Annotated in this window: 112 protein-coding genes, 2 tRNA genes and 1 riboswitch (1 of these 115 cut by a window edge); of the genes, 68 read left to right on the plus strand and 46 right to left on the minus strand. The window is 59.8% G+C overall.

Going from position 1 to position 112,726, the window contains the following annotated elements:
- Nucleotides 1-111: 111 nt before the first annotated feature.
- The 5 genes from E8M77_RS01060 to E8M77_RS01080 all read right to left on the minus strand — a co-directional run bounded on the left by E8M77_RS01060 (nucleotide 112) and on the right by E8M77_RS01080 (nucleotide 8,262).
- Complete coding sequence (locus E8M77_RS01060) at nucleotides 112-543, minus strand: transposase (RefSeq protein WP_137128765.1); 432 nt, start codon at nucleotides 541-543, stop codon at nucleotides 112-114.
- Nucleotides 544-641: 98 nt separating this feature from the next.
- Nucleotides 642-2,096: an RES family NAD+ phosphorylase gene (locus E8M77_RS01065; RefSeq protein WP_137128766.1), complete on the minus strand. Its 1,455-nt coding sequence runs from the start codon at nucleotides 2,094-2,096 to the stop codon at nucleotides 642-644.
- A 109-nt stretch (nucleotides 2,097-2,205) separates the two neighbouring features.
- On the minus strand, nucleotides 2,206-3,981 hold the full coding sequence (locus E8M77_RS01070) for an AIPR family protein (RefSeq protein WP_137128767.1): 1,776 nt from the start codon (nucleotides 3,979-3,981) through the stop codon (nucleotides 2,206-2,208).
- Nucleotides 3,978-6,776: a Z1 domain-containing protein gene (locus tag E8M77_RS01075; RefSeq protein WP_137128768.1), complete on the minus strand. Its 2,799-nt coding sequence runs from the start codon at nucleotides 6,774-6,776 to the stop codon at nucleotides 3,978-3,980. The genes E8M77_RS01070 and E8M77_RS01075 overlap by 4 nt, the downstream gene beginning before the upstream one ends.
- A gap of 4 nt (nucleotides 6,777-6,780) precedes the next feature.
- Nucleotides 6,781-8,262 (minus strand): ATP-binding protein, encoded by a 1,482-nt coding sequence (locus tag E8M77_RS01080; RefSeq protein WP_170975702.1) that lies wholly within the window; start codon nucleotides 8,260-8,262, stop codon nucleotides 6,781-6,783.
- 128 nt (nucleotides 8,263-8,390) lie between these two features.
- Here E8M77_RS01080 and E8M77_RS01085 point away from each other — a divergent pair, with 128 nt between their 5' ends.
- Together E8M77_RS01085 and E8M77_RS01090 are read left to right on the plus strand one after the other, a co-directional pair.
- A complete protein-coding gene (locus E8M77_RS01085) occupies nucleotides 8,391-9,467 on the plus strand; it encodes a DNA cytosine methyltransferase (RefSeq protein WP_137128770.1) in 1,077 nt (358 codons plus the stop codon).
- On the plus strand, nucleotides 9,439-10,194 hold the full coding sequence (locus E8M77_RS01090) for a hypothetical protein (protein WP_137128771.1): 756 nt from the start codon (nucleotides 9,439-9,441) through the stop codon (nucleotides 10,192-10,194). The genes E8M77_RS01085 and E8M77_RS01090 overlap by 29 nt, the downstream gene beginning before the upstream one ends.
- 359 nt (nucleotides 10,195-10,553) lie before the next feature.
- Here E8M77_RS01090 and E8M77_RS01095 read toward each other — a convergent pair whose 3' ends face one another.
- Nucleotides 10,554-11,183, minus strand: a complete 630-nt coding sequence (locus E8M77_RS01095) for a MarC family protein (RefSeq protein ID WP_137128772.1) — start codon at nucleotides 11,181-11,183, stop codon at nucleotides 10,554-10,556.
- Between the two features lie 215 nt (nucleotides 11,184-11,398).
- On the opposite strand from E8M77_RS01095, the gene gyrA reads away from it, so the two are divergent.
- The gene (gene gyrA / locus E8M77_RS01100; RefSeq protein WP_137128773.1) at nucleotides 11,399-14,248 is read left to right on the plus strand and encodes a DNA gyrase subunit A; all 2,850 of its coding nucleotides are present in this window, start codon (nucleotides 11,399-11,401) and stop codon (nucleotides 14,246-14,248) included.
- Nucleotides 14,249-14,357: 109 nt separating this feature from the next.
- Here gyrA and E8M77_RS23785 read toward each other — a convergent pair whose 3' ends face one another.
- Complete coding sequence (locus E8M77_RS23785; RefSeq protein ID WP_170975700.1) at nucleotides 14,358-14,507, minus strand: hypothetical protein; 150 nt, start codon at nucleotides 14,505-14,507, stop codon at nucleotides 14,358-14,360.
- A 19-nt stretch (nucleotides 14,508-14,526) separates the two neighbouring features.
- Nucleotides 14,527-14,706: a hypothetical protein gene (locus tag E8M77_RS01105; protein WP_137128774.1), complete on the minus strand. Its 180-nt coding sequence runs from the start codon at nucleotides 14,704-14,706 to the stop codon at nucleotides 14,527-14,529.
- Nucleotides 14,707-15,120: 414 nt separating this feature from the next.
- Between E8M77_RS01105 and coaD the strand changes: the two genes are divergently transcribed.
- From coaD to tgt, 5 genes are all read left to right on the plus strand, one after another.
- Nucleotides 15,121-15,615 (plus strand): pantetheine-phosphate adenylyltransferase, encoded by a 495-nt coding sequence (gene coaD / locus E8M77_RS01110; RefSeq protein WP_137128775.1) that lies wholly within the window; start codon nucleotides 15,121-15,123, stop codon nucleotides 15,613-15,615.
- A 31-nt stretch (nucleotides 15,616-15,646) separates the two neighbouring features.
- Nucleotides 15,647-16,213 carry a peptidylprolyl isomerase gene (locus tag E8M77_RS01115; RefSeq protein WP_137128776.1) on the plus strand — a complete coding sequence of 189 codons (567 nt, stop codon included), beginning with the start codon at nucleotides 15,647-15,649 and terminating at the stop codon, nucleotides 16,211-16,213.
- A gap of 34 nt (nucleotides 16,214-16,247) precedes the next feature.
- Nucleotides 16,248-16,763: a peptidylprolyl isomerase gene (locus E8M77_RS01120; protein ID WP_137128777.1), complete on the plus strand. Its 516-nt coding sequence runs from the start codon at nucleotides 16,248-16,250 to the stop codon at nucleotides 16,761-16,763.
- A 129-nt stretch (nucleotides 16,764-16,892) separates the two neighbouring features.
- On the plus strand, nucleotides 16,893-17,981 hold the full coding sequence (gene queA, locus E8M77_RS01125; RefSeq protein ID WP_137128778.1) for a tRNA preQ1(34) S-adenosylmethionine ribosyltransferase-isomerase QueA: 1,089 nt from the start codon (nucleotides 16,893-16,895) through the stop codon (nucleotides 17,979-17,981).
- Complete coding sequence (gene tgt, locus E8M77_RS01130) at nucleotides 17,978-19,099, plus strand: tRNA guanosine(34) transglycosylase Tgt (RefSeq protein WP_137128779.1); 1,122 nt, start codon at nucleotides 17,978-17,980, stop codon at nucleotides 19,097-19,099. The genes queA and tgt overlap by 4 nt, the downstream gene beginning before the upstream one ends.
- 20 nt (nucleotides 19,100-19,119) lie before the next feature.
- Here tgt and E8M77_RS01135 read toward each other — a convergent pair whose 3' ends face one another.
- Nucleotides 19,120-19,545: a DUF4864 domain-containing protein gene (locus E8M77_RS01135; protein WP_137128780.1), complete on the minus strand. Its 426-nt coding sequence runs from the start codon at nucleotides 19,543-19,545 to the stop codon at nucleotides 19,120-19,122.
- Between the two features lie 394 nt (nucleotides 19,546-19,939).
- Between E8M77_RS01135 and E8M77_RS01140 the strand changes: the two genes are divergently transcribed.
- Nucleotides 19,940-20,521, plus strand: coding sequence for a J domain-containing protein (locus tag E8M77_RS01140; protein ID WP_137128781.1), 582 nt, complete (start codon nucleotides 19,940-19,942; stop codon nucleotides 20,519-20,521).
- Between the two features lie 66 nt (nucleotides 20,522-20,587).
- Here E8M77_RS01140 and E8M77_RS01145 read toward each other — a convergent pair whose 3' ends face one another.
- Nucleotides 20,588-20,782 (minus strand): CrpP-related protein, encoded by a 195-nt coding sequence (locus tag E8M77_RS01145; protein WP_137128782.1) that lies wholly within the window; start codon nucleotides 20,780-20,782, stop codon nucleotides 20,588-20,590.
- Between the two features lie 336 nt (nucleotides 20,783-21,118).
- Here E8M77_RS01145 and E8M77_RS01150 point away from each other — a divergent pair, with 336 nt between their 5' ends.
- Entirely contained in the window at nucleotides 21,119-22,627 is a 1,509-nt protein-coding gene (locus E8M77_RS01150; protein WP_205910444.1) for an MBOAT family O-acyltransferase, read from the plus strand.
- Between the two features lie 45 nt (nucleotides 22,628-22,672).
- Nucleotides 22,673-23,578: a hypothetical protein gene (locus E8M77_RS01155; RefSeq protein ID WP_137128783.1), complete on the plus strand. Its 906-nt coding sequence runs from the start codon at nucleotides 22,673-22,675 to the stop codon at nucleotides 23,576-23,578.
- A 210-nt stretch (nucleotides 23,579-23,788) separates the two neighbouring features.
- On the opposite strand, the gene E8M77_RS01160 is transcribed toward E8M77_RS01155, so the two are convergent.
- Nucleotides 23,789-23,878 (minus strand) — tRNA-Ser (locus E8M77_RS01160).
- 269 nt (nucleotides 23,879-24,147) lie between these two features.
- Here E8M77_RS01160 and E8M77_RS01165 point away from each other — a divergent pair.
- The 8 genes from E8M77_RS01165 to E8M77_RS01200 all read left to right on the plus strand — a co-directional run bounded on the left by E8M77_RS01165 (nucleotide 24,148) and on the right by E8M77_RS01200 (nucleotide 33,430).
- Entirely contained in the window at nucleotides 24,148-25,581 is a 1,434-nt protein-coding gene (locus tag E8M77_RS01165; protein WP_137128784.1) for a lipopolysaccharide biosynthesis protein, read from the plus strand.
- 287 nt (nucleotides 25,582-25,868) lie between these two features.
- Nucleotides 25,869-27,038, plus strand: a complete 1,170-nt coding sequence (locus tag E8M77_RS01170; RefSeq protein ID WP_137128912.1) for a septal ring lytic transglycosylase RlpA family protein — start codon at nucleotides 25,869-25,871, stop codon at nucleotides 27,036-27,038.
- Nucleotides 27,039-27,105: 67 nt separating this feature from the next.
- Complete coding sequence (locus tag E8M77_RS01175) at nucleotides 27,106-28,278, plus strand: D-alanyl-D-alanine carboxypeptidase family protein (RefSeq protein ID WP_170975703.1); 1,173 nt, start codon at nucleotides 27,106-27,108, stop codon at nucleotides 28,276-28,278.
- Between the two features lie 100 nt (nucleotides 28,279-28,378).
- Nucleotides 28,379-29,095 (plus strand): dTMP kinase, encoded by a 717-nt coding sequence (gene tmk / locus E8M77_RS01180; RefSeq protein WP_137128785.1) that lies wholly within the window; start codon nucleotides 28,379-28,381, stop codon nucleotides 29,093-29,095.
- Nucleotides 29,092-30,120 (plus strand): DNA polymerase III subunit delta', encoded by a 1,029-nt coding sequence (locus E8M77_RS01185; protein ID WP_137128786.1) that lies wholly within the window; start codon nucleotides 29,092-29,094, stop codon nucleotides 30,118-30,120. Before tmk ends, E8M77_RS01185 begins: the two co-directional genes overlap by 4 nt.
- 122 nt (nucleotides 30,121-30,242) lie before the next feature.
- Nucleotides 30,243-31,802 (plus strand): methionine--tRNA ligase, encoded by a 1,560-nt coding sequence (gene metG / locus E8M77_RS01190; RefSeq protein WP_137128787.1) that lies wholly within the window; start codon nucleotides 30,243-30,245, stop codon nucleotides 31,800-31,802.
- 22 nt (nucleotides 31,803-31,824) lie between these two features.
- A complete protein-coding gene (locus E8M77_RS01195) occupies nucleotides 31,825-32,607 on the plus strand; it encodes a TatD family hydrolase (protein ID WP_137128788.1) in 783 nt (260 codons plus the stop codon).
- A gap of 4 nt (nucleotides 32,608-32,611) precedes the next feature.
- Nucleotides 32,612-33,430: an MBL fold metallo-hydrolase gene (locus tag E8M77_RS01200; protein WP_137128789.1), complete on the plus strand. Its 819-nt coding sequence runs from the start codon at nucleotides 32,612-32,614 to the stop codon at nucleotides 33,428-33,430.
- Between the two features lie 218 nt (nucleotides 33,431-33,648).
- Here E8M77_RS01200 and E8M77_RS01205 read toward each other — a convergent pair whose 3' ends face one another.
- Together E8M77_RS01205 and E8M77_RS23790 are read right to left on the minus strand one after the other, a co-directional pair.
- Complete coding sequence (locus E8M77_RS01205; protein ID WP_137128790.1) at nucleotides 33,649-34,047, minus strand: nuclear transport factor 2 family protein; 399 nt, start codon at nucleotides 34,045-34,047, stop codon at nucleotides 33,649-33,651.
- A complete protein-coding gene (locus tag E8M77_RS23790) occupies nucleotides 34,044-34,208 on the minus strand; it encodes a hypothetical protein (RefSeq protein ID WP_170975704.1) in 165 nt (54 codons plus the stop codon). The genes E8M77_RS01205 and E8M77_RS23790 overlap by 4 nt, the downstream gene beginning before the upstream one ends.
- A gap of 339 nt (nucleotides 34,209-34,547) precedes the next feature.
- Between E8M77_RS23790 and E8M77_RS23795 the strand changes: the two genes are divergently transcribed.
- Nucleotides 34,548-34,706 carry a hypothetical protein gene (locus E8M77_RS23795; RefSeq protein WP_170975705.1) on the plus strand — a complete coding sequence of 53 codons (159 nt, stop codon included), beginning with the start codon at nucleotides 34,548-34,550 and terminating at the stop codon, nucleotides 34,704-34,706.
- Between the two features lie 18 nt (nucleotides 34,707-34,724).
- Here E8M77_RS23795 and E8M77_RS01210 read toward each other — a convergent pair whose 3' ends face one another.
- Both E8M77_RS01210 and E8M77_RS01215 read right to left on the minus strand, forming a co-directional pair.
- The gene (locus E8M77_RS01210; RefSeq protein WP_137128791.1) at nucleotides 34,725-36,116 is read right to left on the minus strand and encodes a sensor histidine kinase; all 1,392 of its coding nucleotides are present in this window, start codon (nucleotides 36,114-36,116) and stop codon (nucleotides 34,725-34,727) included.
- Nucleotides 36,113-36,790: a response regulator transcription factor gene (locus E8M77_RS01215; protein ID WP_137128792.1), complete on the minus strand. Its 678-nt coding sequence runs from the start codon at nucleotides 36,788-36,790 to the stop codon at nucleotides 36,113-36,115. The genes E8M77_RS01210 and E8M77_RS01215 overlap by 4 nt, the downstream gene beginning before the upstream one ends.
- Before the next feature lie 137 nt (nucleotides 36,791-36,927).
- On the opposite strand from E8M77_RS01215, the gene E8M77_RS01220 reads away from it, so the two are divergent.
- From E8M77_RS01220 to E8M77_RS01265, 10 genes are all read left to right on the plus strand, one after another.
- A complete protein-coding gene (locus E8M77_RS01220; protein WP_137128793.1) occupies nucleotides 36,928-37,998 on the plus strand; it encodes an ABC transporter substrate-binding protein in 1,071 nt (356 codons plus the stop codon).
- Nucleotides 37,999-38,214: 216 nt separating this feature from the next.
- A complete protein-coding gene (locus E8M77_RS01225; RefSeq protein ID WP_137128794.1) occupies nucleotides 38,215-39,159 on the plus strand; it encodes a tripartite tricarboxylate transporter substrate binding protein in 945 nt (314 codons plus the stop codon).
- Nucleotides 39,156-39,647: a tripartite tricarboxylate transporter TctB family protein gene (locus E8M77_RS01230; protein WP_137128795.1), complete on the plus strand. Its 492-nt coding sequence runs from the start codon at nucleotides 39,156-39,158 to the stop codon at nucleotides 39,645-39,647. Before E8M77_RS01225 ends, E8M77_RS01230 begins: the two co-directional genes overlap by 4 nt.
- A gap of 10 nt (nucleotides 39,648-39,657) precedes the next feature.
- Entirely contained in the window at nucleotides 39,658-41,175 is a 1,518-nt protein-coding gene (locus tag E8M77_RS01235) for a tripartite tricarboxylate transporter permease (protein ID WP_137128796.1), read from the plus strand.
- Nucleotides 41,176-41,490: 315 nt separating this feature from the next.
- A complete protein-coding gene (locus E8M77_RS01240; RefSeq protein WP_137128797.1) occupies nucleotides 41,491-43,383 on the plus strand; it encodes a peptidylprolyl isomerase in 1,893 nt (630 codons plus the stop codon).
- A gap of 24 nt (nucleotides 43,384-43,407) precedes the next feature.
- The gene (gene trpD, locus E8M77_RS01245) at nucleotides 43,408-44,424 is read left to right on the plus strand and encodes an anthranilate phosphoribosyltransferase (protein WP_137128798.1); all 1,017 of its coding nucleotides are present in this window, start codon (nucleotides 43,408-43,410) and stop codon (nucleotides 44,422-44,424) included.
- 6 nt (nucleotides 44,425-44,430) lie between these two features.
- Nucleotides 44,431-45,246, plus strand: a complete 816-nt coding sequence (gene trpC / locus E8M77_RS01250; protein WP_137128799.1) for an indole-3-glycerol phosphate synthase TrpC — start codon at nucleotides 44,431-44,433, stop codon at nucleotides 45,244-45,246.
- Nucleotides 45,246-45,737: a cyclic pyranopterin monophosphate synthase MoaC gene (gene moaC, locus E8M77_RS01255; protein ID WP_246659081.1), complete on the plus strand. Its 492-nt coding sequence runs from the start codon at nucleotides 45,246-45,248 to the stop codon at nucleotides 45,735-45,737. Before trpC ends, moaC begins: the two co-directional genes overlap by 1 nt.
- 4 nt (nucleotides 45,738-45,741) lie before the next feature.
- A complete protein-coding gene (glp, locus tag E8M77_RS01260) occupies nucleotides 45,742-46,971 on the plus strand; it encodes a gephyrin-like molybdotransferase Glp (RefSeq protein ID WP_137128801.1) in 1,230 nt (409 codons plus the stop codon).
- 60 nt (nucleotides 46,972-47,031) lie between these two features.
- Nucleotides 47,032-48,492: a deoxyribodipyrimidine photo-lyase gene (locus tag E8M77_RS01265; protein WP_137128802.1), complete on the plus strand. Its 1,461-nt coding sequence runs from the start codon at nucleotides 47,032-47,034 to the stop codon at nucleotides 48,490-48,492.
- A gap of 111 nt (nucleotides 48,493-48,603) precedes the next feature.
- Here E8M77_RS01265 and E8M77_RS01270 read toward each other — a convergent pair whose 3' ends face one another.
- From E8M77_RS01270 to E8M77_RS01285, 4 genes are all read right to left on the minus strand, one after another.
- Nucleotides 48,604-50,232 (minus strand): CTP synthase, encoded by a 1,629-nt coding sequence (locus E8M77_RS01270; protein WP_137128803.1) that lies wholly within the window; start codon nucleotides 50,230-50,232, stop codon nucleotides 48,604-48,606.
- Between the two features lie 137 nt (nucleotides 50,233-50,369).
- The gene (gene secG, locus E8M77_RS01275) at nucleotides 50,370-50,756 is read right to left on the minus strand and encodes a preprotein translocase subunit SecG (protein ID WP_137128804.1); all 387 of its coding nucleotides are present in this window, start codon (nucleotides 50,754-50,756) and stop codon (nucleotides 50,370-50,372) included.
- A 116-nt stretch (nucleotides 50,757-50,872) separates the two neighbouring features.
- Nucleotides 50,873-51,643, minus strand: a complete 771-nt coding sequence (gene tpiA / locus E8M77_RS01280; protein WP_137128805.1) for a triose-phosphate isomerase — start codon at nucleotides 51,641-51,643, stop codon at nucleotides 50,873-50,875.
- Nucleotides 51,644-51,808: 165 nt separating this feature from the next.
- Nucleotides 51,809-52,714 (minus strand): alpha/beta fold hydrolase, encoded by a 906-nt coding sequence (locus tag E8M77_RS01285; protein WP_137128806.1) that lies wholly within the window; start codon nucleotides 52,712-52,714, stop codon nucleotides 51,809-51,811.
- Nucleotides 52,715-52,906: 192 nt separating this feature from the next.
- On the opposite strand from E8M77_RS01285, the gene parE reads away from it, so the two are divergent.
- Nucleotides 52,907-54,958 (plus strand): DNA topoisomerase IV subunit B, encoded by a 2,052-nt coding sequence (parE, locus tag E8M77_RS01290; RefSeq protein WP_137128807.1) that lies wholly within the window; start codon nucleotides 52,907-52,909, stop codon nucleotides 54,956-54,958.
- Nucleotides 54,959-55,016: 58 nt separating this feature from the next.
- Here the strand turns inward: parE and E8M77_RS01295 are convergent, their stop codons facing one another.
- Together E8M77_RS01295 and E8M77_RS01300 are read right to left on the minus strand one after the other, a co-directional pair.
- A complete protein-coding gene (locus E8M77_RS01295; protein ID WP_137128808.1) occupies nucleotides 55,017-57,575 on the minus strand; it encodes an HWE histidine kinase domain-containing protein in 2,559 nt (852 codons plus the stop codon).
- Nucleotides 57,568-58,188, minus strand: coding sequence for a biliverdin-producing heme oxygenase (locus E8M77_RS01300; protein WP_137128809.1), 621 nt, complete (start codon nucleotides 58,186-58,188; stop codon nucleotides 57,568-57,570). Before E8M77_RS01300 ends, E8M77_RS01295 begins: the two co-directional genes overlap by 8 nt.
- A gap of 136 nt (nucleotides 58,189-58,324) precedes the next feature.
- On the opposite strand from E8M77_RS01300, the gene E8M77_RS01305 reads away from it, so the two are divergent.
- A complete protein-coding gene (locus E8M77_RS01305) occupies nucleotides 58,325-59,437 on the plus strand; it encodes an AI-2E family transporter (RefSeq protein WP_137128914.1) in 1,113 nt (370 codons plus the stop codon).
- Between the two features lie 8 nt (nucleotides 59,438-59,445).
- Here E8M77_RS01305 and E8M77_RS01310 read toward each other — a convergent pair whose 3' ends face one another.
- Nucleotides 59,446-59,913 carry a GNAT family N-acetyltransferase gene (locus E8M77_RS01310; protein ID WP_137128810.1) on the minus strand — a complete coding sequence of 156 codons (468 nt, stop codon included), beginning with the start codon at nucleotides 59,911-59,913 and terminating at the stop codon, nucleotides 59,446-59,448.
- 91 nt (nucleotides 59,914-60,004) lie between these two features.
- Here E8M77_RS01310 and E8M77_RS01315 point away from each other — a divergent pair, with 91 nt between their 5' ends.
- Nucleotides 60,005-60,418: a hypothetical protein gene (locus E8M77_RS01315; RefSeq protein WP_137128811.1), complete on the plus strand. Its 414-nt coding sequence runs from the start codon at nucleotides 60,005-60,007 to the stop codon at nucleotides 60,416-60,418.
- A gap of 18 nt (nucleotides 60,419-60,436) precedes the next feature.
- Here the strand turns inward: E8M77_RS01315 and E8M77_RS01320 are convergent, their stop codons facing one another.
- From E8M77_RS01320 to E8M77_RS01330, 3 genes are all read right to left on the minus strand, one after another.
- Nucleotides 60,437-61,573 carry a DUF2336 domain-containing protein gene (locus E8M77_RS01320; RefSeq protein ID WP_137128812.1) on the minus strand — a complete coding sequence of 379 codons (1,137 nt, stop codon included), beginning with the start codon at nucleotides 61,571-61,573 and terminating at the stop codon, nucleotides 60,437-60,439.
- Between the two features lie 136 nt (nucleotides 61,574-61,709).
- Nucleotides 61,710-62,315 (minus strand): flavin reductase family protein, encoded by a 606-nt coding sequence (locus tag E8M77_RS01325; RefSeq protein ID WP_137128813.1) that lies wholly within the window; start codon nucleotides 62,313-62,315, stop codon nucleotides 61,710-61,712.
- Between the two features lie 5 nt (nucleotides 62,316-62,320).
- Nucleotides 62,321-62,908, minus strand: coding sequence for a nitroreductase (locus tag E8M77_RS01330; protein WP_137128814.1), 588 nt, complete (start codon nucleotides 62,906-62,908; stop codon nucleotides 62,321-62,323).
- A 106-nt stretch (nucleotides 62,909-63,014) separates the two neighbouring features.
- On the opposite strand from E8M77_RS01330, the gene E8M77_RS01335 reads away from it, so the two are divergent.
- Entirely contained in the window at nucleotides 63,015-63,983 is a 969-nt protein-coding gene (locus E8M77_RS01335) for a hypothetical protein (RefSeq protein ID WP_137128815.1), read from the plus strand.
- A 112-nt stretch (nucleotides 63,984-64,095) separates the two neighbouring features.
- Here the strand turns inward: E8M77_RS01335 and thrS are convergent, their stop codons facing one another.
- The 4 genes from thrS to E8M77_RS01355 all read right to left on the minus strand — a co-directional run bounded on the left by thrS (nucleotide 64,096) and on the right by E8M77_RS01355 (nucleotide 67,512).
- Complete coding sequence (thrS, locus tag E8M77_RS01340) at nucleotides 64,096-66,099, minus strand: threonine--tRNA ligase (RefSeq protein ID WP_137128816.1); 2,004 nt, start codon at nucleotides 66,097-66,099, stop codon at nucleotides 64,096-64,098.
- A 132-nt stretch (nucleotides 66,100-66,231) separates the two neighbouring features.
- Entirely contained in the window at nucleotides 66,232-66,657 is a 426-nt protein-coding gene (locus E8M77_RS01345; RefSeq protein ID WP_137128817.1) for a DUF2267 domain-containing protein, read from the minus strand.
- Between the two features lie 16 nt (nucleotides 66,658-66,673).
- Nucleotides 66,674-67,060, minus strand: a complete 387-nt coding sequence (gene yidD / locus E8M77_RS01350; protein WP_137128818.1) for a membrane protein insertion efficiency factor YidD — start codon at nucleotides 67,058-67,060, stop codon at nucleotides 66,674-66,676.
- A gap of 5 nt (nucleotides 67,061-67,065) precedes the next feature.
- The gene (locus E8M77_RS01355; protein ID WP_137128819.1) at nucleotides 67,066-67,512 is read right to left on the minus strand and encodes an iron-sulfur cluster assembly scaffold protein; all 447 of its coding nucleotides are present in this window, start codon (nucleotides 67,510-67,512) and stop codon (nucleotides 67,066-67,068) included.
- Nucleotides 67,513-67,548: 36 nt separating this feature from the next.
- Between E8M77_RS01355 and E8M77_RS01360 the strand changes: the two genes are divergently transcribed.
- From E8M77_RS01360 to E8M77_RS01375, 4 genes are all read left to right on the plus strand, one after another.
- On the plus strand, nucleotides 67,549-67,728 hold the full coding sequence (locus E8M77_RS01360) for a hypothetical protein (protein WP_137128820.1): 180 nt from the start codon (nucleotides 67,549-67,551) through the stop codon (nucleotides 67,726-67,728).
- Nucleotides 67,729-67,800: 72 nt separating this feature from the next.
- Nucleotides 67,801-68,409, plus strand: coding sequence for a GTP cyclohydrolase I FolE (gene folE, locus E8M77_RS01365; RefSeq protein ID WP_137128821.1), 609 nt, complete (start codon nucleotides 67,801-67,803; stop codon nucleotides 68,407-68,409).
- Nucleotides 68,410-68,430: 21 nt separating this feature from the next.
- On the plus strand, nucleotides 68,431-68,892 hold the full coding sequence (gene hisI / locus E8M77_RS01370) for a phosphoribosyl-AMP cyclohydrolase (protein WP_137128822.1): 462 nt from the start codon (nucleotides 68,431-68,433) through the stop codon (nucleotides 68,890-68,892).
- A 107-nt stretch (nucleotides 68,893-68,999) separates the two neighbouring features.
- Entirely contained in the window at nucleotides 69,000-69,956 is a 957-nt protein-coding gene (locus E8M77_RS01375) for a patatin-like phospholipase family protein (RefSeq protein WP_137128823.1), read from the plus strand.
- Between the two features lie 81 nt (nucleotides 69,957-70,037).
- On the opposite strand, the gene E8M77_RS01380 is transcribed toward E8M77_RS01375, so the two are convergent.
- Entirely contained in the window at nucleotides 70,038-70,472 is a 435-nt protein-coding gene (locus E8M77_RS01380) for a CBS domain-containing protein (RefSeq protein ID WP_137128824.1), read from the minus strand.
- 154 nt (nucleotides 70,473-70,626) lie between these two features.
- A complete protein-coding gene (locus tag E8M77_RS01385; protein ID WP_137128825.1) occupies nucleotides 70,627-71,421 on the minus strand; it encodes a rhomboid family intramembrane serine protease in 795 nt (264 codons plus the stop codon).
- A gap of 200 nt (nucleotides 71,422-71,621) precedes the next feature.
- On the opposite strand from E8M77_RS01385, the gene E8M77_RS01390 reads away from it, so the two are divergent.
- The 7 genes from E8M77_RS01390 to E8M77_RS01420 all read left to right on the plus strand — a co-directional run bounded on the left by E8M77_RS01390 (nucleotide 71,622) and on the right by E8M77_RS01420 (nucleotide 79,113).
- A complete protein-coding gene (locus E8M77_RS01390; RefSeq protein ID WP_137128826.1) occupies nucleotides 71,622-73,550 on the plus strand; it encodes a phosphatase PAP2 family protein in 1,929 nt (642 codons plus the stop codon).
- 160 nt (nucleotides 73,551-73,710) lie between these two features.
- On the plus strand, nucleotides 73,711-74,304 hold the full coding sequence (locus tag E8M77_RS01395) for a PAS domain-containing protein (RefSeq protein ID WP_137128827.1): 594 nt from the start codon (nucleotides 73,711-73,713) through the stop codon (nucleotides 74,302-74,304).
- Nucleotides 74,305-74,404: 100 nt separating this feature from the next.
- Nucleotides 74,405-75,010, plus strand: a complete 606-nt coding sequence (locus tag E8M77_RS01400) for a PilZ domain-containing protein (RefSeq protein WP_137128828.1) — start codon at nucleotides 74,405-74,407, stop codon at nucleotides 75,008-75,010.
- A 659-nt stretch (nucleotides 75,011-75,669) separates the two neighbouring features.
- On the plus strand, nucleotides 75,670-76,224 hold the full coding sequence (locus E8M77_RS01405; RefSeq protein WP_246659083.1) for a transglutaminase-like cysteine peptidase: 555 nt from the start codon (nucleotides 75,670-75,672) through the stop codon (nucleotides 76,222-76,224).
- Between the two features lie 156 nt (nucleotides 76,225-76,380).
- The gene (locus tag E8M77_RS01410) at nucleotides 76,381-77,133 is read left to right on the plus strand and encodes a hypothetical protein (RefSeq protein WP_137128830.1); all 753 of its coding nucleotides are present in this window, start codon (nucleotides 76,381-76,383) and stop codon (nucleotides 77,131-77,133) included.
- 188 nt (nucleotides 77,134-77,321) lie between these two features.
- The gene (locus E8M77_RS01415) at nucleotides 77,322-78,752 is read left to right on the plus strand and encodes a D-alanyl-D-alanine carboxypeptidase (protein WP_137128915.1); all 1,431 of its coding nucleotides are present in this window, start codon (nucleotides 77,322-77,324) and stop codon (nucleotides 78,750-78,752) included.
- Nucleotides 78,753-78,843: 91 nt separating this feature from the next.
- Nucleotides 78,844-79,113, plus strand: a complete 270-nt coding sequence (locus E8M77_RS01420) for a hypothetical protein (protein ID WP_137128831.1) — start codon at nucleotides 78,844-78,846, stop codon at nucleotides 79,111-79,113.
- A gap of 66 nt (nucleotides 79,114-79,179) precedes the next feature.
- Here the strand turns inward: E8M77_RS01420 and E8M77_RS01425 are convergent, their stop codons facing one another.
- Nucleotides 79,180-79,617: a DUF1489 family protein gene (locus E8M77_RS01425; protein WP_137128832.1), complete on the minus strand. Its 438-nt coding sequence runs from the start codon at nucleotides 79,615-79,617 to the stop codon at nucleotides 79,180-79,182.
- Between the two features lie 53 nt (nucleotides 79,618-79,670).
- Nucleotides 79,671-81,071: an L-serine ammonia-lyase gene (locus tag E8M77_RS01430; protein WP_137128833.1), complete on the minus strand. Its 1,401-nt coding sequence runs from the start codon at nucleotides 81,069-81,071 to the stop codon at nucleotides 79,671-79,673.
- A 514-nt stretch (nucleotides 81,072-81,585) separates the two neighbouring features.
- Here E8M77_RS01430 and E8M77_RS01435 point away from each other — a divergent pair.
- Both E8M77_RS01435 and E8M77_RS01440 read left to right on the plus strand, forming a co-directional pair.
- Nucleotides 81,586-82,290 carry a DUF599 domain-containing protein gene (locus E8M77_RS01435; RefSeq protein ID WP_137128834.1) on the plus strand — a complete coding sequence of 235 codons (705 nt, stop codon included), beginning with the start codon at nucleotides 81,586-81,588 and terminating at the stop codon, nucleotides 82,288-82,290.
- A gap of 8 nt (nucleotides 82,291-82,298) precedes the next feature.
- Complete coding sequence (locus tag E8M77_RS01440) at nucleotides 82,299-83,288, plus strand: DUF1624 domain-containing protein (RefSeq protein ID WP_137128835.1); 990 nt, start codon at nucleotides 82,299-82,301, stop codon at nucleotides 83,286-83,288.
- Nucleotides 83,289-83,300: 12 nt separating this feature from the next.
- Here the strand turns inward: E8M77_RS01440 and E8M77_RS01445 are convergent, their stop codons facing one another.
- Entirely contained in the window at nucleotides 83,301-83,687 is a 387-nt protein-coding gene (locus E8M77_RS01445; RefSeq protein WP_137128836.1) for a MerR family DNA-binding transcriptional regulator, read from the minus strand.
- Nucleotides 83,688-83,793: 106 nt separating this feature from the next.
- A complete protein-coding gene (gene mgtE / locus E8M77_RS01450) occupies nucleotides 83,794-85,209 on the minus strand; it encodes a magnesium transporter (RefSeq protein ID WP_137128837.1) in 1,416 nt (471 codons plus the stop codon).
- Nucleotides 85,210-85,445: 236 nt separating this feature from the next.
- On the opposite strand from mgtE, the gene E8M77_RS01455 reads away from it, so the two are divergent.
- Nucleotides 85,446-85,943 (plus strand): peptide deformylase, encoded by a 498-nt coding sequence (locus E8M77_RS01455; RefSeq protein ID WP_137128838.1) that lies wholly within the window; start codon nucleotides 85,446-85,448, stop codon nucleotides 85,941-85,943.
- A 62-nt stretch (nucleotides 85,944-86,005) separates the two neighbouring features.
- A complete protein-coding gene (locus E8M77_RS01460; protein WP_170975706.1) occupies nucleotides 86,006-86,503 on the plus strand; it encodes a BON domain-containing protein in 498 nt (165 codons plus the stop codon).
- Nucleotides 86,504-86,512: 9 nt separating this feature from the next.
- Here the strand turns inward: E8M77_RS01460 and E8M77_RS01465 are convergent, their stop codons facing one another.
- Complete coding sequence (locus E8M77_RS01465) at nucleotides 86,513-86,941, minus strand: OsmC family protein (RefSeq protein ID WP_137128840.1); 429 nt, start codon at nucleotides 86,939-86,941, stop codon at nucleotides 86,513-86,515.
- Nucleotides 86,942-87,186: 245 nt separating this feature from the next.
- Here E8M77_RS01465 and E8M77_RS01470 point away from each other — a divergent pair, with 245 nt between their 5' ends.
- The 8 genes from E8M77_RS01470 (at nucleotide 87,187) to E8M77_RS01505 (ending at nucleotide 95,990) form a co-directional block, all read left to right on the plus strand.
- Nucleotides 87,187-89,511 carry a bifunctional salicylyl-CoA 5-hydroxylase/oxidoreductase gene (locus tag E8M77_RS01470; RefSeq protein ID WP_137128841.1) on the plus strand — a complete coding sequence of 775 codons (2,325 nt, stop codon included), beginning with the start codon at nucleotides 87,187-87,189 and terminating at the stop codon, nucleotides 89,509-89,511.
- Nucleotides 89,512-89,520: 9 nt separating this feature from the next.
- Nucleotides 89,521-90,318, plus strand: coding sequence for an SDR family NAD(P)-dependent oxidoreductase (locus E8M77_RS01475; protein WP_137128842.1), 798 nt, complete (start codon nucleotides 89,521-89,523; stop codon nucleotides 90,316-90,318).
- Complete coding sequence (locus tag E8M77_RS01480; protein ID WP_137128843.1) at nucleotides 90,315-91,169, plus strand: enoyl-CoA hydratase family protein; 855 nt, start codon at nucleotides 90,315-90,317, stop codon at nucleotides 91,167-91,169. The genes E8M77_RS01475 and E8M77_RS01480 overlap by 4 nt, the downstream gene beginning before the upstream one ends.
- Before the next feature lie 2 nt (nucleotides 91,170-91,171).
- Nucleotides 91,172-92,347: an acyl-CoA dehydrogenase family protein gene (locus E8M77_RS01485; RefSeq protein ID WP_137128844.1), complete on the plus strand. Its 1,176-nt coding sequence runs from the start codon at nucleotides 91,172-91,174 to the stop codon at nucleotides 92,345-92,347.
- Nucleotides 92,348-92,367: 20 nt separating this feature from the next.
- Nucleotides 92,368-92,763, plus strand: a complete 396-nt coding sequence (locus E8M77_RS01490) for a RidA family protein (RefSeq protein ID WP_137128845.1) — start codon at nucleotides 92,368-92,370, stop codon at nucleotides 92,761-92,763.
- Between the two features lie 34 nt (nucleotides 92,764-92,797).
- On the plus strand, nucleotides 92,798-94,768 hold the full coding sequence (locus tag E8M77_RS01495; RefSeq protein WP_137128846.1) for a 3-hydroxyacyl-CoA dehydrogenase NAD-binding domain-containing protein: 1,971 nt from the start codon (nucleotides 92,798-92,800) through the stop codon (nucleotides 94,766-94,768).
- A 77-nt stretch (nucleotides 94,769-94,845) separates the two neighbouring features.
- Nucleotides 94,846-95,100 carry a hypothetical protein gene (locus tag E8M77_RS01500; protein ID WP_137128847.1) on the plus strand — a complete coding sequence of 85 codons (255 nt, stop codon included), beginning with the start codon at nucleotides 94,846-94,848 and terminating at the stop codon, nucleotides 95,098-95,100.
- A gap of 89 nt (nucleotides 95,101-95,189) precedes the next feature.
- Nucleotides 95,190-95,990, plus strand: a complete 801-nt coding sequence (locus E8M77_RS01505) for an endonuclease/exonuclease/phosphatase family protein (RefSeq protein WP_137128848.1) — start codon at nucleotides 95,190-95,192, stop codon at nucleotides 95,988-95,990.
- Between the two features lie 78 nt (nucleotides 95,991-96,068).
- On the opposite strand, the gene E8M77_RS01510 is transcribed toward E8M77_RS01505, so the two are convergent.
- Nucleotides 96,069-96,153 (minus strand) — tRNA-Leu (locus tag E8M77_RS01510).
- Between the two features lie 354 nt (nucleotides 96,154-96,507).
- Here E8M77_RS01510 and lipB point away from each other — a divergent pair.
- The 8 genes from lipB to sugE all read left to right on the plus strand — a co-directional run bounded on the left by lipB (nucleotide 96,508) and on the right by sugE (nucleotide 103,327).
- Nucleotides 96,508-97,230, plus strand: a complete 723-nt coding sequence (gene lipB / locus E8M77_RS01515; protein WP_137128849.1) for a lipoyl(octanoyl) transferase LipB — start codon at nucleotides 96,508-96,510, stop codon at nucleotides 97,228-97,230.
- 87 nt (nucleotides 97,231-97,317) lie between these two features.
- Nucleotides 97,318-98,250: a DMT family transporter gene (locus E8M77_RS01520; protein WP_246659082.1), complete on the plus strand. Its 933-nt coding sequence runs from the start codon at nucleotides 97,318-97,320 to the stop codon at nucleotides 98,248-98,250.
- 96 nt (nucleotides 98,251-98,346) lie between these two features.
- The gene (locus E8M77_RS01525; RefSeq protein WP_137128850.1) at nucleotides 98,347-99,474 is read left to right on the plus strand and encodes an S-(hydroxymethyl)glutathione dehydrogenase/class III alcohol dehydrogenase; all 1,128 of its coding nucleotides are present in this window, start codon (nucleotides 98,347-98,349) and stop codon (nucleotides 99,472-99,474) included.
- Nucleotides 99,475-99,576: 102 nt separating this feature from the next.
- On the plus strand, nucleotides 99,577-100,785 hold the full coding sequence (locus E8M77_RS01530) for a methyltransferase domain-containing protein (protein ID WP_137128851.1): 1,209 nt from the start codon (nucleotides 99,577-99,579) through the stop codon (nucleotides 100,783-100,785).
- 58 nt (nucleotides 100,786-100,843) lie between these two features.
- Nucleotides 100,844-101,320, plus strand: a complete 477-nt coding sequence (locus E8M77_RS01535; protein ID WP_137128852.1) for a YaiI/YqxD family protein — start codon at nucleotides 100,844-100,846, stop codon at nucleotides 101,318-101,320.
- The gene (locus E8M77_RS01540; protein WP_137128853.1) at nucleotides 101,317-101,979 is read left to right on the plus strand and encodes a DUF1345 domain-containing protein; all 663 of its coding nucleotides are present in this window, start codon (nucleotides 101,317-101,319) and stop codon (nucleotides 101,977-101,979) included. The genes E8M77_RS01535 and E8M77_RS01540 overlap by 4 nt, the downstream gene beginning before the upstream one ends.
- A 28-nt stretch (nucleotides 101,980-102,007) precedes the next feature.
- Nucleotides 102,008-102,841 carry an S-formylglutathione hydrolase gene (fghA, locus tag E8M77_RS01545; protein WP_137128854.1) on the plus strand — a complete coding sequence of 278 codons (834 nt, stop codon included), beginning with the start codon at nucleotides 102,008-102,010 and terminating at the stop codon, nucleotides 102,839-102,841.
- 171 nt (nucleotides 102,842-103,012) lie between these two features.
- Nucleotides 103,013-103,327 carry a quaternary ammonium compound efflux SMR transporter SugE gene (gene sugE / locus E8M77_RS01550; protein ID WP_137128855.1) on the plus strand — a complete coding sequence of 105 codons (315 nt, stop codon included), beginning with the start codon at nucleotides 103,013-103,015 and terminating at the stop codon, nucleotides 103,325-103,327.
- Between the two features lie 67 nt (nucleotides 103,328-103,394).
- Here sugE and E8M77_RS01555 read toward each other — a convergent pair whose 3' ends face one another.
- The 7 genes from E8M77_RS01555 to crcB form a co-directional block, all read right to left on the minus strand.
- Nucleotides 103,395-103,787, minus strand: coding sequence for a DoxX family protein (locus tag E8M77_RS01555; protein WP_137128856.1), 393 nt, complete (start codon nucleotides 103,785-103,787; stop codon nucleotides 103,395-103,397).
- 174 nt (nucleotides 103,788-103,961) lie between these two features.
- On the minus strand, nucleotides 103,962-105,269 hold the full coding sequence (locus tag E8M77_RS01560; RefSeq protein ID WP_137128857.1) for a dienelactone hydrolase: 1,308 nt from the start codon (nucleotides 105,267-105,269) through the stop codon (nucleotides 103,962-103,964).
- Between the two features lie 154 nt (nucleotides 105,270-105,423).
- Nucleotides 105,424-105,915 carry a hypothetical protein gene (locus tag E8M77_RS01565; protein ID WP_137128858.1) on the minus strand — a complete coding sequence of 164 codons (492 nt, stop codon included), beginning with the start codon at nucleotides 105,913-105,915 and terminating at the stop codon, nucleotides 105,424-105,426.
- Between the two features lie 51 nt (nucleotides 105,916-105,966).
- A complete protein-coding gene (locus E8M77_RS01570; protein ID WP_137128859.1) occupies nucleotides 105,967-106,770 on the minus strand; it encodes an ATP12 family chaperone protein in 804 nt (267 codons plus the stop codon).
- 10 nt (nucleotides 106,771-106,780) lie between these two features.
- Nucleotides 106,781-107,434 carry an HAD-IA family hydrolase gene (locus tag E8M77_RS01575; protein WP_137128860.1) on the minus strand — a complete coding sequence of 218 codons (654 nt, stop codon included), beginning with the start codon at nucleotides 107,432-107,434 and terminating at the stop codon, nucleotides 106,781-106,783.
- A gap of 1 nt (nucleotide 107,435) precedes the next feature.
- Nucleotides 107,436-108,425: an RluA family pseudouridine synthase gene (locus E8M77_RS01580; protein WP_137128861.1), complete on the minus strand. Its 990-nt coding sequence runs from the start codon at nucleotides 108,423-108,425 to the stop codon at nucleotides 107,436-107,438.
- 95 nt (nucleotides 108,426-108,520) lie between these two features.
- Complete coding sequence (crcB, locus tag E8M77_RS01585; RefSeq protein WP_137128862.1) at nucleotides 108,521-108,898, minus strand: fluoride efflux transporter CrcB; 378 nt, start codon at nucleotides 108,896-108,898, stop codon at nucleotides 108,521-108,523.
- A 115-nt stretch (nucleotides 108,899-109,013) separates the two neighbouring features.
- Between crcB and E8M77_RS01590 the strand changes: the two genes are divergently transcribed.
- Nucleotides 109,014-109,286 (plus strand): hypothetical protein, encoded by a 273-nt coding sequence (locus E8M77_RS01590; RefSeq protein WP_137128863.1) that lies wholly within the window; start codon nucleotides 109,014-109,016, stop codon nucleotides 109,284-109,286.
- A 60-nt stretch (nucleotides 109,287-109,346) separates the two neighbouring features.
- Here the strand turns inward: E8M77_RS01590 and E8M77_RS01595 are convergent, their stop codons facing one another.
- Both E8M77_RS01595 and E8M77_RS01600 read right to left on the minus strand, forming a co-directional pair.
- Nucleotides 109,347-110,333: a copper chaperone PCu(A)C gene (locus tag E8M77_RS01595; RefSeq protein WP_137128864.1), complete on the minus strand. Its 987-nt coding sequence runs from the start codon at nucleotides 110,331-110,333 to the stop codon at nucleotides 109,347-109,349.
- A 71-nt stretch (nucleotides 110,334-110,404) separates the two neighbouring features.
- Complete coding sequence (locus E8M77_RS01600) at nucleotides 110,405-110,779, minus strand: hypothetical protein (RefSeq protein ID WP_137128865.1); 375 nt, start codon at nucleotides 110,777-110,779, stop codon at nucleotides 110,405-110,407.
- Nucleotides 110,780-110,955: 176 nt separating this feature from the next.
- A riboswitch (glycine riboswitch) is annotated at nucleotides 110,956-111,043 on the plus strand.
- Nucleotides 111,044-111,200: 157 nt separating this feature from the next.
- On the opposite strand from E8M77_RS01600, the gene gcvT reads away from it, so the two are divergent.
- Together gcvT and gcvH are read left to right on the plus strand one after the other, a co-directional pair.
- Nucleotides 111,201-112,337, plus strand: coding sequence for a glycine cleavage system aminomethyltransferase GcvT (gcvT, locus tag E8M77_RS01605; protein ID WP_137128866.1), 1,137 nt, complete (start codon nucleotides 111,201-111,203; stop codon nucleotides 112,335-112,337).
- 263 nt (nucleotides 112,338-112,600) lie between these two features.
- Nucleotides 112,601-112,726: the 5' portion of a glycine cleavage system protein GcvH gene (gcvH, locus tag E8M77_RS01615; protein WP_137128867.1), read on the plus strand. 237 nt of this gene lie beyond the right edge of the window; only the first 126 of its 363 coding nucleotides appear in the window; its start codon is at nucleotides 112,601-112,603; its stop codon lies beyond the right edge, outside the window.

Raw genomic sequence — 112,726 nt, forward strand, 5'->3', positions numbered from 1 at the left:
GGCGTTCCCTTCCGCCTTGCAGCGAAGGCAAGATAACGCGGGTAGGAAATACCGTCATAGTCAATGTGCTTTGGCCACACCGCTTACCCTTCACCGCACCAGACGGACCAATCACGATGATGCCTTCAAGGCCTGGATCACGGCGGCAATGGTTGCACTGTCCGTGCCAGATGCGATCCTCACGATCGCGCCGCCAACCTCCAGCTCGATTGCCGCAATGGGAGGTGCTTGCCTCGCTATCGTCTTTCGCGGTGGCGGAGGTGGCTCTACCGCACGATCAATGACCGCAGGCACAAACATCGGCGGCACGGCTGCCTCCCTTTGCTCACGCGCCTGCCGCCGCCAAGTGAACAATTGCCCTGGGGATAAACCATGCCGCCGCGCAACAGCACTCACCGACATCTCGCCGCTATAGCTCTCGGCGAGGATTTGGTCCTTCTCCTCGTCGCTCCAGTCGCGCCGCCGGCCCGCTCCCGTGAAGACCTCAAACCGTTGCACCGGCACATCCACACTGGTGCTATGCGTAAATCCTGTAATCGTCATATGTCGGAGCCTCGTTCGGCCACAACATCAACAATCGCACGCTGATCCGGAAGGTGGGGTCAAAACGGCGCTTACCGTGAAATTCGCCACACGGGCGCTCAAAATGCGTTAGTGGAAGCAGACATTTCAGTATGCTGCACCTTGTAGTCTGTCGATTTGAATTCGACCGCTTCGATCTTCCGAACCTCTACTTCGCCCGGTTCTATTTTGAGGCTGGTTGACCGACGTTGCTGTGTCATCTCGCGGGCCGTCCGCTCGAAAACTTCCCAGTAATCAGCGATCTCGGCGTCTTCCGCGGAAACGGCGCGTTCTTCTGCGTTTGCCTTTCTCCACCAGAATGCTGTGAAGTCCGGGTAGCTGCCGTCCTCGTCCTCGCTGGTCATCTGAACCTCGATCTCGACATTCTCGGGCACCTGCCAGACCTCGACAGCGGATGCGTGATGGAAAAGAACAACGTTTTTTATCTCACCTGCGACCTGCACCGAAGGGAAGATGATACCATCCATGGGGGCGACGAGACCTGTGGCCAAGAAGTCGGCTACAGCTTGAGTCGGAAGATATTCGAACTCCTGATCGTCGGGCATCACCGGTCGCGCCATCCGCATGGCGAGTCCTTTGAGAAAGCGTATCCGACTCAACTCACCTGCGTATTCCGGGTTGAAGATGCTTCCACGGAGCGTTGCTGACGGAAATGACGAAAGGTCTAGCAGCCTGAGTTCGCGTGTGATCTCAAATCTTCCCACAGCAACGTGGCATCCCACGGGAGGACGTACCTCGGCCACCGCCGCAGCGGGATCGTCGGCACCGTAGAATACCGATATCCCACGTGCGTTCATACGGCCGGATGAGGCAAAGAGGCTTGGCGGCGGACCCAACTCTGTATCGGGTCGTCCTATCGCTGCCTCAAGTTTCGACGGCGACTGAAACGCACGTGCTCTGAAGAGATGGGTCAACTCAGTGCCAGGTCCAGCCGTGACGACTAAGCCTGAGCCAGTATAGGTCTGCAGGCGCTCTACCCCGTCGAAAAGTTCCAAAAGGAGATCGATTGCGGCCGGATTGAAAAAACGGGATTCGGTCTTGAGCGCTCGCTCGAACGTTCGCCACTTCTCTTGCCACTTGCTGTCATCCGGCGAAATCTCCTCGTAGTACAGGTCGGCATCATACTCGGTCTGCTCTCCGATCTCGATCGACGACCAGCTACTATAACGGTCGGCGAGTACTGCCTGGATGTCCGTAGCGGCTTTGCCGGGTATATCCGCCGCGTTTTCGATAGCCTGTTCAATCGGCTCACCGTCGGGAATAAATTCGAAACTGGAGTCGGGGTCCTTGTGAGCTTGCCACTCGTAGCCGTTCATCTCCATCCGAGATTGCTGGTAGTGCTGTTGAAACGCGACATCCACGATGCCGGAGATATCGGCAATGCGGAAGGTCCTCCCTCTGCACTCACAGTAACTGCAGGTATTCGCAACACCTTCCGAGCGAACCTTGCCCTTGAGATACTCGTCGCCGATGCACTTCCAGCAAAGAAGCTTATTTTCGATGTCAGCAATCATGTCACTTTCCGTACAAAAGAATTCTCATCTCCGATGACCATGCGGTACCCACTGCCAAAGAGGTTGCCCGATCGCCTGTCCAGGTTGGGGATTGGTGCAAAGATATCGATCATGCCTTTCGCAACTCGGGAATCTGCGACGCCAGTTTGGCTTCTTTCGTTGCCGAGACTGCTTCCCAGCACACGAGGCGCTTGCAATGTTGGGTGACGTTGCTTCTTCCCGCAGCGGACTTGATCTCGGACTCTACGACTGTGGCCCATAAGGAAAGGAGGTTTTGGAGCTCGGCGGATACCGCCTGCCGCTGCCATATAAATCTGAGGTCGATTTGGCTTCCGAGCCGATCCCCTACCAGGGCGACGAGGTAGTTCACAATTTGCGCTCTATAGCCGGGGAAATTGCCGTCCCGAACGGCCTTTTGCGCTGCTTTGAAAACGATCGCTTTCGAAATTGTGTCCCTATACCAATCTTCGGTGGGACTCCATTCGGTGCGCTCGACCTCTTCTAGCCAGGACTTGTAATTGTATTGGGCACCGTTGGAGACAAGATGCGGCAGTCCTGCCCATGAGTTGATATATTTCGCGACGTCAGTCTTCGAGAATTTCCGCGCAGGAGGACAACGCGTCTTGAAACGCCGTTTTGCGGCAGCGCTACTGCCTTCTCGTGAGCGGGCCACATTGTATTGGCCGCGGGTGCGTTCGTAGAACCACAGGCCGCGCTCGCCTGGAATCCAGACGGAACGCGACAGGCGCTCGATTTCAATATGAAAGGGGCGGTTTGCCGAAAAATCGGCGATCTGAACTATGCTCTGCGTATTGGCATAGGAAGAGATTTCACCGACAAAGGAAGGCTCGTCCGCCTCCCGCACCACGGTCAGCTTCATCGCCACCTCAGTTCGCGATATGTCTGTTCCTTCAGCGAACATCGCGTGGTGCAATGCGGCGATCGTCTGACCGCCGTTCACGATCTGCAGCCCATAAACAAACTCAATCGCTCGTCCGTCTTCCGACAGGTCCACATCGCGAGCGGTCGCTGAAATCCCGTTGTTGTAGGCGAGAAAGCGTTCCTGATCTTTTTTAAGCGTGCGCCGGATGCCCGCGTTCACCTTGTTACTGCTGCCAAGGAAGGCACGGACATTGTATTCCAGCAGCGCGACGTCGAAATCCTCGTAGAGCTTGGCCAGGAACTCGCCCGATACGATCAGGAGCGAGCACTCGTAGCTGGGGTCCGGGTGACTTCGGGGAAGGAACTTCAAAGGCTTTCCGTCACGATCCCTGAACGAGACGCTCACATCCCGAACTGAACGGTCACTCAGGCGAGCGAGGCTTCGTATATCGAAGACTTCACATGAGGCTTTTCGACCGAATATGTCTGCGATTGGGATGTCCTTGCCACTGAACAGGCCGTCGGTGAACAGGACCACGGTTACCGTCTCGATAGTATCGAAGGTGGACCTAAGCATGTCTGCCAAGGCGGACGCGTTCTGCGAGAGGGGACCTGAGCTCGTATTGCCCATTGCGTCCTTGAGAAACCGCACGGTTTGCGTCGCGAGGGATATCAGAGTGGGCCGGTCAATCGGCCAGATTTCCGCGGCCGAGCGGTAATCAGTGTTGAAAAGTATGAGCCGCTTGCCGTCGTCGCTAACAACAGCGCCGCCAATACTCGCCTTGGAGTTCCCTTTCATTCCGGAATGCGAACCAAACTGCGCGTCAGGCAGGCCTCGGGAAGGAAGGTAACGCTCAAGCATGAGTTCAAGATACACTTCCGCCTGAAACGGCCGATCGCTGTGCTTTCGCCCCTCGGCCTCGTCGTTTACTTCCGACGTGATGTCGGTCAGGACCTGGACGAGTGCATTGTTTCCGCCAGGGGTTTCCGGGGTCGCGTTCATAGCTCGATCCTCTCGCCGCGGCCCATCTCTTCTATGTAGACAGCATTGACGGTGTATCGGATGGGCTTCCGTTTTGCGTTATCGCTTCCGGGGAAGGCGATAGCCACGCCGACGATTGGCAGCTTACCCTTGTAATTCTCAGAGTGCGGAAGATAGACGAGAAGAAGCGGATTGAGCCGCAGGTCCTTCCTCACCCAGCAGTTTGCTTGAGATGTCGGTTCACGTCGCATTTCTCCTGAAAGCGAGTTTGTGGGGTCATATGAGCGTGCTCGGTTCCAAGCCCCATCGTCGAGGTCGATACCCACATCGCGGTTGGTAACCAACCGTTTGATCCGATAGCCGCCCTCCTGATTGACCAGTTCGTCGGGTTTCCGGAGCCTGCCGTTCAGCGATATGCCTTCAATGTCGAAGGGTCGCCCGCTGACGTCGCCGTTGATCAGAGCGACGTTCCAACGTTTCAGGTCGCCTTCTCCCATCTGCTCCCGTATGTAATTGACCCATAGTTTGCTGTCAGCGAGTCTAGCGACCGCCTCGGTCTCGTAATCGTTCAGAAAGTCTATGACGGTCTCGGACCCCGCATCACGCCAGAGGAAGGATTGCTCGTACGACCTTACGCGGTCGCTACCAGCGGGATATTCCGGAGACGTCGGGTTTCCGCGCTCTTCCTTGAGATTGCCGACGAAGGCGGTCAGCGCATCTCGATTGTTCTCCAGCACGGACTGTTCCAAGCTGAAGGTCTTTGTCTCGCTGACCTTGCCGGCATAAGTTTCGTAGACTATCACATCGGATGCATGTCGCCGTTTTGCGCTGGCTGTCGGCTTCAGCCGTGTATGGCTCAACACCTTGAGGCCGTATTCAATAGGTCTGATGTTCAGCGTCTGCATGAAATCGAACTCGCGTCGGAGTTCCTCACTCGCCGTGGCAATATGCTCGAACGCATCCTTGAGTATTGATGTTGTGTATAGTCGGCAAAGATCGAGATAGCCTGGCCGGTACCCGAACCAGCGCCCCATCTGGAGCAACGTATCGTACATATCGGTCTGACGCGCGAAATAGCTGACCGTGAGTCCCTCAAGTGTGAGTCCGCGGGAGAGCTTATCCCCGCCCACGGCAATGACGTCGACGCCGTCGCTCTTGAAGTTTTCGTAGTCGAGGACGTCTGTGGCCTGGCCATTTATCTCTTTGAGTTTGATCCGCTCCGCAACGTCCGCAAGGGTAGGGGCAACTGTACTCCAGTCTGGTATTCTTCCCACCCCCGGCAGACCCGAGGCCACGACCCTTTCATTCGTCGGGCGAAAGTCGGTTTCGAGGATTTCCTTCAGGTCGGTCCATATCGTGCCGGTTCCTGCGTCTTCGTAGCGGAGCGCGCGGCGTGATCGAACCATAAACTCGTCGATCTGCTCGTAAACGATGCGCTGCAGCCGGGTGAAACGAGTGACGTGGACGAGCATTGAATTGTGCTCGGTGATCTGGCCGCGTAACTTTCGGATCGCACAGGCAAGAATGAACGAGAGGATTGCTCTGCGTAGCGAGGCTGGAAAACCCTCGTCGGTTTCCGATGCGGGCTGATGCGTCTGCTTGTGTCTCGCTGGCATCCAGTCGCTAAGCTCGCGTCTGTCGCTGGCTCCGCCGTCTATGACCCTTATCAATGCCGTCCCGTCGCCCACGTCACGGTCCTGATCGATGCCAAAAGCGCGCGTAGCACCAAAATAGTTGCTCGGCGGATGTAGGTTGACGATAAAGTTTCGCGGGAAAAGGTCACGGTCCTGACGGTTGGTTAGCCCCTTGTGATGGATGAAGATGTTGGCAAAGGGCGTGGCGGTGTATCCGACATATGCCTTTTGCTGAAATAATCTCAGGATTTGACGTATTGCGCTATTGATCGCAGTAGGTTCGAAGTTGGTATCGGGCTTGTTGTCGGCGCTGAAACGCTGTTCCAGTGTATTGACGGACGCATGGTCGCTCTCGTCATCCACAATCAGCAACGGCACGCCACGAATTTTTCCAGCTGGAACCTCGTCGCTCGTTCCCGCCAGGAAATTTCGAACGTTCTGAAGGTTCTTTGCATTTTTCTTGACGACGAGGAGAATAGGTGAATCCGAGCCCAGCGGCATGTCCAGGTTGCGGGCTATTGTCTTATTGAAGTCTCCGCGTAGCGATCTCGTCGTCGCTGATATTGGTTTGAGGCTCGGATCGATCAAACCTACCCCTGTGACGGTACCCGTGTCGGTTCGCCGTCCCAAGAACCCTTCATCCAACCTAATCTGGGTTTGCATTCTCAGGCTTTCGTGAACCCCTGCGAGGACAATTATTACCTTGTATCCAGCGTCGGCGGCCTTACAGACCAGCGAGGTGTAGTTCGTGGTCTTACCGGACTGGACCTCACCGACGACGAGTCCTCGCCGATCCCAAGAGCCGGACTGGCCGGGATTGCCCAGGAGGCCGAGCACCAAATCGGTATCCTCATGTGACTGTTTCACCACGCCGCTCGGCAACGTATGGAGGAGGTATTTTTCGTATCGGGGCCAGTATTTCCATGAGGTTCGATCTACGGATCGAAGCCATGGTTCGCGGGAGGAATCGTCGACAAGAACCGAGGCTGGTCCGACGAAGACCTTGAACATCTCCAATAGATCGGCGGCAAGACGGTCGACGTCTATGTTGCCGCCGAACACTGCCGAGGCCGACATGGCCTGCGTCTTCACCATTTCCGGCGTCAGTTCCGCACTGTCGCGAACTGAGTTTGCGATTAGAATTTGCGCCACCGCTAGCGCTGCGTCGTACTGTTCTGCCATTTTTTCAGGTCTCCGTGGCACGTGCCTGAGCGATCCCCGTCTCGGCGAGGTCGGGGCGGCTTAGAAATTCCGGCATAGCAAGAAGTCGGCGAAGAATCTCCGCGTCCCCTACGCCGCCTGTTCTCTTCAAGGTGTAGGAGATCGTCCTTGCAAGCTGGACGAGCTTCTGATCCTCAGGGCTGAGTTGAACCGGAGGGGGCGCTACAGCTGCTGTGATGGGCTGAATCGGAGCCGTCTTGTCGAGGAGGTCGAGAAGCCTTTTTACACTGGGCGAATTCTTCGCCTCGGCTAGTGCCTCTTTGACTATCTCATGATCTCGATTGATCTTAAACTGAGAGGTAGCCCCCGTGTCCCGGCGCTTCCAAAGCGCATCGTCTCCCTCTGTGGCCTTCCGTTTCTTTCGCTCCGAAGAGGAAAGGGCCTTACCGGTTCGACGGATATGGTCAGCGAGCTGCACAATGCGCGCCCGGAAAGGAGCGGGAGGCGTAGCCGTGGATTTGAGTAAATCAAGACTCCAGTCAAGATCGGCCGCATTTGTAATATCGAGAGAAATTCGGATGGTCTTGAAAGCAGTTTCGGCTTTCCATTGGTTCGACCCTTTCCCGAGGCCGAGCCAACCGCCGCCTATTACGAGGCGATCTCCTCGGTAAACATAAAACCCTTGAGACGCATTCCAGTCGTCAGGTCCCGCTGCGTCTTTGTATTCTTGCTCGGTTAGCTGGCTCTTGCGCGGTAGAACGTGTCCTTCGAAAATCACGCACCGTCCGCCTTTGCGGATATAGTCTTTGGGAAACGAACTCCTGTAAGGATTTCCGCTCATCAACGGGTCCCAGGGTTTAACCTCCATTCCATTCACAGTTATCTTGATAATCTTTCGTTCAATAAAGCGGTGAAAGGTCATGGCGAGATGCTTCTCAACTCTCTCCGTGGCTTCCCAAAATAAATGGCTTGCCGACAATGTTCCTGTCTGATCGAGGACGTCGAGGGCCTCCCACAAGACGACCGTCCCTGTAGGATATTGGTTGTCTGACGAGAGTAGCTGCTCGCTGCCGACGCGAGGGTCGGAGAGAGCCTCCCAACGATCGGTCGCGAGCATGTGATCGATGTCCCATCGCAATGTTGCGCGGGACCCGTCTTCGAGCCTTGAACGGACAGTAAAGCTCCGGCACTGAGACCAGCTTGCCATCTTTAGTCCCAGACCGAAACGTCCGAGATCGGATAGTTGGCGCAGGTCCTGAGGGTTTCGGCCGAGGCGCATGGCCTCCAGCAACCTGTCTTCTGACATACCGTTGCCGTTGTCAGAGATTGATATGAACGACTGTTTCCCACTCCAGTTGAAATCGATATCGATTCGACTGGCGTTCGCAGAAATGCTGTTATCCACTATGTCTGCCACCGCTGTCTGCAGCGTGTAACCGACATTTCGCAGGGACAGAAGCATCTCACTGGGGGAAGGTGTTAGATCATGTGTTTCACTGCTTCCCAAGACCGACTTCCGTCCGGTAGATTTGAAAACGATTGACATAGGAATCACGCGCCGCGACCCTGCAACCATAGTGCGCCACTTGATTCTAGTTTGTATCGTAGTAGTGGCATATTGGGATTGGAAGCGGAATGATCGGAATCGACTTGTTTTCGGGGGCTGGCGGTATGTCGCTAGGCGCTGAAATGGCAGGCCTTAAAACAAAGCTCGCCGTTGATTTTGACGCATCCGCCTTCGCTACTTATGCACACAACCACCCAGACACATTCGTGCTCCAGGCCGACGTTCAAAACCTGCTGGACATTTCAGTGCCGTTCGCCAGCAAAGATATCGTCGTATACGGAGGACCGCCGTGCCAGGGTTTTTCGACCTCGAACCAGCGCACCCGGAGCGCGGACAACGATAAGAACTGGCTTTACCGGTCCTTTATCAATTTCGTCAGGAAAATTCGCCCAGGGTGGGTGATTTTCGAGAATGTTCGCGGCATCTTGGAGACGGAAGGCGGAATGTTTGCGGAGAAGGTCGAAGCGGACATCCGAGCGCTGGGGTACGACACTAAGCAAGGACTTATGAACGCCGCAGAATTCGGCGTCCCACAGGTTCGCTCCCGATTTTTTCTGATCGCTCGTCTTGGCGCTGACGCTCCCGAATTGCCCGTGCCACAAGGTAGGCCGGTCGTTACGGTCGATGAGGCCCTTGCCGATCTGCCTGAGCTTATGAACGGCGCTAACGTTTCAAAATTGCCTTATAAAACCGCAGCGACTTCAGCCTATGCACGACTGATGAGAGGAAACGCGTCGGAAAGCGAAAACAACCTTGTATCACGCAATTCCGATTACGTAATCTCCCGTTATCCGTACATACCACAGGGTGGCAACTGGGCTGACATTCCTGAAGAGCTGATGACGAATTACCAAGATCGATCCAGATGCCATACGGGCATCTATCGTCGCCTCCGACCGGATGCGCCTTCTGTGGTGATCGGTAACTTCAGGAAGAACATGCTGATACATCCTCACGAGCACAGAGGGCTATCAGTACGCGAGGCCGCACGACTTCAGTCGTTTCCGGACAGCTTCGTCTTCAAAGGGTCAATAGGCCTCCAGCAGCAGCAAGTTGGGAACGCTGTCCCACCACTACTGGCAAGAACTTTATTCGAAACAGTCATCGGGGCTCATCGTGGATATTCCGACGTCATCGCGGCCTGAAGGGCGATACGAAGAACGATATTTGGCCTTTATCGATGTGCTCGGCTTCTCTGACATAATCAGAAAAACACGGAATCAGCCTGAACTGATATCCGTCGTACACGAGGCACTCGTTGGTATAACGAGGGCAGCCGTGTCGTCGCGGTCATCGATTCTAGGAATTCAAGCTTCGAGCTTCTCAGATAACGTTGTCATCTCGCTACCGCTTTCAGGGCCAGGCCTGCTTCACCTCTTCGGACTTATCAACAACTTCAGCCAGGAGCTCCTCGCGCTTGGAATGTTATTTCGCGGAGCGATCGCAAAGGGGGGCGCGCTTCACACCGAACATGTGATCTTTGGCCCAGCGCTCGTCGAAGCGTACAATCTTGAAACAAAGGTAAGCTTGCATCCGCGGGTCATGCTGAGTGATCCTGTCCTCGAAGATGCAAAGAGTTACGCCGGCAAGTCCTCCGATCAAGTTAAGCTGTTCAAGCGCCTTGTCCGAGAGGATGCTTTCGATGTGCCGTATCTAAATTTCTTTACTGAGTGGGAAGAGGACGATGTTGCTTGGCAACCAGAGTCGGTAGCGAAGCTCAATGTTCTCAGTGTCATCATTGAAAAGGGTTTGAAAGAGAACGCGAAAAACCCCAACGTTGCGGAGAAATACCGATGGATGGCACGGCAGCTTGACCAGTTCGTTGCGTCCAAGCGCTTGGGGGCGAAAGTTCCAAAGATCGAAATGTATTGATCCCTTTGATCAATGACACCTCCAAATATTTATTCCATTATTCCAAATGTCATAGCTTCCCATTTGTCTCGAAAAAATGAAACGGGTGTCGACGAGCTTCATCTGCGATTTATCTAAAATGTAAACTTACAAAGCTAGGAAGGTCGAAAAATAGCCATTAGTTTACAAATAACGAAAAAATCGCGTGTTTCGTCCATCGAGATGCCTTGGAAATTTAGCTTTCTCTCTCTCAGTTTACAAATTTAGCTCTCTATTACCTTTCTGAGCCTGAACAGGGCTCTCTGCAAATTTTGGAAAGGCGGCGGATCTCTGGTTCGTCGCCTTTTTTATCTGCAGCCGGAACCTGCTGCCTGACGATTTCAAAGGTTGAAAGCCGACCGCACGCCATCGACGACGAACTGCACCGAAAGCGCAGCGAGAAGCACACCGAGCAGGCGGGTCAGCACAGCGCGGCCGGTCATGCCGAGATATTTGTCGAGGCGATCGGCAACCAGTAGAGCCAAAAGCACCGTGCCCATGGTCAGCGCCAGCATGAGGATCAGCAGCAGGCGGTCCACGGGCTGGGAGAAGGTGCCGGCCAGAAGCACGGTGGCCGAAATGGCTCCCGGCCCGGCAATCAGCGGCAGGGCGAGCGGAAACACGGCAATATTCTGGATATGGTCGATGGTGATCGCGGTCTTTGAGGTTTCCTCTTTGCGCTCATTGCGTTTCTGGAAAATCATCTCGAAGGCGATCCAGAACAGCAGCAGGCCGCCGGCAATGCGGAAAGCACCCATGGAAATGCCGAGCAGAGACAGGATGCCGGCGCCGAAAATGGCAAAGGCCGTGAGAATGCAAAAGGCGATGAATGTGCCGCGCAGCGCCACGTGCCGGCGCTGAACCCGGTCCATCCCAGCCGTCAGGCCAAGGAAGATCGGCGCCAGACCCGGCGGATCCAGCGTGACAAGCAGCGTCGTGAAGGCGCTCATGATGGTATCGGCGCTGGCCATGCACTCTCTCCCGGTCGGTTACGCCGCTTGCGGCGGCCCCGCAACATTGTTAGGACAGTCCGGCAGCCGAGGAAAGTTCCTAAAAACGGCAGGTTCTCCTGCCGGCCGCCCTGTGAAAGCCGAAAAGCCTGTTCAAAACCCGCCGTGAAATTGGCGTTTGGACGTCCTATCCGCTATACCAGACAAACTGATTCCGAACAGAGATCGTATCCGATTTGACTGACCAGAGCACACCCGGCGGCGGAAAGCTGCCCCCCGGCATCGAGCCTATTTCCATCATTGAGGAGATGCAGCGCTCCTATCTCGATTACGCGATGAGCGTCATCGTCAGCCGAGCACTGCCCGATGTCCGTGACGGTTTGAAGCCGGTTCATCGTCGCATCCTTTACGGGATGAACGAACTCGGCCTGGACTGGAACAAGAAATACGTCAAATGCGCCCGTGTGACCGGCGACGTGATGGGTAAATACCATCCGCACGGCGACTCGGCGATCTACGACGCGCTTGCCCGTATGGCGCAGGACTGGTCTTTGCGCATGCCGCTGATCGACGGTCAGGGCAATTTCGGCTCGATCGATGGCGATCCGCCGGCGGCCCAGCGTTATACCGAATGCCGCCTGCAGAAGGTTGCGCATTCTCTGCTCGACGATCTCGACAAGGAAACAGTCGATTTCCGCGACAACTATGACGGCACCATGTCGGAGCCCGTGGTCGTTCCGGCGAAATTCCCCAATCTTCTGGTGAACGGTGCCGGTGGTATCGCGGTTGGTATGGCGACCAATATTCCGCCGCATAACCTGTCCGAAGTCATCGACGGCTGCGTGGCGCTCATCGACAACCCGGCGATCGAACTGCCGGAACTGATGCAGATCATTCCGGGCCCGGACTTCCCGACCGGCGCGCTGATCCTCGGCCGCTCCGGCATCAAGTCGGCCTATGAAACGGGCCGCGGCTCGGTCATCATGCGCGGCAAGGCCCGCGTCGAGCCGATGCGCGGCGATCGCGAGCAGATCATCATTTCTGAAGTTCCCTACCAGGTGAACAAGGCGACGATGATCGAGAAGATTGCCGAACTGGTGCGCGAAAAGCGCATCGAAGGTATTTCGGATCTGCGCGACGAAAGCGACCGCCAGGGCTACCGCGTCGTCATCGAGCTGAAGCGCGATGCCAATGCCGATGTCATCCTGAACCAGCTTTACCGTTACACGCCGCTGCAAAGCTCGTTCGGCTGCAACATGGTGGCGCTCAATGGCGGCAAGCCTGAACAGCTGACGCTGCTCGACATGCTGCGGGCCTTCGTCAACTTCCGCGAGGAAGTCGTCAGCCGTCGGACGAAATACCTGCTGCGCAAGGCGCGCGACCGCGCCCATGTGCTGGTGGGTCTTGCCATCTCGGTTGCCAATATTGACGAGGTTATCGCCCTCATCCGCCGTGCGCCCGATCCGCAGACGGCGCGCACCCAGCTGATGGAACGCCGCTGGCCGGCGATGGACGTGGAATCGCTGATCCGCCTGATCGATGATCCGCGCCACCGCATCAACGAAGACGGCACCTATAACCTCTCGGAAGAGCAGGCGCGTGCCATTCTCGAACTGCGCCTCGCCCGCCTGACCGCACTGGGCCGGGATGAAATCGGCGACGAATTGAACAAGATCGGCGCGGAAATCAGCGATTACCTGGATATCCTGTCGTCGCGCCTGCGCATCCAAACTATCGTCAAGGACGAGCTGATCGCCGTGCGTGACGAATTCGGCACGCCGCGCCGCTCCGTCATCATGGATGGCGGCCCGGACATGGATGATGAGGATCTCATCTCCCGCGAAGACATGGTCGTCACCGTCTCGCATCTCGGCTATATCAAGCGCGTGCCGCTCACCACCTACCGGGCGCAGCGCCGCGGCGGCAAGGGCCGTTCCGGCATGGCGACCCGCGACGAGGATTTCGTCACGCGGCTGTTCGTTGCCAGCACCCATACGCCGGTGCTGTTCTTCTCCTCGCGCGGCATCGTCTACAAGGAAAAGGTCTGGCGCCTGCCGATCGGCACGCCGCAATCGCGCGGCAAGGCGCTGATCAACATGCTGCCGCTGGAGCCCGGCGAACGCATCACCACGATCATGCCGCTGCCGGAGGACGAAAAGAGCTGGGAGAACCTCGATGTGATGTTCTCCACGACGCGCGGAACCGTGCGCCGCAACAAGCTGTCCGATTTCGTGCAGGTCAATCGCAATGGCAAGATCGCCATGAAGCTCGAGGAAGAGGGCGATGAAATTCTCTCCGTCGAGACCTGCTCGCCGCCCAACCCGGATCTGAACCTGCCGGGCGATGACGTGTTGCTGACCACGGCTCTGGGTCAGGCCATCCGTTTCCCCGTCGATGAAGTGCGCGTCTTTGCCGGGCGCAACTCTATCGGCGTGCGCGGCCTGACGCTTGCCGAAGCTGACCGTCTGATTTCCATGACGATCGTCGGCCATGTGGCGGCAGAGCCATGGGAGCGGGCCGCCTATCTGAAGCGTTCCGCTGCAGAGCGGCGTGCAGCCGGTAGTGATGAAGAGGATATTGCACTCGTCGGTGAAGAAGTGACCGAGGAAGGTCAGCTGAGTGACGAGCGCTACGACTATCTGAAGGCACACGAACAGTTCGTCCTGACCATTTCGGAAAAGGGCATTGGCAAGCGGTCGTCCTCTTATGACTTCCGCACCTCGGGTCGCGGCGGCAAGGGCATTCGGGCCACCGATACGTCGAAGACGGCGGAAATCGGCCAGCTGGTTGCCGCCTTCCCGGTCCAGGACAAGGACCAGATCATGCTCGTCTCCGATGGCGGCCAGCTGATCCGCGTGCCGGTCGATGGTATCCGCATCGCCAGCCGTGCGACCAAGGGCGTGACGATCTTCTCTACCGCCAAGGACGAGAAGGTCGTATCGGTCGAGCGCATCAACGAGCCGGAAGGCGATGAAGAAGCGGCCGGCCTGCCAGCGGACGCAGTTGCCGAGAACGGCGAGCTTGGCACAGATGCCACAGATATAGCGCCGGAAACCAATGCCGGCGAAGAGGGTGCGACCGAATAAGGTCGCGCCTTTCCAGACAGCAGAAATGACAATAGCCGGAGGCAAAACCTCCGGCTTTTTTATATCCGGGACTCACCCGGTATTCGTTTGATACGCGTGCTGGTGCTGATCAGAAGGCACTGTGTCTGCGGGCGAAATCCCGAAGGTTTTCGCGCTCGCGGCGCAATTCGACAATGGTGGAGGAGACGGTTGCCACGAACATTGTGCTGATCAATCCTGACAGAACAATCATCGTCACATACATGGCTTTCCCTTCCACGGAATTCTGCTAGCCCTTCTTAGTAATAGGGCTGTTCGTTGATCTGACCCGACATCTGGGTGTAGTTGAAGCTCTGCCCATCGGGCTTGCCCTGATAGAGTGTCACGGTCGCAGTCATCATGACGGCAATAACGGCGGTCCAGACCAGATTGATCATGGTGATCGTGTCCGGCATTGCCGATTTCTTGTGAGCGAACATCTCCAACTTCCTTTTCAATTTCCAGAACGCGTGTCCCGCGATCGGGTTCCGCACCAGTATGTGAAGACTTTATCGATTGGCCTCTGAAGCCACCCTGAAGGCGCCGTTCATCTGGCGTTCAGAATTCGTTAAGGTTCGACCGGTCACGCACCAGATGGATGGCGATTTCGACCATCAGAGAGAGGGCGATCGAGGCGGCAATCAAAACAATCAACATGTCTTCATCCTCATACCGATCGCCGGTTCGGCCGATTGACCGCGAAACCTGATCGGATGATGTCACTAGACCACATGGTGCCTGAAGCGGCTTTGAACGGATCATTCATCCGCCGTTCAACCGGGTGCCACGCGTGCAAACCCTTGCGATTGGCCGCAGTCCATGACACAAGGCGAAAAATTGCCAGGCGAGGTGCAATGTCGACTGCCTTCTATCCGGGATCGTTCGATCCGATGACGAATGGCCATCTGGACGTTTTGATCCAGGCGCTTAACCTTGCCGAAAAGGTTACGGTCGGCATCGGCATTCATCCGGGCAAGGTGCCGATGTTTTCCTTCGAGGAGCGCGCCGGCCTGATCCGGGCAGCGCTCACCGAGATTCTGCCAGATAGGGCAGGGCAGCTGGAGGTCGTAGCATTCGATGGCCTCGTTGTTCATGCGGCACGTCAGCATGGCGCTAAACTTCTCATTCGCGGCCTGCGCGACGGCACGGATCTCGATTACGAAATGCAGATGGCCGGCATGAATGCGCAAATGGCGCCGGATGTGCAGACGGTCTTCCTTCCGGCCGCCACGGCATCGCGGCCCATAACCGCCACATTGGTTCGCCAGATCGCTTCAATGGGGGGCGACGTGAAGGCTTTCGTGCCGCACGCGGTTCTTGATGCGCTCACCCAGAAGCTGAAACGCTGACTGCTCTTTTCCAACACGGAGTTCTCCCCCGATGAAACTTCTTTCTCTCGCCTTTGCCGGCGCCATGGCTGTCGCATCCTTTGCTTCGAGCGCTTTTGCCGCTGCCGATGACATGCTGACGGTTCAGCTGAAGGATGGCCCGGTCGTCATCCAGCTGATGCCGGAGATCGCGCCCAAGCATGTGGCGCAGGTGAAGAAGCTTGCCACAGAAGGCAAGTATGACAATGTCGCCTTCCACCGCGTCATCGACGGCTTCATGGCTCAGACGGGCGATGTCGAGTTCGGCAACCTGAACAAGGGCTTCAATGCCGGCCGCGCCGGCATGGGTGGTTCCGACCTGCCGGATATCAAGGCCGAATTTTCCAAGGTGCCGTTTGAGCGCGGAACCGTCGGCATGGCACGCTCGCAGGATCCGAATTCTGCCAATTCGCAGTTCTTCATCATGTTTGCCCGAGGCGCCTTCCTCGATGGCCAATATACCGTCATCGGCAAGGTCGTGTCCGGCATGGAGAATGTCGACAAGATCAAGCGCGGCGAAGGCCGTAATGGCGAAGTTTCCAATCCCGACCGGATGATCAAGGTCACCGTCGGCAAATAACGGGCGGGACGCCCCGAACACCAAGGAGAAAAACATGGCCGAGATCAAAGATCCGGAAAACACCATCATCATGGAAACCACGAAGGGCAAGGTCGTCATCGCCCTGATGCCTGACCTGGCTCCCGGCCATGTGGCCCGCATCAAGGAACTGGCCCGCGAAGGCGCCTATGATGGCGTCGTGTTCCACCGCGTCATTCCCGATTTCATGGCCCAGACCGGCGACGTGAAGTTCGGCAAGAAGGGCGGCGAAAGCTTCAACCCCGGCCGTGCCGGCATGGGCGGCTCGGACAAGCCGGACCTGAAGGCCGAATTCTCGGCCGTTCCGCATGTGCGCGGCACCTGCTCCATGGCCCGTTCGCAGAACCCGAACTCGGCCAATTCGCAGTTCTTCATCTGCTTTACTGATGCGCCCTGGTTGAACAAGCAGTATTCCGTCTGGGGCCAGGTCATCGAAGGCATGGACTTCATCGACCTGATCAAGAAGGGCGAACCGGTAACCGACCCGGATTCGATCATTTCCGTGAAGGTTGCAGCCGATATCGCGGCGTAACATCCACATTTTGATAAAAGAGAAGCGCTCCGGCCCGCCGGGGCGCTTTTCTTTTGGTCACTGCCCGATTATCTGCAGGCGTGACATGACCAGCAACATGATTGCCAGACTGCGGGACAGCCAGAACAGATGCGCGTAGACCTCTTCGATTTCGACCTGCCGGACGACAATATCGCGCTGCGACCGGCCAACCCGCGCGACAGCGCCCGTCTGCTGGTGGTGAAACCGGATGCCGAGACCATCCTTTCGGACCAGATCGTGCGGGATCTTCCTTCGTTTCTAAAGTCCGGCGATGCGCTGGTGTTCAATGATACCAAGGTGATCCCGGCCCAGCTTGAGGGAGTGCGGTCCCGCGAAGGTGCGCCTGATCTTGCCGTTTCGGCAACGCTGCATATGCGCATGGCCCCTGACAGCTGGAAGGCCTTTGCCAAACCCGGCAAGCGGCTGAAGATCGGCGACCGCATTCGCTTTGGCCATTCGGGCGAGGCCTGCGCGCTCGGCACGCTTGACGCGGTTCTGGAAGACAAGGGCGAGGGTGGCGAGGTGACGCTGCGCTTTGATCTGTCCGGCCCGGCGCTCGACGAGGCGATCATGGCTGTCGGCCATATTCCGCTGCCGCCCTATATTGCCGCCAAACGGCCCGAGGACGAGCGCGACAGCCAGGACTACCAGACGATCTATGCCCGCGAAGAGGGCGCCGTTGCCGCCCCGACCGCCGGCCTGCATTTCACTCCGGAACTGTTTGCGGCCCTTGATGCCGCCGGTATCGAACGGCATTTCGTGACATTGCATGTGGGCGCCGGCACGTTTTTGCCCGTCAAGGCCGACGATACGACCGAACACAAGATGCATTCCGAGATCGGCTATGTCTCACCTGAGACGGCCTACGCGCTGAATGCCGTGAAGGCCAGCGGCGGGCGCATCATCTGCGTCGGCACCACATCGCTGCGGCTTCTCGAAAGTGCGGCCTCAAAAGACGGTGCGCTGCACGCATGGTCCGGTGCTACCGATATCTTCATCACGCCCGGTTATCGTTTCCGCACTGTCGATGTGCTGATGACCAATTTTCACCTGCCGCGTTCGACGCTGTTCATGCTGGTTTCGGCCTTTGCCGGTTACGAGACGATGAAAAGTGCCTATGCGCATGCCATTGCCTGCGGCTATCGCTTCTATTCCTATGGCGATTCGAGCCTGCTTTTCCGGAAGTCCGACCCATGAGCGAAAATTTCACCTTCACCCTCAAGGCCACGGACGGCAATGCCCGGCTTGGCGAGATCACCATGCCGCGCGGCACGGTTCGCACGCCGGCCTTCATGCCGGTCGGTACGGTCGGCACGGTCAAGGCCATGTATCTCGACCAGGTGCGCGAAGGCGGTGCCGATATCATCCTTGGCAATACCTATCACCTGATGCTGCGGCCGGGCGCTGAGCGCGTGGCGCGGCTTGGCGGCCTGCATGAGCTGATCCGCTGGCCAGAACCGATTCTGACCGATTCAGGTGGCTTTCAGGTCATGTCGCTCTCTGGTCTGCGCAAGCTCGACGAGAAGGGCGTCACCTTCAAGAGCCATATCGATGGCAGCCTGCATCACATGTCGCCGGAGCGATCCATCGAGATCCAGGGCCTGCTCGACAGTGACATTCAGATGCAGCTGGACGAATGCGTGGCGCTTCCCTGCGAGCCGAAGGAAATCGAGCGCGCCATGGAATTGTCGCTGCGCTGGGCGGAACGCTGCCGCGTCGCCTTTGGCGAGCAGAAGGGCAAGGCCATGTTCGGCATCGTGCAGGGCGGCGACCAGCCGGCTCTGCGCGTGCGCTCGGCCGAGGGGCTGAAGCAGCTGGACCTCAAGGGCTATGCGGTGGGCGGGCTTGCCGTGGGTGAACCGCAGGCGGTGATGCTGGATATGCTGGGCATTACACTTCCCGTTCTGCCCGTGGAAAAGCCGCGCTACCTGATGGGTGTAGGCACGCCGGATGACATCATCAAATCGGTCGCCCGCGGCATAGACATGTTCGACTGCGTGATGCCGACGCGATCTGGCCGCCACGGGCTAGCCTTTACCCGCAAGGGCAAGGTGAATATCCGCAATGCACGCCATGCCGAGGATATGCGCCCACTCGACGATCAATCGAGCTGCCCGGCCAGCCGCGATTATTCGCGTGCCTATCTGCATCATCTGGTGCGCTCCAACGAGGCGCTTGGCGGCATGCTCCTGTCATGGAACAACCTCTCCTATTACCAGGAACTGATGCAGGGCATCCGCACGGCGATTGCCGAAGGGCGTTATGAGGATTTCATGGCTGAAACCCAGGAAGCCTGGGCGCGCGGCGACGATTGACTGGCGAGGGACGTGTCCTATCAAATGCCGGTGCTGGCCGTCTTTTCCAGCATCCGCACGCCATTGACCTTGTAGCTGCCATCATTTTGCAGCCGCATCTCGTAAATGGCCGTGGTGTCCTTCGTGTCGCGGCCGCTGATGATCACTTCCTGGAACACCAGTTCGCCGCCGCCGACCAGCTTGGAGCGGCCGAAGGCATAGCGGGCTGCCCGTGACAGAGGCTCGTAGCGCTTGCGCACCATGTCGAGGAAACGGCTCTCATCCGGAAACAGGCTGCGAATGCCGGGCGAGGCAAAGGAATAGGCCGTGCGGGCATCCGATGCGGTGATTGCATCAATCTGGCCGGAAATGACCTTGCGGGCATTTTCGACCGGATCTTCCGCGTTGGCGGATGAAAAGCTGCACAGAATAAGACAGATGAAGGCGAGGGCAAATCGATGAGGCATGCGCGTTCTCTCCGATGTCTGGCTGAGGATAACTCTTTTCGCCTTAAGAAAAACCCCTTCAATGCAACGGGCGTCATTGTCAGGGACGCACTGTTTCATCCATGCCACTATGGTTGAGATAGACGGGCCGATAGCCCGCAAAAATTCGGCGATTCTTGTTCTGGCCGTGATCCGATGCGAAGCTATGGCGCGCGTTTGCCAATAGAGCACCGGGTGGCTTTTCCTGCCGTGGAGACATACCGTCATACTTGTTGAAAGATCTGGGGAAAGACGGCAAAGGCCAAGGTTTCGCCACAAGAGGAGCTGAGGGGTTGAGGCTTGCGATGACTGAGACTACGAGAGGGTGACCTTGGACAGGACAAAGCCGGGGGACAGCGCGAAACCAGGTGAAACCGTGATCGACCCCTACAAGACGCTCGGCGTGACCCGCGATGCGGACGGCGCGGCCATCAAATCCGCCTATCGCTTGCAGGCTAAAACCTCGCATCCCGATACCGGCGGCGATGTGGATGCCTTTTCAAAGCTGACGGCATCCTATGAGCTGCTGCTCGATCCCGTGCGCCGCAAGATCTATGATGATACGGGATTTGACCCGCAACTGACCGATGCCAAGGATCTGGAAGGCCTGCTGATCCTTGATGCCCTGGTCAACGAGATCATTCTGGACGAGCGCCAGCCGGGCAGTTTTGATCCGGTCTCTGCCATGCGCCGCAAGCTGACCGACAAGGTGGTCAATGCGCGCTTTCATATTCTCGAACTGGAGCGGCATCGCGGCCGCATCCGCAATCATATCGATCGGATCGGCAAACGGCCGGAAAGCGATGTGCTGGGCCGCATGCTGACGGCGCGCTGCGATACCATTGCCGATGCGATTGCCAAGGCTGAAGCCGAGATCAAGGTGATCGAACAGGCCTATGCCATGCTGGATGGCTATTCCTACGAGCTTGAAACGGAAATGCAAAAGGCTGCGGAATAGATCGCAACCCGACCTTCTGGCACCCGTTATCCGGTGGTTTGCAAAAGCTTGCGCGGCGATAGTGGCTCAGCTGCGACAGGCATCCTCGATATTCCAGCCAAACAGCCAGGCCTCGCATTTTTCCTGCCATTCCTTCAGCCGCTGGCCTTCGCCCGATGGGCGGGCTTCCAGAAGCGGGTTCTGCGCAGGTTTGAGCCCCAGCACGCGCGCGCTGATGCCGCGCTGCTGCCAATCAAGAACAACATTCAGGTCGTTCAACATGCCTATCGATCCTCATGATCCAAGGGTGGCCTTCATGGTCACCATTTCCGACAAGAACTCATTTATCGGTGACGGCTTGCGCGAAGCTGATTGATTCTCTGGTTTTAGAGCGTGTTTCGACCTGATTGAATCGTTCTGCGGCGAGGAATTTTTATGAGGATCAAGGCCTTCGTCGAAGACCATACCAGCGGTGTACGGTCGAGAGGCACACGAACCTGCCAGACCGCGTAGACGAAGAGGACTATCGGGCGTGGACGCGGGGTAGGCGCCACATACTGGCATAGTCGATTGTAAATATCTGAGGTTTGAGATAGACGCCTTCTTCTGCAAGGGTAGATGAAGATGTTGTTTGTAACCCCAGAGTTCCTGTTCGTTTTTCTTCCAGTCGTGTTGGTGATCACAGCATTTTCACTGAGATTTTGGGGGAAATCTGCCGCTATCGCAGTTCTTACAGTCGCATCGCTGTTCTTCTATGGCTGGTGGAAGCTGTCTGGCCTGGCCATCATTCTCGTTTCCGTCGGCGTCAACTATACGATTGCCCGGCAGATAGCGGATGAAAAGGATATCAGGTCCCGGAAGGTGGCGCTTGGCCTCGGCGTGGCCCTCAATCTTCTGGCGCTATGTTATTTCAAATATCGAAATTTCTTCATCGACAATGTCCTGGAGATGTTTGGCGAGACATCCGGAATGGCACATATTGTGCCGCCGCTGGCCATTTCCTTTTACACCTTCCAGCAGATCGCTTTCCTGGTTGATACCTACCACGGGAAAATGCGCAGAATTCTATTCTCGAACTATTTGATTTCCGTTGTGTTTTTTCCGCATCTTATTGCCGGACCGCTGCTGCACTATCGCGATATCATCCAGCAATTTGAGGAACGCTTCAGAATCAGCTGGGCAACGCTTGCCTGCGGCATGCCGGTGTTTGTGATGGGAATGGCCAAAAAACTTGCCATTGCCGATCCGCTTTCTCAAGTCGTCAATCCGTTGTTCACCAAGGCAGAAAGCCAACCTCTTGAGCTTTTTGAAGCCTGGGCTGCATCACTTGGTTATACGGCGCAGCTCTATTTTGATTTCTCAGGTTATTCGGACATGGCAATAGGATTGGCGCTGATGTTCGGGATCGTCCTACCCATCAACTTTTTCTCTCCCTACAAATCGACGTCAATTATAGAATTCTGGCGGCGCTGGCATATTACGTTGTCAAATTTCCTGAGGGATTACCTTTACATTCCATTGGGGGGCGGAAGAGCCGGAGCATTTCGACGCTATGTCAACCTGATGATCGTCATGTTGCTCGGCGGGCTCTGGCATGGAGCATCCTGGACATTCGTTCTGTGGGGCGGGCTTCATGGCGCCATGTTGGTCGTCAATCACTTGTGGCGGGCGACGATCTCGCCGCGTCTTTTGGTGCTGAATTCGATTGCCCTACCTTTCTACGGGGTCCTGACCTTCCTTCTGGTTGTCGTCGGTTGGGTGCTGTTTCGCGCGGAGAGCTTTGCCGGAGCGACGAATGTCCTAGGCGGCATGTTTTATCCGCAGGCGATTTCACTGCCCTGGGGCGTTGCATTTGCACTCGGGATAGATCCCGCCCACTGGATCTTTGGCGACAAAGGCCTCTCATTTCCGGATCTCAGCGTTTTTCTCGCATTTGGATCCGCCGCCTATCTGCTTGTTTGGTTTTGCCCCAATACGACAGAGATCTTTCGCCTTACGCGGGATCCTCTCAACCTCGCGACGCGGCGATCGATTGGTGGCTCAATCGGAATAGGCGCGCTGTTCTGGCTTTCTTTGTTCGGACTATTCAGCGCCATCCCGTCAGAATTTCTCTATTTTCGGTTTTGATGCATGCCCCTCAGATCTGTCCTGGCTTCTTTGGGCCTCACTGTCATGTTGCTGCTTGGCTGGTTGTGCCTGCTGCAGATCGCTCCCACGCCAAGGGAAGTGCAGTGGATCAACGAAATTTATGCGCGCAAGGAAAATGTTGCACGCGAGGTTCAGGGCGCCAAATACGTTCTGATCGGAGGATCTGCGACACATTACTCCTATTCCGCCGAAGTGGTTTCGAAGCTGACCGGCTTGCGTGTTGTAAACCTCGGCACCCATGCAGGCCTGGGAGCAAGCTACATCCTCAATCGGGCGATGCGATCATTGAACAAGGGGGACACGGCAGTGCTTGCTCTGGAGCATCCGATGATCAGGCCGACGCCGCCATCAACGATCCTGGTAAGCCATGTTGCAACGTCCGATCTGGACTACCTGCGTCAAGCCCCGTTATCACAATTGCCGTATCTGTTATTTGGTTATTCCCCGATGCAATTGGTGCGGGATCTCGCGTCTCGTGCAATTCCCTGGAACTCTCCGCTCTACCGTTCCAACACAGTGACCGCTTTCGGGGATGAAAGCTCGAACACTGTCGAGAATAAGCTGCCCTATATGCTGAATGTCATACGGACGGCAGCACCGTTCGGCATGTATGCCTTGTCCGACATGGGTCCTACGGACAGCCTTGTGGCGTTTGTGATTTGGGCACGGCAGCACGGGGTAAACGTCGTCTACACATGGCCACCTACGACCGATCGCCTGGATTATCTGACACCAACCTATGAGACCTACTTAAAAGCCTATGCCGCAGTCTTCGAAGGATTGGGTGTTCCGGTTTTGGGGAAGCAGGCTGACTACGTCTTGCCTGAAGATGAAATGTTGGATTCCCTCTATCATGCAGATGTCAGGGGGGCACGCAGGGCATCCGCGGCGCTTGCACGAAATCTCTGTGCCGCGAAACTATGCCCGTAAACAAAAGGCAGAACCTGCTATGCGGTGCAACGGCTGGCACCGGAAATCGGAAGCATGTGACGAGATGCAACGATCCATTGTTTCCAGCGCGTCTATCGTTTGGTTCTCTCACAAGGCTGAGTGCCCGGAACACGCATCTGTTGCCAATACAAGTGTGATCTGCGAGTTCTGCTCGCCGCCTTCAAGAGATCGAAGCTCGACATGAGGCACTGGCGGAAGAGGTGGGATTCGAACCCACGGTACGCTTTCACGCACGCCGGTTTTCAAGACCGGTTCCTTAAACCACTCGGACACTCTTCCATCCGACCAGTGCCGTAGGGCAACTGGTATGGTTGCGGGCTTTATATCCTGACGCCATGTTTCGTCAACTGCTGAACTCTGCTCCGTGTTGAGTACTGGCTGCAAAGGCTTGCGCAGCAATTCATCTTGCAGTGCAGCAATGTCGCCCTAGATCGGCCATGTCGGCCTGTTTGCTTTGAGGTTGGCGCTCTGGAGCCGCTCTGCCACGGGCGAGCTTCTGCTGCGGTGCGCGCTTTGAAGAAATTTCTGCCTGATCTGGAGGTTCATCGATGACGGATAAGGCCAAGACGATGGTGAGCGTTGCCTGGAGCATTTCCTCCAAGATCGCCATTTTCACGCTGAAATTCATCTCGGTACCAATCCTTGCCCGTTATCTCGAGCCAGCAGAGCTCGGCATGGTGGCGAGCGGCATGATCGTCATCACCTTCCTGTTGATGTTTGCCGGCGCCGGCCTGACCGCCGGCCTGATCCGCGAAGCGCGTGAAGACAGGCTCAGCGACGATACGGTATTCTGGACCAATCTTGGCGTCTCGTTTCTTGCGGGCTTGCTGGTCTATCTGTTTGCCGATCCGCTGGCAGCTGCTCTGGGCGCGCCGGAGGCCAGCTGGTTGCTTGAGGTGTTTACGCCGCTCTTCGTGCTTTATCTCGGGCCGGATGTGGCAAGCTCGCAGCTTGCCCGGCGCATGGCGTTTGACCGAGAGGCCTTCGTCACAGTGGTGGCCGAAGCCATCGGCGCGCTGGTGGCCATCGCCGTGGTTCTCGGCGGCTATGGCATCTGGGCGCTGATTGTCCAGCTTTATGTCAGCGCCGTCCTGCGCTTCATCGGCCTGTTCCTTGCTGCCGGCTACCGTCCGCGTCTCCAGTTTTCGCGGGCCGAACTGTCGCGCCACATGCATTATGGCCTGCGGCTGGTGGGCGCCGATTTCGTTGGCTTTCTCTCCTTTCAGTCACCCATCGTCATCATCACCCGCATGCTTGGCCTGCCGGAAGCGGGGACGTTCAACCTGACCAATCGTCTGTCCGACCTGCCGAACCAGATTGTGCTGACGGGCCTGATGAGCGTGCTTTTCCCCTCCTTCAGCCGGATGAACCACGACAGCGCCCGCCAGGCGGATGTACTGTCGCGCACCACGCGCATCACGACGCTGCTGCTGGCGCCCATGCTGTTTGGCCTATGGGCTGTGGCGGAACCGGCCATGCTGGTGGTGTTTGGTGAAAAATGGTTGTTTGCAGCGCCAGTGCTCGGCCTTCTGGCCGTCTCGAAAGGCATCATGTCGCCCTGTGGCAGCTTCATTCCCTATCTGAAGGCGACCGGCCATGCCTCGGTTCTCTGGTGGTTCGGTCTCGGGCGCGCCATCATGGTGGTTGCGGCCATGACGCTCGGCGCCTGGATCGATGGCCTCATCGGTCTGTGCCTTGCGCTCTGCATCGCCAATCTCGGTGTGCTGCTGGCCTATCTGCTAGTGGTCATGCGGGTCGCCGGGTTGGCGATCGGGCAGGGGCTATACGATACGGTGGTTCCGCTGGCAGCGGCCGGATTGATGGCTGTACTCGTGCGTCTGGCGCTCGACCAAGGCTATCTCGCCTCTGCCCATCCGGTGCTACAGCTTCTGGCGGGTGCTGCGCTCGGCGCCAGCGTCTACGGCGTGTTTCTGGTCGTCACTCAGCGCCGCTTGATCCTGGATCTGGTGCGTAAACGGTGAGACAGACCCACCCGATGATTCGCGTCAAATTATCAATTCATTAACCATGTCAAACAGTAAAGCAGCTTATCCCCGATTTTAGATCGCATTTTAGCCATGTTGGAGGCAAAACTGGCCTGCGAGAGGGCGGCGTCCAATTAACCATACCGGTTAGGGATGCGCTTACCGTAATCCGGCAGGGTTGCGGCGGATCAGTCAGCGGCGTGGGATGTAAGAGTTTGACTTCAGAGACAGGTAAGCTTCTTCTGGGTGCGAAGTTGCTGGGCGTTGCGCTCGTTTGTGCGGGCATGGCCTCCTGCACGTCCACCTCCAACACGGTGGCGGCCAAAAAGGACAAGCCGAAGAGCAAGGAATATTTTGCCGAGAGCGAATATGGCGTAAAGGCAAGTCCGCGCGTCGTGGCCGATGGCAAGCCCGTGCCGCAGGGCGGCGGGCGCTTCATGGTCGGCTCTCCCTACGAGGTGAAGGGCAAGACCTATGTGCCGAAGGAAGATCCCAACTACAACAAATCCGGCTTGGCATCCTGGTATGGCTCCGCCTTTCATGGCCGCATGACCGCCAATGGCGAAGTCTACGATCTCGGCACCATATCGGCTGCCCATCCGACCTTTCCGCTGCCAAGCTATGCGCGCGTTACCAACATGGACACCGGTTCCTCCGTTATCGTGCGCGTCAATGATCGCGGGCCGTTCCATCCTGGCCGCATTATCGACGTGTCGAGCAAGGCGGCAGAACTCCTCGATTTCAAGCGCACAGGCACTGCCAAGGTGAATGTGCAATATGTCGGCCGCGCCCGCATGGACGGCCATGACATGCCCTTCCTGATGGCATCCTATGTGCGCAAGGGCGAGCGCATGCCGGGCATCCAGCCGGAAGGCCAGATTGCAAGCGGCGTGATGGTGGCCTCCAACCAGTCGCTTGGCGACCAGTTGCAAAGCTATGGTTCAGGGTTGCCAACAGCCAAGGCCGTAACTGGCCAGACCAACCGCGCCCAGAAACCAGCGGCAGCCACTACGGGCTTCACCACCGCTGCTGCCGGATATGGCGCTGGCGTTCCGAATGCAGCGCCGCCGGCTGCACCGCGTCCTGCCAATCGTGCAGCAACCGTTGCCGCCGCACCGCTTGCACCGGCAAAGCCTTCACCGGCACCTTACCAGGTGGCGTCAGCGCCGCTGCCGAAGGCTGCGGCCGTTTCCGTGCAAGCGGCAAAGCCCGTGCGCCCGGCGCCGGTTGCCGTGCCCGTCGAAGCGCGCATGGCAGCGCCCACCCAGGCGCGTCCGCGTTCGGAACCTGTCCAGGCACGGGCAGCCAGTCCCGCCACGCAGACCGCCTATGCCGCACAGCCGGCCCCGAGTGCTGCCGCGCCACGCGTCGTATTCGGCAATGTGGTGCTGCGCGAAGATGGCGTCATCCAGCAGGTTTCCGACGCGGCACCCCAGAAAACTGCCAAGCGCTGAGCGCGCGTGGTTGCAGTGCAGCACCTAGCTTGTTAGGCAAGGTCTCCTGTGGAAGAGGAGTGTCTTGATGCGCCAAAGCCTCCGCTCATTTCTGTTCGCCGCCGCCGTGCTGCTTGTGCCGATGGCAGTCAGCAGCGGGGCATTGGCTGACGAGACGCGGCTTGCCGACCTGAAGGCCAAGCAGATCTATCTCATCGAGGCAAAGACCGGCACTGTGCTTTTGGCGCAGAACGAGAACCAGGCCTTTCCGCCGGCCTCGCTGGCCAAGCTGATGACCATGGATCTGGTCTTCGAGGCTCTGCGCAAAGGCGAAGTCTCGGCGGCCACGAATTTCCGCGTATCGGAAAACGCCTGGCGCACCGGCGGTGCTCCCTCCGGCACCACGACCATGTTTGCCGCCCTGAAATCGGACGTGCCGCTTGGCGACCTGATCCGCGGCGTCATCATCCACAATGCCAATGATGCCTGTATCGTGATTGCCGAAGGCATGGCCGGGACCGAGGCCGAATTTGCCGCCCGCATGACGGCGCGCGCGCGCGATCTGGGGCTGCAGCGCAGCACATTTGGCAATGCGACAGGCCTGCCCGAGCAGGAAAGTCGCACCACGGTGCGCGACCTTGTGGAACTGGCCCGCCATATCCACAAAACCTATCCAGACCAATATGCACTCTATGCGCAGCCGGATTTCACCTGGAACAAGATCTTTCAGCGCAACAAGAACCCGCTTCTGGCACTCAATATCGGCGTCGATGGCCTCGGAGCCGGTTTTGCCGAAGGCTATGGCTTTGCGGCGGTGGCCTCTGTCGAGCGCCAGGGAACGCGGCTGTTTCTCGCCATGGGTGGGCTTTCCAGCGACAAGGAGCGGCTGGAGGAATCACGGCGTGTGCTGGAATGGGGACTTTCGGCCTTTACCACCCGCGTGCTGTTTGCGCCAAACGAGGTCGTCGGCCAGGCCTCCGTCTATGGTGGCGCGAGCGCCAGTGTCGATCTCGTGACGCCGGAGCCCATCGATGTCTATGTCCCCTCGCGCAATGCCGAGCGGCTGTCCGGCCGCATTGTCTATCAGTGGCCGCTGAAGGCGCCGCTTGCCAAAGGCCAGCCGGTGGGCGTGCTGCGGATTTTCGAGGGCGACCAGCAGATCAAGGAGGTGCCTCTGCAGGCGGCAGTCGATGTGGATGGCGGCACACTCGTTTCCAGGGCGACCGATGCGCTGATCGAACTGTTTCTCTTCTGGCTCTGATCCAGCGGCCTGCCCCCCGGTTTGCCATTGCGCTGCGATGCGATAGAAGAACGACGAACGCACGCGGAAGAACGGCAATATATTGGTGACGAATTCGGGGATGACGAAATCTGTGGAACCGACATCCGAGGCAGCACGGCCTGGCCTGTTTGTGAGTTTCGAAGGCGGGGAGGGTGCTGGCAAATCCACGCAGATCCGGCGCCTGGCAGACATCTTGCGCAAACGCGGCCATCAGGTACTGATCACCCGCGAACCCGGCGGCTCGGCTGGGGCGGAAGCCGTTCGGCATGTGCTTTTGTCCGGCGCCGCGGAAGCCTATGGCGTGCGCATGGAAGCGCTTTTGTTTGCCGCCGCCCGCAACGACCATGTGGAAGAGGTCATTCGCCCGGCGCTTTTACGCGGCATGATCGTGCTCTGTGATCGCTTCATCGATTCCTCGCGTGTCTATCAGGGCATTACCGGCAATCTGGAATCAGCCTTCATAGAAGCGCTGGAACGGATCGCCATTGATGGTTTGAAACCGGACCTGACGCTGATCCTTGATCTGCCCGCCGAAAAGGGATTGGCACGGGCACAGCGCCGCAGCGCTGAAAGCGGCAGCACGGCTGCGCCGGATCGCTTCGAGAAGGAGACCGTGGACGTGCATGAAATGCGCCGCCAGGCCTTTCTCGATATCGCCGCCGGCGACGAAGTGCGCTGCCGTGTCATCGATGCCGACCGCATAGAAGCCATCGTTGCCGCCGATATCCTGTCCCAGGTGGAGCCGATGCTGCCGCTTGTAGCAGAACCTGCAGATGCATTGGAAAAGGCGCGATGAGCGATCCGACTTTCGGCATTCTGGAAGGCGCCGTGCCGCCGCAGACAAACCCGCATCTTTTTGGCCACCAGCACGCCGAAGACTTTCTCGCGGGCTTTTATCGCTCCGGTCGCAGCCACCATGCCATCCTCGTCGAGGGGCCGGAAGGCATAGGCAAGGCAACGCTTGCCTTCCGGTTTGCCAATCACGTGCTTTCGCATCCAGACCCCGCGACAGCACCGGCCCATCTGGAAGCCCCGGACGCAAACTCATCGGTCAGCCGGCAGATCGCGTCCGGCGCCTCTCATAACCTTCTGCACCTGACGCGACCGGTCGATGAAAAATCCGGCAAGGTGAAGACGGCAATTACCGTGGACGAAGTACGCCGCGCCGGACATTTCTTTTCGCAGACATCCGGCACGGGCAATTGGCGCATCGTCATCATCGATCCGGCCGATGATCTGAACCGCAACGCCGCCAATGCTATTTTGAAGATCCTTGAGGAGCCGCCGAAGCGCTCGTTGTTTCTGGTGCTCAGCCACGCACCAGGGAAACTCTTGCCAACCATTCGCTCGCGCTGCCTGCCGCTGAAGCTTTCGCCGCTGAACGATGAGGATCTGTCTTCTGCGCTGTCGGCGCTTCGGCTGCCGCTTGATGGCGGGCGCAGCGGGCAAGAGGTGCTTTCAGCCGCCAATGGCAGCGTGGCGCAGGCCTTGAAGCTTAAGAATTATGGTGGGCTCGAAATCATCACGGCCTTTGCCGATATTCTGTCCTCCAGCGGACCGGCAGCGCGCAAGGCAATGCACAGGCTGGCTGATGTTCTGTCTGCCAAGGACAATGACGTTGTCTTCGGGTTTTTCCTCGAACACCTGTCGGACAGTCTTTTGGCGCGGGCGCGGGACGCAGCATTTTCCGGCGATCTGGCCGGCGCCGACCGCGTCTCGCGGCTGGCGTCGCAGATCACCGAGCGCATCGGTGTTTCGCAGGCCTATAATCTCGACCGCAAGCAAACCATCCTCTCGCTGCTGGAAGATGTGGCACGCTGAGGCAGAAGGGCAGGCGGTGCGGGATTGGAGCATGCCTTGCGGGAAACTTGCTGTTTCGCATCCGCGAAATGTGGGTTAAGACGCGGCCAGAGAAATTTCACGAACGGTAAACGCTGGCCGCAATGTCGACAAAGACCCCTTACTACATCACGACCGCCATTTCCTATCCGAACGGCAAGCCGCATATCGGCCATGCCTATGAGCTGATCGCCACCGATGCCATGGCACGCTTCCAGCGCCTGGATGGCCGCGATGTGTTCTTCCTGACGGGCACGGACGAGCATGGCCAGAAGATGCAGCAGACGGCGCGCGCCGAAGGTATAACCCCCGAAGATCTTGCCGAGCGCAATTCCAATGAATTCCGTGAGATGGGCAGGCTTTTGAATGCATCGAATGATGATTTCATTCGCACCACCGAAGAGCGCCACCACAGAACCGTGCAGGAAGTCTGGCGGCGGATGGAAAAGAACGGCGACATCTATAAGGGTGGTTACGCCGGCTGGTATTCCGTGCGCGATGAGGCCTATTACCAGGAAGAGGAAACCGAGCTGCGCGCCGATGGCCTGCGCTACGGTCCCCAGGGCACGCCCGTCGAATGGGTGGAAGAGGAGAGCTATTTCTTCAAGCTTTCGGCCTATGAAGACCGCCTGTTGAAGCTCTATGAAGACCAGCCGGATTTCATCGGCCCGAATGAGCGGCGCAACGAGGTGATCTCCTTCGTCAAGTCCGGCCTCAAGGATCTGTCGATCTCGCGCACGACATTCGACTGGGGTGTGAAAGTGCCCGGCGACGACAAGCATGTCATGTATGTCTGGGTCGACGCGCTGACCAATTACATCACCGCGACCGGCTATGTCGAAGACGAGAACGGCGCGCGCGCCAAATACTGGCCGGCGGATGCGCATATCATCGGCAAGGATATCATCCGCTTCCACGCCGTCTATTGGCCGGCTTTCCTGATGTCGGCAGGCCTGCCGCTGCCCAAGCGCGTCTATGCCCATGGCTTCCTGCTCAACAAGGGCGAGAAGATGTCAAAATCGCTCGGAAACGTGGTCGATCCGGTTAATCTGGTAAACCACTTCGGGCTCGACCAGGTGCGTTACTTTTTCATGCGCGAAGTGTCCTTCGGCCAGGACGGCAGCTATTCCGAGGAAGGCATCGCCACCCGCATCAATGCCGACCTCGCCAATGGCATCGGCAATCTCGCCTCGCGCTCGCTGTCGATGATCAACAAGAACTGCGAGGGCAGGGTACCCGCGCCCGGCCCGCTGACGGAGGCTGACGAAGCAATTCTGAAAGTGGCTGACGAGGCCATAGCCATCTGCCGCGAGGAAATGGGCCGCCAGCAGGTTCACAAGGCGGTGGCGGCTGTCATCAACATCGTCAACGAGGCAGACCGTTATTTCGCAGCCCAGGAACCCTGGGTGCTGCGCAAGACGGATGTGCCGCGCATGGAAACGGTGCTTTACGTGACGGCCGATGTCGTGCGCCAGATCGCCATCCTCTTCCAGCCTATCATGCCGGCATCTTCGTCGAAGATTCTCGATCTGGTGGCCGTTGCAGCAGAAGATCGCGTGTTTGCCAAACTCGGCGAGGCGGGTCGCCTGGTGCCCGGCACGGAACTGCCGGCGCCTTCGCCGGTTTACCCACGTTATGTGGCGCCGGACGCCGACAAGGCCTGATGCAGAAAGGCCCGAGGACGACATGCTGATCGATACCCATTGCCATCTGGATTTTGCCGATTTCGACGCTGAGCGCGACGAGCTTGTGGCGCGCGCCCATGCGGCGGGCGTTGCCCAGATGGTCACCATTTCGACACGGGTGAAGAACCTGCCAACGCTTCTGGCGCTGACGGAGCGCTACCCATCGGTATTCTGCTCGGTCGGTACGCATCCCAACAATGCCGGCGAGGAACTGGATATCAGCGCCGACGAGTTGGTGCGTCTGGCCGAGGCGCATGACAAGGTGGTGGCGATCGGCGAGGCGGGTCTCGACTATTTCTACGATACGCAGACGCCTGCCAACCAGCAGACAGGCTTTCGACGCCATATCGAGGCCGCGCGCCGCACGCAATTGCCGCTCGTCATTCATAGCCGCAGCGCCGACGACGACATGGTGGCGATCCTGACCGAAGAGACGGGGAAGGGCGCCTTCCCCTTCATCCTGCACTGCTTTTCCGCCGGCCAGGCGCTTGCCGATGCGGGCGTGGCACTCGGCGGCTATATCTCTTTCTCGGGCATCGTGACCTTTCCGAAATCCGAGGACTTGCGCGAGATTGCCAGAACCGTGCCGATGGATCGGCTGCTGGTGGAAACCGATGCGCCCTATCTGGCGCCCAAGCGCTGGCGCGGCAAGCGCAACGAGCCGTCCTATGTGGTCAACACGGCAGAGGTTCTGGCGCAGGTGAAGGGCGTTTCCACGGACGAGATGGCGCAGATCACAACCGACAATGCCTTCCGCTGTTTTTCCAAGATGACGAGGATCTAACCCCGTGAAAGGTAGAAGACAGCGCTTCACAATCCTTGGCTGTTCTTCGTCGCCAGGTGTCCCCCGGCTCGACGGCGATTGGGGTGCGTGTGATCCACAAAATCCGCGCAATCGCCGCCGCCGCTCCTCCTTTCTCATCGAGCAGATGGCGGCGGACGGGGCGACCACCACTGTCGTCGTAGATACCGGACCGGATTTTCGCGAGCAGATGATTTCCGCCTCTGTGAAGCGTATCGACGCCGTTCTCTACACACATGCGCATGCCGATCATTTGCATGGCATTGATGATGTGCGTGGCTATTTTCATTCGCAGCACCAGCGCATTCCGATTTGGGCCGATCCGTTCACCATGGAACGAATCCGACAGGGTTTCGGCTACTGCCTGGAAACGCCACCGGGCGGCAACTATCCACCGATCGTTAAGCCGCATCTGATCGAGGATATCGACCAGCCGATCCGGATCGACGGACCTGGCGGCACGATCGAAATCCATGTCCATCGCCAGCAGCATGGCGAGATTGAGTCACTGGGTTTTCGCATCGGCAATGTGGCTTATTGCAGTGATGTGAGCGATTTTCCGCAAGAGAGCATAGCGCGGCTGCAGGGCCTTGACGTGCTGGTTATCGACGCGCTGCAATACAGTTACCACCCCAACCATCTGTCGCTTGAACAGGCGCTGGGCTGGGTCGAAAGGCTGGGCGCCGGACGCGCCATCCTCACGCATATGCATATTCCGCTCGACTACCAGACGGTACTCGACGAAACTCCGGCACATGTGGAACCGGCCTATGACGGCATGGTGTTTACGGTTGAACTGCGCTGACATTGATGCTCGCAAGCGTCCAGCGCACTTGTAAAGCTCATACGACCATCGAAAGACCGGGTCTGCCAGCACAAGCACATGCCAGAGATCCAAGCCCTCTGCCGAGCTTATATGTCCTTTAGTTCCATAATCCTTGTTATCCCGTTTTGGATTGTAGCGGGGTACATTCTATTTAGTAATGCGACAGTTGGGCCAGTTAGAGATGCAACAGTCTCGCCTCACGCCTTCTCATCTTCGGCCATTCGCGGCTGGCCGAGCTTGAACCAGGCTTTGCAAATCAGCCCATTCTCCACTTCGTAAAGACAGACGACATCCACCTCGCCGCGGCCTTGCGGATAGTTGCGCGTGACGGTCTCATGATCGATGACGAGATTGCCAAGCACGATGCGGCTGAGAAGCCTGCCATGCAGATCGGGCTCGCGGAAACGCTCGATATGGCGCGCCCGGATGTCGTCGGCGCCAGCTGCCAGGATCTCATTCGGAAATGCGTAATACAGACAATCCTCGTGCCAGCAGCGCATAAAGGCATCGATATCGCGGGCGTTATAGGCTTCGAGCTGGCGCGCCACGGGACCTACCACCAAAGCCTCGGCATCGCCGGCGTTCGGCGGCGTCATGGCATGCCGGCAATTGGTTGCTGGGTCAGGTAGAAATAGGCCCAGGCCGCCACGAAGGCTGCGATCACCACGACCAGAGTCAGCGCCTTCTTTTGCCACGGCGGTGTCTGGCGCGGCGGCTGTACCGGTTTCGGCTTTTGAAACTTGATGACGTTGTTCATGCCCCATCCATGCAATGATTGTTCTCGTCCCTTGCTAGCGGATTTCCGCGCCGACTGCCAGATCTGCCCAGGCGACACACGCGCCAACCGCCCGCCATCTCACAGTCCTGACACATCCTGTTCCGATCCTGGACGATGGAGATCTTGACGGCAGCGGATCTGCGTCTATCTGGGACAGGCGACGGAACCCTGCCCATTCAGGATCGTTCGATGTGCTCATCTTTTTGCCTGCCTGTCCCGCTATCCTGCCAGAGCGGGCGACCAGCCAGGCGCAAGGAAGCGAGCGTAGAAGAGGATCCGAAGCCGGTATGAGACATGGCGATGACAGGGGGCTGTGACATGAATGACATGGAAAACCAGATGGAACTTCAAGAATCCGCAATCGCGCTGTTTCTCGAGGAAAACAATCCCGACCAGTTGACCGATATCCTGGTCGCTGCCCTGGATGACGCATTCCGCCTCATGCAGGAAGATGTCGCACGCGATACAGTTCACTGATCTTGTCTGGCGGTGGCCTCAGCCATTGGCTGAGGCTGGAAATGCCACCGACACTTTGAGGCCTTGCCCGCTGCGGCCGGTCTCGAGTGTCAGGGCCGCACCATGCAGAGCGGCAATTTCGGCAATGATGGGAAGGCCCAGGCCGCTGCCGCTTTCATCGGTACGGCTGCCGCGATCGAAGCGGCGCAGAACCGATTGGCGCTTGTCCGGCGCAATGCCCGGCCCGTCATCCTCGACTTCCAGAACAGTCCTGTTGTCGCGCATCTTGAGGCGGACGGTGACTTCTGCCCCGCGCCCAGCATAGAGAAGCGCGTTGGAAATCAGGTTCTTCATCATTTCGGCCAAAAGCAGCGGCTCGCCCAGGACCAGGGCTGGCCCCTCGCCCTCATAGCCAAGATCGACATCGGCGTCCGCTGCCGGCGGAACGTGATCAGCCGTCAGATTTTGCGCGAGGTCCGCCAGATCGACCTGCGTCATCTGCGCCTGCGCGGCGCGGCTTGCCGCATCGATGCGCGACATCATCAGCAATTGCGCCAAAACCCGCTCGGCATGCGCGATTGCGGCGTCGGCCCGCTCGATAGCCGCATGCGCCTCGGCCGGATCGCCGGCGCGCGCGGCAAGCGCCAGCTGTGTACGCACCACGGCAAGTGGCGTGCGCAACTGATGGCTAGCATTGCCGGTGAAATGCCGCAGCGCCTCCAGCGCCGATTGCAGCCGCACCATGAAAGAGTTGACCGTCTCGACAAGGCCTTCCACCTCGTTCGGTACCTTTTCGCGGATCGGCTCGAGATCGTCGGGGCTGCGCCTCTCGATTGCACTGCCGAGCCGGTTCAGCGGTCGCAGGGATAACGAAACCGCAATCCAGACGATGACAGTCGCTCCCGCCATCATCAGCGTCAGGCGCGCTGCGGAATGGATGAGGATGGACTGCGCCAGTTGCCGCCGGGCAATGGTGGTTTCAGCCACCGTCACGGTAAACGGCACAGAGGAAATGCCCGTCGAGGCCGAGCGTGCAAGCGTTGCGACCCGGATCGGTTCGCCGCGAAAATCGGCATCGTCAAAGGCGGTCGATTGCCCCTCCCGGCGCGGCAGGGCCGGCAAAGACTTGTAGCCGGTGATGAAGGTGCCGGGCGGCCCATCGACGCGGTAGAAGACCCGATCCTGCGCCGCTGAGGTCAGCATTTCGAGCGCCACATAGGGAATATCGACCTCAAGCGATCCGTCCTCGGCCACCACCACCCGCTCGGCAATTGCCAGCGCCGAACCGGCCAGTACACGGTCGGACACATCATTGGCCGTCTGCTGCGCCTCGCGCCAGGTATCGGCCAGCGCCAAGGCGCCGAAAACGGCGGTTGCCGCAAGCAGCCAGGCAAGCAGGCGCCCGCGCAGCGAACCGGTGACGGTCCTCATGCCTCTTGCGCCGCCGCATCGAGATAATAGCCGATGCCGCGTGCTGTCTTGACCGTCAGCCCGTGCGATTGCAGGCGCCGGCGCAAGCGGCTGACATATTGCTCGATGGCATTGGCCGACAGATCATCGTCAAATCCGGTCAGTGAGCCAATGATGGCATCCTTGGAAACGACTTTGCCCGCTCGCATGAACAGGAGTTCCAGTAGCGCCAGTTCGCGCGACGGAATATCCACAGGCCGGCCAGCGGCGGAAAAGGTGCGCGATGTGAGATCGAAGGTCAGGCCGCCGAAATCGACGCGTGACGAGCGCAGACCCGCCTGACGGCGCAGAAGAACACGGATGCGCGCCTCAAGCTCGGAAATGTCGAAGGGTTTTGTCAGATAGTCATCGGCGCCGAGATCAAGACCCCTCACCCGTTCCTCGGGCGTGCCGCGTGCCGTCAGGATTATCACGGCGGCCTGGTTCTGGCGGGCGCGAATGGAGCGCAAAACGTCAAGCCCATCCATTTCCGGCAGGTTGAGATCGAGGATGATCAGATCGAAGTTCTGTGCTGCCGCGACCGCCTCGGCCGACATGCCATCGGATACCACATCCACGGCATAGCCGCTGCCGCGCAAAATGGTGGACAGGCCCTCGGCGAGCGTGTCGTTGTCCTCGACCAGCAAGATACGCAATGGAAAGTCTTCTCCCCTCTTCTCCTAGCAGGATAGAGGCGAAAGGGCTTGCTGTCACCCGCATTTGACCGATAGTCCCGGCTTCTCCCGCCTGGCCCCTGCTTGTCACCTTGAATGCCCTCGGGCATCATGGGTCGATGAAAAATCTATCGCTCGCCATCGGCGCTCTGCTTGCACTGACCTTGCCGGCCTTTGGCGACGTGACCCCCTACCCGGCACTGTCCGGCCGTCCGAATGCCCCGGAACTGGTCGTCTATTCCTCGCTGGACGAACCGCTGGCGCGCCCGATGATCCGTGCCTTCCAGAAGGCAAATCCGGATATTGCCGTGCGCTACGAGGACATGCTGACCGGGGAGATCCACGACAGAATCGTCGAGGAAACCGATGACGGACGGAAGACTGCGGATTTTGCCTTCTCTTCGGCCATGGACCTTCAGGTGAAACTTGCCAATGACGGCTATGCACAGCCAAGCGGCCTGCCGATGAGTGCCCGCTGGCCGGCCTGGGCCAATTGGCGCGATACGGCCTATGCGCTGACCTTCGAGCCAGCCGTTTTTGTCTACCATAAGCCGAGTTTCCAGAAAACGCCGCCACCCTCGACGCGAGCCGAATTCATCGAATATCTGCGCCAAGAGGGCGATGCCGTTTTCGGTCGAATCGGCACCTATGACATCGAGCGCTCCGGCGTCGGCTTTTTGTTTCTGTCACGCGACCAGGAACAGTTTGACGATATCTGGTCGGTGGTCAAAGCCATGGGTTCGGCGGGCGTCAAACTCTATTCCACCAGCGAAGCCATTCTGGAACGGGTGGCGGATGGCCGATTCGTGCTCGGCTATAATATCCTCGGCTCCTATGCGGCCGACTGGGCCTCCCATCACCCCGATGTCGGGATCATGCTGCCGAAGGATTATACCGTGGTGATGTCGCGGATTGGGCTTGTGCCGCAGGCGGCCCGTTCTCCGGATCTCGGGCGACGCTTTCTGGAATTCTTCATGTCGAAGGAAGGGCAGACCATCCTGACGCAGGAACTGGAAATCCCGGCGGTCAGTCCGGATGTCGCCGAAGGCAACACCGCAACGACCATGCGCGAAATGCTGGGCGGGCAGTTGAAGCCGGTGCCTGTCAGCCCCGGCCTGATGGTCTATCTCGACCAGGTAAAGCGCGCCCGGCTGATTGCCCGCTGGAATGATGAATTGCGCCTTCAGTGACGGGCCATCGCGGCGTCCCAAAAACCAATTGATGAACGTCAGGTAAATGTCAGCATAATGTGGTGCTTTGGTGGCGTTCGGGAACGTGGAGGCGCTTCCGGCACGCATGGGGGGAGATTGACGCAGCCAGAGTGCCGCGCATGACATCGTTTCAATCCCCTCTCCTGCTCTGAAGAACAAGACACAGCGTCGATGGACGCCACTGGAGGATAGACCTTGAAACATTTCATTTTTGCATCGCTGATCGCTTGCGCCATGGCTCTTCCCGCCCATGCGACCGATTACACCATCATGGCACCGGCAGCGCCTGGCGGCGGCTGGGACCAGACCGCCCGCTCACTGCAGACTGCCCTGCAGCAGGAAGGCGTTTCCAAGAGCGTTCAGGTTATCAACGTACCCGGCGCCGGCGGCACGATTGGCCTTGCCCAGTTCGCCAGCCAGCAGAAGGGCAAGGCCAATGCCCTGATCGTCGGCGGCTATGTCATGGTCGGCGCCATTCTCACCAACAAGTCGCCGGTTTCCCTTAAGGACGTGACGCCCATCGCGCGTCTGACCGGCGAAAACGAAGCGCTGGTCGTGCCGGCCTCCTCGCCGCTGAAATCGGTTGCTGATCTGGTGGCTGAACTGAAGAAGAATCCAGGCGCCGTTTCCTGGGGCGGCGGTTCGGCCGGTGGCGTTGACCACATCACGGCTGGCCTGATTGCCAAGGCAGCCGGCGTCGATCCGACAAAGATCAACTACATCGCGTTTTCGGGCGGTGGCGAAGCACTTGCCGCCATTCTTGGCTCGCAGGTCACCGTCGGCATTTCCGGCTTTGGCGAATTCGAAGCACAGATCAAGGCCGGAACCCTGCGGCTTCTCGCCACTTCGGGCGATGCCCGCATTCCCGGCACGGATGCCCCGACGCTGAAGGAAGCCGGTCTTGATGTCTCCGTGCAGAACTGGCGCATGATTGCGGCCGCTCCCGGCCTGACCGACGCCCAGAAGGCAGCGGTGACCGCGGATATCCAGAAGCTTGCAACTTCCAAGACCTGGCAGGAAACGCTGAAGACCAAGGGCTGGCAGGATACATACCTGTCGGGTCCCGCCTTCGAGGCACAGCTCGCCAAGGATATTTCCGCAACCGAAGCCATCCTCAAGGACATCGGACTGGTCAAATGAACCAAGGACCTGTGAAACAGGCAGAGGAGCGCCGCCCCGATTGGGCGGCGCTTGTCATCGCCGCCGTTCTCGTCGCCCTCGCCGTCATCATCTATATGGATGCTTCGCGCCTGCGCGAAATGATGGGCTATTCGCCCGTCGGCCCCTCGACCGTGCCGACATTCATCGCCATCGTGCTGGTCGGACTGGCCATCTGGACCGTATTTGCCGCCTTCCGCCGCGATTTTCCCGAACGCGAGCACCAGGAAATTGCGCCTGTTGCCTGGATCATCGGCGGTCTTGCCGCGCAGATGCTGTTGCTGGAAACTGCCGGATTTTCCATTGCCACGGGCGTGCTGTTTGCCGCCACCGCTGCCGGCTTCGGCAAGCGCAAGATCTGGATCTCGCTGCCCATCGGCATCGTGCTCTGTCTCGCTGTCTGGCTGGTTTTTGCCGGACTGCTGCAACTCTCCTTGCCCGCCGGACCGATCGAGCGCCTTTTCCAGTGAAAGTTAAGCCATGAGCACCTTTGAATTCCTGATGCAGGGGCTTCTGGTCGCGGCCCAGCCGATGAACCTTTTCTATGCCCTGATCGGCGTGACGCTCGGAACCGCTGTCGGCGTGCTGCCGGGTATCGGCCCGGCGCTGACCGTGGCGCTTCTCCTGCCCGTCACCTATCAGCTGGACCCCGCCGGTTCGCTGATCATGTTTGCCGGCATTTATTACGGCGGCATGTATGGCGGATCGACCACGTCCATCCTGCTCAACACGCCCGGCGAAAGCGCCTCCATCGTCACCGCGCTCGAGGGCAATAAGATGGCCCGCGCCGGACGCGGTGGACCGGCATTGGCGACGGCGGCCATCGGCTCCTTCGTGGCTGGCCTCATTGCAACCATCGGCCTTGCCTTCATTGCCCCCTTCATCGTCAAGCTGGCGCTGGTGTTTGGCCCGCGCGAATATTTCGCGCTGATGGTGCTCGCCTTCGTGACTGTCTCTTCGGCCTTCGGTGATTCGACGCTGCGCGGCCTGACAGCCCTTTTCATCGGCCTTGCGCTTTCGACAATCGGTATCGACCAGCTGACCGGCCAGACAAGGCTTGCCTTCGGCGTACCGGATCTTCTCGACGGTATCGAAGTGACGACGCTTGCGGTTGCCATGTTCGCCATCGGCGAGACACTATTCATCGCCGCCCAAGGCAATAAGGGACCCGACAAGGTGGAAGCCGTGAAGGGTTCCGTCTGGATGAGCGCCACCGACTGGGCCCGTTCGTGGAAGCCCTGGTTGCGCGGCACCTTGATCGGCTTTCCGATTGGCGCAATGCCGGCCGGCGGTGCCGAAATCGGCACATTCCTCTCCTATGCTACGGAAAAGCGCCTGACCAAGCATCCGGAAGAGTTCGGCCATGGCGCCATCGAAGGCGTGGCTGGGCCTGAAGCGGCCAACAACGCCTCCGCCGCTGGCACACTGGTGCCGCTGCTCACGCTTGGTCTGCCGACAACGGCAACCGCTGCCATCATGCTTGCCGGTTTCCAGCAGTTCGGCCTGCAACCCGGTCCTTTGCTGTTTGCCACCAATCCGCAGCTTGTCTGGGGCCTGATTGCATCGCTGCTGATCGCAAACTTCATGCTGCTGGTGCTGAACCTGCCGCTGATCGGCCTGTGGGTGCGTCTCCTCACCATTCCCAAGCCCTGGCTCTATGCCGGCATCCTGCTGTTTGCGACACTGGGCACCATCGGCGCAAATCCGTCGGTCTTCGAACTTGGCATGCTGCTCGCCTTCGGTGTTCTGGGCTATATCATGCGCGTTTTTGGTTATCCGATTGCGCCGGTCGTCGTCGGCCTCATCCTTGGGCCCATGGCCGAACAGCAGCTGCGCCGGGCGCTGGCCATCAGCCAGGGTGATTTCTCGGTGCTGTTTACCTCGCCGATTGCCGCGGTGCTGCTGACGATTGCCGCTCTGGCGCTGATCGTGCCGCTCATCCTGCGCGCTCGCGGACGCGGCGAAGTCCTGTCGCAGATGGCAGCCAACGAAGACTGATCCAAAGCCGGATCCAATCAATCTCCCGCCGATCGTCTTGTCGGCGGGAGATTTCTTTCGGGTCGAAACAAATCCCACGACACGTCGTTTACCAGCACGTTTTTCAGGTGAACGTCCATGGGCATTCTTCAGACAGAGCACCCGCAGTCCATGCTTCTTCGGCATGAGGTCTGCCGACCCACCAAAAGTTGACATCGCTTTGCCCCTGTCTTTTGCGCGGATATGCCTTCATTTCCGGCGCGGTTTGTTTTAGAGACAGTCCTTCAAACCCGCCGGAGGCGGCTTTCCGCACCCTTTGCAAGGTAATGTCGATCGATGCTTGATTCCCTCAGAACCGCCTCCCGCTCCTGGGTGTCGAAACTGCTCCTGCTGCTTCTCGTGGCCTCCTTTGCCATCTGGGGCGTTTCGGCGTCGATCATGAGCCCGAACAGCACTTCTGTGATGACCGTTGGCGACCAGCGGATTTCGCCGGAAGAATTTCGCCTCGCCTATCAGCGGCAGCTTGCAACGCTGAGCCGCCAGTTCGGCACGCAGCTGACCACGGAACAAGCACGCGCCTTCGGCATCGACCAGCAGGCATTCTCGCAGCTGGCCGCCGGCGCCTCGCTCGACCAGCTGTCGCAGGATATGCGGCTTGGCCTGTCGCAGGACCGCCTTGCCGGCCTGATTGCGCAGGATCCGGCCTTCCTCGGCAATGACGGTCGTTTCGATCGCCAGCTGTTCAGCACACGGCTGCGCAATGCCGGGCTTCGCGAGGAAGACTATATCAAGGAGCGCAGCAAGGTTGCCGTGCGCAGCCAGATTGTCGATGCAGTGTCTGACGGCTTCCAGCCACCCAAAGTGCTGACCGATGTGCTGAAGCAGTACCGCGACCAGAGCCGCGATGTGAGCTATCTGCTTCTCTCCTATGCCAATATCGATCCGGTCAAGGCCCCGAGCGATGTCGTGTTGGGCGCCTGGTATGAAGGCGTGAAGGCACGCTACCGTGCGCCGGAACAGCGCCGTTTCTCCTATCTGACGCTCCAGCCGAGCGATGTGGCCGACCCGACCTCCGTCACCGACGAACAGGTGCGCGCCGAATACGAGCGTCGCAAGGATAGCTACAAGACGCCGGAAACCCGCACCGTCGAACAGCTGGCCTTCCCCAGCAAGGAAATGGCTCAGGCCGCCTTGCAGCAGATGAAAGAACGCCAGCTGACATTTGATGCGCTGGTTTCCGATCAGGGTAAATCGGCCGCTGACGTGATGCTGGGTGATTTCACTCGCGACCAATTGCCAGATGCCGCTATCGCCACCGCCGTCTTTGCGCTTGGGCCGCAGGGCGGCGTTACCCCGGTGGTCGAGGGTGCCTTCGGCCCGGTCGTTCTTCGCGTCACCAATGTGCGCCCGGAAGTCACCCGCTCCTTCGATGCGGTCAAGGACGATATCCGCCGCCAGCTGTCGCTGAGTGCTGCGGCGCAGGATGTGCAGTCGGTGCATGACCGTGTCGAGGACATGCGTGGGTCCGGCTCGTCGCTGGAAGAGGCTGCCGCTCAGTTGAAGCTGAAGACGGGAACCATCACCAGCGATCGCAGCGGCCAGGATGATGCCGGCAAGCCGGTGGCAGGCCTGCCGGCTTCTGAAAGCCTGCTGACCGAGGTGTTCCGCACGGATGTCGGAGCAGAATCACTGCCCGCCAACCTGGGCAATGACGGCTATGTCTGGTTCGACGTGCGCGAGGTCATTCCCGAGCGTGACCGCACGCTGTCTGAAGTGCGCGACCGCGCGCTGGCAGACTGGACAAATGAACAGCAGCGCTCTGCCCTGTCGGCCAAGGCCGAAGAGCTGAAACTGCGCCTCGAAAATGGTGCAACGCTGGCCGCTATCGGCGAAGACCTCGGCCTTGCCGTTGAAACCAAGACCAGCCTGCGCCGCCAGGCTGGCGATGATGCGATCTTCGGCGCCGAAGCCATCAAGGCTGCCTTTGCCGGCCCCGCCGGCATCAACACCACCGCCAGCGGCGCCGATGGCGATAGCCGTCTCCTGATGCATGTGGATGCCGTCAACGACCAGCCGGCAGCCGAGACCGCCGCTGGCAGTGACCAGCAGGTTCAGCAGATTGCACGCGCTGCCGGCGATGACATGCTGGACCAGATGGTCAATCAGTTGCAGACCGCCTACGGTGTATCGATCAACCATGCACTTGCCGACCAGGCCATGGTGCGCTGATCGGCCGAGGGGGGACGCATAATCATGCCGGAACTGAAACCCTTCATCGCCAAGGTTGCCAATGGCGCGTCTCTCACGCGTGACGAGGCGCGGGCAGCCTTCGATATCCTGATGTCGGGGGAGGCAACGCCCTCGCAGATTGGCGGCTTCCTGATGGCGCTGCGCGTGCGCGGCGAAACCGTCGAGGAGATCGCCGGTGCCGTCTCCACAATGCGTGCCAAGATGCTGCCTGTCGCCACGACTTACGCTGTGATGGACATTGTCGGCACGGGCGGTGACGGGCTCGGGACCTATAATATCTCGACGCTTGCGGCGCTGATCGTTGCCGGAGCCGGCGTGCCGGTTGCCAAACACGGCAACCGCGCCCTCAGCTCCAAATCCGGCACGGCCGATGCGCTGACGGCACTCGGCGTCAAGCTCGACATTCCGCCAGACCTGATTTCACGCTGCATCGGAGAGGCCGGTATCGGCTTCATGTTTGCGCAGGTCCACCATGCCGCCATGCGGCATGTGGGGCCAAGCCGCGTGGAGCTTGGCACGCGCACGATCTTCAACCTGCTGGGCCCACTCTCCAATCCGGCCGGTGCAAAAAAACAGCTGCTTGGCGTGTTTTCGCCGCACTGGCTGCAGCCGATAGCCGAAGTGATGCGCGATCTGGGTTCTGAAACCGTCTGGGTCGTGCATGGTGACGGCATGGACGAAATCACCACGACCGGCGTAACCCATGTGGCGGCTCTGAAAAATGGCAAGATCCGCCAATTCGACCTGACGCCGGAAGATTTCGGCGTGGCCCGTGCGACGATCGACGACCTGAAGGGCGGCGACGGCATTGCCAATGCCAAGGCTCTGCGGGCCGTGCTGTCGGGGGCCAAGAATGCCTATCGCGACATCGCGCTCTGCAATGCGGCCGCCTCGCTGGTGATTGCCGGAATGGCTGCTGACGTGCTGGAAGGCATGATTCTCGCCACCCAGTCACTGGATAGCGGCAATGCCGCTCAGGTGCTCGACTGCCTTGTTGCGGTCTCCAATGAGGCTATGTGAGGCATCATGAGCGATATTCTGAAGAAGATCGAAACCTATAAGCGCCAGGAGATTGAAGCTGCCAAGGCGCGCGTGCCGCTTGCCGATCTGAAGGCGATGGCGGCAGATCAATCGGCTCCGCGCGGCTTTTATCGTGCCTTGCAGAAAAGGCGTGAGGCCGGTTCCTTCGGCCTGATTGCCGAAATCAAGAAGGCAAGTCCGTCCAAGGGCCTGATCCGCCCGGATTTCGATCCGCCGGCGCTGGCGCGCGCCTATGAGGCAGGCGGTGCGGCCTGTCTTTCGGTGCTAACCGACACGCCGAGCTTTCAAGGCGCGCCGGAATTTCTGACCGCTGCGCGTGCCGCCTGCGTGCTGCCGGCGCTGCGCAAGGATTTCATGTTCGACACCTACCAGGTGCATGAAGCGCGAGCCTGGGGTGGCGATTGCATTCTCCTCATCATGGCATCGCTATCCGATAACGACGCAAGGCGGCTGGAAGACGAGGCCTTTGCGCTCGGCATGGATGTGCTGATCGAGGTGCATGATGCGCAGGAGATGGAGCGGGCGCTGATGCTGTCCTCGCCGCTTGTCGGCATCAACAACCGCAATCTGCGCACGTTCGAGGTAAGCCTCGATGTCAGCGAACAGCTCGCAGCCATGGTGCCGGATGACCGTCTTCTGGTGGGCGAAAGCGGCATTTTTACCCATGCCGATTGTCAGCGGCTCAAAGCCTGCGACATCACCACTTTCCTTGTCGGCGAAAGCCTGATGCGCAAGGATGATGTGGCAGCGGCCACCCGCGAACTTCTGTCCGGGCAAGCGGCAAGCCAGGCGGCAGAATGATGGCGGAAGACCCCCGCCTCACCCATATCGGCGCCTCTGGCGAAGCGCATATGGTGGATGTGAGCGACAAGCTGGAAACCGTGCGCATTGCCACCGCGCATGGCTTTGTGCGCATGGCCGCGGAAACGTTGGACATCATCCGCCAAGGCAATGCCAAGAAGGGTGACGTGATCGGCACGGCGCGGCTGGCCGGCATCATGGCAGCCAAGCAGACGGCCAATCTTATTCCGCTCTGCCACCCGCTGATGCTGACCAAAGTCACCGTCGCTATTACCGAGGATGAGGACCTGCCGGGCCTGCGGATTGCCGCAACGGCCAAGCTCTCCGGCAAGACGGGCGTGGAGATGGAGGCGCTGACCGCCGTTTCGGTTGCCTGCCTTACCATTTATGACATGGCCAAGGCCGTGGACAAGGCCATGCAGATCGGCGGCATTGAACTGGTGTCGAAGACCGGCGGCAAATCGGGCGACTGGCGCCGCGACGGAGACTGACATCATGACCGCAGGCCTTCTCCCGGTATCCGAAGCCCTCACCCGCCTTCTGGGGCGCGCCAAGCCGGTGACGGAGGTGGAGAACCAGCCGCTGCGGGCAGCCCATGGTCGCGTGCTGGCCGACGACCTTACGGCCCGCCTCACCCAGCCACCCTTCCATTCCTCCGCCATGGACGGCTACGCGCTGCGGGCTGAAGATGCCCCAGCGATCGGTACCGAGCTTGTCGTGATTGGTCAGGCGGCAGCCGGTCATGCCTTTGACGGTGCCGTCGGACCCGGCGAGGCCGTGCGCATCTTTACCGGCGCACCAGTGCCCGAGGGGGCCGATGCCGTCCTTATCCAGGAAGATGCCGAGCCTCTGGACAATAACCGCATCCGCACAAGCTTTGCTGTGACCAAGGGCCGGCATATCCGCCCGCGCGGCCAGGATTTCACGCAAGGCGAAGCCGTGCTGACCGAGGGCACGCGGCTTGATTATGCGCGCCTGACGGTGGCCGCTGCCATGAACCATCCGGACCTTCCGGTCTATCGCCGACCGCGCGTGGCCGTGCTGGCAACCGGCGACGAACTGGTGCCGCCCGGCGAAAACCCTGCCGCAGCCCAGATCATTGCCTCCAACACATTCGGTATTGCAGCGCTTGTGGAAGCAGCCGGAGGCGAGGTGATCGATCTTGGCATTGTCGCCGATCGCAGTGCTCTCATCGAGGCCGCTATCGGTGAGGCCGTGAATGCCAAGGCGGATGTGTTGGTGACGCTCGGTGGTGCCTCCGTCGGCGATCATGATCTCGTTCAGGCAAGCCTGAAGGCCATGGGCATGGAGCTGGATTTCTGGCGCATTGCCATGCGGCCCGGCAAGCCGTTGATGGTGGGCTCGCTTGGCGCCATGCAGGTGCTGGGCCTGCCGGGAAATCCGGTGGCAAGCCTTGTCTGCGGCACATTGTTTCTCGAGCCGCTGATTGCCAGGCTCGCGCATCGCCCAGTGCCGAGCCGTGCCGGACAGGCAATCACCGCCTCTGCGCTTGCCGCCAATGACCATCGCCAGGATTACCTGCGTGCCACGCTGTCGCGCGACCATGACGGCAATCTGGTGGCCGAGAGTTTTGGCAAGCAGGATTCATCGATGATGAAGATTTTCGCACACGCCGACTGCCTGATCCTGCGCCCGCCACATGCGCTGGAACTGCCGGCAGGCGCCACCTGCCCTATCCTGTTGCTGCGCCCCTTCGGCGAGTGATCCGTTAGGGATAGATACCCGTAACACCCGGTAGATCCTCATCAATTCGGAGACTGCCGCGTGCCTGACGCCCCTTCATCTCCCGTTATCGTCTGGTTCCGCAAAGATCTGCGCCTGGACGATAACGGTGCACTGACGGCGGCGGCCCAGAGCGGCCGACCGGTGATCTGCGTCTATGTGCTGGAGCCTGCCAGCGACAAGGTGGGGCCGCTGGGCGGTGCGCAGCGCTGGTGGCTGCACCATTCGCTCCTGGCACTCTCTGACGCTCTTGCGCACAAGGGAAACCGTCTTGTGCTGCGCCAAGGGAAAGCCGCAGACGTTCTGCCGAAACTGGCCAGCGAGACCGGCGCGAGCGCCATCTACCTCAACCGACACTACGAGCGCGACGAGATAGATCCGCCGATCTTAAAAGCCCTGCAGAAACACGGTCTTGAAGTGAAACGCTTCAGGGGTCAGTTGCTGCATGACCCAAAGGCCATGCGCACCGGAACCGGCGGTCCTTACCGCGTCTATACGCCCTTCTGGAAGGCGCTGGAGAAGGATGGCGAGCCGCGCGAGCCTGTTGATGCACCAGCCTCCCTCCCCGCGCCTGAGAGCCTGCCTGTCTCGGACAATCTGCATGACTGGGATCTTTTGCCGACGCGCCCGAACTGGGCTGCGGAATTTCAAGAGCATTGGCTGCCCGGAGAAGCCGGTGCCCATCGGCGGCTGGTTGAGTTCGTCGCAAAGCCGATCCAGCGCTACAAGGGTGACCGCGACCTGCCGGGGCTGACCGATGCGACATCGATGCTCTCGCCGCATCTGACCTTTGGCGAGATTTCGCCGGCACGCGTCTGGCATGCGACGCGCGGCCTTGCGGCCACCAATGATGTCATTCATTTCCGCAAAGAACTTGTCTGGCGCGAATTCTCCTATCACCTGCTGGTGGAGTTTCCAGCACTTGGCGAGAAGAACTGGAACGATCGTTTCGACGCCTTCCCTTGGAGATTTGACTACCGACAGTTCAGCGCCTGGACGAAGGGTGAGACCGGCTATCCGATTGTCGATGCCGGCATGCGCCAGCTTTGGCGGCATGGCTATATGCACAACCGCGTGCGGATGATCACCGCCTCATTCCTAATCAAGGATCTGATGATCGACTGGCGAAAGGGTGAAGCCTGGTTCCGCGATACGCTGCTTGACGCAGACCCGGCCTCCAATGCCGCCAACTGGCAATGGGTGGCGGGCTCAGGCGCCGATGCCTCACCCTTCTTCCGGGTCTTCAACCCGATCCTGCAGGGTGAGAAATTCGACAGTGACGGCGACTATGTGCGTCGCTTCATCCCGGAACTGGCACAACTCCCCAACAAATACATCCATCGGCCCTTCGATGCACCGACGGACATATTGCGCAAGGCCGGCGTCACGCTTGGTGAAACCTATCCAAAGCCCATGGTCGATCATTTTGCCGCACGCGATGCGGCGCTTGCCGCCTATGCGCAGGTGACAGGCAAGACATCGGAACACGACCCGCGCGATTGAGGGTCCTTTCTCAACCTGACTGAACTTTCTTGTCTTCCTCTGCCGCAACAAAAAAAGCCGCTTGTCCTGCGCGAAGGACAAGCGGCTTTTCTCGTTTTTAGTCAGGCCAGCTCAGACGAGGCGGCTCTGCTCCAGGGCTGCTTCGATGAAGCTGGAGAAAAGCGGATGCGGATCAAGCGGACGGCTCTTCAGTTCCGGATGATACTGCACGCCGATGAACCAGGGATGATCCCGGTATTCGACGGTTTCCGGCAGAAGCCCATCCGGAGACATGCCGGAGAAGACCAGTCCGCAGTTTTCCAGCCGCTCCCGGTAATCGACATTCACCTCATAGCGATGGCGGTGACGCTCGGAAATATCCGTGGAGCCATAGATCTCGGCAATCTTTGTGTCGCGCTTCAGCGCCGCCTTGTAGGCGCCAAGACGCATGGTGCCACCGAGATCGCCGACAGCCGAACGCTTCTGCAACTCATTGCCCTTCACCCATTCGGTCATCAGGCCAACGACAGGCTCTTTCGATGGGCCAAACTCGGTGGAGGATGCCTCTTCGATGCCGGCCAGATTGCGGGCGGCTTCCAGAACCGCCATCTGCATGCCAAAGCAGATGCCGAAATAGGGCACCTTGCGCTCACGGGCGAATTTCGCCGCATTGATCTTGCCCTGCGCGCCACGCTCGCCAAAGCCGCCCGGAACCAGGATGCCGTGAACCTTTTCCAGATAGGGCGCCGGATCTTCCTTTTCGAAGACTTCCGATTCGATCCATTCGAGCTTCACCTTCACCTGGTTGGCAATGCCACCATGGTAAAGCGCCTCGATCAGCGACTTATAGGCATCCTTCAGACCGGTATATTTGCCAACAATGGCGATCGTCACTTCACCTTCCGGGTTGCGAATACGGTTGCTGACGGTTTCCCAGGCATCCAGACGCGGCTTCGGAGCCGGTTCGATGCCGAAGGCGGCCAGCACTTCCGAATCAAGGCCTTCCTTATGGTAGGCCATCGGCACGTCATAGATATTGGCGACATCGAGCGCCTGGATGACGGCAGACTGGCGCACATTGCAAAACAGCGACAGCTTGCGGCGTTCAGCCTCGGGGATCTCGCGATCGGCGCGCACCAGAAGAATATCGGGGGCAATGCCCATGGCCTGCAATTCCTTGACGGAATGCTGTGTCGGCTTGGTCTTCAACTCGCCGGCTGCCGGAATATAGGGCATCAGCGTCAGATGCAGATAGACGGCAGCGCCGCGCGGCAATTCATTGCCAAGCTGACGGATTGCTTCAACAAACGGCATCGCCTCGATATCGCCGACCGTGCCGCCGATCTCGCAGATGACGAAATCATATTCGTCATTGCCCTCGGTGACGAAATCCTTGATTTCATTGGTCACATGCGGGATCACCTGAACGGTTGCGCCGAGATAATCGCCACGCCGTTCCTTGTCGATGATGTTCTTGTAGATGCGGCCGGTGGTGATGTTGTCGGTCTTGGTGGCCGAGCGCCCTGTGAAGCGCTCGTAGTGGCCGAGATCGAGGTCGGTTTCCGCCCCGTCATCGGTCACGAAGACCTCGCCATGCTGCGTCGGGCTCATAGTGCCCGGATCGACGTTGAGATAAGGGTCGAGCTTACGCAAGCGAACCCGGTAACCGCGGGCCTGTAACAGGGCTCCGAGGGCTGCGGCCGCAATTCCTTTTCCGAGGGAAGAAACCACGCCGCCTGTGATGAATACATATCGCGCCATGGGAGTCACCGGATACCTTCATACGAACGATTCCACCAGCCCATATTTTGCTTCGGGTCGGTTAAAGCTGTTGAAATCTGGACAAAAGAAAACCGGCAGGCTTTCGGCCTGCCGGCATGCGATATTATCCGCGGCCTTTATCGGCCGGTCGGAACAGCCGTCGGATCGACCGGTGCCGGAGCCGGAGCGGCAGAAGGAGCAGCATTGCCGGATTGGCCGGGGGCTGGCCCAAGCGAATCGAGGATGCCATTGCCGCCGCCCTGCTGCGTCGCGGGGATCCGGTTCAGAATATCGGTCGGACGCGATTCGTAGCGCGACAGGATGCCAAGCGCCAACGACGTGATGAAGAACAGCGTCGCCAGAATGGCGGTAGTCCGGGTCAGCGCATTGGCCGTGCCGCGCGCCGACATGAAGCCGGAACCGCCGCCGACGCCAAGGCCGCCGCCTTCAGAACGCTGGATAAGTACGACGCCAACAAGCGCCAGCACGATCATGAGATGGATAACGATCAATACGGTCTGCATATCAGTCCAGTCCTGCGCGCCTTCAGGCGGCATACACAATGGTTTGGCCGGCTCTTTACCCGAGCCGGACCGGCATTCCAAGGGGCAAGTGCAAAATGTCCGCGCGTTTTGCGGATTTAAGCCGTCAGCACCTCGTAAGCCCCATAGATGGCGAGGAAATCGCTGGCTTTCAAGCTGGCGCCACCGATCAGCGCACCATCAACATTGGCGATGCCCATCAGTTCGCGCGCATTACCGGGCTTGACCGATCCGCCATAGAGGATGCGCATGGTTTTTGCCGCATCACCGAAGCGGGCCACAAGTTCGGCGCGCATGAAGGCATGCGCCTTTTCCACATCGTCCACCGTCGGCGTCAGACCCGTGCCGATTGCCCAGACAGGCTCATAGGCAATCACGGTTGTCTCTGCGTTAGCGCTGTCAGGCACGGAACCCGCCAGCTGGCGCTTGAGGATTTCCAGCGTCTGGCCAGACTTGCGCTCGTCTGCCGTCTCGCCGATGCAGATGATCGCAGTCAGATCCGCCGCATAAGCGGCTTCAGCCTTGGCGCGCACCAGATGGTCGGTTTCGGCATGGTCGCTGCGGCGCTCGGAATGGCCTACGATCACGTATGTGGCAAAGCAGTCGGCAATCATTTCGGCAGAAAGATCGCCCGTATGGGCACCGGACTGGTCCTGGTGGCAATCCTGCGCGCCGATCATAAGCGCACTGTCTGTCGAAAGCGCTGTGGCCACATAGAGCAGGGTGGCCGGCGGGCAGATCAGCGCGTCCACTTTTTCAGCCAGCGGCCCATCCACACCCTCGGCAATCGCCTTGATCTGGTCCAAGGCGGCCCGAGTGCCGTTCATCTTCCAGTTTCCCGCAACCAGCGGGCGAACGTCCGGCGTCATGTCGCTTTGCTTCCCTTCGCTCCCGGCCAATCGAACGTGCATAGATGTCGATTGGCACCCTCATCTTTTTGGTAGTGTCCGCTTTCTAGCCCGTTCTGGCGGCGATTGGTACGAAAAAGCGGCAGTTTGGTTCAAAAGTGTGGTTAAAGCCCGTGCGGTACCGGCTCAGCCGGCGGTCAACAGGAAGTTCAGAATGTCGCGCCAGTCGCTCATACGCACCGGTGTGCCATGCCCGCCGGTCTGAAACAGCCGGAAACGCACCGGATAGGATTTTGCCGCCATCTTCGTGTAGAGCGCAACCTGATCGCCCGCGGCATAGACCTTGTCGTCACTGCCATGGGCTATGTAGATCGGGATCTTCAGCCGTGCCGCCGGCGTCGTCAGGAAGCCCGGATCGGGTGCGCCGCCCATGATCACCAGCCCCTTCAGGTAGCGCACGGCCTCCTTGTCGCGGCTCACGCTGTGACAGATGAAACTGCCCATCGAAGCGCAGGCAAGGATGACCGGCCGCCCCTTGGACAGTTCGAAGGTGAGGCGGATCAAGGCTGCGATATCGGCAGCGCCATTCGGATCGAAGGAGCGCATCGAGGGGGCGTAATAGACGCCGCCATTCAGCACTGCGAGATTTTTCAGACGGTTGAAATTGCCGCCAAAGGAATAGTCATTGGCGCCGAGGCGGCGGTCCCCGCCCCGCCCGTGAATGAAGATCACCGTGAAGTTTGCGTCATTCAATCGGCCCGCACGCATGACGTCGAGCTTGGCGCCGCCCAGCGTCAGCGTCTCGTTTTCCTGATATTGACGCACGCGCAGATCGACATAGTTCGATTTCACCCGGCGTTCCGGCTCCTGGTCGCGCTCGTTGATATCGCGCAGTTCCTGATAGTCGATCACGGCAAAAGCGCCGCCATCGCGTGATTCGAGAACCGTCTGGCGGGAGAAGAGGTCGTCCTTGAACGGCCGGATCGGCCCATCCTGCGCGGCAGATGCAGCGGTAATGCCGCATAGGAACAGCAAGCCGGACGCCATCACACGCAAATGATCTGTGGACATGCGGGAAAGGATACGTTTCATCAGCATGGTCTGCCTTGCTATCCCTGTCTCGACGGCGCAAATCCTGATGCCAAACCTGTTCAACGCGCGCAGGCATCGCGAAAAGGCCGGTTATCTGGCACACTCGCTGGCGATTCGATAGCCATCGGCGACCGGAAATGCACGGCCCTCGCCGGCTCATTGCGCGCCCAAAGGCCAAATTGACGGACCCTCATGGACGATACGACAGACCTTTTCGCCAGCATTCCGACGCCAAGCCCCAAAGCCACTGACGTTGCGCCCGCAGCGGAACAGAAGAGGGCGCCCGCCCGGCCAGCCGCTGCGTCTGCGTCGGCAAGCGACATCTATGACGCCTCCTCCATCCGGGTTCTCGAAGGCCTGGAACCCGTGCGCATGCGCCCCGGCATGTATATCGGCGGCACCGACGAAAAGGCACTGCACCACCTGTTTGCCGAGGTCATCGACAATTCGATGGACGAAGCTGTCGCCGGCCACGCCAATTTCATCGAGGTGCATCTCGATATGCAGGGCTGCCTGACGGTGACCGACAATGGCCGTGGCATTCCGGTGGAAAACCACCCGCAGGTGCCGGGCAAATCGACGCTTGAAGTCATCATGACAAAGCTGCATGCGGGCGGCAAGTTCGACGGCAAGGCCTATGAAACCTCCGGCGGTTTGCACGGCGTCGGCGTGTCCGTCGTCAATGCCCTGTCGGACATGCTGGAAGTCGAAGTGGCGCGCAATCGCAAGCTCTACCGCCAGCGTTTTTCGCGGGGTGTGCCGCAGGGCGGGCTGGAAGAACTGGGCGATGTGCAGAACCGGCGCGGCACGCGCGTGCGTTTCCATCCCGATCCGCAGATTTTTGGTGACCATGCGAAGTTTGACGCCGGCCGGATTTTCCGCATGGCGCGCTCGAAGGCCTATCTGTTCGGCGGCGTGGAAATCCGCTGGAGCTGTGATGCGGGCGTGGTTCAGCCTGGCGGCGAGATCCCTGAAAAAGCGGTCTTCCATTTCCCCGGTGGCTTGAAGGATTATCTGGCGGCCACGCTTGGCAAGGATTTCACCGTAACCCGCGAGATCTTTGCCGGGCGTACGGAAAAGACCGGTGGCCATGGCGCCATGGAATGGGCTGTCACGTGGTATGGCGGCGATGCCCAGCTTCATTCCTATTGCAACACCATTCCGACCCCCGAAGGTGGCACGCATGAAGCCGGCCTGCGCATTGCGCTGACCAAGGGGCTGAAGAACTATGCCGAACTGACGCAGAACAAGCGTGCCCGCGAGATCACCACTGATGACGTGATGATCTCTGCCGTCGGCATGCTCTCGGTCTTCATCCGCGAGCCGGAATTCGTCGGCCAGACGAAGGACAAGCTGGCGACGGTCGAAGCCCAGCGCATCGTTGAAAATGCTCTGCGCGATCCCTTCGATCATTATCTCGCCGGCAATCCGGGCGAGGCAGCCAAGCTGCTGGAATGGGTGATCGAACGCGCCGAAGAGCGGCTTCGCCGGCGCAAGGAAAAGGAAGTCAACCGCAAGACGGCAGTGCGCAAGCTGCGCCTGCCCGGCAAGCTGGCCGACTGCTCGCAAAATACCGCCGAAGGCGCCGAACTATTCATCGTCGAAGGGGATTCGGCCGGCGGTTCAGCCAAGCAGGCGCGCAACCGCATGAACCAGGCCATCCTGCCGCTGCGAGGCAAGATCCTCAATGTTGGTAGCGCCAGCCGCGAGAAACTGTCTGCCAACCAACAGATCGCCGACCTCATTCAGGCGCTGGGCTGCGGCACGCGCGGCAAATATCGCGAAGAAGACCTGCGTTACGAGCGCATCGTCATCATGACCGATGCCGATGTCGATGGCGCGCATATCGCCTCGCTCTTGATTACCTTCTTCTATCAGGAAATGCCGGAACTGATCCGCGGCAATCATCTCTATCTGGCCGTGCCGCCGCTTTACGTCATCCGCCAGGGGGCGAAGATCGTCTACGCCCGTGACGATGCGCATCGGGCCGAACTGATGGAAACGGTGTTCAAGAACAAGAAGGTGGAAATCGGCCGCTTCAAAGGCCTTGGTGAAATGATGCCGGCTCAGTTGAAGGAAACCACAATGGATCCGGGAAAGCGCACGCTTTTGCGCGTCGGGATCGACGAGGTGGATTTCGAGGGCACGCGGGAGGCCGTCGACAACTTGATGGGCACCAAGGCAGATGCGCGCTTCCGGTTCATCCAGGAACGGGCAGCCTTCGCCGACAATCTCGACATCTGATCAGCATAACAGCTGAGGTTGAAGATATGAGGAAGGCGGATCGCCTTCCTCATGTGCGTCAGGTGGATGGCGGGTCCTGCGGGTTGGCCAAAGCCCTGATCAGGGCGCTGACCAGCGATTTTGCCTCATAGGGTTTGCGCACAACAGGCACTTCGAAACTGGCCGGGATCACCGACTGGTCGCTATAGCCTGTGGCAAAGATGAAGGGCACGTTGCGACGCGCCAGTTCCTCGGCAATTGGCAGCGATGTGCCGGAGCCGAGATTGACATCGAGCACCGCAATATCCGGCGTAAAACTCTTCAGCTGGCGAAACGCCTCGGCGGCTGAGGGCGCGGTCGTCACCCGCGTGATGCCATTGTCCATCAGCATGGCTTCCACGTCGGCGGCCACGAGCATCTGGTCCTCCACCAGCAGAAGATCCAGTTCCCGTAAGGTCGAGGCGATATCCGCCGCTGAAACGCCGCCGAGCACGATATCGTGCAGCATTGCCGGTGCGTCTGTGCGGTGCAGGTGCTTGGCCGGCACGAAGAAACGGGCGGAAAGCCCTTCCGGCAGGTAAGAGACCTCGCTTCGTCCGCCGATTTCATACGGAATACTGCGGTCGATCAGCACGGTGCCGAAACCGGAGCGCGATGGGCGCGCCACCAGAGGCCCGCCGGTTTCCAGCCAGTCCATTTCGCAATCGCCTTCATCCGTCAGCAGCCAGCGGATATCGAGATGCCCTTTGCTGACGGAAAGCGCACCATATTTGGCGGCATTCGTCGACATTTCATGCAGGACGAGCGCCATGACGGAAAAGGCGCGGCTGTCCAGCCAGACATCCGGGCCAGACAGGGTAATCTTGCGGTCTCCATCGCCATAGGGCTTCAGTTCGGCTTCCAGGAGTTCGCGCAGCGCGCCACCATCGCTGCCGCGCACCACCTGGTCATGGGCATAGGACAGCGCCTGGATGCGGCCCTTCAGTGTCGCGACATAATCACTGATGGCCCGGCCTTCCTTGACCGGATGCCCGACCAGAGACTTGATGACCGCCAGGATGTTTTTCACCCGGTGGTTCAATTCCTCGTTCAGCATGCGCTGGCGCACATCCGCCTTGCCACGCTCATCGGCCAGCATCTCATTGTGGTGCAGCACCACCTCCACCAGAACCGCACGAATGGCTTCGGCGATTTCCCATTCACCGTCTGCCCAGCGCTGCGCCCTGTGGTGCACCGTCTGCTTCCAGATGGCAAAGCTGGTGCGTGGTGTCAGCCGATCGCCCAGCGGACCGCTGACATAGGACTTGTCGGGATTGCCGGCCCAGTTCAGCGTCTGCACCAGTTCGCGCCGGAAAAAGAACAGATAATCACGCGGCCGCTGCGAGAGGGGAATGGCCAGCACGCCGCAAACATCGGCAGCATAATCGGCCGTCTGCGGCAGATGCATCGAGATGTGATCCGTTCCCCAGATGCGGCCATTAGCGACGGAGCTGACGAAATCGGCAATGTCTGCGATGTCTCTCTCCGGCGGCACGGAACCGACACCGGTCCAGATGCCATCGAGCCACAGGCCAACGCCGTCGCAGGGCATGATGCCGGCAAATTCGTCCAGCGACTGGCGCAACAGACCACTGATGTCGGCGTTCTGCGATGCCGTCTGCAAAAAACGATCCAGCGAGCGGCGCGCGCTGTTGGCGGTATCGAGTATCTGCTTCTGCTTCAGCGCGCTCAGGTGCAGCGAGAAGAATTCGCCGAACATTTCGGCGGCCACCCGCTGCGGCATTCCAAGCGCCTTCGGCTCATAATGATGGCAGGCAATAAGCCCCCACAATTCTCCATCAACAATGATGGAGATCGACATGGACGCGGCCACGCCCATATTGCGCAGATATTCGCAGTGAATGGGGGAAACACTGCGCAGATGGGCAAAAGACATGTCCAGCGGCTGGCCGTCATCATCAACACCCGCCACCATCGGCACCCTTATGCCGCTGGCATCCGAGATCACCCGGATGGTGTTTTTCAGATAAAGGATACGCGCCTGTTTCGGGATGTCGCTGGCGGGGAAATACTGCCCCTTGAAGCTTTCCAGATCGCGGCGCTTGTATTCGCTCACCACCTTGCCAGAACCGTCATGCTCGAAGCGATAGATCATGACTCGGTCGTAGCCAAGCATGGCAAAAATCAACCGCACCGATTTTTCCACCAATTCGTCAATGCCGGAGATGGCACGGATACGGCTGATCAGCATGCGCGCCATTTCGAGTGGCTGATCGGTATCGGCCAAGGCCGGCTCGAACTCCATGATCGCGCAGCTTTCCAGCCGATGCACGGCGATATCGAATGTGCCGCCCGGCAGGGCGACCCCAAGCCGAAGGGCTGGTCGGGCCGGATCATCGGACGTGGCCAGCGCATTGCGCAGCGTATGGGCAAGTTCAGCCCCCAGCGCCTCGTCCAGCCTTTGCCCGACAAGGTCACGGGACAGGCCGAGCATCGTCATTGCATTGGCAGAATGGCGCAGAATATGCCCACCGCTCGGCTCGCAGACGATCAGGCAACCATGCGGCTGTATGCTGTCTGGTATGTGGATCGGTTCGCGGTCGCAATTCGTCAGGTCGACCGTAGAGGCATTAGGCATCAATATTTTCCCTGAAGGCAGTTTCCGCCACGGCAAATGCTACCTGCGACGCTTCGACCACCCTGTCCATGTGCATCTGCGGCGCGCTGTCGAGAAACTGTAGAAAGGTCTTCCAGTCCTTAGACTGCGCCTGTCCTGCCAGATGAGAGGCTCCGTATGCCTCACTCAGTCCGAGATCGCGGGCGCGGACATAGAGGATCCGTGCGCCAAGAGACGATCCCTGCAAAACGTAGAGCACACCCATCAGGCTTTCCAGATCACTCCTGATAGAAATATCGTGTACGGGCGGCCTTACCGTCACATTCAGGTCGTCCATGTCGCGCAGGATGAGATCGCCGATGAAGCGTGGACGCCAGCCGGAAAAATGCACTGGCCAGGGCATTTCAGTCAGTCGCGCCTCCAGCGGCAGACGAAATGCATGCAGGCCTTGCAAATAGAGACGGTATCGTTCCAATGTGTCGAAGGAACCGACGGCAGTATCGACCGCGGAATGTTGGTGGGAGGTTCGCTCCCTCAGCAGGAATCGACGCGATGATGCGGTCATGGGGGGAAGCAATGCAATGTTGACGATATCATCATTTCTAGCGCATCTGTGCGTGACGGCAACCGCCACTCTCCTGTATCGCACATAAAGGTTGCGCGCCGCCTCTCGTCAGGCCGACGCAGCCTTTGGAAAAGGATGATGTTCAACCGTGAATGACACCGATAAAACACCGGTGGGACCGCGCTGGCTTGGTCCCGTCGCTCCCATGCGCATCGCACTCATCCCGCCTATTTCGGCTGCGCGCTGGTTGCTTGTGCTTGTGGTCTTCGCCGGCATTTATTTCTTCCATGGCTTTCTCGTTCCGGTGCTGGCGGCACTGGTCATCGGCTTTGCCAGCTGGCCGATCTATCGCGAACTGCTGCGCCGGGTTGGCGGCAACACAACGCTTGCCGCCACCATCGCGCTGCTGCTGGTCCTGTCATTCCTGATCGTGCCTGTCGGCATCGCAATTTCCTATACGATCGGTGAAGTACGCGAATGGATCGGCTGGGCCCTGCAGGCCAACCGGATCGGCTCACCGCCGCCGGTCTGGATCGTCAACCTGCCGATCGCCGGCGAATGGCTGGCCGCCCTTTGGGAGCGCCATATCGGCGAGCCGGGCGCGATCGGCGCCCTTGTGCAACTCGTCAGCGGCGCAAATATCGGCAATATCTACCGCGGCGTCATTGCCGCCGGCGACGGTGTCTTCCATCTGCTCCTGACGCTGCTGTTCATGCTGATCGCGCTGTTCTTCGTCTATCGTGACGGAGCCGCTTTCTCGCGTCAGATCGATATGCTGGGCGAACGCATCCTGCCGACGCGCTGGGAGCGCATTTCACGCGTGGTTCCGGCCACGATCAGCTCCACCGTCACCGGCATGACACTGATCGCGATTGGCGAAGGCATCGTGCTGGGCATTGCCTACTGGATTGCCGGCGTCCCCTCGCCTGTCACGCTGGGCGTGCTGACCGGGTTGATGGCACTGATCCCCGGCGGGGCACCTTTGTCCTTCACACTCGTATCGATCTATCTGGTTGCCAGCGGATCGACTTTTGCCGGCATTGCGCTCTTCGTCTGGGGTTCCGTGGAACTGTTCATCGTCGACAAGACGCTTCGGCCAAGGCTTGTCGGAGGCCCGATCAAACTACCCTTCCTGCCGACATTTTTCGGCCTGGTGGGCGGCGTGAAGACCATGGGCTTCCTTGGCCTGTTCATCGGTCCGGTGCTGATGGCGCTGCTGGTCGCCATCTGGCGCGAATGGATGCGCGAAATCGAACTGGCGGCGGTGCCGCCAGTTCCGGTCGAGGGCGATGTGGCAAAAAGCCGTCGGCTCGCCTGATCCATCAATCAATCCTTGAGTCTCTTTTCCATGAAGAGGCTCAAGGGATCGGGCTTGTAGCTGCCGAAAGGCTCGATCTCGACATAGCCCGCCTTGCGATAGAGGCCGATCGCTTCCGGCTGATAAATGCCGGTTTCAAGCCGCAGAACGCCAACACCGAGCCGCAGCGCTTCTGCTTCCAGCGTGTCCAGAAGCCGCTTGCCGAGCTTTAGGCCGCGGGCCTTGTCATCAACGAACATCCGTTTGATTTCACCGCTCTGGTCGGCGTAGCAGACAATGCTGGCGCAACCGAGCACATCCTCCCCATCGCGCGCCACGAAAAACGAAACATTGGCCTCTTCAAGATCCTCAAGCGGCAGCATATGGTTGCTTTCGGCGGGATAGAGCGAGGCTGCATAGGCGCTGGAAAGCTCCAGGAGACGGATGACACCCTCCTGACGCGGTGGCTCCCGACCAATGACAATTTCTCTCTGCATGCTGCATTTCCTCAGTGATTTTCGACCTGCCTTCACGCGGTCATGATTTTCCCCTTACCGTCAAGTTTGCAACCAGACAAGGAACGCGGGAATGCAGGCAGCCCTCATCATGATGACCATTCTCGGTTGTGACGACAGCGCCACAGATTGCCAATATATAGCAACCCTCAACCAGCGCTGGCCGAGTATCGCGCTCTGCGATTCTGTCTCGGAAAAGGAGTTACAGGCCTTCGTTAACGTGTCCTACCCGGTCGTGATCGCCGTATGCCAGGATCCGACCATAACGGAGGCTAAGGCAGCCACCTCGCCTTCCCTGCCGCTGAAGCAGACGCCGACGCCTCAATCACCGGCGCAGGAGCGCGCCCAGGAACAAACGCTGGCGCAGCAGGCCATCACTCGTGCGAAAACCATCCTGCCGGATGCCGAGAAGATGCGTCACTTGGTGCGCAGCCCCTTGCGTCTGGCGGAGGATGGTTACAGCTGGGTGGTGCGCAAACTGCGCTGAGGAACGGGATCGCCCGTGTCAGGCGGCAATCGCTGCCTGGTCGGCAAAGCTTCGCGCCAACTGCCGCTCTTCGCTGTGATGCAGCGTCTCGACCATGTCGAGCAATTCGTTGACCGGCGAGAATGGCTCGGCGCTTCTGGCAAAACGCTGCATCAGAGGCGCGCAGATGCTGTCGGCGGAACTCACATAGGCGTGCGACATCATCTCGCGCCACAGCATGGTCGCTTCGACAAAGACATCGGCAACGTCGCGGCCAAGCCCCGCTGATTCGTAAAGGGCGCGCACCGCATGGCGCCGCCCGGTTGCCATGATCGAGCGCACGCGCCGATCTTCAAGACCGGAGAGATCGGTCATGGCGGCTGCAAAGAATTCGATACGGCCGCTGCACAGAGCATGCATCAGGAAAGCAGGTGTCAGCCGACCGGCATCGCGCAGATGCGCAACAAGCGCCGGCATTTCCTCCGGCAGTGCCTGACCAGCCAGTGCAATGGTGGCGGCATTGCCGGCCTGGCGCGTGACATGCGAAATGCGCGCAGCACTCAGCGTCGATTGGACGAGCGGCGACAGCGCCAGTGCCGAGCTGACATGGTGAACAAGAAGATCGCGGGCCTCGGCCGGCAGGTCCGTGCGCACAAGCAAAAGGTTGCGGATATCGGCTACGCGGCCATGGCGCTCGGAAATCCGCTTCAGCGAATAGCGGGTCAGAAGCGCCTGCCGGTTTTCCAGGAGAAGCAGGATTTCGCCCTGATCGCCAACTTCTGCTATGGCAGCCGCAACACCGCGCGTCACGACAGGGCGGGCGGCAATCAGGCCGCGTGTCAGATTACTGCCGCGACCGACGAGATCTACAAGATCGGCCTCGGAAAGAACCGGCGAAAGCGTAAGCACCGGGCAGGCAATTTCGGGCTGATCTTCCGCCAGCGCCAGAATGAGGGCACGCGGCGCCGATGCGACCGGCGCGATGGCTTCAGACAGCGCACGGCGCACATTGGGAGACGGATCGTCGAGTAGATGCATCATGGCATGCACGGCCGCCAGGCGCTGCGTATCGTCGAAACTCAGCTTCGAGAAGGCCTTGACCAGCGCCTGGGCAGCCCGTGCCCGGTCTGTTGCGCCCGCGGTTTCTGCCCAACGAAGAAAAGCCCTTACAATCACTGGTACGCGCCTTCAATGATGGGAGTGCTCAACTGTCGACGTCTCCCTGCCGGACAGGCTAGAGAGAAATGGTTTATGATCGGTTCACCATATCCGTTAATCTTCGGATGTCGGGCTGTGAGCTGCGCGATGCGCCTCAGCGCGGCGGGCGCTTCAGCTGAAAGACGTCTGCTCCGCCATCGGCATAATCCATATAGCCCATGCGGGCGACAGGGCTGGCAAGCACCATATCGATGCGGCCATCGCGGATGATCTCCTCACTGAGATGAATGCCTAGAACCTGGCCGAACACCATCACCGATTCGGACTCCTGCCCTTGCAGATCACGCGGCACGATCACTTCGGTGACCCGGCATTCCAGCGCTGCAAAGGCCTCGGCCACGAAGGGCGCATCGACCAGTTCCCCCATCTTCGGGGTCAGCCCGGCCAAAGCAAATTCATCGACGCCGTAATCGACCGGAGCCGACGAGACATTCATTTTGTCGACCAGCGGCCGGCTGACCAGGCTTGCCGTGAAAAACCCGGTCTCCTCGGCATTCTTCAGGCTGTGCTTGCGGCCGCTTGAAGAAAACATGATGATCTTTGGGCGATCGGAGACGATATTGAAGAAAGAATAGGGTGACAGGTTGAACGAGCCGTCCCTGCCCTTCGTGCCGATCCAGCCGATTGGCCGCGGTGCAACGATGGCCTTGAACGGATCATGCGCCATGCCATGCTGGTTTGTGTCGGTCGTATAAAACATGGGCGTCAGGCTTCCTCGCCGCCGGTCCAGGTGACGATCTGCGACAGGTCCGGGCGCGGTCTGTCTGTCTGCGGGAAGTTGGTGGAACCTATATAGAGGAAGCCAGCGACCTTCTCTTCTGCCCGAACGCCGAGAATTGCCTTGGCAGTTTCGTCATAGGAGATCCATTCGCTCAGCCAGTTGGCGGCAAAGCCATGGGCATTGGCTGCCATGAACAGGTTGAGGCAGACGGCACCGGCCGAAAGCTCCTGCTCCCAGACTGGGACTTTCACATGCGGTGCCGCGCAGCTGACAACGGCGATGACCAAAGGCGCACGCAAAAGCCGCTGGCGCTCCACCTCCTGCATTTCCAGGGTCATATCCGGGTTGCGCGCCAGCGCCACGGCCAGCAACTGTTCGCCAAGCCTTGCCCGCTCAGAGCCGCGATAGACGATGAAGCGCCAGGGCGCCAGCTTGCCGTGATCGGGCACCCGCGACGCCAGCGTCAGCATGGCGGTGATGGCGCTGCGGTCGGGCCCCGGCTCCATCATCTGAGGAGCTGGAATGGAACGGCGTGTGCTCAAATAATCGAAAAGATGCGGATTGTTCGCCATGATAATGATCTGCCGGGATGATGGAGTGGAACTAGATCTTGAAATTGCCGCGAGCTTGGTCTTGAAGTGACCTCTTGGCATTTCAGAGTCAACGGTCGGAAGCGGTATGAATTCACTTTCTCAGGCGGCTCTTTGTGTGGTGGTCCTTGCGGCCTGCCCCTTGGCGTCGAATGCTGCCTTGGCTCAGGATGCGTTCAAGACCTTCAAGCAGATCGACAGCACGGCGAAGATGCCGAAGCTGAATTCCTTTTCGCCGACGGTCGGCAGTCCCGTACCCGTCGCACGCGATGTGCGTCTGGATGCCAAGCTGACCGCCGATGGCCAGCCCATGCAGACGGGACTGACCTGGCGCGTGTTCAGCCCGCAACCGGGACCGGATGGCAAGCTGCCGCTGGTGGCGACCTCCGAAGGCGGCGGCGCACAGTTCCAACTGGTTCCGGGTGACTATTTCGTCAATGTTGCCTTCGGGCGCGCCGGCGTGACGAAGAAAGTCACGGTTCCGGCAACCGGCGATGTGGGCAAGCAGGCGCTGGTGCTGGATGCCGGCGGTTTCGTGCTGAATGCCGTTGCCGGTTCCGACCAGCGGCTCCCCGCCAGCAAGCTGCGCTTTTCGATCTATTCGGCGGAGGTGCGCGAAGACGGCGAGCGTGGCCTGGTGATGGCCAATGTCAAGGCCGATACGATCGTGCGCCTCAATGCGGGAACCTATCACGTCGTCTCCGAATATGGCGATATCAACGCCACGGTTCGCGCCGATATCCAGGTGGAAGCCGGAAAGCTGACGGAGGCCACCATACAGCACCGCGCTGCGCAGATGACGCTTAAACTGGTGTCACAGGCCGGCGGCGAAGCGATTGCCGATACGGCCTGGTCCGTACTGACGGCTGGCGGCGACGTGGTCAGCGAAAGCGTAAGCGCCTTTACCACCATGGTGCTTGCGGAAGGCGATTACACGGCCGTTGCCCGCAACAAGGACAAGATCTATCAGCGCGATTTTACCGTGCATTCAGGCCGCAATGCCGATGTGGAAGTGCTGATGCGCGACCAGCAGAGCGCCAACGTCGATCCGGATTGACAGTGGCTTTGCACCGGCGCATCTCGCCGCTGCGCTGCCTTGCCCCTCAAGCCCGAAACAGAAAATGCCCCGATCCTTGTGAAAGGACCGGGGCATTTTTTCATGTATCCCGTTATTCGGCCGCAGCCGCCAGGCGCTTGGCCTGCCGGCGCTTCAGATCCGGCGGCGTCGCCTCGTCGGAAAGCGATGAGACAGCATCGGCCAACGACATCGGCGTCTGGGCCTGGCTGCCGAGACGGCGGATATTGACCGTGCGGTTTTCCGCTTCCTGACGCCCGCAGACGATGATCACCGGCACCTTGGTGACGGAATGCTCGCGCACCTTGTAATTGATCTTCTCGTTGCGGAAATCGGTCTCGACGATGAGGCCAGCCTCGCGCAGCGTTTCTGCCACTTCGCGACCGTAATCATCCGCATCCGAAGTAATCGTGGCGACGACCACCTGAAGCGGCGCAAACCACAGCGGCATATGGCCAGCAAAGTTCTCGATCAGAATGCCGACAAAACGCTCCAGAGAGCCGCAGATGGCGCGGTGGATCATCACCGGCTGCTTCTTTTCCGAGCTCTGGTCGATGTAAAAGGCGCCAAAGCGTTCCGGCAGGTTGAAGTCCACCTGCGTCGTGCCGCACTGCCAATCACGGCCGATGGCATCCTTCAGCGTGTATTCGAACTTCGGACCGTAGAAGGCGCCCTCGCCCGGCAGGATGCCGGTCTTGATGCGACCGCCCGATTGCGCCTCGATCTCCTTCAGAACATCCATCATAACGCCTTCGGCGCGATCCCAGAGATCGTCGGAACCGACGCGCTTGTCAGGACGGGTGGAAAGCTTCACCACCACTTCCTTGAACCCGAAATCCTCATAGACCGAGAGGATCAGGTCGTTGATGCGCAGGCATTCCGCCGCCATCTGTTCTTCCGTGCAGAACACATGCGCATCGTCCTGCGTAAAGCCGCGCACGCGCATCAGGCCGTGAAGAGCACCGGAGGCCTCATAGCGATGCACAAGCCCGAACTCCGCAAGCCGAACAGGCAGCTCGCGATAGGATTTCAGCCCATGCTTGAAGATCTGCACATGACCGGGGCAGTTCATCGGCTTCAGGGCAAAGACGCGATTATCGGCTTCCTTGTCTTCCGGATGCGTGAAGGCATAGGCCGATTTCACCGCAAACATGTTTTCCTGATACCAGCCCCAGTGGCCGGAGGTTTCCCAGAGCGAGGCATCCAGCACCTGCGGCGCATTGACCTCCTCATAGGTATTGGCAAGCCTGCGGCGCATATAGGCCGTCAGTGTCTGGAACATGCGCCAGCCCTTGCCGTGCCAGAAGACGACGCCCGGCCCCTCTTCCTGGAAATGGAACAGATCCATTTCACGGCCGAGCTTGCGGTGGTCGCGCTTTTCCGCCTCTGCCAGCACATGCAGATACTGGTCGAGTTCTTCCTGGCTGGCCCAGGCCGTGCCGTAAATGCGCGTCAGCATGGGGCGCGTGGAATCACCGCGCCAATAGGCGCCCGCCACCTTCATCAGCTTGAATGCCGTGCCGATCTGGCCGGTGGAGGCCATATGCGGGCCACGGCAAAGGTCGAACCAGTCGCCCTGATAGTAGATCTTCAGGTCCTGGTCGGCCGGGATCGCATCGACAAGCTCGACCTTATAGGCCTCGCCCTTGGCGAGGAAGACTTCCTTGGCCTTGTCACGTGACCAGATTTCCTTGGTGAAAGGCTTGTTGCGCTGGATGATCTCCTTCATGCGCTTTTCGATCTTCGGCAGATCGTCTGGCGTGAATGGCTCGTCCTTGGCAAAATCGTAATAGAATCCGTTTTCGATCACAGGGCCGATCGTCACCTGGGTGCCGGGCCACAATTCCTGCACGGCTTCTGCCATCACATGCGCTGCATCGTGGCGGATCAGCTCCAGCGCACGCGCATCGGTGCGCGTCACGATCTCGATCAGACCGTCGGTGACGGGATCGGACAGATCGCGCAGCGCACCATCGATGGCGATGGCAACGGCCTTCTTGGCCAGCGATTTGGAAATGGATTCGGCGACCGCCAGACCGGTCGTGCCGGCATCAAAGGAACGGATCGAGCCATCGGGAAAAGTAAGGGAAACGGTCATGGTTTTCTCCTGTTATCCAGTCCCGCCAACGAATGCGGGTGGTGATATAAGGCCGCCTGGGCAGCCTGTTTTGACGTGCGCGTGATAAGTGAAAAAAGACTTTGAGTAAAGTGTGGGGGACAGAGGCAGAGGCTATGCCTGAAGACCCCAGAAGGCCAGGGCTCCTTCGGGAAGCCGATCGAGAAACGCCCGCAGCTTTTCTTCGTCCATATGGCGGCGGATGGCAGACGTGACATCCTCGATGGCACTCGGCGTCGACAGATTATGGTTATGGCGCAGCGCCCTCACCTCCTGCATCATCACCTCGCGGTCCAGAAATGGACTGACCTGCTGTTTGGTATCCCAATCGCTGACGAAGATGGCCCGCAGGACCGCCGGCAACAGATTGGCAAACTGGATGGCCTCATCCAGTGTCAACCGGCGGCGGAAGACCTGCAGAACCGCCTGCAGCATCGTATAGCCCTGATGGCGTGTCGCCAGCATCGAGATGTCGAGGAGATCGGCCATAAAGGCTTCGAACTGGGCGGTCGCGTGATGATATTCCATCGGGATTGGCATGGTCAGTTTCGCTCGCTCAGGGTCTGGTCGTTTCTGCCATCCGTCCCGCCGGTCGATATCGCCAGGGCATCCACCAGCGCTGCCGGGCGGACAGTGTTTCCGGCACAGGGTCGAGTCCGGAGGAACCAAAGGGACCACAGCGCACGAAACGCCAGGCCACCATCCAACCGCCGAACCAGAGCCCATGGCGGGCGACGGCCTCATAGCCGAATTCCGAACAGGTGGGGATATGGCGGCAGGAATTGCCGATAAAGCCGGATAGCGTCAGCTGATAGAGCCGGATGAAGCCCATGCCGAACAGCCGGCCGGGCGTCTTTCGAAAGGAACCGTGCCAGTTGCGGCCACGCCGCCTTGGCGGCCTATCGTCGCCATCCTCCTCAAGCTCTTCGCAGTGGCGACACATATCGATCAGCCCGCCATTGCGCTCTTCTGTGCGTCGATCTGGTCAAGACAGTCGATCACCGCATCGAAGGTCAGCATGGTCGAGGCGTGGCGGGCCTTGTAATCCTTAACCGGTTTCAGGACACGCATTTCCTCAAACCGCCCTTGTGGTCCCTCGCCGCCGTCCTTCAGCATGGCCAGCATCGCCTCGCGGGCGCTGCGTATATCATGCGGGGCCGCGCCGACCACATGGCGGGCCATGACCGAGGACGAGGCCTGCCCAAGCGCGCAGGCGCGCACCTGATGGGAGAAATCGGCGACAGTGCCATCCGCATTGAGCTTTAAAAACACCCGAACCTTGGAGCCACACAGCCGCGAGTGCTTTTCAGACGTGGCATCGGCATTGTCGAGGACGCCTGAGCGCTCGATATTGCCGGCGAGTTCTAGGATCCTGCTATTGTAGATGTCGTCCATGGGTGCTGTCCGTCTGCTTTCGAAAAAAGCCGCGCAATGCGCCTTGTCGAACAGAGCGTCAATCGTCCGGCGCTGGCCGACTGCGCTGTCTCATCCTATATGATAGCCTTGCAGCGCGGCATCAAGACGCAAAGTTTTGCCTTAAACGATAGCCAAAGCCGTAAGGACTGGCTTGTAAAAAAAGATCTGGCGGGCCAAAAAGCGCGTAAATCCTGACGGGCGCGTGACGCACTGGAACCGTCGGACCGGTCAGGTGCGGCCTTCAAACCGCATCAGGAGACGTAAAACATGGACGCCATCGTGAAGAATTTTCCTGCCGGCCAAAGAGAGGCGCGCCCGACTCAGCAGGACGCGGAGGACGCCGTGCGTCTTCTTTTGCGCTGGGCTGGCGATGACCCGACGCGAGAAGGCCTTCTCGACACGCCCAAGCGCGTTGCTCTCGCCTATAGCGAATTGTTCGGCGGTTACGACCAGTCACCGGAAGACGTGCTTGGTCGCACCTTCGAGGAGGTCGGCGGCTATGACGACCTCGTTCTCGTCAAGGACATTCCCTTCTATTCGCATTGCGAACATCATATGGTGCCCATCATCGGCAAGGCGCATGTGGCCTATCTGCCGAAGGGGCGCGTGCTCGGCCTGTCCAAGATCGCTCGACTGGTGGAGGTGTTCGGACGTCGCCTGCAGACGCAGGAATCGATGACGGCGCAGATCGCTCACTCTATTCAGGACGTGCTGCAACCGCGCGGCGTGGCCGTAATGATCGAGGCCGAGCATTTGTGCATGGCCATGCGTGGCATCCAGAAGCAGGGATCGACGACGCTGACCACCACATTTACCGGCGACTTCCAGAAAAACGCCACCGAGCAGGCGCGCTTCCTCACACTCATCCGGCTTTGATGCAGAGACTGAGCTATCCTCATGACGATCGAATTTGATGCGCCCTCCGCCGACAAACTGATCCTCGAAGGCCAGGGTCCGTTTACACCGCGTTTCGACGAGGCCGGTCTTGTAACCGCCATCGTTACCGATATCCGCGACGGCGAATTGCTGATGGTGGCCCATATGAACAGCGAGGCGCTGGCGCTGACTATCGAGACCGGCATCGCCCATTATTACAGCCGCTCGCGCGGCAAGATCTGGAAGAAGGGCGAGACCTCCGGCAATCTACAGAAGGTCGAGGCGCTGCTGACCGATTGCGATCAGGACGCCGTCTGGCTGAAAGTCTCGGTCGCCGGGCACGATGCCAGCTGCCATACGGGCCGCCGTTCCTGCTTTTATCGCACCGTCAAACTGGAGAATGGTAAAGCAGGCCTTGAAGTGAGCGATGACCAACGTCACTTTGATCCGGGCCATGTCTATGGCGACAAGGGCCACGCCTAAGCAACTGCTTTGTTTTTCGGCAGGTCAACCGTCGATCAACGGTTTGGAAACCATTAAGGGCGTTCAATGGAACTTCGGCGATCTTCGCCCTTAAGGACGGGAATACGATGCTGAACTGGAGCTGGAATCGCAGCGGACCCAATGGCGCAACGACAGATTCCGGCACCACGCCACCTGTCCAGCCCGCGATTCCACAGCCGACACCGCGCAAGGCCAAGCTGGCGCTCGCCCTCGGCGGAGGTGCGGCGCGTGGCTGGGCACATATTGGCGTATTGCGCGCGCTTGACGAGGCAAAGATTGAGGTGGGCATGATAGCCGGCACTTCGATCGGCGCATTGGTCGGCGGTTGCTATCTGGCCGGCAAACTCGACGAGTTGGAGACCTTTGCGCGCTCTTTGACCATGCGGCGCATTGCTGGCCTCCTCGATCTGACGATTGGCGGCGGCGGTCTGCTCGGCGGGATGCGGTTGACCAAGCGCATGCAGGAACATCTGGAAGACATGGCGATCGAGGCGCTCGACCGGCCCTTCGTTGCGGTGGCAACAGAACTGCATAGCGGCCATGAAGTGTGGATCACCAGCGGCTCGCTGATTACCGGCCTTCGCGCATCCTATGCCCTGCCCGGTATTTTCGAGCCAGTGAAATGCAATAACCGCACACTGGTGGATGGCGCCCTCGTCAATCCCGTACCCACATCCGTCTGTCGCGCCTATGAGCAGCCGCTCGTCGTGGCGGTCAATCTGAACTACGAGATTTTCGGCCGCTCGGCCGTCGTCAAGCACAATGCCAGCGTCCAGCCGGTTGTGGCCGGCCAGCACACCAAGGTACAAGAATCGCGAATCGGCATGACAGGCGTAATGGTGCAGGCCTTCAACATCATACAGGATCGCATGTCGCGCGCACGCCTTGCCGGCGATCCACCCGATCTGGCGCTGCATCCGCGCCTGAGCGATATCGGCCTGTCGGAGTTTCATCGTGCCGGCGAGGCCATAGACCGCGGCTACCAGGAGACCGTGGCCCGGATCGACGAATTGAAGCGTATGCAGGCCGTGTTTGCCGTCTGAAGCTGCCCTTGTCTGCTGCATGCAAGACCCTGTGCAGGCGCCACTGAACTTTGCCGGGCGCCCGCTGGCAGGGTTTGAACCTCAGCCTGCTATATAGGCGCGGATATGCTCGGCTTCCTGCTCGACTTCGCGGATGCGCGCCTTCACCACGTCACCGATCGACATGATGCCGACCAGCTTTCCGCCGTCTTCGACCGGCACGTGGCGGAAACGGCCGCTGCTCATCATTTCCATCAATTCGTTGAGCGTCGTGTCTTCGCGGCAGCGCACGACATTGGTGGTCATGGCAGTTGAGACCGGCTTTTCAAGCACCGCAGCACCCTGCTCGGCGACACAGCGCACCAGATCGCGTTCGGTGAAAATACCGGCGATCCGTCCCTCGAGACTGGTGATCACCACGGCACCAATGCGGTTTTGATTGAGAATGGTTGCCACCTCGCCCATGGTCTTTTCCCGGCTAACCGAGATGACGTTGCGACCTTTGGCATCCAGCATGTTCCTGACAGAGACCGGCATCAAATCCTCCTTATGAAGCATCCCCTATCGGCCTGTGTGCCACTGAACTCCCACTCGAGACACACCGCCGAAGCGGATGGTGCGCCAGTGTGGCACCGATTGCAACAGCCAAGCAGACCACGCCCTTGCAGCAAAGCCGCCCGGCGGCCGGCATTCACCGCTTCGGCAGGGGGCGATCGAAGATATCGAAGAGGAAATAGCCGAACAGGAAACCGCCGATATGCGCATCCCAGGCAATTGCGCCCTCGCCCGCCCCGACCAGCGGCATGCCGAAGGCGATCAGCACATTGCCGAGGAACCAGAGCAGCGTGAAGATGAATACCGTGCGGTTGCGCATGGCCTCGACAATGCCCTGTCGGGGCAGGAGATGCGCATGCGCGCGGCCAAGCCCGCCGCCACGAGCCGGAAAGGCAAAGCGGCAGGCGGCGGCCATCAGCGCCGAAATGACGCCGGAAGCGCCAATCAGAATGGTTTCCTGCCCCCAATTGAGCATGGCATGAAAGAAGGCGGCAGCGGCCGACGAAAAGGCCCAGAAGACGATAAAGCGCGACAGGCCTATGCGCCGGAATACGGGCGCACCAAAGGCGGCAAGCCAGAGCCCGTTAAAGGCGAGATGCTCGATACTGCCATGCAGAAGCGAATAGGTGACCGGCGTCCATAGCCATTCCAGCCCCTGTTGCGACAAGGGATAGACATAGCGCAGCGGCGTGAACGCCAGTTCGAACAGCATGTAGCTGTGCATCTCATCCGACAAGAGATAGTTTTCGACGAGATAAAGCCCGACCAGCAAAGCAAGCAGGGCGACCAGCGGACCAGGCAGGTTGATGGCCGGCTGAGAGGTACCGGCCTCTGCCTCTGACGCGTGGGCTGCACGGTATTCGCCGGAGGGCGCAGACCTGTCCGGCTGGGGCACATCGCCCGTTGCGGGTGTCTTTGGCGAATCGTCCATGCGCGGATCCCTTTGTGTGATGACATGGAGACATACAGCAGCGCTGCGCGGCGGCAAACCCGCCATGCGTCGCAGGTGAGTGCAAGGCCAGCGCCCGTCTCCACAAAACATGAAACACGCTCCGATTGTTAGAAAACTGACGCATGCTTGCTTTATTGCGCAGGTCAAAGCCCGTTTTGCCCTGATGAGGACTGACCGTCATGAATTCCCGTCTGCTCTTTTCGTTTACCGCAAGCTTGATGCTGGCAAGCGCCCTCACCCCAGCCTTTGCCGAGATGATCACTCTGGCCCCGATGCCGGCAGGCCTTGGCAAGGCCGATAGCGCAGCACCGCCCTCTGACGTTCCGGCCTATGTCGACACTGGCGCCAGCAACCAGCGCGGCGATGCCTGCCTTTCGACGCTGGAGACCAATGCCGGCGTTCGACTGCTTTCGGGCTTCCTCGATCTTTGGACGCCACGCTCAGCCTTTGTCGATGCCGATCAGGATGCTCCTGCCAAGGATGCCTGCCCGGCAGTGGCCAAATCAGATTGGGATGGCGTGCCGCACAGCCCGACGGATGGCACAATGAAGCATCCGGAGGTCCACGCAGCCAATCTGGCTTATGTGGTCAAGACCACCAGGGCAAACACGGCGCAAGACGATCTGGAAGCCTATCTTGACGATCGGCGCGGCAAGAGCGTCAGCATTACCGATGGACTTGGTCCTTTGGCGGATGCCTGGCGCAAGGGCGTGCAGCAGACCACCACGATCAGCGGCATGCCGGCCGATGCAACCAGCGTCAAATATGACGACAAGGGCAATAATCGCGGTGTCGGCAGCAAGGATGGCAATGAGGCGATGGGCAAGGCGGTTGACCTCGTCAAGGCCGGCAGCGAGGACGGTTCCACCGAACCGGCAAAGCGCTACTACAAATACGCCCGTCCCTACCGCTGGAGCGAGGATGTGCGCGTCGTGCCGCAGCTTGAACAGGCGAAAAGTACCAAGCCGGCCGGCGATGGCGGCTTTCCCAGCGGCCATACGGCCGAAGCCTGGCGCGATGCGCTGGTAATGGCCTATCTCGTGCCGCAGCGTTACCAGGAAATGGTCACCCGCGCGGTGGTGATGGGCGAGAACCGCATTCGTGCCGGCATGCACCAGCCTTTCGACGTGTTGGGAGGCCGCATGCAGGCCATGGCCGTCGTTGCCTATAACCTCAATCGGGCCGACTATGCGGCGCTGAAAGCCGATGCTTACCAGCAGACGCAGAGTTTCATGGCCAAGGAAACCGGTACTGCCGGGTTCGACGGCTTGATGGCGCTTGGCCAGTCTGCGCCAAGGAGCGCCGACCGGTTTGCCGATCGCGGCGAAAATGCCGCCTTCATAGCCCCGCGTCTGACCTATGGCCTGCCGACGATCAGCGCCACCGATATGCCGCCCGTCGTACCAAAGGGCGCCGAAGTGCTGCTGGAGACCAGATTGCCCTACCTGACGGGCGAGCAGCGCCGCGTGGTGCTGAAATCCACTGCCATCTCCTCGGGCTTCCCGATCCTCAGCGATGCGGAAGGCTGGGGGCGCCTCAACCTGTTTGCCGCTGCAGACGGCTATGGCAGTTTTGCCGGCGACGTCACGGTCCGCATGGATGCATCCAAGGGCGGCTTCAATGCCGCAGACAGCTGGAAGAACGATATCTCCGGTGCCGGCAAATTGACCAAGCAGGGCACGGGCAGCCTGACCCTTGCCGGGCGCAATGCTTTTACCGGCGGCCTTGTACTGGAAGAGGGAACTGCCATTGCCTCCACGCCGACGGCCTTCGGTGCGGGCGATGTGTATATCGCAGGTGGTCGCGCCGTGGTGTCGGACGCCGGTCTGAAGGTCGGCGGCAATCTCAGCCTTGCCGCAACCGGCGGCATCGACATGCGCCTTGCGGCCGATGGCGCGGCCATAACCGTGGCCAAGGATACGGTCCTTGCCGGAGGCAAGCTGACGCTCAGCCTCGGCGGTGACGCCAAGCCGTCCGCCGGCCAAGAGTTCACCCTGATCCGCGCCGGCCATCATCTCAGCGGTCGCTTCGACGAGATCACCCTTGACGGCTACAAGATCACGCCCGTCTACGGTGATGACAGGCTGGTTCTGCGCATCGACGGCTAACTGGCAAAACTATTGACAAAACAGCACCCTGATGGCCCGCCCTGCGCGGGCCATTTGCATATGTCTCTGAAAATCCACCCGGACTGGCATGATTTTCGCTGCGCCTCATACAAGCCGGGCATGACGCCCTGAAACGGCTCGGATCGAGACAGTTTTGACCATGCAGAGTACGCGCAGTAACGAAGTCTTTACATATTGGAACAGCCTGAGACACGGACGGGCTGCACCGTCGCGGGCCCAGATCGATCCATCGGCACTACGTCACCGCTTACCCGATCTTTTTATGCTGGACTGGGAAGGGCCGCAGCTGAAATTTCGCCTGGGTGGGACGCGGGTCTGCGAGCTGTTTGGCCATGAACTGCGCGATACCCGCTTCCTGTCGCTGTGGGTGAAGGGTTCCTACGACAGCGCAAATGAAGCGGCGCTTGCTGCCCTGCGCATGGAAGAAGCCGTTCTGATGGACATCGTGCTTTCGACTGTCGAGGACGCGGTCGCCTGCGAGATGCTGTTGATGCCGCTGCGCTCGCCAAGCGGCGTCGTCGACCGACTGCTGGGCTGCTTCATGCCGCTTGTCACCGCCCATCGGATCACGCCGCTTGCCGGCGCATCCATGACGCTTGCGCGCTGGTCACCCGTCAATGCACAGGCCGCTGAGCAGGAGGAAGAAGAAACCGATCTGCCGCACGATTCTCTGTTTCGCCGGTTGACGCCGCAACGCCTGGCGCAGATGGCCCGCGATACATTGCGCTGGTAGCGCCATGAGTGAGTGGCGATCGTGGCCAGCAAGCGACAAAACCATATGTTAACCGGGTTCCTGTAAGGCTGAAGGGCAACACGACAGACGAAAGACTGTGATGTTTTCCTTTCAGCCCGCCCAGTCAGCACGACAGATCCAGCCGACGCGGACGTTCCAGCGCGTCTCGGTCAACATGACCGGCCGACTGATGCTTGCCAATCACGAGGAATATCCCTGTACGGCAGTCGAAATGTCTCCGGGCGACGTGGTCATGGCCTGTATCGGGCGGCCCGGCCCTGCCGAACGGGTGATTGCCTATATCGATCATCTCGGTCGGCTTGAAGGCACCGTGCAGCAGTTGTTCGACGACACTTTCGTCATGTCGATCAATGCCACCGACCGCAAGCGCGAAAAGCTTGCCGCCCAGCTGACCTGGCTTGCCAATCGTCATGAACTCGGCCTGCCGGAAGATCGTCGCCATGACCGCCTGTCGCCGCGCGTGACACGCGCCGAACTCGGACTGGAAGACGGACGGCGCATCAGCTGCCGCCTCGTCGATCTGTCGCTGTCGGGTGCCGCCGTCGATATCGAGATGCGGCCCGAGGTTGGCACACCGGTCGCGCTCAACAATCTTCGCGGCCGCGTGGTGCGCCACTTCGCCGAGGGCGTGGCTATCGAATTTGCCAGCGTCCAGACCCGCGAAAGCCTGCGCGCCTTTCTCTGATCCGTAACCGGACACATCTGGTCCCGTTTTGAAGCGCCCGGCAGCCCACCTGCCGGGCGTCCTCGTTCTGGCACCGCATTTGGTCATCGGCAGCACATGCTCCCGGCCCTTTCTTACTGCAATGCGGTCACACTACATCTCTCGAGCAGTCTCCGGACGGCGTACAGAAGGCCAGTGTGTGCGAATTCGGAGCGCCAGAATCATTTTTTTCTCGCTCCGGCACAGTTTTTTTGGCGACTAATCAGGGCCAATTTCTCCGTCCGAGACCCATTTCGGACCCCGGCCCATCGTTATTTCCCTCAACATCATCGGGCTCGCCGAACGCAGCAAGACACGAATACCCCTCGCGTAGCGCCTTGGCCCGTTCTGCGAAATGCCGGGGAATCAATCGATTGGCCGCAGACGCCGACAATTTTCGATAAGTATGAGTGAAATTTGACGCGCATTTACATCGAATGAAACGTGAATACCACTCAAATACGCATCAAGTTTTGCGCGCATTCTACCGGCATTCGAATCAAATAAGCCTATGTTTTAACTGGTAAATTTCGCGAGCAATCAAGGGCCTTGTGCGAGCTTCTTCCCAACGAACGGGGAGTAACAGAATGTCGCACGCAAAGACGATTGCATCAGGCCTTGCAGCCCTCTGCCTCACATTGATGTCCACGCAGTCCGCGCTGGCCGGACCGGGCGCCATGCGCATTACCGGCAAAGCCAATCCGCCGATTGGGCACTATGAATTCTGCCAGACCTATCAGAGCGAATGTGCTGCAACCGGCGCGGATCAGGGCCCGTTGACCCTGACCGAAGACAGGTGGCGCAAGATCCTCGACATCAACTACACGGTCAATTCGACCATACAGCCGATGACGGACCAGGAAATCTATGGCGTCGAGGAGCGCTGGGCCTATCCCCGCACGGTCGGCGATTGCGAGGATTTCGTACTCTTGAAGCGCAAGCTCTTGATGGCGCAGGGCATCGATGCCTCCGACCTGTTGATCACGGTTGTCCTGCAGCCGAATGGCGAAGGCCATGCGGTGCTCACAGTGCGCACCGATCGCGGCGATTTCGTTCTCGACAACATGCGCAACAAGGTGATGAACTGGAGCGATACGGAATACACTTTCCTCAAGCGCCAGTCGTCTTCCGATCCGGGTGCATGGGTCAAGCTGCAGGACGGCCGCGCCATGGCGGTCAGCAGCGTCAAGCGCTAGGCAGCACCACCACTCCGGCCACCCTCGCCTGCCTCTTCATGGCGCCCTCATCGGGCGCCATTCTTCATTAACGTAGCATTAACCATCTTTAACGAATGATGCCCGCCAGGAACGCGATGATCCGGCGTTTCCTTCCAGCACAGGCGGGCAGGCATCATGCGACAGGAACAGGCAGACTGCCGGAGCGAGGACAGCGCGCTTGTCTCCAATGCCCTCCTCCTGAAGGTGACCTCTGCCATTGCCGGCCTTGCCCTTCTGACAGCCGGCATCAGCTATGCCGGTCACCGGTATGGCGAGCGGCTGTCGCTGGCCGGCCATACGGACAGCCCACAGGTTTTTTCCATCAGCATCGGCTCCGATATGCTTCAGGTGCCGGCCAACATGATCCGCTTTCGCGAACAGCGCGCTTCGGGTGCAGCCGAACGGCTCAACATCTACCTGACCTGGCCGGACATGCAGGGTTACAGCCAGGCGAACCGAGCCCGCTTCGACCGGCTGGATCTTGCCAATCAGTTGATCTTCATCGAACTGTCGCAGGCGACCATGTCGCGCGACATGTCGGGTCGGCTGGAGCCGATCTACAGCCGCCTGTTTGAAGGGGAGCCGAAAGCTGTCGGCAACGGGCTCGTCCAGCACAGCTTGCGGGCCGATAGCGGCTATGCGGGAGAAGCCATCTTTACCGCAAGCAGACCAGCAAAGCCCGATTATGTCGTGCGTTGCGTGCTACCCCAGACACGCAGTCCTGAGCCCAGCAGCGGCGACTGCCAGCGCGACATCCATCTCGGTTCCGGCCTCACGGTTCTCTACCGCTTTTCCGCCACCCTCCTGCCCGACTGGGAACCCATTGATGAGGCAATCGAGACATTCGTTCAAAACCGTTTGTCCACAGACGGCGCAGCAGGCAGCTAAAACACGACCCAGTTCCCTAAGGGTCTGTTCATCATAAACCACTTGGTAACGCTAGCCCCCTATTGTGCCGTGAACGGATGCTGCGGGGGACGCAGCCGGATATATCAATTGAAATACAGTGAGTGAGTGCAGCCGTGCTGGATAACGTCAACACAACATCCTTCCCCAAGGGTGGCGCCTCGATTTTCATGAAGATCGTTGCTTTTTTCGTCATTCTGGCCGGTCTGGCGGCCGTCGGCGCGGACAACGCGTCTGCCAATCCCAAATATGCGGGCATTGTCGTCGATGCCAAAACCGGCAAGGTTCTCTATAGCGAAGATCCGGACAGTCTGCGTTATCCGGCATCGCTGACCAAGATGATGACGCTCTACATGACTTTCGAGGCTTTGGAAGCCGGGCGGATCAGCCTTGATTCGCGCGTGCCCGTTTCCGCCCATGCCGCAGCAGAACCTCCGTCCAAGCTTGGTGTGCGGGCCGGCTCATCTGTCACCGTAGAGCAAGCCATCCAGGCCCTCGTCACGCGCTCGGCAAACGATATTGCCACTGCGCTCGGCGAATTCCTCGGCGGTTCAGAATCCCGCTTTGCCCAGTTGATGACCAACAAGGCACGGGCGCTCGGCATGACCCGCACGACGTACCGCAATGCCAATGGTCTGCCCAATACGGCGCAGATGACCACGGCGCGCGACCAGGCCCGGCTCGGGATCGCGCTGCGGCAGCACTTTCCGCAGTATTACGCCTATTTTTCCACCCGCTCCTTCCGCTTCGGCACGCAGACCATCGGCAACCACAATCGTCTTCTGGGCAATGTGAACGGCGTCGATGGCATCAAGACCGGTTATACGCGCGCCGCCGGCTTCAATCTCGTCACCTCCGCCCAGGCCGATGGCCGCTCAATCGTTGGCGTCGTCCTTGGCGGTACCAGTGGTGGCGCCCGTGATGCGCAGATGCGCAAGCTGGTGGCAGCCTATCTTCCCAAAGCCAGCCGTGGCGGTGCAAGCAACCTGATTGCCGAAAGCCGCACACCGGCAGCACCGGTGGCTGTAGCCGCAAGCGTGCCGGTTCCGGTTCAACCCACCGCATCGCCAGCCGTTGTGGCAGCCACATCCGATGTAGCTTCCCTTTCGCTGCCGAATGCCGGTCCGGTTCCTTCCGGTCGCTATGAAGAGAAGCTTGCCGGCGCTTCCGCCTATGCACCGGAGCCGAATGCTCGCGGTGCAGCCGCAGCCGTAACCGCTGCCATGGGCGCGCGGCCGATGGCTGTGCCTACACCTGCGCCGGAATACATGCCGCAGGCAGCCGTGCGCGAGGAAAGCGTACCGGCCACCGATTCGGTCACCACGGCATCCACCCGCCCAAGCGCAAATTCCGCTGCCGGCTGGGTCATTCAGATCGGCGTATCGCAAAGCCGCGATGCAGCCATGTCTCTCCTGCAGAATGCGCAGGACAAGGGCGGACAGGTATTGCGTTCCGCCAAGCCATTCACGGTGGCGGTCGCCGCCGGTGGCGCCCAGGTCTACCGCGCCCGCTTCGGCGGCTTCGACGACCAGAAGGACGCCCTCAATGCCTGTAATGCTCTGAAGAAGAAGGGTGTCGCCTGCTGGGCGTCGCTACAGTAATCGGCGGTGGCCGGCGGTGTTGCCGGCCACGACCGGAGCCATAGCGGCTCCAGCACAGATCCTCGATTGTATCGCGTTTACGAGGTCACACATGGCAATGAACGAGAATAATCTCGACTATCCGCTGCCATCCGGCAGCCGGTCGAAGCTGAAAGGCAGTGCACTTCACCCGCTGCACGAAGCCGCCATGCGGCTGGCAGGGCTTGGGATCAACCGGCCCAAGGAGCGCACCCGTGACCTGGTGTCATTGCTGTTGTCGCATGGTGCGCGCGCTTGGCGACAGGCGCAACCGGAGGCGAATATCCACCTGCATATCGCATCGCGCTCAGGCCGTGCGCCGCTCAGGCTGAAATTGCGCTGAGCGCATCTGGCTGTTCTATCCAATACCAGAGATCTGCCATGCGACCCGTTGGCCGCATGGACCATATCAAAGAAGGCCAAGTTCGATGAGTTCGCGTCGCAACTCTTCCGGCATGGCAGCCACATCATCGCCGAGCGCCCCCAGGTCGCGCGGGGCATCTTCCGGGGTCAGGTAGCGCCAGCCCTGAAACGGGCGCTTCGGCTGGGCCACGGTTTCGATGACTTCGGGCGCCAGCACAAGATTGCAGCGGTTGATCCCGTCGCCGCTGGTAAAGGTCTCAATCCCGAGCAGTGGCTGACGCGCTGCCACCTGCCCCTTGATGACCCAGTAGAGCGATCCGCCATCCAGCAGCTCATCGACACGCTTGGGCACCATGCGCGTCGTATGCGTACTGTGCGGTTGAAGGCCGGCCGCCATGGCGGTCAGCGCACGCTGGCTGACCCAGTCGCGCAGGTCCTGGATATGATCTGCGCCGACGCAGAGTTTCAAGAGATGCAATGCCATGGATCTGCTTCAACGCCCAAGCGGGCGCAAGGTCAAGAGCGCAGGTGTCGCTATCAACATTCCACGACGTTGACGGCAAGCCCGCCGAGCGATGTTTCCTTGTATTTATCGCTCATGTCATAGCCGGTCTGGCGCATGGTCTCGATGGCGGCATCCAGCGGCACGAAATGCGTGCCATCGCCCTTGAGGGCAAGCGAGGCCGCGGTCACTGCCTTGACGGCACCCAGCGCATTGCGCTCAATGCAGGGCACCTGCACGAGGCCGGCAATCGGATCGCAGGTCATGCCGAGATGATGTTCCAGCGCGATTTCGGCGGCGTTCTCGATCTGCTCCGGCGAACCGCCCATGACGGCGGCAAGGCCGGCGGCTGCCATGGCGGCGGCCGATCCCACTTCGCCCTGACAGCCGACTTCGGCGCCGGAAATCGAAGCATTGTGCTTGATGATGCCGCCGATGGCCGCCGCCGTCAGCAGGAAGGTGTGGACATCCTCGGCTGTTGCATCCTCATGGAAATGCAGAAAATAGCGGATGGTGGCGGGAATGACGCCCGCCGCGCCATTGGTCGGGGCGGTCACGACACGTCCGCCGCCGGCATTTTCCTCATTAACGGCCATTGCGTAAACGGAAAGCCAGTCATTGGCGAGCAGCGGGTTCAGGCGGTTGCTGCGCCATTCGGTTTCCAGCTGCGCATGGATCGCCTTGGCGCGCCGCTTGACGTTGAGGCCACCCGGCATGATGCCATCAACCTTCAGGCCGCGATCAATGCAGGTGCTCATCGATGTCCAGATGCGGTCGAGACCGTCATCCAGCGCCTGCGCTGACATCTTCGTCAATTCGTTGGCGCGCTTCATCGCGGCAATGCCGAGACCGGAGCTGCGCGCCATGTCGAGCATCTGGCGCGCCGACGAAAAGGGATAGGGAACCCGGTCGGACGAGGGCTGCGCCTTGGCGGTGCGCATGGCCTCCAGTTCCGTATCGGTGACGACGAATCCACCGCCGATGGAATAATAGAGCCGCTTCAGCAGCAGTCTTCCATCCTTGTCGAAGGCGGAAAAACTCATGCCATTGGCATGACCAGGCAAAGGCTGCTTCTTGTCAAAGACCAGGTCCGTCTTTGGTGCAAAACCATAGGACGGGTGTCCGGCGGGTGTCACACGACCGCTTCGCTCCACCGTCTCGAGCAGGATCTCCATGCGATCGGGATCGACCGTATCCGGCTGCTCGCCCATCAGTCCAAGGATCACCGCCCTACCCGTTCCATGACCTATGCCGGTAAAGGCCAGGGACCCGTGCAGGCTTGCCTTCAGGCTGACCACCTGGGCACTCGCTGGCCGCGGCCAGTCATCCGAGAGAATGAGATCGAGAAAGCGGTTGGCGGCCGACATGGGTCCCATAGTGTGGGAACTGGACGGACCGATGCCGATTTTGAACACGTCAAAGACGGAGAGAAACATGAGACTGCGATTCCCGGCTGACAGACTGAGCGATGACGCTCACCCTAATCAAGCCGTTGTGGCTGTCCAGCTTTCTTGCCGACACTGAATGCTACGCCGACGACAAGCCCGCTACGGCAACAGCGGCCGGCGACGCGCGCAGCAAGAACAAGCGAAAATCAGATGCTACCGAAGATATAGGCAAGTGCGAGTACACCGGCAAAGCCACAAAGCGCCTTGATCGTAACGCTCCAGCAGGACTTCTGAACGCTGTCTTCCATGATAAATCCAGTTACAGGTGCTCTGAAATGCTGCGCACAGGCAATTAACTCTATATTAACGACGTTCACAGTTCGCAACTGCAAAATTGATGGGCAGCAATGCAGGCAGGCGTTTCGCACAGGCGTTCAAGGCATGCAAGCGGATCGGTTGGCCCATCAATGCATATGGTGAACGGCCGGAGGCTTGTCGGCGCCCGCGAACTGACGCATAGCAAGCTCGAACCGGTTGCCACGTAAAAGCACCACGGAGCCCCATGAGCACGCTCGACTATATCGCCCTTGCCTACTTTGCCTTTCTCTGGGTCAGTTATTCCTGGCTGACCAGCGGCGAGCCATTTCTCTCACGCCGCAGTCTGAACCAGGCCATGGCGGAGCATCGGCGCCGATGGATCTACAATTCGCTCAGCCGCGACCTGAAGATGATCGACACGCAGATCATGGCCGGTCTGCAGAACGGCACGGCATTTTTCGCATCGACGTCAATCTTCGCCATCGGCGGATGTTTTGCCCTGCTCGGCGCCACCGACCAGGTCGATGCCGTGTTCCGCGACCTCGCCTTCGTCAATTACAGCGGCCGCGCCGCCTTCGAGGCCAAGGTCGTCGGGCTGACAGCGCTGTTCGGCTATTCGTTTTTCAAGTTCGGCTGGTCCTATCGTCTGTTCAACTACTGCACCATCCTGTTTGGCAGCCTGCCGATGATGGGCGAGACGGCTCTAGACCGCGCCAGTGCCGAACGGACAGCGGAAAAAGTATTCCGCATGAATGTGATTGCAGCCCGCCACTTCAATGCCGGGCTTCGCACGATCTTTCTGTCGATCGGCTATCTGGGCTGGTTCATCGGCCCCACTATGTTCATGGCATCGACATCCTTCGTCATCATCGTGCTGCTGCGCCGCCAGTTCTTTTCCGAGGCCCGCAAAGCCCTGATGGAACAGGACGAAACCACCGGCAAACGATAGGAAAGCGCTTGTCTCCTTCCGATACCGCCTCCGGCCTGCCGCGCAGCCCCCGCATTCCGCTTATTGATACGGTGCGGGGCATCGCGCTCATTGCAATGGCCTCCTACCATTTCACCTGGGATCTCGAATTTTTCGGTTATCTCGAGCAGGGTACCGCGACGCAGGGCCTTTGGAAGATCTATGCGCGAACAATCGCCACCTCCTTCCTGTTTCTCGTCGGCGTGAGCCTTGTTCTGGCGCATGGCCGGCAGATCCGCTGGGCCTCTTTCGGCCGGCGGCTGGCCATGGTGGCCGGCGCTGCTCTCGCCATCAGCCTGGCCACATTCTTTTTCATGCCGCAGGAGTGGATCTTCTTCGGCATCCTGCATGCAATTACCGTTTCGAGCCTGCTGGCGCTGGCGTTTCTCAGGCTGCCGCCATTGGTCACCGGATTGATCGCGCTTGCGATTTTTGCACTGATGCTGCTCGACACCTGGATTGCGCCCGGCCTCATGGGCTTTCCGCTCTTCGACAGCCGCTGGCTTGCCTGGACAGGTCTTGCCGAAATACCGCCACGTTCGAACGACTTCGTGCCTCTGTTTCCGTGGTTTGCGGCAGTGCTTGCCGGCATAGCACTCGCGGGACTGGTGCGGGATCTCGGCGGTTTGGACGTGCTTTCGCGCCTGCAGACCCGACCCAATATCCTGACGAAAGCCGGCCAGCACAGCCTTATCTTCTACCTGATCCATCAGCCGATACTGATCGGGCTTCTCTACCTGTTTTCGCTGGTTTATCCGGCGCCAGCGCCGGATCCGGTTGCCGAGTACAATCGAAGCTGCACCGCGTCCTGCACGACGGAGGGAAACGAGGCCGGCATGTGCAGGCGTTTTTGCGGCTGTACTGCCGAAGGTCTTGTCGCTCAGTCGCTGCTTGAGCCGATGCGTCGCGGCGACATAGACCCAATGAGCGATGAGCGCGTGCTGAGCCTTGCCGCAGAGTGTTCGATGCGCAGCCGCTGAGCGACCGTCCGACTACGTCCCGACGCCGATTTCAGCCAGTCGCGTCAGGCAGGCTTCCTCGACATTGTCGAGTTCACTCAGCGTGTCGTCGATATCCTTGCGCTTCTGGCGCAGCTCATCGCGCTTTTCGTCAAGCCGCTTCATCAACAGCTTCAACTGGCCAAGCTCGCCCGGCGGTTCCTTGTAGACCTGGATGACTTCGCGGATCTCGGCAATGGTGAATCCGATCCGGCGTCCGCGCAGGATCTCCTGGATCAGTCGCCGATCGGCGGTGCGGAACAAGCGGGTGCGCCCACGCCGTTCCGGCTGGATCAGGCCCTCGTCTTCGTAAAAACGGAGCGTTCGGGTGGAAACCCCGAATTCGCGTGTCAGTTCGGTAATGGTATAATACTTGTTCACGCCCGCATCCCATATGAGCGTGCCAAATTAATTGACTTTTACGTACCAGTCAATTTTTGCGCCCCTTAAATGTCGCAAGCGTGTCGGTATAACGATAAATACGCCATCAACTGATGGCAAACCACCAGGTCGCCAGACCAAGGAAGGCAAAAAAGCCCGTCACATCGGTGACCGTGGTGACAAAGACCGCCGAGGCGACCGCCGGGTCCACGCCGACCTTGTCGAGGATCAGAGGGATGGTAATACCGGCCAGTGCTGCCGCCATCATGTTGATCAGCATCGCCGTTGCGATAATACCGCCGATATTCACATCCTGAAACCACAAACCGGCGACAACGCCGATCAGGACGCCGAACAGTGCGCCATTGAGCAAGCCCACCCCGGCTTCGCGCCGTATGATACGCGCGGCGTTGTGGATATCGATATCGCGGGTTGCAAGCGCGCGCACCGTCACCGTCATAGTCTGCGATGCTGCATTGCCGCCCATGCCGGCAACGATGGGCATCAGCACGGCAAGTGCAACGATCTGCTCGATCGTGGCCTCGAAAAGGGCAATCACGGTGGCAGCCAGAAAGGCGGTCAGCAGATTGACAAGTAGCCAGGGCACGCGCGAACGGGATGTGGCAAGCACCGTATCCGAAAGTTCTTCGTCACCGACGCCGCCAAGGCGCATGATGTCTTCTTCGGCCTCTTCCTGGATGACGTCCACCACGTCATCGATGGTGAGCACGCCGACGAGACGGCCATTGTCATCGACCACAGCTGCCGAGAGAAGGTCATATTGCTCGAAAAGCTGGGCCGCCTCCTCCTGGTCCATATCGGCCGGGATTGGGTAATTGGTTTCGCCCATGATGGCTTCGATCTTCACCTGGCGTTTGGTGCGCAGGATCTTGTCGAGTGCCACGATGCCCATCAGCTTGAAAGTGGGATCAATGACGAAGATTTCCGTGAAATTCTCCGGAAGGTCCTCTTCCTCGCGCATGTAGTCGATCGTCTGACCGACCGTCCAGAAGGGCGGCACCGCGACGAATTCCGTCTGCATGCGCCGGCCGGCGGAGCTTTCCGGATAATCAAGCGCACGGCGCAGGCGCACCCGTTCCGTAAACGGCAGTTGGGCCAGAATGTCGTCGCGGTCTTCCTGGTCGAGATCTTCCAGAATGTAGACGGCATCGTCCGAGTCAAGCTCGCCGATGGCTGCGGCGATCTGCTCGTTCGGCATCTGGTCGACGATTTCGAGACGGATCGCCTCGTCAACCTCGGTCAGTGCCGTCAGGTCGAACTCGTGGCCCAGCAGTTTGACGAGTGCCCGGCGCTGATCCGGCTGGATGGATTCCAGCAGATCGCCGAGTTCCGATTCGTGCAGATTGACGACATGATTGCGCAGGAACAGGATATCGCGATCAGCGACCGCCGCACCAACCAGCGCCAGAAATTCGGCGCGAATCGAGCCGTTGTCCGCATAGATGTCGTCCTGAGCGCCATCGGCAGGCGAACGCAGGCGGTCATCATCTATATTGCTCATGCATCGCCCTCGCCTTGCACCCGTGCGGCCACCAGCCTTTGCAAAGCCGTTCGGCAAGGCAAAAAGATGGCTGCGAAAACTGAATATCAACAATCGGATAGCACAGATGCCGAGAGATCACTGCGCATCTGCAAGAACCCTGCTAGACCAATATCGGGCGGCGGTCCACCCTTGCCGGTCGATCTGGCGCCCTTCAGAGCCAATCCCTTCCAGTTCGTACAGCAGAGGCCCTCGTCGTGACCGTCCGCCAGATCCTTTCCTATCCAGATCCCCGCCTGTCGCAGGCCTGCGAACCCGTGACAGAATTCGATGCGCAGCTTGCCAGCCTGTGCGAGGATCTCATCGACACGATGCGGGCCGCACATGGCATCGGCATCACCGCGGCCCATATCGGCGAGGCTCGGCGGGTATCCGTCATCCAGCTTGCAGGCAATGAACCGGTGCGCGTGCATATCAATCCGGTCATCCTCACGGTCTCGGCCGATCTCCAGCGCTTTACCGAGGGAAGCGTCTCCATGCCCGGCATGACCGAAACGGTGGAGCGGCCAGCAGCGATCCGTTTTCGCTACCAGGATTTGAGCGGCGTGCCCCATGAAGAGGGTGCCGAAGGCTTTCTCGCCACCTGTATCCAGCATGAGATCGACCAACTCGACGGCATCTTCTGGCTGAAGCAGCTTTCGCGCCTGAAGCGCGACCGGCTTGTGCGCAAATGGGAGAAACAGGCTTCTTTCTAAACAGGTCGAACCAACCGGCAGGCAAAACGTTGTGCGCGCAGCCAACCACTGGAGAGACCCACATGCCGGTCAAGAAAAACATCAACAATCTTCCGCGCGAAGAAGATTATCGCGATTATGACACCCGCAATATCGATGAGGGCTGGCCCTATGCGGACCAGGCCGGCGCAGGTTCCGATCCGATCGACAATTCAGCCTATGGCGATACCGACTCCAATTTCGACCTCGAGCGTAACAAAGGCTACAAGGTCGACAATGCCGACAAGAATGGACGGGAAGAACCTGTCCGTGATCGCGCCACCATCGCAGACCCGGACGTAATCGAAAGCGACGATCTGGAAGAGAGGGTGAGCGACGCCATCGAGGAACTCGATATCGTTGCCATGGAAACGCTCGACATTCGTGCCGACGGCACGACCGTCACCATCGAGGGTGAAGTCGATGACGACCAGACGGCGCGCAAGATCGTCGCCCGCGTCAGGCGCGTCAACGGCGTCAGCAAAGTGGTGAACGAACTGACGCTGCTTGGCATTGACAGCCTGATCCCCGACGAGGACTGAGGCCTACCCTCACATGGCTTCGGCGCTGACCTCGACATTCGGGGTCAGCGTCAGCGTATTGCTCACCGTGCAGAGATCCTTTGCCAGCTTGCGGATCGCCTCGCGCTCCTCGTCTGAATAGTCGCCGGCGATCTTGATAACAGCGGTAATGGTTTCCACGCGCGACAGCCCGTCATGGGCTTTTTCGCCCGTCACATGCGCCGTGACGCCCTCGAATCGTTCCACCATCTGCAGCTTGACCACCGCGCCCTTGACGCTGAGCACCAGGCAACTGGCAAGCGATGCATAGAGGAGATCGAGCGGGTTGAAGCCCGGTTCCGAGACGCTGGTAATCACATCCAGCATGCCGCCGGTCTCTGTCTTCAGGCTGGCATGGCCGCGCGCGGCCATCATGGCGGTCGCACCAGTCACACGCGTCTTCATTTTCAGTTCGACCATCTTTCTACCTCCAGCGTCGCACGCCCTTGGCGTACCGTCTCAGCAGGACAGCACATCTGCCTTAAGGAACAAATGATCCAGATGCTCAAACTGTTGCGGCCGCTTGCCGCAGCCGCGGTTCTTTGAGCACCAGACGAGCACCATAGACATTTTGTCCCTTGACGGGCAGCCGCCGGCGTCGCTATTTTAAACTTAAAATAAAAATCCGGAACAGTTCCTCGTCGTCAGCAAGGGAAGGAAGACTTATGCGTATCGTTTGCATTGGCGGAGGCCCGGCCGGCCTCTACTTCGCGCTTTTGATGAAGAAGCTTTACCCCTCGCACCACATTCGCGTGGTGGAGCGCAACAAGCCCTATGACACATTCGGCTGGGGCGTCGTGTTTTCCGATGCCACCATGGTCTCCATGCAGGCCTGGGATCCTGACAGTGCCGCGGAAATCCGCCAGGCCTTCAATCACTGGGATGATATCGAGGTTCTGTTCAAGGGCACCCGCCAGCGCACATCCGGCCATGGTTTTGTCGGCATTGGCCGCAAGAAGCTGTTGAACATTCTACAGCGCCGCTGCGAGACGCTCGGTGTCGAGCTGATCTTCGAGGCCGATGTCGACAGTGACCTGGATTTCCCCGATGCCGACCTGATCATTGCAGCAGATGGGGTCAATTCCCGCATCCGCCAGAAATATGCCGATATCTTCGAGCCGGATATGGTGATCCGTCCAAACCGCTATATCTGGCTTGGCACGAACAAGCTTTTCGACGCTTTCACCTTCGATTTCCGCAGGACAGATCACGGCTGGTTCCAGGCGCATATCTATAAGTTCGACGAAAACACCTCGACCTTCATTATCGAGACGACGGAAGAGGCCTATCAGGCCCATAAGCTTGGCGAGCTTGACCAGCAGGGCTCCATCGATTTTTGCCAGGACCTGTTTTCCGAGGTGCTGGAAGGTTCACCTCTGATGACCAATGCGCGCCATCTGCGCGGCTCGTCCTGGCTGAATTTCCAGCGGCTGATCTGCGGTAAGTGGAGCCATTTCAACGGCCAGAGCCATGTCGTGCTGATGGGCGATGCCGCGCATACGGCGCATTTCGCTATCGGTTCGGGCACGAAGCTTGCCATCGACGATGCAATCGAACTGGCCAACCAGTTCCAGAAGATCGGCCACGACAAGGTAAGCATCCCGGCGGTGCTGGATGTCTATGAAGAGATCCGCCGCGTCGATGTCGCGCGCATCCAGAATGCTGCCCGCAATGCCATGGAATGGTTCGAAGTGGTGGGCACCCGCTATGCCGATACCCTGCCGCCGGAACAGTTCATGTATTCCATGCTGACGCGCTCACAGCGCATCAGCCACGAAAACCTGCGTCTGCGCGACAAGACCTGGCTGGAGGGCTATGAGCGCTGGTTTGCCGAACAATCCGGCCTGACGGCGGGTAAGGACGGTGCGGTTCCGCCACCGATGTTCACGCCCTATACGGTGCGCGACGTGACACTTCCAAACCGTATCATCATGTCGCCAATGGCTATGTATTCGGCCAAAGACGGCTTGTTCGATGATTTTCACCTGGTGCATCTGGGTGCCCGCGCTCTGGGTGGCGCAGGCCTCGTGTTTGCCGAAATGACCTGCGTTTCGCCCGACGCCCGCATTACCCCCGGATGCCTTGGCCTGTGGAGCGATGAGCAGATCCCCGGCTGGAAGCGCTTTGTCGATTTCGTGCATACCAATAGTGCCGCCAAGGTGGGGATACAGCTCGGTCATGCGGGCCGCAAGGGAGCCACCAAGCTTGCCTGGGAGGGCGCCGACCAGCCATTGGAAGAGGGTGCATGGCCACTTCTTTCGGCCTCCGCCCTGCCCTATCTGAAAAACAGCACCGTCCCGAAAGCCATGGACCGCGCCGACATGGACCGGGTGAAAGCCGATTTCGTTTCCGCCACGCGGCGCGCTGCCGCAACCGGTGCCGACTGGCTGGAATTCCATGCAGCCCACGGCTATCTGCTGTCCGCCTTCCTGTCGCCGCTGACCAACCGGCGCGAGGACGAATATGGCGGCAGCCATGCGAACCGGGCACGCTATCCGCTTGAAGTGTTTGCAGCTGTTCGCGCGAACTGGCCTGACGATAAGCCGATATCGGTGCGCCTCTCCTGCCATGACTGGTTTGAGGGCGGCAATAGGCCCGAGGATGCGGCGATCTTTGCCTCCATGTTCAAGGACGCCGGCGCCGACGTGATCGACTGCTCGTCCGGCCAGGTGTGGAAGGAAGAGCAGCCCGTCTATGGGCGTCTGTTCCAGACGCCGTTTTCCGACAAGATCCGCAACGAAGTGGGCATTCCAACGATTGCGGTGGGGGCGATTTCCGAAGCCGACCACGCCAATTCGATCATTTCCGCCGGCCGTGCCGATCTCTGTGCCGTGGCGCGTCCGCATCTGGCAGATCCGGCCTGGGTGCTGCATGAGGCTGCAAAAATCGGGCTGACGTCCGTGCCATGGCCCAAGCAGTATTATTCCGGCAAGCGGCAGTATGAAACCAATCTTGCCCGTGCGGCACTGACCGCACCTGTGGCCAAGTAGGAGACGGATATGGCGAACACGTCCCGGCAGGCTCTGCACGGCCGCCATGCGCTTGTCACCGGTGCCGGATCCGGCATCGGTGCTGCCATCGCATCGGCACTTGTCGAGGCAGGGGCGCATGTGACGCTTGCCGGCCGCCGGGCCGCACCGCTTGACGAGCTTGCGGACAGACTTGGTGCGCAACAATGCCTGGCGCTTCCAGGCTTTGACGTGACCGATCCTTCCGCCATTGCCACTGGTCTCGGCAGGGCGCGCTCCGCCTTTGGTCCTATCGAAATCCTCGTCAACAATGCCGGTGAAGCACCGACGGCTTCGTTTGAGAAAACGACGCTGGAGATGTGGAACCATGTAATGGCGGTGGACCTGACCGGAGTGTTTTCGGTGACCCAGGCCGTTCTGGCCGATCTGAAAGCCAAGGGTGACGGCGCGCGCATCATCACCATCGCCTCCACCGCAGGCCTTACCGGCTATGCCTATGTCAGCGCCTATTGCGCGGCAAAGCACGGCATTATCGGGCTGACGCGATCTCTGGCGCTGGAACTTGCGAAAACCGGCGTCACCGTCAATGCCGTGTGTCCGGGCTTTACCGATACGCCGCTGGTGGCCCGCTCGCTCGACACGATCATGCAAAAGACCGGACGCAGCCAGGCCGAGGCGCTGCAGGAACTGACAAAGCACAATCCGCAAGGGCGGCTGGTGACGCCGGAGGAGGTCGCAGATACGGTTCTGTGGCTGGCGTCGCCCTCTGCCCGATCAATCACAGGACAGGCGATCGCGGTCGCCGGTGGGGAGGTATTTTCCGGATGATCGACACCAAAGAGCCATCCATGGCATCGCACCTGAAACCCTTGAAGGACTACCAGGCGCAGCATTTCCTTTTCGAGGTAAGCGCGAATGGGCGGGTTGCCACCATACGCCTCAACCGGCCAGAGCGTAAGAACCCGCTGACCTTCGAGAGCTATGCCGAGTTGCGCGACCTGTTTCGCAATCTCGCCTCAGCATCCGATGTGCGCGCCGTGGTTCTGACCGGTGCCGGCGGTAATTTCTCCTCCGGCGGCGATGTGTTCGAGATCATCGAACCGCTGACAAAGATGGCCATGCCGGATCTTCTGGCATTCACGCGCATGACCGGCGATCTGGTGAAGGCCATGCGCAAGTGCCCGCAGCCGATCATTGCCGCCGTCGATGGTATCTGCGCCGGCGCTGGTGCCATTCTGGCCATGGCATCCGATCTGCGGCTGGCAACGCCCGAGGCAAAGACCGCCTTTCTCTTCACCCGCGTTGGTCTTGCCGGCGCAGACATGGGCGCCTGCGGCCTTCTTCCGCGTATCATCGGCCAGGGCCGTGCCGCTGAACTTCTGTTGACCGGCCGCGCCATGAGCGCGACGGAAGGTCATGCCTGGGGCTTCTACAATGGCCTGCATTCACCCGAAACGCTGGAGGCTGAAGCGCTGGCGCTCGCCCATTCGCTGGCCGATGGCCCGTGGTTTGCCCATACGATGACCAAGACCATGCTGAACCAGGAATGGGCCATGGGCATTGAGGAACTGATCGAAGCGGAAGCCCAGGCGCAGGCGATTTGCATGGGAACTCAGGATTTCCGGCGTGCCTTTGAAGCCTTTGCCGCAAAGCGCAAGCCGATCTTCGAGGGCAATTGACCATGGCCGCCCTCACCCCGCCGGGCCTTCCCAGCCGCGAGCATCTCGACTGGCCGTTCTTTGATGCAAGCCATAGACTGCTGACCGATAAACTCGATGCCTTTGCGGGCTCCGGCGCCCTCACCTCTATCGACCATCGGGATACGGACAGCGTGTGCCGCGCGCTGGTATCGGCGCTCGGACAGGCTGGATTGCTGGATGCGGCAACCGGTTCCGGCGGACGCGAGGCCATCGACAGCCGCTCTGTCTGCCTGACGCGCGAAACGCTCGCCTATCACGACGGGCTTGCCGATTTCGCCTTTGCCATGCAAGGGCTCGGCACCGGTGCCATCGGCCTGTCCGGTTCGGATGAGCTGAAGCGGGCGATATTGCCGAAGGCGCAAAGCGGCACCTGGATTTCGGCCTTTGCCCTTTCGGAAAAAGAGGCCGGTTCGGATGTCGCCGCGATGGCCTGCGCGGCACGGCGCGACGGCAACCATTTCGTTCTCGACGGGAGCAAGACCTGGATTTCCAATGGCGGCATTGCCGATGTCTATACGGTATTTGCCCGCACCGGCGAGGCGCCCGGCACACGCGGCATTTCCGCCTTCGTGGTGTTTGCCGATGATCCGGGTTTTTCCATCGAGGAACGCATCGATGTGATGGCCCCGCATCCGCTGGCGACCATCCGCTTCGACAATTGCCGCATTCCCGCCGATCGCCTGCTTGGTGCCCCCGGCGAAGGCTTCAAGATCGCCATGCGCACGCTCGATATCTTTCGTGCCTCGGTGGCGGCAGCAGCGCTCGGCTTTGCCCGCCGGGCACTGGACGAGGCGCTGTCTTATGCAAAAGCGCGGCCGATGTTTGGCGCAAGGCTTGCCGATCTGCAATTGACCCAGGCCGCTTTCGGCGACATGGCAACCGATATCGATGCCGGCGCTCTCTTGACCTACCGCGCCGCCTGGCGCCGCGATGTGCAGGGCCTGCCCACCACCAAGGAAGCCGCCATGGCCAAGATGACCGCGACCGAAAACGCCCAGCGGGTGATCGATCGGGCGGTGCAGATGTTTGGCGGACGCGGCGTCCAGGTGGGCGAAATCACCGAAAAACTCTACCGCGAGATCCGGGCGTTGCGCATCTATGAGGGTGCGACCGAAGTCCAGAAACTCATCATCGCCCGCGAACTCCTGAAGACCTGACAGACCGGAGATTTCACCCCATGCACACCATTCTGCAGCCCGAAGGCTGGGCCAAACCGATCGGTTATGCCAACGGCATCGCAGCCACAGGCCGCCAGGTCTATGTCGGCGGTCAGATCGGCTGGAACGGCCAATGCCAGTTCGAAAGCGACGACCTCGTCGATCAGGCACGCCAGACGCTGGAAAACATCGTCGCGGTTCTGGCAGAGGCCGGTGCCCGCCCCGAGCACATTACGACGATGACCTGGTATTTTGTCGACAAGGCCGAATATCTCGCCAATCTGAAGGGCATAGGCCAGGCCTATCGTGAGGTGATTGGTCGGCATTACCCGGCCATGGCCGCCGTGCAGGTGGTGGCGCTGATGGAAGATCGGGCAAAGATCGAGATCCAGGCGATAGCCGTCATTCCCGAGTGACGACAGGCCGAGAGCATCACACAAGGATAGAACCATGCCGCCCTTCACCTTTTCCGCCACGGTTTCCGGTCAGGTGACTAAGGGCGTGCTCATCGTTACGCTCGACAATCCGCCGGTCAATGCCGCCTCTGCCGATCTGCGTGCCGGACTGATGGCAGCCCTTGCCCACAGCACGGCAACCGCATCGATTTCAGGCATCGTCATCACGGCGGCGGGAAAGACATTCATCGGTGGCGCCGATATCCGCGAATTCGGCAAGCCGCCGGTCGATCCGATCCTTCCAGACGTGATTGCCGCCGTGGAAGCACATGAGAAGCCCGTGATCGCCGCGCTGAATGGCGCAGCACTCGGCGGCGGGCTGGAAGTGGCGCTCGCCTGCCATCACCGCGTGGCGCTGTCCTCTGCTACAGTCGCCCTGCCGGAGGTGAAACTCGGCCTGGTGCCGGGTGCCGGCGGCACGCAGCGTCTGCCGCGCCTGATCGGCGCTTTGCCCGCACTCGACCTGATCAGCAGCGGCCGCACAATCAAGACTATCGAGGCAAAATCCCTCGGTTTGATCGATGAGGTTGTCGAGGCCGATCTCGTCATGACGGCCTGCGCCACGGCGCGGGCGCTGGCCGGCCAGTCTCTCAAGCGCACAGGCATGCTTTCGCCGCCCGCCTTCGATGAGGCGGTCTTTGCCGAAGCCAGCGACAAGATCCTTGCCAAGGCGCGCGGCCAGAAAGCTCCAGCCGAGATCATCCGCCTGGTGCGGCTTGCCGGCGAAACCCCGCTTGCCGAAGGTCTTGCAGAGGAGCGCAGCAGTTTTATCGCTTTGCGCGACGGCCCGCAAAGCAAGGCGCTGCGTCATGTGTTCTTTGCCGAACGCGAGGCGGGCAAGGTGGCAGGACTTGAAGGCATCGCCCCACGCCCGGTCGAAACCATCGCCATTGCGGGCCTTGGCCTGATGGGAAGCGGCATAGCCATGGCCGCCCTTGGCGCCGGCTACAGGGTAATCGGGCTCGACCGGACGCCGGAGGCCGCAGACGGTGGGCGCGCACGCATTCTGGCACTGATCGACAAGTCGGTGTCCAGCGGCAGGCTGGATCGCGATGCCGCCGACGCACAGATCGCAAACCTTTCGGTGACTGCCAGTGATGCCGATCTCGCCCCGGCAGATCTGGTGATCGAGGCGGTGTTCGATGATCTGGCCGTCAAGATCGACCTTTTCCAGCGGTTGGACACAGTGCTGCGCCCGGATGCGATTCTCGCCACCAATACCAGCTATCTGAACCCCGACGAGATTGCTGCGGCGACCGCGCATCCGGAGCGGGTTCTCGGCCTGCATTTCTTTTCGCCAGCGCATGTCATGCGGCTTCTGGAAGTGGTGCGCTGCGAAAAAACCGCGCCGGACGTACTGGCGACCGGTTTTGCGCTGGCCAGGCGCCTGAAGAAACTGGCCGTGGCCACCGGCGTGACCGAAGGCTTTATCGGCAACCGGATTTTTTCCGCCTATCGTCGCGAAGCGGAATATCTCATCGAGGACGGCGCTCTGCCGCACGAGATCGATCAGGCGCTGGAGGCCTATGGCTTTCCGATGGGCCTGTTTGCCGTCTATGACATGGCAGGCCTCGAAATTGCCTGGGCACGCCGCAAGCGCCAGGCCACAAGCCGTGATCCGGCGGAACGCTATGTCGAGATCGCCGATCGCCTCTGCGAGGCGCAGCGATTCGGCCAGAAGGCCGGTCGCGGCTGGTATCGCTATGACAGTGGCAAACGCGCGGCCGATCCCGAGGTCACCGCCATCATAGAGGCCTGCCGGGCCGCAAAGGGCATTGTGCCGCGCTCCTTCACGCAGAGCGAGATCATCGCGCGCATGCTTGCCGCCATGGCAGCCGAAGGCCGGGCGCTGCTTGCCGAAGGCATTGCGGCGCGCGCCAGCGATGTGGATCTGGTGATGATCAACGGCTATGGTTTCCCCGCCCATAGAGGCGGCCCGATGTTTGCGGCAGATCTCTCCGGCTGAGGAAACCAAAGCGGCCGGCTGGACGTTTTGACGCGACGCACCATGTCCGGTCGTGCGGGATGCAGGAGATATGCGCCATGAACACGTTTTTGCCACTCAGTCTTGTCGGCCTGCTTGCGCTGTCCGGCTGCAACGCGTCCGGCACGTTCTACGAACCCTTCCCGGAAAGCCTCACCTATGGTGGGCGCTCGCCTATCGTTTCGGCACCGGTTGGCAGTTCCTTCAGCCGCGAAGTGCGCGATGAGTTCGGTGCCCGTTATGAGGAACTCTACGAGGTGCAGCCCGACCAGACTGTGCGCATCGTGACGCGCTTCCGGCGGTCTATTCCGTAAGGACTGGCATCTATTGGGCGACCATTTGCAATTTCGGTGCTTGCGGGGCAGCCTGTCCTGATGGACAGCGACTGCGAGGACGGGCGTTCATGAAGATTTTCTCTCTCAATGCATGGGGCGGTAAGCTCCATGCCCCGCTGCTTACATATTTGCAGCAGGTAGACCCGGATATTTTGTGTCTTCAGGAAGTGGTGCACACGCCGCATGCGCAGAAGGAATGGCTGACCTATCGCGATGGTGATCATGTCCTGCCCCAGCGTGCGCAATTGTTCCGCGAACTATGCGAGGCACTGCCGGAGCATGCAGGGTTCTTTTCGCCCAATGCCGAAGGCGTGCTTTTTGATGGCGAGACTGCTCTTCCCTCGCAGTTCGGCCTTGCCACCTTCGTGCGCCAGGAGATACCCATCATCGCGCAGGCCGTGGGCTTCGTGCATGGCGGCTTTTCGCCAAAGGGTTACGGAGAGCATCCGCGGCCGCGTAACGCGCATGTCCTTCGTGTTTTCGACCGGGCGCAGGACCGGACCCTGACGATTGCCCATATGCATGGACTGCGCGACCTGCGCGGAAAGATGGATACGCCGCAGCGCCAACAGCAGGCCAGGCGATTTGCAGACCTGATAGGGTCAGTGGCCGAGCCGGCGGATGTGCTGGTTGCCTGCGGCGATTTCAATGTCGAACCGCGCAGCGCAACCTTCGACATCCTGGGCGAACTGGGCATGACCGATCTTGTCACCACGCGCGGTTTTCAAAGCACGCGGACTTCCCACTACACCAAGCCCGGCCGATTTGCCGATTACATGCTGGTCAATGAGGCCGGTCTTCACTGCGAATTCGAGGTTGTCAGCGATCCGGAAGTCTCCGATCACTGCCCGCTGCTTCTGTGTATCTGAGCGTAATCCGGCTTTGCTGACCGACGCTGGCCAACCCATTGCCAGACAACAAAAAACCCGGCTTGCGCCGGGTTCTTTTGGTGCGGTCGAGAAGACTCGAACTTCCACGGGTTGCCCCACAGCGACCTCAACGCTGCGCGTCTACCAATTCCGCCACGACCGCATCGTGGTAGATGCCGGTTTGTTGCCGGCGAGGGAGCATCTAGCAAAGGGATTTCCCTGACGCAAGTGCGCCGTGACAGTTTTTTGAAAGATAAAATGTGTTGAAGAAATCCTATATAGGGAAAGCCCTGATTTGCGGGCTTTGTGCCTGTGGATAGTAATACCAAGTCTCGATGATAGGAACCTATGGCGTGGGACCGGAGACGTTCATCCGGCAAGGAGCATACCGGAGAGCGATGCTTTTGGCATCGGTCGAGGATTGCGACATAGCCGGAAATCAAAATCGCTCCGGCGCAATAGGTTCGTATCATCGAGATTTGGTATAAAATGCCTTCCGTCACCCAAGAGAAATGACATGCTAGAGCGCACCGATCTCAATCTTTCCATGCACCCGCTGGACGGTTCGCCGCCCGTGCGCTGGCGGATCTCCGATTCCCCCGTGCCCTATGAAGAAGCACTTGCCGTGATGGAAAGCGAAGTGGCCGCGATTGCAGAGGGCACGGCTCAGGAGCTTGTCTGGCTTTTGGAGCACCCTCCGCTCTACACCGCCGGCACGAGTGCTGATGCGAGCGACCTGATCCAGCCCGACCGATTCCCGGTATTTTCCACGGGCCGGGGCGGTGAATATACCTATCATGGACCCGGCCAGCGGGTTGCCTATGTAATGCTGGATCTCAAGCGCCGCCGCCAGGATGTGCGCGCCTATGTGGCAGCGCTTGAGGAAGTCATCATCCGCTGTCTCGGCTCCATGAATGTGCGTGGCGAACGGCGCGAGGATCGCGTCGGGGTCTGGGTGCGTCGCCCGGAAAAGGCCCCACTGCCGGATGGCACGATGGCCGAGGACAAGATTGCAGCGCTCGGCATCCGTCTGCGCCGCTGGGTCAGCTTCCATGGGCTGTCGATCAATGTCGATCCGAATCTCACGCATTTTTCCGGCATCGTGCCCTGCGGCATCTCAGCCTATGGCGTCACAAGCCTTGAGGATCTTGGTATGCTGGTGATGATGCAGGATGTCGATATCCGGCTGCGCGATGCCTTCGAGGAAGTGTTCGGGCAAACCGAAATCGAAGGCCGGTGAGGGCCAGGCGTACCGCCACTCGTCAGGCACGCCTTGTGCAACCACCCTTGCCTGTGGTTGAACGGACCTCCACAGAAAGCATCAAACATGTCCTCATCCTTCGGACCCTCACCCGCTGCCTCGACCGACAGTTCCGTGAAGGGCATGGCACTGATGGCGGGTTGCATGGTCGTGCTGCCGATGATGGACGCGATTGCCAAATACATGGCGACGTTTGAGACCATGTCGCCCGGCCAGGTGACCTTCTACCGCTTTCTCGTGCAACTGGTGGTGCTGGCGCCGCTGTTCTTCTGGACGGTCGGCAGTTTTTCCAAGGTTCGCCGCCCCTGGATGAACATGCTGCGCGGCGCGCTGCATGCCAGCGCCAGCCTGATGTTCTTTACTGCCGTCAAATACATGCCGCTCGCGGATGTCTTTGCCATCTATTTCGTAGAGCCCTTCATGCTGACGATCATGTCGGCGCTGTTTTTGGGCGACAAGGTCGGCTGGCGGCGGTGGCTTGCCATTCTTGTGGGCTTCGGCGGGGCGATGATCGTTATCCAGCCGAGCTTCGAGATTTTTGGCTGGACCTCGCTTCTGCCTATCGCCTGCGCCTTTCTGTTCACGCTCTACCTCTTTCTCAACCGGGCGCTGGGCGATGCCGATTCGCCGCTCACCATGCAGATGATGTCAGGCGTTGGCGGCACGGCGCTGATGGCGGTCGTACTGGTTGCCGGACACATGGCCGGTATGACGGATTTCGAAATGTCGCTACCGGCCTCTTCGCTGGGTATCGTGCTGCTGCTGATCCTCGGCTCGCTGTCCGGCTATGTGCATCTGCTGGTGGTACGGGCCTTCCGCATGGCCTCGGTGTCGCTTCTGGCGCCTTTCCAGTATTTCGAGATCATTTCGGCCACCGTGCTCGGCTACCTGCTGTTTTCCGATTTCCCCACGCCGTCCAAATGGTTGGGCATTGCCATCATCGTGGCATCCGGCCTTTTCATCATCTGGCGCGAGCGGGTGCGCAGCCGCATGGCCTGATGCCGGCCTGATGCCAGCCCATGCCGCTTTGAGGGTTGAGCCGAGCAAGCTCGCGTGCCACAAAGTTCAGGAATCAGAGATATAGGGAGATAGACCATGGATGTTCGCGCCGCCGTTGCCGTTCAGGCCGGAAAACCGCTCGAAATCATGACCGTACAGCTGGAAGGCCCACGCGCCGGAGAAGTGCTGATCGAGGTGAAGGCCACCGGCATCTGCCACACGGATGATTTCACGCTCTCAGGCGCCGATCCGGAAGGTCTGTTTCCGGCAATCCTCGGCCATGAGGGTGCCGGTATCGTCGTGGATGTCGGTCCGGGCGTCACCTCGGTGAAAAAAGGGGACCATGTCATTCCGCTCTACACGCCGGAATGCCGCGAATGCTATTCCTGCCTTTCGCGCAAGACGAACCTCTGCACCGCCATCCGCTCGACGCAAGGCCAGGGCCTGATGCCGGATGGCACATCGCGCTTTTCCATCGGCAAGGACAAGATCCACCACTATATGGGCTGCTCCACCTTCGCCAATTACACGGTGCTGCCGGAAATTGCGTTGGCCAAGGTCAACCCCGACGCCCCGTTTGACAAGATCTGCTATATCGGCTGCGGCGTCACCACCGGCATCGGCGCCGTCATCAATACGGCAAAGGTCGAAATCGGCTCGACGGCCATCGTTTTTGGTCTCGGCGGCATTGGCCTCAACGTTATCCAGGGCCTGCGGCTTGCCGGTGCCGACATGATCATCGGCGTCGATCTCAACAACGACAAGAAGGAATGGGGCGAACGCTTCGGCATGACGCATTTCGTCAACCCGAAGGAAGTCGGCGAGGATATCGTACCCTATCTCGTCAACCTGACGAAGCGCGGCAATGACCATATCGGCGGCGCCGACTACACTTTCGACTGCACCGGCAATACCAAGGTCATGCGCCAGGCGCTGGAAGCCTCGCATCGCGGCTGGGGCAAGTCGGTGGTCATTGGCGTTGCCGGCGCCGGCCAGGAAATCTCCACCCGTCCCTTCCAGCTTGTCACCGGCCGTTCCTGGATGGGCACGGCATTCGGTGGCGCGCGTGGCCGCACCGACGTGCCGAAAATCGTCGACTGGTATATGGATGGCAAGATCATCATCGATCCGATGATCACCCACACCATGCCGCTCGAGGATATCAACAAGGGTTTCGAGCTGATGCATTCGGGAGAAAGCATCCGCTCTGTTGTGCTCTACTAAACGAGCGCGTATTGCCATCATAGAGATTGAAGGACGCCGCACGGCGTCCCTTTGCCGCCCGGCAATCGCCACCACAGGGCCGGGCGATCATCAGGAGCATGCATGGCGGAGCGGATCGTATCAGGCGCGGTGAGAGCCGATGGACAGGTGCTAGAGGGCCAGGGCTTTCACGTCAGCCGCAAGACGGCCGGCAGCTATCTCATCCTCTTTCAACCACCGCTGTCGGCCATCGAAAACGGCATGGCTCAGCTAATCGATACCCGCCATGCCGGCCTGCTGAAGGCGGCGGTTTCCTCCGTGGACGGGTTGCATGCGGCGATCACCGTGACCGATGCGGCAAACGCAATGCGTGACTGTGCCTTCTCCTTCGTCTTTACCGGCCAAAACCATGAGGACAGGATGTCCTTGCCGCGAGTTCATCCGCTCGATCCGACAGGAGTCATTGCGGATCCGGCGATCGGCAGCCCCGCCCCGCCCGTCGTTTCGCTGCGCAGGTCCCATGAGACCGCGCAGGCTCCGGACAGTGGCGAAGATCTGTCGCCTCTCGCCCAGCTGAAGCGTCTGAAGGAAACAATGCAGCAGGTGCTGCGGCCATTGCAGCGGGAAAACCGCATGCTGAAATCGCGGCTTGAGATCACCGCGCGCCAGACGAATGGCGGACGCCGGATCGTGCCGGCCGCCGATGCCTTTCCGCAGATTGAGGCCGGCCCGCTCCTGACCCTTCTTCTGCGCCAGCACCGTTTTCAAAGCGTGCTTGATCTGGGCCAACCCGACCTGCAGCGGCTGGCGCTGCTGGCTGCGGACGGTCGGCAGGTGACAGGTGTGGTAACATCTGCCGTTGCGTCACTGCCCACACCCAACGTGACGCTGCGCCAGCACGCACCCGTTGATCCTGAGACGCCCTTCGACTGCGTGATCGCCATCGACCTTCTGCAAAGACAGGTTGATCCACAGGCCTTCCTGCGCCGCGCCCACGGCATGCTGGCCGAAGGCGGCGTGCTGGCGCTCAGTGTCCCCGCCATGCGCTATCCGCTCGTCACCGGCGACCTCAGCATCTGGAGCGGCGGCCTGCTGCTCTATCATCTGGTTCTGTCCGGTTTTGACTGCCGCAATGTCAAGATGTTGACGCAAGGCGAACAGATTTTCCTGGTGCTGGTGAAAACGAGCATCGAGCCTGCCCCGCTTGGCGTACCGCTTCCGTTGCCAGAGACGATGCGGGTGCACCTGCCGCATGGGCTGGAATTTGTCGAGACGCCGGATGGTGGCCTTGCCTTCGATGGCGATCTTCCCGCGATCGGCTGGACGATCTGATGGAACACATCCGCGCCAAGACCGATGGCCAGACTGTCTTTCGCCAGGAGAATGACCGATGATCTATGTGGATGCCGATGCCTGCCCGGTGAAACCGGAGATCCTGAAAGTCGCCGAACGGCATGGGCTGGAAGTGACCTTCGTTGCCAATTCGGGCCTGCGCCCCTCGCGCGATCCGATGGTGAAGAATGTCATCGTCTCTGGTGCCTTTGATGCCGCCGATGACTGGATCGCTGAACGGGCCGGCGTCGGCGATGTGGTGATTACCGCCGATGTGCCACTTGCTGTGCGCTGCGTGGCGGCCGGCGCGCAGGTGACCGGCCCGACAGGCCGCGTCTTCGACCAGACCAATATCGGCATGGCAAGCGCCATGCGCGATCTGGGACAGCATCTGCGCGAGACCGGCGAAAGCAAGGGCTATAACGCAGCCTTCTCGCCCCGCGACCGCTCGTCCTTCCTGTCCACGCTCGATACGCTCTGCCGCCGCGCCAAGGCCATCATGGCCGCCGCAAGCCAGGCCGGAAGCACGCCATGACAGAGATATCGCACAGCTGGCGCCATCGGCGTTACAGCGCATTTTATGCGGCAAGCCTTGGCGGGCTGGGTTCCCTGCCCTTGCTGCTGCTGCTCATCCCGCATCTGGCGATCGAGCTCTCGGCCATCCTGTTCTTCCTGATCTATCTCGGCATGATCGCGCGGCGTGTGCCCCACCTTACCGTCAACCGCCTGAAGACAAGCCGCGAGCGCGACGATGCGCCAGCCTATACGATCCTTCTCGTCACCATGCTGGCGGTGGTGGCCGCCATTGGTGCGCTGTTCAATGCGCTCAATCGCGCCAATGATCCGAGCCTGTTTGAAGTGGCACTGGCCTTTGCCTCGGTCATCGGAGGCTGGCTGACCATCCACACAATGTTTGCCATGCATTATGCCCATCACTTCTGGCGCCGTGCAGCAGATAGCGCAGGCAAGCTGCAGATCCAGGCAGGGCTTGCCTTTCCCGAAACGCCGGAACCATCCGGCTTTGACTTTCTGTATTTCTCGCTGGTGATCGGCATGACGGCGCAAACCTCGGATGTCACCATCACCACCACGGCCATGCGACGCATCAATCTCACCCATGCGCTCCTGGCCTTTTTCTTCAATACCGTGCTCGTTGCCGCAGCAGTCAATGCCGTCGTGTCGCTTGCCGGCTGAGCCTCGTTCAAAAAGGAGAACTCACCCCATGAAAGTCCTGTCCCAGAACACTGCCTTTGGCGGCATGCAGGGTGTCTTCCAGCACGATTCGGCCGTGCTGAATTGCGAGATGACCTTTGCCGTCTTCGTGCCGCCGCAGGCGATTGCGGAGAAGCGCCCGGTCCTCTGGTATCTGTCAGGGCTGACCTGCACCCATGCCAATGTGATGGACAAGGGCGAATACCGCCGGCTGGCCGCCGAGCTTGGCCTCGTCATCGTCTGCCCGGATGTCAGCCCGCGCGGCGATGATGTGGCGGATGAAAAGACCAATTGGCAGATGGGCAAGGGCGCCGGCTTCTATCTCGATGCCACCGAAAAGCCCTGGTCCGATCACTACCGCATGTACAGCTATATTACCGAGGAGCTGCCGGCGCTGGTCGCGGAACATTTTCGCGTCGACATGGACCGTCAGGGCATATTCGGCCACTCGATGGGCGGCCATGGCGCCCTGACGATTGCCCTGAGAAACCCGGAACGCTTCAAGAGCTGCTCAGCCTTTGCGCCCATCGTCGAGCCATCGACGGCCGACTGGTCAAAGCCCGCCTTTGAAAAATACCTTGGAGCAAATCGCGACACCTGGCGTGCCTATGATGCCTGCGCGCTGGTGCATGATGGCGCGCGCTTCCCGGAATTCCTGATCGATCAGGGCAAGGCCGATAGTTTCCTCGACAATGGCCTGCGCCCCTGGCTGTTCGAAGAGGCGGTCAAGGATACGGGCATCGCGCTGACGCTGCGCATGCACGAGCGCTACGACCATTCCTATTACTTCATCTCGACCTTCATGGATGATCACCTGCGCTGGCATGCGGAGCGGCTCGGGTAAGCTTTTGCGCACATAGATCGACAGGCACAGAGGTTGATTGTCGATCGTGGTGTCCCACATTGGTGTGACGCGGACGACCGCGGGCACCGGGTGATCCTGACAGATCTCAGGCACCGAATGCTTCAAACCCTGCGAGGACGGCCTTGCTCTTTTCTCAGGAAGGAGCGCCTTGTGCCCTGGATCTATCTCATTCTCGCCGGTCTTCTGGAAGTCGGCTGGGCCATCGGGCTCAAATATACGGATGGCTTTTCCCGCCTCGGGCCATCCGTCCTTACCGTAACCTGCATGGCGGTCAGCCTCGGCCTCCTGGGCCTTGCCATCCGCGACCTGCCGGTCGGTACGGCCTATGCGATCTGGACCGGCATCGGCACCGTCGGCGCCGTTGCCTTTGGCATCACCTTTCTCGGTGATCCGGCAACGCTGGCACGGCTTGCCTGCATCGGCCTCATCCTCTGCGGCATTGTTGGGCTGAAACTCACGTCGTGACGTAAAAAAGTAAATACCCCGCGCCGGTTTCGGCACGGGGTATTTTTAACGCTTCAAACGGGGCCGATCAGGCCTTGTTGCGATTGTCGAGCGCGAAGGCGCCGGCACCGGCAAACACGATGTAGAGGAAGATGAAGCAGTAGAGAACCGCTGCATCGCCGCCGTTCAGCGACGGGAAAAAGCTCTTCGGAAAATGCGCAAAGAAGTAGGCGAAGGCCATCATACCGGACAGAACGAAGGACACCGGGCGCGTCAGGAAACCGACGGCCACGAGCAAGCCGCCGACCAGTTCCAGGATGCCGGCAGTCAGCAATAGGGGTGGAAGGGGCCCCTCCATCTGGGCGGCAGGGAATGCAAACAGCTTCATTGTTCCATGGGCGAGAAATAGAAGTGCCGCCATGATGCGCAGCACACCCAGCGCCTGCGGACGAAAAGCGTCCAGACGTTCGGAAATTGACATAAAAATTCTCCAGCGAAAATGTGATCGACGCGTGATGGATATCGCCGCACAGCAGCAAATTGCAATCAACTGAACTCCCCGCACATCACAACTCGTTGATGTCGCGCGCTGGTTCTTATGAAACGACCCACCGGTCCGCCGCGTGGACGGACCAGTGGATCAAGGAAGCCTCCCTTATTCAGCCAGTCTGTGTTCCAGCTTCAGGCCCTTGGCCGTGCGATTCTTGAAGCCGGTCCAGTAGCTATGCTCCGGCTTGAATGTTCCGTCCTTGTTGGCAGCCCATACGCCTTTTTCCGAATCCTCGACAAGATCGAGATATTTGCCCTTCTCCGCATCGTTCTTCAGCTTCAGATCGAACCAGGCACTGGCAAAATGCTGGGCGATATTGTTCATCCGCACCGTATCCCAGACAGAATCGGCATAATGGTCGAAGGCCGCATAGCCCAGCGTGTCGCTGACCTTGTAGCTTTCCACCGGCGCCGGCATGGGCGCTGCCGCATTGTGGTTGGCGTGATCAAACGTCAGAAGATAGCGCTCGACCGGCTTTGCGCCCTCAAACAGCGGGCGGATGCCTTTTCCATAATCCGACACATCATCGACGCTGCCGGCCATGAAGAAGATCGGCACCTTGATTTCGCCAAGGCCCTTCTCGTCCCACATGCCGCGCTGCATACCCCAGGGCGCGATGGCGATGATTGCCTTGAACCGCGGATCAAACAGCGCGGCGTGAGTTTCTGAGCCGGCCTGGTGCATGGCAAGCGTGCCGGCCGGTGCGCTCCATTCGGCGGAGACCGCTTTTTCCGTGACGCCGGCGCCTGCCGTGATCATCGCGCCATAGCCGCCCATGGAATAGCCAATCAGGCCGGTGTTTGACACATCGACCATGCCTTCGAGGAAACTGTCCTTCTGCGTACCAAGACGTGCGATCTCATCCAGCACCGCGCGCTGATCGAGCGGACGGTTGACGAGCGTGCTACCAAAGGCTGCGCGGTCATTATAGGTGCTGTCGGTGTGATCGATCGAGGCAACGACATAGCCCTTGCTGGCGAGATTCTCTCCCAGAGGCGCCAGGAGATAGCGGTTGCCCGGATAGCCATGCGACAGAATGATCAGCGGAAAGCTCTGTCCCGCCTTTTCCGGTGCAGCATCGCGCACGGCTCGCCCGGCAAGGTTCACCTCTGTCTTGCCGTCACGCAGGAAGGTGCGGTATTCCCCGCCCGGCGCATTGACAGTTGCGGGATACCAGACTTCGACCGTGAGCGGACGCTCATAGCGCGGCGGCGCCTTGTCAGCCTCCACCTTCAGAATGTCGATCTGGTCTGGCGAGCTGAGCGTGATAGTGCGCACGCCGACCTGATGGGCGCCCAGCGCGGCAAGCTCCGGCGCGTCAGGGCGAATCATGTCTATGCGGTTGTCGGCAGCCTGCGCCACAAGGGGACAGACAAGGCTCACGGCCGCAGCAAATTTCAAAACATAGCTCATGGAAAACAGTCTCCTCTCCACGACGCCGATCGTCTTTGCGCCGCGCCGGAGCGAAACTAGCGCATTCTTGACAAAAGCGAAGGTGGCTCACGTTTGACAGGAGAAAGATGACGGGGCGATGAAGGCCGCTGGGGATGGCCAACAGCCCATCCCCTCAAGGAAACAGCGCCGTGGCCAGCGTCGAGGGGCCGGCATCCTGCAACCGGAACTCCATTGAGACGCGCTCGGCTATGCGCAGCGCCAGGATACGGTCGGCATAGGCCTGATCGAGCGCAAAGGTCGAGACCGCAAATGTACCGGTGGCTATTTTCTCGCCATTGCCGACTGCGGTGGCTTCTACCGTCACCTTGGCGCGAAAGCGTCCGCCAAGGATCAGCGGCAGATAGCCGGTCTCGACGATACGGATGGTGAGAACGGTGCGCGGCAGTGATTTCTGCCGGAACGTGGCGCGGATCGCATCATCGACAAGCCTGTCCGTATCGGCCACCAGCCGGCGGGAGACATCCGGACGGGCGCTGACAAAGGCACCGCGCACGTCGTAGAGAAGCTGGGGATCCGACTGTCGTTCGCCCGATGCCATGCGAAAGCCGCTGAGCGTCAGCAGGGCAATGAGGGCTACAGACAAACGAAGCGATGAGGCGTGCATGGACCACCGGGATATTTTCCCCGATCATCACAAAACACGGTTAGAATTCGGTTAAGTACCGCGCTCCAGCGCTTCGAAAACGGCAACTGCAGACTGCAACTCGATCAGACGCTTGGCACGACGCGCCTCGGCCTCGAGGTCTAGGCCCCAGTGCTCGTTCGTCCAGTCCTCGTCAAGATGGGCCAGCGCCCAAGCCTCGTCGGCGGTGAGAAAGCCTTCGGCATAGGCGATAGCCAGAAGCGCTGAGCCGGTCAGCGTCGTGACCGTGTGCAGTGCTGCAAGTTCCAGATGATGGTCATATTTCGAAAGCACCCGGCCAAGCGCCAGGGCTGCCTCGGCGGGCTGTTCCTTTGGCATCACGCCTTCAACCAGAATGAACCGTGCACCATGGTTTTGCGCCGCCCAGTCCAGAACCGGGTCCCAGCGCTCCGCCTGGCGCGCCACCAATTGTTCCGGCTGATCGGCGCGGTAGCACAGCATGTCGCTGCCGCTATAGCGCAGGATATCGTCAAACACCGCCTGCGTATTGCCGGCAATGCCGTCGATGGCGGTATTCACAAGCCGCGTGACCGGCATGCTGCCGGGATCGATCACCTCGACCTGTGCCGCCCATTCGGCGCGAATGATCTCGGCAAGCTTTGCGGTCGGCACGGCAAGCGTATTGCGTGCCGGCGTCTTGACGCTGCGGCCATCCAACTGGATGGCAAAGCCTTCGGCACCCTCGGCAATACTCACCTCGGCATAAAACCGCTTGGGCAGCGGCTTGTGCATCTGGATCTGCGCGCGGCGCGTCGGATCGGGATGGCTGAGGCCAGCTTCGCCGCTATGCAGAGACAGGTCGAAAAGTTCGCTCATGCAGAAGTCCTCAGCCGATATGGCTCAAAAGTTCTCTCGGGTGATGGACGATCGCATCAGCGCCCGCCGCAATCAGTTGATCGACCGAGGCATAGCCCCAGGACACGCCGATTGCCGTGGCACCGGCCGCCTTTGCCATTTGCATATCGTAAATGGCATCGCCGATGACAAGTGTGTCTTCCGGGCGCATGCCCGTCTCGTCGCAGCATTCCGTCACCATGGCCGGATGCGGCTTGGACGGGCAGTCATCGGCGGTGCGCCCTACGATGAACCAGGGGCGAAAACCGTGGCTGTCGAGGATGAGGTTCAGGCCGCGCCGCGATTTGCCGGTGACGGCGCCGATCCGCAGATCCTCGCGCGGGCCGATGGCCTCCATCACGGGCCGGATGCCATCGAAAAGCGGCTCTTCGAAACCGCCTTCTGCACGGGTTTCGATAAAGATGGACTTGTAGAAGGCCATCATTTGCACTGCCTCCTCATCGGCATGCAGCTTGCCCTGAATGCGGGCAATCGCGATGTCGAGCGTCAGGCCGATAATGGCTTTCGTCTGCGACAGTTCCGGCCGCTGATAGCCGAAATGTGCAAACGTCCGGCACATGACCTCATGGATGAGCTTGGCGCTGTCGACCAGCGTGCCGTCGCAATCGAAGAGAACCAGCTTCATCTCAATTGTCTTCCCCGATCCCGTCCGCCTGATCAAGGCCGAGCAGGTTCCAGGTCTGTACCATATGCGGCGGCAAAGGTGCCGTGATGCGCAGGCGACCGCCGGCCGGATGCGGAATATCGATATGGCGGGCATGCAGGTGCAGACGCTTCTGTACGCCGCCCGGAAAATCCCAATTGTGGTCTTCGTCGAAATATTTCGGATCGCCGATAATCGGGTGGCCGATATGCAGCGCATGCACGCGCAGCTGATGGGTGCGGCCGGTATAGGGTTCCATTTCCAGCCAGGCGAGGTTTTGCGCCGCCGTATCCACCACACGGTAGTAGGAGACGGCATGATCTGCACCGTCTTCGCCATGGCGCGCAATGCGCATGCGGTCGCCGTCCGGCGTCGTTTCCTTCACCAGCCAGGTGGAAATCTTGTCTTCATGCTTGCGCGGCACACCCTTGACCAGCGCCCAGTAGGTTTTTTTGGTGTCGCGCTCGCGAAAAGCAGCCGTCAGCTTCTGGGCAGCGCCGCGTGTGCGCGCAATCACCAGAACGCCGGTCGTATCGCGGTCAAGACGGTGCACGAGGCGTGGCTTTTCGCCCTTGGGGCTGATGAAGGCCTCCAGCATCTGATCGATATGGCGCGTAACACCTGATCCGCCCTGCACCGCAAGGCCTGCCGGCTTGTTGAGGATGATCACCTTGTCGTCTTCATGCAGGATCATGCGTGAGACGAGCTCGAAATCGCTCGAATGCTTGAGATCCTTACCGGCAATCGGTCCAGTCTTGCGGGCATCGACATCCATGGGCGGCACTCGAACGACCTGGCCGGGCTGGACGCGAGCGTCTGATTTCACCCGTCCGCCATCCACGCGCACCTGGCCCGAACGCAGCAGCTTTTGCAGCGGCCCGAAGCCCAGTCCCGGATAATGCACCTTGAACCAACGGTCGAGGCGCATGCCAGCTTCATCCGCTTCGACGCGGATATGCTCGATGCCTGCCATAAATATCTCTCATCTTGGAGGGGGCTCAAAGCCCATTAAGCCCTGCCTTTAGATGATTTCGACGCGGAAGGGAAAGAGAAATGCCAAATGGCGGCTCAAAGCACCGCCCGACCGAGCGCGAGGCCGCCAAATGCGGCCAGCAGCGAGAGGATGACGCTAAGGAGAACATAGGAGATGGCGGCCAGTGTCGCTTCGCGCTCCAGCAAGGCCATCGTATCCAGCGAGAAGGAGGAAAAGGTGGTGAAACCACCGAGAAACCCGACCACGATCAAAAGCCGCATCTCCATGGAAGCGTTGAGCTTTCGGGCAACAAGTTCCGTCAGAAAGCCGATGGCAAAGGAACCGACAAGATTGACCGTCAGCGTTCCCCAGGGAAAGGCCGGGCCGAAAATTCGCGTCATCCACAGGCCCGTCAGATAGCGGCAGACGGATCCGACAGCGCCGCCAACGGCCACAAGCAGAACGTTCATCATTAAAACACCAAGCCTCTTTCTAAAAACCGGCATCGTTAAAACTGTAGGAAATGGCTTAACACCCATCAAAGCCGTTACAGCCTATCCTCCTTTATCGAAGGAGATGGTGCGTGTCATGACACAAGTGGTTTCAGTTTCGGCCCAGACGGCCGCCTATGCGATGGAGGCGGTGAAGCCCCCACGTCGCATTGCCGCAGCAGACCAGGCTCGCGACGCCCGCGTGGACAGCGACCGCAATGCGCAGCGACTTGTGGGTGGCCAGGTCACGGATGTGGAGGGATTGATCCCCGCGGTTCCTCTGTCCTTCGACATAACCGCCGGTCAGAACGGCAGGCAGCAGCAGCATACCAGCATGCGCTATGCCGAAGAGGCCTATAAGGAAATCTGATCCTGTCTCTGGCACCGGCGCTTCGTGTCGAAGCGCCGGATCACCGCGTCAAATCAGCTGTCAGTTATGGACATGCGCATCCTTGGCGCCGGCGGCCTCGCCGACCGGCAGGACCACATCCACCTTGCCCGCCTTTTCAAACACCAGGGTTGCGGCAACCGTATCGCCCGCCTTGAACGGTGTCTTCACCTTCATGAACATTAGGTGCAATCCGCCCGGCTTCAGCTCGACCGTCTGGCCGGCGGGCACGGGAATACCTGCATCGAGCTTGCGCATCTTCATCACATCACCCGCCATGACCATTTCATGGAGTTCGACCTCGCCTGCCTGCGGCGATGTCACCGAGACAAGCCGGTCATCGGCGGTGCCTGAATTGGCAATGGTCAGATATCCGCCGCCGACCGGTTGGCCGGGCAGCATGGCCTTGACGATACCGGCAGACACGCTGAGCGAGCCGATGACGGCGGGCTTCATCGCTTCGGCCTTCATCGTCATCATCGACATGTCATGATCAGTTGCTGCCATGACCATGCCGGCTGAAACCTTTAAGGTGGGTGCCGGATCCTTCAAGGAATGCGGATCAATGCCGGGGCCGGCCACTTCATCCCATTTTTCCGTATCGCTGCCGCAGAGCTGGATCGTCGGAAAGGCCAGAACCGAGCCTTCCGCGACACCGGCAATTTTGCCCTGTATGGCAAAGGTGTCGTAGAAATCATCCGAGAGACTGCCGTTCTTCCAGCGGATTTCCAGCACGCCGGATGTAACGCTCTGGCCGTGATTATCATAGGGCTTGGCATAATCGCCCTTGATGACTTCGAGATCCCAGCCGGGTTTGGGCTGCGGCTTTGCGCCATAAAAGCCAGCCGGCAGCTTCACCTGCACTTCATTCGTCGGCTTGCCGGCGCAACCATGCGGAACCTGCAATTGCAAGACCACGGTGGCGTCAGGCTTTGCAGTGCCATTGACGAAGGTTACATGCGCATTCGCAGCGCTTGCCGTAATAACAGCGGCAGTACCGGCTGCCAGAAAAATCCGGATCGTCTTCATTGTCTGTTCCTCCTGCGGCAAGGCACTCTCTAGCCTTCAGCCGCCAGTCTCATTGATGGGTTACGGTCACATCAGGTGAGAATGGGAGGTGCGCGCGATCGCGGAGCAGGAATGGCGCGCTTTTCTGCAACGGCTGACGGTTGGCGCAGATTGTTCTCGAGCGCCTGTCTTGATGCCAACAGCCAATGGCCGTCTTCCGGCGGCGGCAGAAGCGCCGATGCGCAGATCAGGCAGACCTCGCAGACAGGCACGATCTGATGGCTGCGATTATCGTGAGGAGTGGCACAGAGTTCGGCATAACTGCCGTCCGGCAGCCGGTATTCATTCGCGAAATGACCGGCAAGATCCACAACGGGCGGCGCATGATGGGCAAGACCGAGCGACAGAACCACCACCGCGCAGAGCATGCGCGCAAGCCTTCCCGCTCTTATTCCCATTCCACGCATATGCACTTTTCCCACCCTGTTTCCAGACATAACCGAGAATGGCTGACGGTGCAAAAGCCTGTTTGTCGCAGCTCTCGTTTTCGAACCATCCACAGCGGTCTGTTGCAGCGCGACAGATTTGTCGCCGAATGCGACATTTGTCTCTTGCCAAGACAAGGTCCTCGCCCATAATGAGCGCCATCCCGCTGGGAGAAACCGCTTCGATGCGGCGCCGAAGGAGCAACCGCCCCGGAAACTCTCAGGCAAAAGGACCAGCAGGATGAACAGGACTCTGGAGAGAAGCCTTCGAAACATGCGATGAAGGCTCGCCGAAGGGATAACAATCTCAGGCGCAAAGGACAGAGGGGGCTCATGAAACGGCGTGAAAACGCCAGATACTGAGCACCCGTGCGGATAGTTTCGCACAGACCTGGAGGTTTTCTTGACCGATACCGGCCCTCTCCACACGACGCCTTTGCATGCCCTGCATGTGTCGCTCGGCGCCCGCATGGTGCCGTTTGCCGGCTATGACATGCCGGTGCAATATCCAGCCGGCGTCCTGAAGGAACACCTTCATACCCGCGCCAAAGCCGGACTTTTCGACGTCTCCCATATGGGCCAGGTTCTGGTAAAGGCCGATACCGGCGCTTATGCCGATGCAGCACTGGCGCTGGAGGCGCTGGTGCCGGTGGATATTCTGGGGCTGAAGCCCGGCCGCCAGCGCTACGGTTTCTTCACCGATGACGCCGGCAACATTCTCGACGACCTGATGCTTGCCAATCGTGGCGATCATCTCTTCGTCGTCGTCAATGCCGGCTGCAAGAGCGCCGATATCGCCCATATGCGGGCCCATCTGCCCGGCTGTACGGTTACACCGCTCGAAGATCGGGCGCTGATTGCCCTTCAGGGACCGGCAGCCGTTACCGTGCTTGCCACGCTCAATCCCGACGTGGCGGCGATGAAGTTCATGGACGTGCGCGATGTCACGCTTTCGGGCGTCACCTGCATCGTCTCGCGCTCCGGTTACTCTGGCGAGGATGGCTTTGAAATCTCGGTGCCGTCCGAAAAGGCAGAAGATCTCGCCAAGGCGCTGCTCGCCCATGAGGATTGCGAGGCGATCGGCCTTGGCGCGCGCGATTCGCTGAGGCTCGAAGCCGGGCTCTGCCTCTATGGCAATGATATCGACACGACCACCTCCCCCATCGAAGCCTCGCTGGAATGGGCAATCCAGAAGGTGCGCCGTCAAGGCGGCGAGCGTGAAGGCGGCTTTCCCGGTGCGGCCCGCATACTTGCGGAACTGGCCGGCGGCACGGTACGCCGCCGCGTTGGCCTGAAGCCCGAGGGCAAGGCGCCGGTGCGCGCCCATGCAAAGCTCTATGCCGATGCCGAGGGCCAGACGGAGATTGGCGAAGTCACATCCGGCACGTTCGGCCCGTCGATCGAGGGCCCGGTTGCCATGGGTTATGTGCCAACCGCCTTTGCAGCACCGGGCACACCGATTTTTGCCGAGGTGCGCGGCAAATACCTGCCGCTTGCCGTTGCCGCCCTGCCCTTCATCACGCCGACGTATAAGAGATAAGTCTCGAATGCTTGCGTTTGCAACACCCCCCTCTGTCCTGCCGGACATCTCCCCCTCAAGGGGGGAGATCAGGGATGCAGCCGCTCGCATCATCGTATCTCTCATCAATCCAGGGTCGATCGTCACGAACGTTGCCGAGAGGCAATCCGCCACCGACTTGCCGATCTCCCCCCTTGAGGGGGAGATGTCCGGCAGGACAGAGGGGGGGGCGCCTGCCCGGCAAAGCCAATTACGCCTTTTCATCAGATCAAAGAGGACCTCCCATGCTGAAATTCACCGCAGAACACGAATGGCTGAAGCTCGACGGCGATGTCGCAACGGTCGGCATCACGCAACATGCCGCAGACCAGCTCGGTGATCTGGTCTTTGTTGAACTGCCCGAGGTTGGC

It is taken from the genome of Rhizobium sp. FY34, from assembly GCF_005222845.1.
In the GTDB taxonomy this organism is placed as follows: domain Bacteria; phylum Pseudomonadota; class Alphaproteobacteria; order Rhizobiales; family Rhizobiaceae; genus Neorhizobium.

Bases quoted from the DNA above. Each gene is read 5' to 3' on its own strand.
- E8M77_RS01060 (WP_137128765.1), bottom strand. From the start codon at position 543: ATGACGATTACAGGATTTACGCATAGCACCAGTGTGGATGTGCCGGTG.
- E8M77_RS01065 (WP_137128766.1), bottom strand. From the start codon at position 2,096: ATGATTGCTGACATCGAAAATAAGCTTCTTTGCTGGAAGTGCATCGGC.
- E8M77_RS01070 (WP_137128767.1), bottom strand. From the start codon at position 3,981: ATGAACGCGACCCCGGAAACCCCTGGCGGAAACAATGCACTCGTCCAG.
- E8M77_RS01075 (WP_137128768.1), bottom strand. From the start codon at position 6,776: ATGGCAGAACAGTACGACGCAGCGCTAGCGGTGGCGCAAATTCTAATC.
- E8M77_RS01085 (WP_137128770.1), top strand. From the start codon at position 8,391: ATGATCGGAATCGACTTGTTTTCGGGGGCTGGCGGTATGTCGCTAGGC.
- E8M77_RS01095 (WP_137128772.1), bottom strand. From the start codon at position 11,183: ATGGCCAGCGCCGATACCATCATGAGCGCCTTCACGACGCTGCTTGTC.
- E8M77_RS01105 (WP_137128774.1), bottom strand. From the start codon at position 14,706: ATGTTCGCTCACAAGAAATCGGCAATGCCGGACACGATCACCATGATC.
- coaD (WP_137128775.1), top strand. From the start codon at position 15,121: ATGTCGACTGCCTTCTATCCGGGATCGTTCGATCCGATGACGAATGGC.
- E8M77_RS01115 (WP_137128776.1), top strand. From the start codon at position 15,647: ATGAAACTTCTTTCTCTCGCCTTTGCCGGCGCCATGGCTGTCGCATCC.
- E8M77_RS01120 (WP_137128777.1), top strand. From the start codon at position 16,248: ATGGCCGAGATCAAAGATCCGGAAAACACCATCATCATGGAAACCACG.
- queA (WP_137128778.1), top strand. From the start codon at position 16,893: ATGCGCGTAGACCTCTTCGATTTCGACCTGCCGGACGACAATATCGCG.
- tgt (WP_137128779.1), top strand. From the start codon at position 17,978: ATGAGCGAAAATTTCACCTTCACCCTCAAGGCCACGGACGGCAATGCC.
- E8M77_RS01135 (WP_137128780.1), bottom strand. From the start codon at position 19,545: ATGCCTCATCGATTTGCCCTCGCCTTCATCTGTCTTATTCTGTGCAGC.
- E8M77_RS01145 (WP_137128782.1), bottom strand. From the start codon at position 20,782: ATGTTGAACGACCTGAATGTTGTTCTTGATTGGCAGCAGCGCGGCATC.
- E8M77_RS01150 (WP_205910444.1), top strand. From the start codon at position 21,119: ATGAAGATGTTGTTTGTAACCCCAGAGTTCCTGTTCGTTTTTCTTCCA.
- E8M77_RS01155 (WP_137128783.1), top strand. From the start codon at position 22,673: ATGTTGCTGCTTGGCTGGTTGTGCCTGCTGCAGATCGCTCCCACGCCA.
- E8M77_RS01165 (WP_137128784.1), top strand. From the start codon at position 24,148: ATGACGGATAAGGCCAAGACGATGGTGAGCGTTGCCTGGAGCATTTCC.
- E8M77_RS01170 (WP_137128912.1), top strand. From the start codon at position 25,869: ATGGCCTCCTGCACGTCCACCTCCAACACGGTGGCGGCCAAAAAGGAC.
- E8M77_RS01175 (WP_170975703.1), top strand. From the start codon at position 27,106: ATGCGCCAAAGCCTCCGCTCATTTCTGTTCGCCGCCGCCGTGCTGCTT.
- tmk (WP_137128785.1), top strand. From the start codon at position 28,379: ATGACGAAATCTGTGGAACCGACATCCGAGGCAGCACGGCCTGGCCTG.
- E8M77_RS01185 (WP_137128786.1), top strand. From the start codon at position 29,092: ATGAGCGATCCGACTTTCGGCATTCTGGAAGGCGCCGTGCCGCCGCAG.
- metG (WP_137128787.1), top strand. From the start codon at position 30,243: ATGTCGACAAAGACCCCTTACTACATCACGACCGCCATTTCCTATCCG.
- E8M77_RS01195 (WP_137128788.1), top strand. From the start codon at position 31,825: ATGCTGATCGATACCCATTGCCATCTGGATTTTGCCGATTTCGACGCT.
- E8M77_RS01205 (WP_137128790.1), bottom strand. From the start codon at position 34,047: ATGACGCCGCCGAACGCCGGCGATGCCGAGGCTTTGGTGGTAGGTCCC.
- E8M77_RS23790 (WP_170975704.1), bottom strand. From the start codon at position 34,208: ATGAACAACGTCATCAAGTTTCAAAAGCCGAAACCGGTACAGCCGCCG.
- E8M77_RS23795 (WP_170975705.1), top strand. From the start codon at position 34,548: ATGAATGACATGGAAAACCAGATGGAACTTCAAGAATCCGCAATCGCG.
- E8M77_RS01210 (WP_137128791.1), bottom strand. From the start codon at position 36,116: ATGAGGACCGTCACCGGTTCGCTGCGCGGGCGCCTGCTTGCCTGGCTG.
- E8M77_RS01220 (WP_137128793.1), top strand. From the start codon at position 36,928: ATGAAAAATCTATCGCTCGCCATCGGCGCTCTGCTTGCACTGACCTTG.
- E8M77_RS01230 (WP_137128795.1), top strand. From the start codon at position 39,156: ATGAACCAAGGACCTGTGAAACAGGCAGAGGAGCGCCGCCCCGATTGG.
- E8M77_RS01235 (WP_137128796.1), top strand. From the start codon at position 39,658: ATGAGCACCTTTGAATTCCTGATGCAGGGGCTTCTGGTCGCGGCCCAG.
- E8M77_RS01240 (WP_137128797.1), top strand. From the start codon at position 41,491: ATGCTTGATTCCCTCAGAACCGCCTCCCGCTCCTGGGTGTCGAAACTG.
- trpD (WP_137128798.1), top strand. From the start codon at position 43,408: ATGCCGGAACTGAAACCCTTCATCGCCAAGGTTGCCAATGGCGCGTCT.
- trpC (WP_137128799.1), top strand. From the start codon at position 44,431: ATGAGCGATATTCTGAAGAAGATCGAAACCTATAAGCGCCAGGAGATT.
- moaC (WP_246659081.1), top strand. From the start codon at position 45,246: ATGGCGGAAGACCCCCGCCTCACCCATATCGGCGCCTCTGGCGAAGCG.
- glp (WP_137128801.1), top strand. From the start codon at position 45,742: ATGACCGCAGGCCTTCTCCCGGTATCCGAAGCCCTCACCCGCCTTCTG.
- E8M77_RS01270 (WP_137128803.1), bottom strand. From the start codon at position 50,232: ATGGCGCGATATGTATTCATCACAGGCGGCGTGGTTTCTTCCCTCGGA.
- secG (WP_137128804.1), bottom strand. From the start codon at position 50,756: ATGCAGACCGTATTGATCGTTATCCATCTCATGATCGTGCTGGCGCTT.
- tpiA (WP_137128805.1), bottom strand. From the start codon at position 51,643: ATGACGCCGGACGTTCGCCCGCTGGTTGCGGGAAACTGGAAGATGAAC.
- E8M77_RS01285 (WP_137128806.1), bottom strand. From the start codon at position 52,714: ATGAAACGTATCCTTTCCCGCATGTCCACAGATCATTTGCGTGTGATG.
- parE (WP_137128807.1), top strand. From the start codon at position 52,907: ATGGACGATACGACAGACCTTTTCGCCAGCATTCCGACGCCAAGCCCC.
- E8M77_RS01295 (WP_137128808.1), bottom strand. From the start codon at position 57,575: ATGCCTAATGCCTCTACGGTCGACCTGACGAATTGCGACCGCGAACCG.
- E8M77_RS01305 (WP_137128914.1), top strand. From the start codon at position 58,325: ATGCGCATCGCACTCATCCCGCCTATTTCGGCTGCGCGCTGGTTGCTT.
- E8M77_RS01310 (WP_137128810.1), bottom strand. From the start codon at position 59,913: ATGCAGAGAGAAATTGTCATTGGTCGGGAGCCACCGCGTCAGGAGGGT.
- E8M77_RS01315 (WP_137128811.1), top strand. From the start codon at position 60,005: ATGCAGGCAGCCCTCATCATGATGACCATTCTCGGTTGTGACGACAGC.
- E8M77_RS01325 (WP_137128813.1), bottom strand. From the start codon at position 62,315: ATGTTTTATACGACCGACACAAACCAGCATGGCATGGCGCATGATCCG.
- E8M77_RS01330 (WP_137128814.1), bottom strand. From the start codon at position 62,908: ATGGCGAACAATCCGCATCTTTTCGATTATTTGAGCACACGCCGTTCC.
- E8M77_RS01335 (WP_137128815.1), top strand. From the start codon at position 63,015: ATGAATTCACTTTCTCAGGCGGCTCTTTGTGTGGTGGTCCTTGCGGCC.
- thrS (WP_137128816.1), bottom strand. From the start codon at position 66,099: ATGACCGTTTCCCTTACTTTTCCCGATGGCTCGATCCGTTCCTTTGAT.
- E8M77_RS01345 (WP_137128817.1), bottom strand. From the start codon at position 66,657: ATGCCAATCCCGATGGAATATCATCACGCGACCGCCCAGTTCGAAGCC.
- yidD (WP_137128818.1), bottom strand. From the start codon at position 67,060: ATGTGTCGCCACTGCGAAGAGCTTGAGGAGGATGGCGACGATAGGCCG.
- E8M77_RS01355 (WP_137128819.1), bottom strand. From the start codon at position 67,512: ATGGACGACATCTACAATAGCAGGATCCTAGAACTCGCCGGCAATATC.
- E8M77_RS01360 (WP_137128820.1), top strand. From the start codon at position 67,549: ATGCGCCTTGTCGAACAGAGCGTCAATCGTCCGGCGCTGGCCGACTGC.
- folE (WP_137128821.1), top strand. From the start codon at position 67,801: ATGGACGCCATCGTGAAGAATTTTCCTGCCGGCCAAAGAGAGGCGCGC.
- hisI (WP_137128822.1), top strand. From the start codon at position 68,431: ATGACGATCGAATTTGATGCGCCCTCCGCCGACAAACTGATCCTCGAA.
- E8M77_RS01375 (WP_137128823.1), top strand. From the start codon at position 69,000: ATGCTGAACTGGAGCTGGAATCGCAGCGGACCCAATGGCGCAACGACA.
- E8M77_RS01380 (WP_137128824.1), bottom strand. From the start codon at position 70,472: ATGCCGGTCTCTGTCAGGAACATGCTGGATGCCAAAGGTCGCAACGTC.
- E8M77_RS01385 (WP_137128825.1), bottom strand. From the start codon at position 71,421: ATGGACGATTCGCCAAAGACACCCGCAACGGGCGATGTGCCCCAGCCG.
- E8M77_RS01390 (WP_137128826.1), top strand. From the start codon at position 71,622: ATGAATTCCCGTCTGCTCTTTTCGTTTACCGCAAGCTTGATGCTGGCA.
- E8M77_RS01395 (WP_137128827.1), top strand. From the start codon at position 73,711: ATGCAGAGTACGCGCAGTAACGAAGTCTTTACATATTGGAACAGCCTG.
- E8M77_RS01400 (WP_137128828.1), top strand. From the start codon at position 74,405: ATGTTTTCCTTTCAGCCCGCCCAGTCAGCACGACAGATCCAGCCGACG.
- E8M77_RS01405 (WP_246659083.1), top strand. From the start codon at position 75,670: ATGTCCACGCAGTCCGCGCTGGCCGGACCGGGCGCCATGCGCATTACC.
- E8M77_RS01410 (WP_137128830.1), top strand. From the start codon at position 76,381: ATGCGACAGGAACAGGCAGACTGCCGGAGCGAGGACAGCGCGCTTGTC.
- E8M77_RS01415 (WP_137128915.1), top strand. From the start codon at position 77,322: ATGAAGATCGTTGCTTTTTTCGTCATTCTGGCCGGTCTGGCGGCCGTC.
- E8M77_RS01420 (WP_137128831.1), top strand. From the start codon at position 78,844: ATGGCAATGAACGAGAATAATCTCGACTATCCGCTGCCATCCGGCAGC.
- E8M77_RS01425 (WP_137128832.1), bottom strand. From the start codon at position 79,617: ATGGCATTGCATCTCTTGAAACTCTGCGTCGGCGCAGATCATATCCAG.
- E8M77_RS01430 (WP_137128833.1), bottom strand. From the start codon at position 81,071: ATGTTTCTCTCCGTCTTTGACGTGTTCAAAATCGGCATCGGTCCGTCC.
- E8M77_RS01435 (WP_137128834.1), top strand. From the start codon at position 81,586: ATGAGCACGCTCGACTATATCGCCCTTGCCTACTTTGCCTTTCTCTGG.
- mgtE (WP_137128837.1), bottom strand. From the start codon at position 85,209: ATGAGCAATATAGATGATGACCGCCTGCGTTCGCCTGCCGATGGCGCT.
- E8M77_RS01460 (WP_170975706.1), top strand. From the start codon at position 86,006: ATGCCGGTCAAGAAAAACATCAACAATCTTCCGCGCGAAGAAGATTAT.
- E8M77_RS01465 (WP_137128840.1), bottom strand. From the start codon at position 86,941: ATGGTCGAACTGAAAATGAAGACGCGTGTGACTGGTGCGACCGCCATG.
- E8M77_RS01470 (WP_137128841.1), top strand. From the start codon at position 87,187: ATGCGTATCGTTTGCATTGGCGGAGGCCCGGCCGGCCTCTACTTCGCG.
- E8M77_RS01475 (WP_137128842.1), top strand. From the start codon at position 89,521: ATGGCGAACACGTCCCGGCAGGCTCTGCACGGCCGCCATGCGCTTGTC.
- E8M77_RS01480 (WP_137128843.1), top strand. From the start codon at position 90,315: ATGATCGACACCAAAGAGCCATCCATGGCATCGCACCTGAAACCCTTG.
- E8M77_RS01485 (WP_137128844.1), top strand. From the start codon at position 91,172: ATGGCCGCCCTCACCCCGCCGGGCCTTCCCAGCCGCGAGCATCTCGAC.
- E8M77_RS01490 (WP_137128845.1), top strand. From the start codon at position 92,368: ATGCACACCATTCTGCAGCCCGAAGGCTGGGCCAAACCGATCGGTTAT.
- E8M77_RS01495 (WP_137128846.1), top strand. From the start codon at position 92,798: ATGCCGCCCTTCACCTTTTCCGCCACGGTTTCCGGTCAGGTGACTAAG.
- E8M77_RS01500 (WP_137128847.1), top strand. From the start codon at position 94,846: ATGAACACGTTTTTGCCACTCAGTCTTGTCGGCCTGCTTGCGCTGTCC.
- E8M77_RS01505 (WP_137128848.1), top strand. From the start codon at position 95,190: ATGAAGATTTTCTCTCTCAATGCATGGGGCGGTAAGCTCCATGCCCCG.
- lipB (WP_137128849.1), top strand. From the start codon at position 96,508: ATGCTAGAGCGCACCGATCTCAATCTTTCCATGCACCCGCTGGACGGT.
- E8M77_RS01520 (WP_246659082.1), top strand. From the start codon at position 97,318: ATGTCCTCATCCTTCGGACCCTCACCCGCTGCCTCGACCGACAGTTCC.
- E8M77_RS01525 (WP_137128850.1), top strand. From the start codon at position 98,347: ATGGATGTTCGCGCCGCCGTTGCCGTTCAGGCCGGAAAACCGCTCGAA.
- E8M77_RS01530 (WP_137128851.1), top strand. From the start codon at position 99,577: ATGGCGGAGCGGATCGTATCAGGCGCGGTGAGAGCCGATGGACAGGTG.
- E8M77_RS01535 (WP_137128852.1), top strand. From the start codon at position 100,844: ATGATCTATGTGGATGCCGATGCCTGCCCGGTGAAACCGGAGATCCTG.
- E8M77_RS01540 (WP_137128853.1), top strand. From the start codon at position 101,317: ATGACAGAGATATCGCACAGCTGGCGCCATCGGCGTTACAGCGCATTT.
- fghA (WP_137128854.1), top strand. From the start codon at position 102,008: ATGAAAGTCCTGTCCCAGAACACTGCCTTTGGCGGCATGCAGGGTGTC.
- E8M77_RS01555 (WP_137128856.1), bottom strand. From the start codon at position 103,787: ATGTCAATTTCCGAACGTCTGGACGCTTTTCGTCCGCAGGCGCTGGGT.
- E8M77_RS01560 (WP_137128857.1), bottom strand. From the start codon at position 105,269: ATGAGCTATGTTTTGAAATTTGCTGCGGCCGTGAGCCTTGTCTGTCCC.
- E8M77_RS01565 (WP_137128858.1), bottom strand. From the start codon at position 105,915: ATGCACGCCTCATCGCTTCGTTTGTCTGTAGCCCTCATTGCCCTGCTG.
- E8M77_RS01570 (WP_137128859.1), bottom strand. From the start codon at position 106,770: ATGAGCGAACTTTTCGACCTGTCTCTGCATAGCGGCGAAGCTGGCCTC.
- E8M77_RS01575 (WP_137128860.1), bottom strand. From the start codon at position 107,434: ATGAAGCTGGTTCTCTTCGATTGCGACGGCACGCTGGTCGACAGCGCC.
- E8M77_RS01580 (WP_137128861.1), bottom strand. From the start codon at position 108,425: ATGGCAGGCATCGAGCATATCCGCGTCGAAGCGGATGAAGCTGGCATG.
- crcB (WP_137128862.1), bottom strand. From the start codon at position 108,898: ATGATGAACGTTCTGCTTGTGGCCGTTGGCGGCGCTGTCGGATCCGTC.
- E8M77_RS01590 (WP_137128863.1), top strand. From the start codon at position 109,014: ATGACACAAGTGGTTTCAGTTTCGGCCCAGACGGCCGCCTATGCGATG.
- E8M77_RS01595 (WP_137128864.1), bottom strand. From the start codon at position 110,333: ATGAAGACGATCCGGATTTTTCTGGCAGCCGGTACTGCCGCTGTTATT.
- E8M77_RS01600 (WP_137128865.1), bottom strand. From the start codon at position 110,779: ATGCGTGGAATGGGAATAAGAGCGGGAAGGCTTGCGCGCATGCTCTGC.